General features: G+C 63.7%; 94 protein-coding genes and 1 pseudogene. 52 read left to right on the forward strand and 43 right to left on the reverse strand.

From position 1 onward, the window contains the following. Nucleotides 1–24: 24 nt before the first annotated feature. Together RA25_RS16950 and RA25_RS16955 are read right to left on the reverse strand one after the other, a co-directional pair. A complete protein-coding gene (locus RA25_RS16950; RefSeq protein WP_039173978.1) occupies nt 25–798 on the reverse strand; it encodes an inositol monophosphatase family protein in 774 nt (257 codons plus the stop codon). Nucleotides 799–989: 191 nt separating this feature from the next. Continuing rightward, a complete protein-coding gene (locus tag RA25_RS16955; RefSeq protein WP_039173980.1) occupies nt 990–1,787 on the reverse strand; it encodes a helix-turn-helix transcriptional regulator in 798 nt (265 codons plus the stop codon). A 98-nt stretch (nt 1,788–1,885) separates the two neighbouring features. Between RA25_RS16955 and speB the strand changes: the two genes are divergently transcribed. Both speB and RA25_RS16965 read left to right on the forward strand, forming a co-directional pair. Next, a complete protein-coding gene (gene speB / locus RA25_RS16960; protein ID WP_039173982.1) occupies nt 1,886–2,857 on the forward strand; it encodes an agmatinase in 972 nt (323 codons plus the stop codon). Nucleotides 2,858–2,882: 25 nt separating this feature from the next. Next, on the forward strand, nt 2,883–3,968 hold the full coding sequence (locus RA25_RS16965; protein WP_039173984.1) for an extracellular solute-binding protein: 1,086 nt from the start codon (nt 2,883–2,885) through the stop codon (nt 3,966–3,968). On the opposite strand, the gene RA25_RS16970 is transcribed toward RA25_RS16965, so the two are convergent. Next, on the reverse strand, nt 3,957–4,643 hold the full coding sequence (locus RA25_RS16970) for a TetR family transcriptional regulator C-terminal domain-containing protein (protein ID WP_039173986.1): 687 nt from the start codon (nt 4,641–4,643) through the stop codon (nt 3,957–3,959). The two genes, RA25_RS16965 and RA25_RS16970, sit on opposite strands and share 12 nt — an antisense overlap. A gap of 238 nt (nt 4,644–4,881) precedes the next feature. Here RA25_RS16970 and RA25_RS16975 point away from each other — a divergent pair, with 238 nt between their 5' ends. From RA25_RS16975 to RA25_RS17005, 7 genes are all read left to right on the forward strand, one after another. Next, entirely contained in the window at nt 4,882–5,745 is an 864-nt protein-coding gene (locus RA25_RS16975) for an ABC transporter permease (protein ID WP_039173987.1), read from the forward strand. Nucleotides 5,746–5,777: 32 nt separating this feature from the next. Beyond that, nucleotides 5,778–6,593: an ABC transporter permease gene (locus tag RA25_RS16980; RefSeq protein WP_039174137.1), complete on the forward strand. Its 816-nt coding sequence runs from the start codon at nt 5,778–5,780 to the stop codon at nt 6,591–6,593. A gap of 14 nt (nt 6,594–6,607) precedes the next feature. Then, the gene (locus RA25_RS16985) at nt 6,608–7,708 is read left to right on the forward strand and encodes an ABC transporter ATP-binding protein (protein WP_082023099.1); all 1,101 of its coding nucleotides are present in this window, start codon (nt 6,608–6,610) and stop codon (nt 7,706–7,708) included. Nucleotides 7,709–7,728: 20 nt separating this feature from the next. Next, on the forward strand, nt 7,729–8,787 hold the full coding sequence (locus RA25_RS16990; protein WP_039174139.1) for an ABC transporter substrate-binding protein: 1,059 nt from the start codon (nt 7,729–7,731) through the stop codon (nt 8,785–8,787). Between the two features lie 76 nt (nt 8,788–8,863). Then, entirely contained in the window at nt 8,864–10,939 is a 2,076-nt protein-coding gene (locus RA25_RS16995; RefSeq protein ID WP_082023095.1) for an oxidoreductase, read from the forward strand. Continuing rightward, nucleotides 10,939–12,138 (forward strand): aromatic ring-hydroxylating oxygenase subunit alpha, encoded by a 1,200-nt coding sequence (locus RA25_RS17000; protein WP_039173988.1) that lies wholly within the window; start codon nt 10,939–10,941, stop codon nt 12,136–12,138. The genes RA25_RS16995 and RA25_RS17000 overlap by 1 nt, the downstream gene beginning before the upstream one ends. Before the next feature lie 72 nt (nt 12,139–12,210). After that, nucleotides 12,211–13,782, forward strand: coding sequence for a trimethylamine methyltransferase family protein (locus RA25_RS17005; protein ID WP_039173990.1), 1,572 nt, complete (start codon nt 12,211–12,213; stop codon nt 13,780–13,782). 15 nt (nt 13,783–13,797) lie between these two features. On the opposite strand, the gene RA25_RS17010 is transcribed toward RA25_RS17005, so the two are convergent. Next, nucleotides 13,798–15,006 carry a mandelate racemase/muconate lactonizing enzyme family protein gene (locus RA25_RS17010; protein ID WP_039174141.1) on the reverse strand — a complete coding sequence of 403 codons (1,209 nt, stop codon included), beginning with the start codon at nt 15,004–15,006 and terminating at the stop codon, nt 13,798–13,800. A gap of 13 nt (nt 15,007–15,019) precedes the next feature. After that, the gene (locus RA25_RS17015; RefSeq protein WP_039173991.1) at nt 15,020–16,678 is read right to left on the reverse strand and encodes a GMC family oxidoreductase; all 1,659 of its coding nucleotides are present in this window, start codon (nt 16,676–16,678) and stop codon (nt 15,020–15,022) included. 105 nt (nt 16,679–16,783) lie between these two features. On the opposite strand from RA25_RS17015, the gene RA25_RS17020 reads away from it, so the two are divergent. Further along, nucleotides 16,784–17,671, forward strand: a complete 888-nt coding sequence (locus tag RA25_RS17020; protein ID WP_039173992.1) for a LysR substrate-binding domain-containing protein — start codon at nt 16,784–16,786, stop codon at nt 17,669–17,671. A 51-nt stretch (nt 17,672–17,722) separates the two neighbouring features. Here RA25_RS17020 and RA25_RS17025 read toward each other — a convergent pair whose 3' ends face one another. The 3 genes from RA25_RS17025 to RA25_RS17035 form a co-directional block, all read right to left on the reverse strand. After that, nucleotides 17,723–18,838, reverse strand: coding sequence for a cystathionine gamma-lyase (locus tag RA25_RS17025; protein WP_039173993.1), 1,116 nt, complete (start codon nt 18,836–18,838; stop codon nt 17,723–17,725). A 116-nt stretch (nt 18,839–18,954) separates the two neighbouring features. Beyond that, the gene (locus tag RA25_RS17030) at nt 18,955–20,646 is read right to left on the reverse strand and encodes a thiamine pyrophosphate-binding protein (protein ID WP_039173995.1); all 1,692 of its coding nucleotides are present in this window, start codon (nt 20,644–20,646) and stop codon (nt 18,955–18,957) included. Between the two features lie 165 nt (nt 20,647–20,811). Then, nucleotides 20,812–21,735, reverse strand: a complete 924-nt coding sequence (locus RA25_RS17035; RefSeq protein ID WP_019296986.1) for a LysR family transcriptional regulator — start codon at nt 21,733–21,735, stop codon at nt 20,812–20,814. A gap of 152 nt (nt 21,736–21,887) precedes the next feature. Here RA25_RS17035 and RA25_RS17040 point away from each other — a divergent pair, with 152 nt between their 5' ends. From RA25_RS17040 to RA25_RS17070, 7 genes are all read left to right on the forward strand, one after another. After that, on the forward strand, nt 21,888–22,898 hold the full coding sequence (locus RA25_RS17040; RefSeq protein ID WP_019296985.1) for a TAXI family TRAP transporter solute-binding subunit: 1,011 nt from the start codon (nt 21,888–21,890) through the stop codon (nt 22,896–22,898). 118 nt (nt 22,899–23,016) lie between these two features. After that, nucleotides 23,017–25,242: a TRAP transporter permease gene (locus RA25_RS17045; RefSeq protein WP_039173997.1), complete on the forward strand. Its 2,226-nt coding sequence runs from the start codon at nt 23,017–23,019 to the stop codon at nt 25,240–25,242. Beyond that, a complete protein-coding gene (locus tag RA25_RS17050; protein ID WP_039173998.1) occupies nt 25,239–26,504 on the forward strand; it encodes an NAD(P)/FAD-dependent oxidoreductase in 1,266 nt (421 codons plus the stop codon). Before RA25_RS17045 ends, RA25_RS17050 begins: the two co-directional genes overlap by 4 nt. Then, nucleotides 26,501–27,229 carry an aspartate/glutamate racemase family protein gene (locus tag RA25_RS17055; RefSeq protein WP_039173999.1) on the forward strand — a complete coding sequence of 243 codons (729 nt, stop codon included), beginning with the start codon at nt 26,501–26,503 and terminating at the stop codon, nt 27,227–27,229. Before RA25_RS17050 ends, RA25_RS17055 begins: the two co-directional genes overlap by 4 nt. A gap of 119 nt (nt 27,230–27,348) precedes the next feature. Then, nucleotides 27,349–28,602 carry an aminotransferase class V-fold PLP-dependent enzyme gene (locus RA25_RS17060; RefSeq protein WP_019296981.1) on the forward strand — a complete coding sequence of 418 codons (1,254 nt, stop codon included), beginning with the start codon at nt 27,349–27,351 and terminating at the stop codon, nt 28,600–28,602. A gap of 154 nt (nt 28,603–28,756) precedes the next feature. Then, a complete protein-coding gene (locus RA25_RS17065; protein ID WP_039174000.1) occupies nt 28,757–31,174 on the forward strand; it encodes a GcvT family protein in 2,418 nt (805 codons plus the stop codon). A gap of 106 nt (nt 31,175–31,280) precedes the next feature. Beyond that, entirely contained in the window at nt 31,281–31,814 is a 534-nt protein-coding gene (locus tag RA25_RS17070; protein ID WP_039174004.1) for a GNAT family N-acetyltransferase, read from the forward strand. A 28-nt stretch (nt 31,815–31,842) separates the two neighbouring features. Here the strand turns inward: RA25_RS17070 and RA25_RS17075 are convergent, their stop codons facing one another. The 3 genes from RA25_RS17075 to RA25_RS17085 all read right to left on the reverse strand — a co-directional run bounded on the left by RA25_RS17075 (nt 31,843) and on the right by RA25_RS17085 (nt 33,419). Then, complete coding sequence (locus RA25_RS17075) at nt 31,843–32,229, reverse strand: type II toxin-antitoxin system death-on-curing family toxin (protein WP_019296978.1); 387 nt, start codon at nt 32,227–32,229, stop codon at nt 31,843–31,845. Further along, nucleotides 32,226–32,450 (reverse strand): AbrB/MazE/SpoVT family DNA-binding domain-containing protein, encoded by a 225-nt coding sequence (locus RA25_RS17080; protein WP_019296977.1) that lies wholly within the window; start codon nt 32,448–32,450, stop codon nt 32,226–32,228. Before RA25_RS17080 ends, RA25_RS17075 begins: the two co-directional genes overlap by 4 nt. Nucleotides 32,451–32,531: 81 nt before the next feature. Beyond that, nucleotides 32,532–33,419, reverse strand: coding sequence for a LysR substrate-binding domain-containing protein (locus RA25_RS17085; protein WP_019296976.1), 888 nt, complete (start codon nt 33,417–33,419; stop codon nt 32,532–32,534). A gap of 209 nt (nt 33,420–33,628) precedes the next feature. Here RA25_RS17085 and RA25_RS17090 point away from each other — a divergent pair, with 209 nt between their 5' ends. Beyond that, a complete protein-coding gene (locus tag RA25_RS17090) occupies nt 33,629–34,981 on the forward strand; it encodes an MmgE/PrpD family protein (RefSeq protein ID WP_039174005.1) in 1,353 nt (450 codons plus the stop codon). Between the two features lie 29 nt (nt 34,982–35,010). Further along, on the forward strand, nt 35,011–36,549 hold the full coding sequence (locus RA25_RS17095) for a trimethylamine methyltransferase family protein (protein ID WP_039174007.1): 1,539 nt from the start codon (nt 35,011–35,013) through the stop codon (nt 36,547–36,549). A 71-nt stretch (nt 36,550–36,620) separates the two neighbouring features. Here RA25_RS17095 and RA25_RS17100 read toward each other — a convergent pair whose 3' ends face one another. The 5 genes from RA25_RS17100 to RA25_RS17120 all read right to left on the reverse strand — a co-directional run bounded on the left by RA25_RS17100 (nt 36,621) and on the right by RA25_RS17120 (nt 43,887). Then, nucleotides 36,621–37,361, reverse strand: a complete 741-nt coding sequence (locus tag RA25_RS17100; protein ID WP_039174009.1) for a maleate cis-trans isomerase family protein — start codon at nt 37,359–37,361, stop codon at nt 36,621–36,623. Further along, nucleotides 37,358–38,425: a pyridoxal phosphate-dependent aminotransferase gene (locus RA25_RS17105; RefSeq protein ID WP_039174011.1), complete on the reverse strand. Its 1,068-nt coding sequence runs from the start codon at nt 38,423–38,425 to the stop codon at nt 37,358–37,360. The genes RA25_RS17100 and RA25_RS17105 overlap by 4 nt, the downstream gene beginning before the upstream one ends. After that, complete coding sequence (locus tag RA25_RS17110) at nt 38,422–40,083, reverse strand: hydantoinase B/oxoprolinase family protein (RefSeq protein ID WP_039174013.1); 1,662 nt, start codon at nt 40,081–40,083, stop codon at nt 38,422–38,424. Before RA25_RS17110 ends, RA25_RS17105 begins: the two co-directional genes overlap by 4 nt. Continuing rightward, nucleotides 40,080–42,182 carry a hydantoinase/oxoprolinase family protein gene (locus RA25_RS17115; RefSeq protein ID WP_039174015.1) on the reverse strand — a complete coding sequence of 701 codons (2,103 nt, stop codon included), beginning with the start codon at nt 42,180–42,182 and terminating at the stop codon, nt 40,080–40,082. The genes RA25_RS17110 and RA25_RS17115 overlap by 4 nt, the downstream gene beginning before the upstream one ends. 256 nt (nt 42,183–42,438) lie before the next feature. Next, entirely contained in the window at nt 42,439–43,887 is a 1,449-nt protein-coding gene (locus RA25_RS17120; protein ID WP_241477436.1) for an aldehyde dehydrogenase family protein, read from the reverse strand. A 282-nt stretch (nt 43,888–44,169) separates the two neighbouring features. On the opposite strand from RA25_RS17120, the gene RA25_RS17125 reads away from it, so the two are divergent. Further along, on the forward strand, nt 44,170–45,579 hold the full coding sequence (locus RA25_RS17125) for an efflux transporter outer membrane subunit (protein WP_039174018.1): 1,410 nt from the start codon (nt 44,170–44,172) through the stop codon (nt 45,577–45,579). Nucleotides 45,580–45,612: 33 nt separating this feature from the next. On the opposite strand, the gene nqrM is transcribed toward RA25_RS17125, so the two are convergent. From nqrM to RA25_RS17140, 3 genes are all read right to left on the reverse strand, one after another. Next, the gene (gene nqrM, locus RA25_RS17130) at nt 45,613–45,858 is read right to left on the reverse strand and encodes a (Na+)-NQR maturation NqrM (RefSeq protein WP_039174020.1); all 246 of its coding nucleotides are present in this window, start codon (nt 45,856–45,858) and stop codon (nt 45,613–45,615) included. A 36-nt stretch (nt 45,859–45,894) separates the two neighbouring features. Beyond that, nucleotides 45,895–46,941 carry an FAD:protein FMN transferase gene (locus RA25_RS17135; protein ID WP_082023096.1) on the reverse strand — a complete coding sequence of 349 codons (1,047 nt, stop codon included), beginning with the start codon at nt 46,939–46,941 and terminating at the stop codon, nt 45,895–45,897. A 79-nt stretch (nt 46,942–47,020) separates the two neighbouring features. After that, complete coding sequence (locus tag RA25_RS17140) at nt 47,021–47,209, reverse strand: hypothetical protein (protein WP_019296965.1); 189 nt, start codon at nt 47,207–47,209, stop codon at nt 47,021–47,023. Between the two features lie 112 nt (nt 47,210–47,321). Between RA25_RS17140 and RA25_RS17145 the strand changes: the two genes are divergently transcribed. Further along, nucleotides 47,322–47,846 carry a CBS domain-containing protein gene (locus RA25_RS17145; RefSeq protein ID WP_019296964.1) on the forward strand — a complete coding sequence of 175 codons (525 nt, stop codon included), beginning with the start codon at nt 47,322–47,324 and terminating at the stop codon, nt 47,844–47,846. A 394-nt stretch (nt 47,847–48,240) separates the two neighbouring features. Here the strand turns inward: RA25_RS17145 and RA25_RS17155 are convergent, their stop codons facing one another. Beyond that, a complete protein-coding gene (locus RA25_RS17155) occupies nt 48,241–49,131 on the reverse strand; it encodes a LysR substrate-binding domain-containing protein (RefSeq protein ID WP_039174025.1) in 891 nt (296 codons plus the stop codon). Nucleotides 49,132–49,236: 105 nt separating this feature from the next. Here RA25_RS17155 and RA25_RS17160 point away from each other — a divergent pair, with 105 nt between their 5' ends. From RA25_RS17160 to tcuA, 6 genes are read left to right on the forward strand one after another with little or no spacing between them, the layout of a single operon-like run. Next, nucleotides 49,237–50,784: a trimethylamine methyltransferase family protein gene (locus tag RA25_RS17160; protein ID WP_039174028.1), complete on the forward strand. Its 1,548-nt coding sequence runs from the start codon at nt 49,237–49,239 to the stop codon at nt 50,782–50,784. Next, a complete protein-coding gene (locus tag RA25_RS17165) occupies nt 50,781–52,070 on the forward strand; it encodes an aspartate aminotransferase family protein (RefSeq protein WP_039174030.1) in 1,290 nt (429 codons plus the stop codon). Before RA25_RS17160 ends, RA25_RS17165 begins: the two co-directional genes overlap by 4 nt. After that, nucleotides 52,067–54,472 (forward strand): GcvT family protein, encoded by a 2,406-nt coding sequence (locus RA25_RS17170; protein WP_039174031.1) that lies wholly within the window; start codon nt 52,067–52,069, stop codon nt 54,470–54,472. The genes RA25_RS17165 and RA25_RS17170 overlap by 4 nt, the downstream gene beginning before the upstream one ends. Next, complete coding sequence (locus RA25_RS17175) at nt 54,465–56,876, forward strand: GcvT family protein (RefSeq protein WP_039174032.1); 2,412 nt, start codon at nt 54,465–54,467, stop codon at nt 56,874–56,876. The genes RA25_RS17170 and RA25_RS17175 overlap by 8 nt, the downstream gene beginning before the upstream one ends. A 4-nt stretch (nt 56,877–56,880) precedes the next feature. After that, nucleotides 56,881–58,575 carry a thiamine pyrophosphate-binding protein gene (locus RA25_RS17180; protein WP_039174033.1) on the forward strand — a complete coding sequence of 565 codons (1,695 nt, stop codon included), beginning with the start codon at nt 56,881–56,883 and terminating at the stop codon, nt 58,573–58,575. A gap of 4 nt (nt 58,576–58,579) precedes the next feature. Beyond that, nucleotides 58,580–60,055, forward strand: coding sequence for an FAD-dependent tricarballylate dehydrogenase TcuA (gene tcuA, locus RA25_RS17185; RefSeq protein WP_039174035.1), 1,476 nt, complete (start codon nt 58,580–58,582; stop codon nt 60,053–60,055). A gap of 655 nt (nt 60,056–60,710) precedes the next feature. Here the strand turns inward: tcuA and RA25_RS17190 are convergent. Beyond that, a complete protein-coding gene (locus tag RA25_RS17190; protein ID WP_039174036.1) occupies nt 60,711–61,889 on the reverse strand; it encodes an MFS transporter in 1,179 nt (392 codons plus the stop codon). 89 nt (nt 61,890–61,978) lie between these two features. Between RA25_RS17190 and RA25_RS17195 the strand changes: the two genes are divergently transcribed. Then, nucleotides 61,979–63,313 carry an aminotransferase-like domain-containing protein gene (locus tag RA25_RS17195; RefSeq protein ID WP_039174038.1) on the forward strand — a complete coding sequence of 445 codons (1,335 nt, stop codon included), beginning with the start codon at nt 61,979–61,981 and terminating at the stop codon, nt 63,311–63,313. Nucleotides 63,314–63,543: 230 nt separating this feature from the next. On the opposite strand, the gene RA25_RS17200 is transcribed toward RA25_RS17195, so the two are convergent. Continuing rightward, nucleotides 63,544–63,987 carry a MarR family winged helix-turn-helix transcriptional regulator gene (locus RA25_RS17200; RefSeq protein ID WP_039174041.1) on the reverse strand — a complete coding sequence of 148 codons (444 nt, stop codon included), beginning with the start codon at nt 63,985–63,987 and terminating at the stop codon, nt 63,544–63,546. 151 nt (nt 63,988–64,138) lie between these two features. Here RA25_RS17200 and RA25_RS17205 point away from each other — a divergent pair, with 151 nt between their 5' ends. Continuing rightward, a complete protein-coding gene (locus RA25_RS17205; protein WP_052254280.1) occupies nt 64,139–64,720 on the forward strand; it encodes a YceI family protein in 582 nt (193 codons plus the stop codon). A gap of 150 nt (nt 64,721–64,870) precedes the next feature. On the opposite strand, the gene nqrF is transcribed toward RA25_RS17205, so the two are convergent. The 13 genes from nqrF to RA25_RS17270 all read right to left on the reverse strand — a co-directional run bounded on the left by nqrF (nt 64,871) and on the right by RA25_RS17270 (nt 78,365). Then, nucleotides 64,871–66,094 (reverse strand): NADH:ubiquinone reductase (Na(+)-transporting) subunit F, encoded by a 1,224-nt coding sequence (gene nqrF / locus RA25_RS17210; protein WP_019296951.1) that lies wholly within the window; start codon nt 66,092–66,094, stop codon nt 64,871–64,873. 16 nt (nt 66,095–66,110) lie between these two features. Then, a complete protein-coding gene (gene nqrE / locus RA25_RS17215) occupies nt 66,111–66,719 on the reverse strand; it encodes an NADH:ubiquinone reductase (Na(+)-transporting) subunit E (protein ID WP_019296950.1) in 609 nt (202 codons plus the stop codon). After that, nucleotides 66,719–67,372, reverse strand: a complete 654-nt coding sequence (locus RA25_RS17220) for an NADH:ubiquinone reductase (Na(+)-transporting) subunit D (RefSeq protein ID WP_019296949.1) — start codon at nt 67,370–67,372, stop codon at nt 66,719–66,721. Before RA25_RS17220 ends, nqrE begins: the two co-directional genes overlap by 1 nt. Beyond that, the gene (locus RA25_RS17225) at nt 67,372–68,175 is read right to left on the reverse strand and encodes a Na(+)-translocating NADH-quinone reductase subunit C (protein ID WP_019296948.1); all 804 of its coding nucleotides are present in this window, start codon (nt 68,173–68,175) and stop codon (nt 67,372–67,374) included. Before RA25_RS17225 ends, RA25_RS17220 begins: the two co-directional genes overlap by 1 nt. Beyond that, nucleotides 68,168–69,376 (reverse strand): NADH:ubiquinone reductase (Na(+)-transporting) subunit B, encoded by a 1,209-nt coding sequence (locus RA25_RS17230; RefSeq protein ID WP_039148304.1) that lies wholly within the window; start codon nt 69,374–69,376, stop codon nt 68,168–68,170. Before RA25_RS17230 ends, RA25_RS17225 begins: the two co-directional genes overlap by 8 nt. Before the next feature lie 5 nt (nt 69,377–69,381). Further along, on the reverse strand, nt 69,382–70,725 hold the full coding sequence (locus tag RA25_RS17235) for a Na(+)-translocating NADH-quinone reductase subunit A (protein WP_039174044.1): 1,344 nt from the start codon (nt 70,723–70,725) through the stop codon (nt 69,382–69,384). Nucleotides 70,726–71,082: 357 nt separating this feature from the next. After that, nucleotides 71,083–72,207 carry a mandelate racemase/muconate lactonizing enzyme family protein gene (locus RA25_RS17240; RefSeq protein WP_039174045.1) on the reverse strand — a complete coding sequence of 375 codons (1,125 nt, stop codon included), beginning with the start codon at nt 72,205–72,207 and terminating at the stop codon, nt 71,083–71,085. Next, nucleotides 72,204–73,298, reverse strand: a complete 1,095-nt coding sequence (locus RA25_RS17245) for an alcohol dehydrogenase family protein (RefSeq protein WP_039174047.1) — start codon at nt 73,296–73,298, stop codon at nt 72,204–72,206. The genes RA25_RS17240 and RA25_RS17245 overlap by 4 nt, the downstream gene beginning before the upstream one ends. 90 nt (nt 73,299–73,388) lie before the next feature. After that, entirely contained in the window at nt 73,389–73,628 is a 240-nt protein-coding gene (locus RA25_RS17250; protein ID WP_039174050.1) for a hypothetical protein, read from the reverse strand. Nucleotides 73,629–73,631: 3 nt separating this feature from the next. Next, complete coding sequence (locus RA25_RS17255; RefSeq protein WP_039174053.1) at nt 73,632–75,083, reverse strand: aldehyde dehydrogenase family protein; 1,452 nt, start codon at nt 75,081–75,083, stop codon at nt 73,632–73,634. Then, nucleotides 75,080–76,234 (reverse strand): aromatic ring-hydroxylating oxygenase subunit alpha, encoded by a 1,155-nt coding sequence (locus RA25_RS17260; RefSeq protein WP_039174056.1) that lies wholly within the window; start codon nt 76,232–76,234, stop codon nt 75,080–75,082. The genes RA25_RS17255 and RA25_RS17260 overlap by 4 nt, the downstream gene beginning before the upstream one ends. 96 nt (nt 76,235–76,330) lie before the next feature. Further along, nucleotides 76,331–77,245 (reverse strand): LysR substrate-binding domain-containing protein, encoded by a 915-nt coding sequence (locus RA25_RS17265; protein ID WP_019296940.1) that lies wholly within the window; start codon nt 77,243–77,245, stop codon nt 76,331–76,333. 169 nt (nt 77,246–77,414) lie between these two features. Next, nucleotides 77,415–78,365, reverse strand: coding sequence for a GlxA family transcriptional regulator (locus RA25_RS17270; RefSeq protein WP_019296939.1), 951 nt, complete (start codon nt 78,363–78,365; stop codon nt 77,415–77,417). Nucleotides 78,366–78,577: 212 nt separating this feature from the next. Here RA25_RS17270 and RA25_RS17275 point away from each other — a divergent pair, with 212 nt between their 5' ends. Genes RA25_RS17275 through RA25_RS17290 form a run of 4 tightly spaced genes read left to right on the forward strand, consistent with a single transcriptional unit; the run spans nt 78,578 to nt 83,053 of the window. Beyond that, on the forward strand, nt 78,578–79,288 hold the full coding sequence (locus RA25_RS17275) for a GntR family transcriptional regulator (RefSeq protein ID WP_019296938.1): 711 nt from the start codon (nt 78,578–78,580) through the stop codon (nt 79,286–79,288). A 7-nt stretch (nt 79,289–79,295) separates the two neighbouring features. Beyond that, nucleotides 79,296–80,213, forward strand: coding sequence for a dihydrodipicolinate synthase family protein (locus tag RA25_RS17280; RefSeq protein ID WP_039174058.1), 918 nt, complete (start codon nt 79,296–79,298; stop codon nt 80,211–80,213). Between the two features lie 3 nt (nt 80,214–80,216). After that, nucleotides 80,217–81,716 (forward strand): aldehyde dehydrogenase, encoded by a 1,500-nt coding sequence (locus RA25_RS17285; RefSeq protein WP_039174059.1) that lies wholly within the window; start codon nt 80,217–80,219, stop codon nt 81,714–81,716. Then, nucleotides 81,713–83,053, forward strand: a complete 1,341-nt coding sequence (locus RA25_RS17290) for an NAD(P)/FAD-dependent oxidoreductase (RefSeq protein ID WP_039174060.1) — start codon at nt 81,713–81,715, stop codon at nt 83,051–83,053. Before RA25_RS17285 ends, RA25_RS17290 begins: the two co-directional genes overlap by 4 nt. A gap of 70 nt (nt 83,054–83,123) precedes the next feature. On the opposite strand, the gene RA25_RS17295 is transcribed toward RA25_RS17290, so the two are convergent. The 3 genes from RA25_RS17295 to RA25_RS17305 form a co-directional block, all read right to left on the reverse strand. Beyond that, nucleotides 83,124–83,858, reverse strand: coding sequence for an SDR family NAD(P)-dependent oxidoreductase (locus RA25_RS17295; RefSeq protein WP_039174062.1), 735 nt, complete (start codon nt 83,856–83,858; stop codon nt 83,124–83,126). Continuing rightward, complete coding sequence (locus RA25_RS17300) at nt 83,855–84,589, reverse strand: SDR family NAD(P)-dependent oxidoreductase (RefSeq protein ID WP_019294360.1); 735 nt, start codon at nt 84,587–84,589, stop codon at nt 83,855–83,857. Before RA25_RS17300 ends, RA25_RS17295 begins: the two co-directional genes overlap by 4 nt. A 66-nt stretch (nt 84,590–84,655) precedes the next feature. After that, a complete protein-coding gene (locus RA25_RS17305) occupies nt 84,656–86,212 on the reverse strand; it encodes a trimethylamine methyltransferase family protein (RefSeq protein ID WP_039174066.1) in 1,557 nt (518 codons plus the stop codon). 470 nt (nt 86,213–86,682) lie between these two features. On the opposite strand from RA25_RS17305, the gene repA reads away from it, so the two are divergent. The 8 genes from repA (at nt 86,683) to hutU (ending at nt 97,130) form a co-directional block, all read left to right on the forward strand. After that, nucleotides 86,683–87,858, forward strand: coding sequence for a plasmid partitioning protein RepA (repA, locus tag RA25_RS17310; protein ID WP_029204611.1), 1,176 nt, complete (start codon nt 86,683–86,685; stop codon nt 87,856–87,858). Further along, the gene (gene repB / locus RA25_RS17315; RefSeq protein WP_039174146.1) at nt 87,858–88,832 is read left to right on the forward strand and encodes a plasmid partitioning protein RepB; all 975 of its coding nucleotides are present in this window, start codon (nt 87,858–87,860) and stop codon (nt 88,830–88,832) included. Before repA ends, repB begins: the two co-directional genes overlap by 1 nt. A gap of 169 nt (nt 88,833–89,001) precedes the next feature. Next, nucleotides 89,002–90,156 carry a plasmid replication protein RepC gene (gene repC, locus RA25_RS17320; protein ID WP_241477437.1) on the forward strand — a complete coding sequence of 385 codons (1,155 nt, stop codon included), beginning with the start codon at nt 89,002–89,004 and terminating at the stop codon, nt 90,154–90,156. A gap of 353 nt (nt 90,157–90,509) precedes the next feature. Further along, the gene (locus tag RA25_RS17325; protein WP_039174069.1) at nt 90,510–91,835 is read left to right on the forward strand and encodes an MFS transporter; all 1,326 of its coding nucleotides are present in this window, start codon (nt 90,510–90,512) and stop codon (nt 91,833–91,835) included. A gap of 105 nt (nt 91,836–91,940) precedes the next feature. Then, nucleotides 91,941–93,149 (forward strand): imidazolonepropionase, encoded by a 1,209-nt coding sequence (gene hutI, locus RA25_RS17330; protein ID WP_039174071.1) that lies wholly within the window; start codon nt 91,941–91,943, stop codon nt 93,147–93,149. Further along, nucleotides 93,146–94,669: a histidine ammonia-lyase gene (gene hutH, locus RA25_RS17335; RefSeq protein WP_039174076.1), complete on the forward strand. Its 1,524-nt coding sequence runs from the start codon at nt 93,146–93,148 to the stop codon at nt 94,667–94,669. Before hutI ends, hutH begins: the two co-directional genes overlap by 4 nt. Then, a complete protein-coding gene (hutG, locus tag RA25_RS17340; RefSeq protein ID WP_039174077.1) occupies nt 94,666–95,451 on the forward strand; it encodes an N-formylglutamate deformylase in 786 nt (261 codons plus the stop codon). Before hutH ends, hutG begins: the two co-directional genes overlap by 4 nt. Beyond that, complete coding sequence (gene hutU / locus RA25_RS17345; RefSeq protein WP_039148352.1) at nt 95,448–97,130, forward strand: urocanate hydratase; 1,683 nt, start codon at nt 95,448–95,450, stop codon at nt 97,128–97,130. The genes hutG and hutU overlap by 4 nt, the downstream gene beginning before the upstream one ends. 89 nt (nt 97,131–97,219) lie before the next feature. Here hutU and RA25_RS17350 read toward each other — a convergent pair whose 3' ends face one another. After that, complete coding sequence (locus tag RA25_RS17350; protein ID WP_039174079.1) at nt 97,220–97,894, reverse strand: GntR family transcriptional regulator; 675 nt, start codon at nt 97,892–97,894, stop codon at nt 97,220–97,222. Nucleotides 97,895–98,001: 107 nt separating this feature from the next. Between RA25_RS17350 and RA25_RS17355 the strand changes: the two genes are divergently transcribed. From RA25_RS17355 to RA25_RS17385, 7 genes are all read left to right on the forward strand, one after another. Next, nucleotides 98,002–98,604: an amino acid synthesis family protein gene (locus RA25_RS17355; protein WP_019294371.1), complete on the forward strand. Its 603-nt coding sequence runs from the start codon at nt 98,002–98,004 to the stop codon at nt 98,602–98,604. Then, entirely contained in the window at nt 98,576–99,379 is an 804-nt protein-coding gene (locus tag RA25_RS17360; protein ID WP_039174080.1) for an alpha/beta fold hydrolase, read from the forward strand. Before RA25_RS17355 ends, RA25_RS17360 begins: the two co-directional genes overlap by 29 nt. Next, entirely contained in the window at nt 99,376–100,302 is a 927-nt protein-coding gene (locus tag RA25_RS17365) for a flavin reductase (protein ID WP_039174081.1), read from the forward strand. Before RA25_RS17360 ends, RA25_RS17365 begins: the two co-directional genes overlap by 4 nt. Continuing rightward, entirely contained in the window at nt 100,299–101,336 is a 1,038-nt protein-coding gene (locus RA25_RS17370; RefSeq protein WP_039174085.1) for an LLM class flavin-dependent oxidoreductase, read from the forward strand. The genes RA25_RS17365 and RA25_RS17370 overlap by 4 nt, the downstream gene beginning before the upstream one ends. A 12-nt stretch (nt 101,337–101,348) precedes the next feature. Further along, nucleotides 101,349–102,812: an aldehyde dehydrogenase gene (locus RA25_RS17375; protein ID WP_039174087.1), complete on the forward strand. Its 1,464-nt coding sequence runs from the start codon at nt 101,349–101,351 to the stop codon at nt 102,810–102,812. A gap of 179 nt (nt 102,813–102,991) precedes the next feature. After that, nucleotides 102,992–103,198, forward strand: coding sequence for a dodecin (locus RA25_RS17380; RefSeq protein WP_039174089.1), 207 nt, complete (start codon nt 102,992–102,994; stop codon nt 103,196–103,198). An 81-nt stretch (nt 103,199–103,279) separates the two neighbouring features. Next, complete coding sequence (locus RA25_RS17385; RefSeq protein WP_241477438.1) at nt 103,280–104,050, forward strand: complex I NDUFA9 subunit family protein; 771 nt, start codon at nt 103,280–103,282, stop codon at nt 104,048–104,050. A gap of 156 nt (nt 104,051–104,206) precedes the next feature. On the opposite strand, the gene RA25_RS17390 is transcribed toward RA25_RS17385, so the two are convergent. Then, entirely contained in the window at nt 104,207–105,181 is a 975-nt protein-coding gene (locus RA25_RS17390) for a GlxA family transcriptional regulator (RefSeq protein WP_039174090.1), read from the reverse strand. Between the two features lie 128 nt (nt 105,182–105,309). Here RA25_RS17390 and RA25_RS17395 point away from each other — a divergent pair, with 128 nt between their 5' ends. The 4 genes and pseudogenes from RA25_RS17395 to RA25_RS17410 all read left to right on the forward strand — a co-directional run bounded on the left by RA25_RS17395 (nt 105,310) and on the right by RA25_RS17410 (nt 111,611). Then, the gene (locus RA25_RS17395; RefSeq protein ID WP_039174092.1) at nt 105,310–107,256 is read left to right on the forward strand and encodes an acetoacetate--CoA ligase; all 1,947 of its coding nucleotides are present in this window, start codon (nt 105,310–105,312) and stop codon (nt 107,254–107,256) included. An 18-nt stretch (nt 107,257–107,274) separates the two neighbouring features. After that, complete coding sequence (locus tag RA25_RS17400; RefSeq protein ID WP_019294380.1) at nt 107,275–108,192, forward strand: 3-keto-5-aminohexanoate cleavage protein; 918 nt, start codon at nt 107,275–107,277, stop codon at nt 108,190–108,192. A 165-nt stretch (nt 108,193–108,357) separates the two neighbouring features. Next, nucleotides 108,358–109,689 (forward strand): annotated as a pseudogene (locus RA25_RS17405) (carnitine 3-dehydrogenase); the annotation flags it as partial. 230 nt (nt 109,690–109,919) lie between these two features. Next, on the forward strand, nt 109,920–111,611 hold the full coding sequence (locus RA25_RS17410; RefSeq protein ID WP_019297426.1) for a BCCT family transporter: 1,692 nt from the start codon (nt 109,920–109,922) through the stop codon (nt 111,609–111,611). A gap of 75 nt (nt 111,612–111,686) precedes the next feature. Here the strand turns inward: RA25_RS17410 and RA25_RS17415 are convergent, their stop codons facing one another. The 3 genes from RA25_RS17415 to RA25_RS17425 form a co-directional block, all read right to left on the reverse strand. Continuing rightward, nucleotides 111,687–112,031 carry a RidA family protein gene (locus RA25_RS17415; protein WP_039148384.1) on the reverse strand — a complete coding sequence of 115 codons (345 nt, stop codon included), beginning with the start codon at nt 112,029–112,031 and terminating at the stop codon, nt 111,687–111,689. 95 nt (nt 112,032–112,126) lie between these two features. Continuing rightward, nucleotides 112,127–113,788: an acetolactate synthase large subunit gene (locus RA25_RS17420; protein ID WP_039174094.1), complete on the reverse strand. Its 1,662-nt coding sequence runs from the start codon at nt 113,786–113,788 to the stop codon at nt 112,127–112,129. A 32-nt stretch (nt 113,789–113,820) separates the two neighbouring features. Continuing rightward, complete coding sequence (locus RA25_RS17425; RefSeq protein WP_039174096.1) at nt 113,821–115,329, reverse strand: FMN-binding glutamate synthase family protein; 1,509 nt, start codon at nt 115,327–115,329, stop codon at nt 113,821–113,823. Between the last annotated feature and the right edge of the window lie 14 nt (nt 115,330–115,343).

Genomic DNA, 115,343 nt, shown 5'->3' on the forward strand with positions numbered 1-115,343 from the left:
AGAAAAGTCAGTATTGCCATATGGTTATCCTTTGATCAGCGCCAGCATCTCGGCGTGCAGCGCAGGCGTAGCTGCCGCAACCACCCTGCCATCAGATGCCAGATCCAGCGGCTGGCCGTTCCAATCGGTGATCATCCCTCCCGCGGCCTCGACCACTGCCGATACGGGCAGATAGTCATAAGGCTGAAGGTCATAGTCGATCACCGCATCCACATGCCCGGCCGCCAGCAGTGCATGCGGGTAGCAGTCATAGGCGAAACGCCGGGTCTGGCCCGCCTGCATCAGCCGGTTGAACAGCTCTGGATGATCGCGGTGGATCTTGTCGCCTTCATTCACATAGAGGACCGCTTGGTCCATCCGGGTCTGCCCCGACACGCGGATGGGCGCACCATTCAGCGTCGCGCCCTGGCCGCGCACCCCGAGATAGGTTTCGCCCAGTGCAGGCATGCCAATCACTCCAAGCTGCGGCCTGCCGCCCTGCAGGAAACCCAGCAGGAAACCGAATAGCGGATGCCCCGACAGGAACGAGCGGGTGCCGTCGATCGGGTCGATGATCCAGACCTCCGAGCGATCCGAGCCTGCAAAGCCGTGCTCCTCGCCAAAGATGCCGTGGTCCGGGAAGTGCTGCTCCAGATAGGCGCGTACCTCGCTCTCGACCGCCTTGTCGGCTTGGGTGACAGGGCTTTCATCTGCCTTGAACTCAATCCCCAGGCGGCCGCGGAAGTAGCCGCGCGCGGCCTCCGCGGCGATCCCAGCGATCCTCATGGCGTGGTCAGCATGGGTTTCTGTGGTGAGCATCGTTGCGGCTTTCCTTCCTGAGGCCGGAGACGTTGGCTCTGCGACCGGATTCACCGCCAGAATTTGTAAAAATGTGGGTTTCGTCAACATAATATCCCAAAAAATGACCGAAAAACCAAAGTTTCGCACCGAGAAAGTGCGTTTTCTGCGCAGCTTTTGGGATTTTGCGGGTTTGATGAGCCTGGATCGGGCTACCCGGCACCCGCCAGATGCCTTGTGGCCATCGAAAACAGCTCCGCCTGCGAAGCGATGCCCAGTTTGGAATAGGCGTGGTGGCGGTGGACCTTCACTGTGCCTTCGGCAATGCCGAGATAGGCGGCGGCGGAGGGGGTTGAATGGCCCTGCAGGATCAGCTGCACGACCTCCCGCTCACGCGGGCTGAGCACACCGGTGCCGAAGGTCTGCATCCGGTCCTCCCAATCCGCAGGCTGATGGGCCGCGGTGGTGTCTTCGCTTTGACCCCACTGGCGCCGGATGGCTGCAGCAATCAGCGTGAAAACTGCATTCAGCCGTTCCGTGTCTGCTGCCTCAAATCTCTGTTGGCGGGCAAACCGTGCCAGCGAAACAATAAACCAGCGCTCTGCCCCGTCCCGCACCAGGATACCGATCTCGTCGCTGATGCTGATCTTGCGATAGAATGCACGGTAGTATTCGGAGCGGTAGAACGCCTCCGGCGCCAGGTCCATCAGCCGGTAGGCGCCGGGGCTGCAGCCGTTGCGGCAGGCCTGGTAAAGCGGGTCCAGCAGATAGGGGCCGCTGGCGTAGAACTCCACCGTGATCGCTGCCTGCAGCTCATCTAGATCCTGATACAGCGGCACCGGCGGCTGCGCGCCCGCGTAATGCGAGATGACCATCGAATCAAAGCTGCAGCATTGCGACAGGATCAGCCGCAGCGCGCCGGGAAAGCGCTCCGTTGCGATGGATTCCGCCAGCGCCGTCATCGCCTTGGCCCAGCCAGCGGGCAGCGGCGGGAAGGTAGTGCCACTCATGCCTATACCCAAAGATATATATCTTTGGCCAAGTTTGCGGACATAATCGCGAAAGTCAAACTGGGTCCAAATGAATTTTCAACATGACGGAGACCCACATGACCGATTCCTCCAGCGTGAACCCCGTGCAGGGCGATCTGGCCTTTACCCGCGAGAGCGACCGCGGCGTGGTGGCCGAGGCCAGCTATGCCGGCGCGCTCAGCTTCATGCGGCGGCGTTATTCGCGTGACCTCAGCAGCGCCGATGTCGCGGTGATGGGGGTGCCCTTCGACTTGTCGGTGTCCAGCCGGTCCGGCACCCGGCTGGGGCCGCGGGCGGTGCGCTCAGGCTCCAGTCATATCGCCTGGTCGGCACCCTGGCCGTGGAAGGTTGACCCTTATGAGGTGCTGCGCGTGGTCGATTACGGCGACTGCGAGTTTGACTATGGCTATCCGCACAAGGTCCCAGGTGAAATTGCTCAGGCGGCAAGGGATATTCTCGAAACCGATACGGCGCTCTTGTCAATCGGCGGCGACCATTTCATCACCTATCCGCTGCTGCAGGCGCATGTGGAAAAGCACGGGCCGCTGAGCCTGATCCAGTTCGATGCCCATTCCGACACTTGGGCGGATGAGGAAGGCCGCATCGACCATGGCACCATGCTGTGGCACGCCATCCGCGAGGGGCTGGTGGACCCGTCCCGCTCTGTTCAGGTTGGCATCCGCACCCACAATCCCGACCCGCTGGGCATGAACATCATTGACGCCATCGAGGTGCAGAAGACTGGGCCTGAAGCGGTGGCGGAAAAGATCCGTGGCATCGTCGGCAACCACAAGACCTATGTAACCTTTGACATCGACGCGCTGGAACCTGCCTCTGCCCCCGGCACCGGCACGCCTGTGATCGGCGGCCTGTCGCCCTATCAGGCACAGGAGATTATCCGCGGATTGGCAGGCACCGACGTGGTGGGCATGGACGTGGTCGAGGTCGCCCCGGCCTATGACATCTCTGAAATCACCGCCATCGCGGCGGCCACCATCGCCAACGATCTGCTCTGCCTCTACGCTGCCGGGCCCTCCGGCCAGCGCTGAGGCAGCGCACAACAGGGAGGAAACAATGATCAATAACAATATCATGACTGCAACCTTGCTGGCCGCCGCCCTGGCGGCGCCAGCCTCTGCCGGCGATCTGGCGATCTACAATTGGGCGGACTATTTCGGCGAAACCACCATTTCCGGTTACGAGGAGGCAACCGGAACCAGGGTCACGCTGGATTACTTCGACAGCAACGAAGTGCTGGAAACCAAGATGCTGGCGGGCGGCTCGGGTTACGACGTGGTGTTTCCCGCCGCCTCCAACGCCGAACGGCAGCTGCAGGCGGGAGCACTGCATCCGGTCGACACCGCGCGGCTGAAAAACTACGGCAACCTGCGCCCTGAAATCCTGGCTTCGCTTGACCAGGTGCCGGGCGGGCGGCAGCTGGGCGTGCCCTATACCTGGGGGACCATCGGCATCGCCTACAACCCGGCGCTGGTGGTGGAGCGGCTGGGGGACATCCCTGTCGACAGCTGGGACCTGCTGTTCGACCCGGCCAATGCTGCCAGGCTGCAGGACTGCGGCATCGGAGTGCTGGATTCGCCGGTGGAAATGCTTTCAGTGGCCCTGAACTACCTCGGCGCCGATCCCTATTCCGAGGACAAGGCGGACATCGCTAGGGCGCAGGAGCTTCTGGCCGCTGCAGCGGAGAACGTCAGCTATTTCAACAATCAGAAACCTTCGACCGACCTGCCCGCTGGCAATGTCTGCCTGGCGGTGATGTATTCCGGTGACGCAGGCATCGCCCAGGCCCGCGCGGCGGAGGCGGGGAATGGCGTCGAAGTGCTTTATTCGATCCCGAAGGAGGGCACCCTGATGTGGATCGACCTGATGGCGATCCCGGAAGATGCGCCCAATGTGGACGCTGCTTATGCCTTTATCGACTACATGCTGCAGCCCGAGGTGATTGCCGGGGTTTCCAATGCCGTGTTCTTTGCCAATGCAAATGCGGCGGCGGACGCCCATGTGCTGACGGAGGTGCTGTCCGATCCGGGGATCTACCCGGATGCGGCCACCCTCGCCCGCCTGTTCCCGGACAAGAGCCTGGGCGCCAAGGCCCTGCGCCAGCGCACCCGGGCCTGGACCAAGGTGAAGTCAGGAATCTGACGCTGCGGGGGCTGCGGGTGCGGCCCCCTTCGACGGCTGGGGTTGGACCGCCCCTTCAAGCGAGAAATGCGCCGGGAACATCGCAGCCAGAAAGCGGAATATGATCCGCGCGGCCTCCCCTCGGTCGAACCGGTCAGGGTGTAGCAGGAAGTCGGTCCACATGCCCTCAAGCAGTGCCAGCGTGCCATGGGTGGCATCGCGCGCAGCACCGGAGGCATCCGGTGTTCCGGCCTCGCGCACAATCCGGGAAAAGGCGTTGTGGATCATGCCGCGCAGGCGTCCGTCACGGGTGTCCGAATGCTCGGCAATGGCCGTGCGATTGCGGGATTCGCCGCGGAAGGCGTACCAGATGTTGACGTTGCGCTGGTTCAGCACCCGCTCGCTGAGGTCGCCGCGCACGATCATCTCGATCCGCTCCTGCGGGCTGTCGCCAGCGGTCTGCAGCAGCGCCTCAAGCCCGTCGTAATATTCTTCCGAGGAATGATGCGCCGCGGCCTGAACCAGGTTGTCCTTGCCGCCGAAATGCAGGTGGATCATGCCGCGCGACAGGCCGGCGCGCTGGATGATTTCGCTGACAGAGGTTTCGGAAATCCCCTTTTCCGCCACCGAATCCAGCACCGCGCCTATCAGGGCGAGGCGGTTCTGCTCGCGATTCTGTTCCCGTTTTCCGGCCATCTTTCCCCTTGGATTCTGGTCGTTTCCACCGCTGTTACGCGGTTCAATCCTGTGCGGCAAGCGATGCCGCCTGCCCAGTTTAGGCACAAGCCGGATAGTTTCTCCAGCAAAAATGGACGTTTGTACATTTTTTACAAAATCCTGTTGACAGAACCCCCTGCCAGCCGTCAGATTTTGATGGACGATTGTCCATTTTTAATGGCGGCGCCCACCGAAACCCTGGATGCTACGGAGACACATGGCCGGATTTCTCAGAACCGAGGCTGGAAAAGGCCTGGCGCTCAGCGCGCCCGCTTCGCTTTATGTGGGGCTTCTGGTGGCTGCGCCGCTGGGGATCCTGGTGGCCTACAGCTTCTGGACTCAGACCTATGTCGAGATCGACAAGACGCTGACCTGGGCCAACTACCTGGAGGCCGCCACCGACCCGCTGGTGCGGCATCTGATGCTGCGCTCGATCCTGATTGCCGGGGCGGTGACGGCGGCGACCGTGGCGCTGGCCTATCCGATCGCCTATTTCATCGCTTTCCGCACCCAGAAGAAAACCCTGTGGCTGCTGCTGATCACCATCCCGTTCTGGTCCAGCTACCTGCTGCGGGTGTTCAGCTGGAAACTGATCCTCGGCTTCAACGGGGTGATGAACTCGGCGTTGATCTCATTGGGGCTGATCACAGAGCCGCTGACCTTCCTTCTGTACAATGAATTCGCCGTGGTGCTGACCCTGGCCCATGCCTGGGCGCCTTTTGCGATCCTGCCGATCTATGTCTCGCTGCAAAAGATCGACCGCTCGCTGCTGGAGGCGGCTACCGACCTGGGTCTCAATAAGCTGGAGCGGTTCATCCGTGTCACCCTGCCGCTGACCGTGCCGGGCATCATCGCCGCCAGCCTGATCATATTCATCCCGACCGTGGGCGACTACGTCACCCCGTCGCTGGTCGGCGGCTCGCAGGGCAAGATGGTGGCGAACCTGATCCAGGTGCAGTTCGGCCCGGCCAACAACTGGCCGCTTGGCGCGACGCTGTCGCTGGTGGCAATGGCCTCTGTCGGTTTTGTCGCCATCCTGTTTGTCATCCTGGCCACCGCACTGGGGAGGAGGATCCGTTGAGCACTCCGGTAAGCGAACCCCTGAACAAGCCGTTGAGCGCTGCTGCCAGCAAGTCCCGGCGCAGACCCCTCCGCTTCCCCTGGCTGCTGGCCTATGCCATCGGCTACCTGATTTTCCTGTATCTGCCGGTGCTGCTGCTGCCGCTGTTCTCTTTCAACGACGGCACCATCGTGGCCTTCCCGATGAAGGGCTTCACCCTGAAATGGTACGCCCAGCTGGACGAGCAGGACACGCTCTTGCAGGCAATGGTGAACTCGCTGATTGTCGGCGCGGTGACCGCGCTGGTGGCCACCTCGCTGGGACTGTTCGCGGCCCGCGCCTATGTCCGCTACCGCTTCAAGGGGCGTGAGCTGTCGGAGGGTCTGGTGATGCTGCCCTTGGTCATTCCGGGCATCATCGTGGCGTCCTCGATGCTGGTACTGTTCATCTCGCTGGGGCTGAAGCCGTCGCTGACGACGGTGATCCTGGGCCATGTCTTCGTCGCGCTGCCCTTTGCTGTCTCAATCATGAAATCGGCTTTCGACGACTTTGACCAGTCGCTGGAGGAAGCCGCCTTTGACCTCGGCGAGAGCGTCATTGGCACCTTCCGCCGGGTGACCCTGCCGATCGTGGCGCCGGGGATTGTTGCCAGCCTGCTGGTCACCTTCACCGTTTCGTTTGACGAGTTTGTGCTGGCCTTCTTTCTGTCCGGCAACCAGCCCACGCTGCCGGTCTATATCTGGAGCCAGATCCGCTTCCCGGCCAAGCTGCCGAACACGCTGGCGCTTGGCTCCTTGCTGCTGCTCGCCTCGGTGCTGCTGCTCCTGACCGCCGAATACTTCCGCCGCCGCTCCGCCAAGTCCGCCTGATGAAGGATACGCAGATGACCACTCAGAACATCATCGAAATCTCCGGGGTAGAGAAACGGTTCGGCACCTTCACCGCGGTGCGCGACCTGAACCTGACGCTTAAGGAGGGCGAGTTCTTTTCCCTGCTCGGACCCTCCGGCTGCGGCAAGACCACCGCGCTCAGGATGATCGCGGGCTTCCAGGACCACGACGCCGGCACCATCCGCATCGGCGGCCAAGACATGGCCCATATCCCGGCCAACAAACGGCCCACCAACATGGTGTTCCAGTCCTATGCGATCTTCCCGCATCTGAACGTCGGCGATAACGTCGCCTTTGGCCTGCGCAAGCTGAAGCTGGGCAAAGCAGAGGCCGAAGAACGCGTCGCCGAGGCGCTGGAAATGGTGGAGCTGGGCGGGTTGCAATCGCGCAAGGCGACGGAGCTGTCCGGCGGCCAGCGCCAGCGGGTGGCCTTGGCCCGCGCACTGGTGATGCGGCCCAAGGTTTTGCTGCTGGACGAGCCGCTGTCGGCGCTCGACAAGAACCTGCGCGAGGCGATGCAGTTCGAAATGCGGCGCCTGCAGCAGAAACTGGGCATCACCTTCGTCATGGTCACCCACGACCAGTACGAGGCGATGACCATGTCCGACCGCATCGGCGTAATGTTCAAGGGCCAGCTCAAGCAGGTCGACAAGCCCGAGGTGCTCTATGCCCGCCCCTGCAGCCAGGAGGTTGCGGCCTTTATCGGCGGCATGAACTTCCTGGATGCGGCTGTCACCGGAGAGGTCAATGGCAAACTGCACGCCGATGTGCGGGGCTTCGGCCCGCTGTCCATCGACGTGAACCCCAACGTGGCGCGGCGCGGGCCGCAGCTGCTGGCAGGCATCCGTCCCGAACAGCTGGAAATATCGGCGCAGAAGCCCGACGGCTATGACGGCTATCTGCAGGGCACCGTCAGCAATGCCGCCTTTTACGGCGAGAACGTCCATTACCACGTCACCGCCGACGGCCTGCCGCAGCCCATCGCGGTATCGGTGCCGAATTACTTCCACACGGTTGACCACAAGCAGGGCGATCCGGTCTGGCTGGGGGTGCAGAACGCCTCTGTCATCGACCTCGGCGCCCGCGAGGCATGAGAATAAAGGGAGGAAGAATGATGAAACACTTCAAAACGGTACTGGCCGCGGCCACGGCTTTGACCGCCTCGGCGGGCATCGCATCCGCCGACGCCGCCAGCCTGTCGGTCTTTGACTGGTCCGGCTACGAGGATCAGGGATTTTACGGCGATTACGTCGCCAAATACGGCGGCGCGCCCAGCTACACCTATTTCGGCAGCGTCGAGGAGGCCTTCACCAAGCTGCAATCGGGTTTTGCCGCCGACCTCGCCCACCCCTGCACCGACGGGCTGCGCAAATGGGTGGCAGCGGGGCTCTTGAAGCCGATCGACACCTCGAAAATCAGCAACTGGGACAGCCTGCTGCCGCAGATCAAGGATGTGGACGGCGTCACCATCGACGGCCAGACTTATATGGTGCCCTTTGAATGGGGCAACACCGGGCTGATCTACCGCACCGACCAGATCGACGAGGGCGCGGTCTCGCTGCAGCTGCTGGGTGACCCCGCCTATCAGGGCAAGATCGCCATCCCCGACGCCGCATCCTCGGCCTATGCGATGGCAGCGCTGGCGACCGGCGCCTCCAGCTATACCGACATGTCGGACGAGGAGTTCCAGAAAGCCTCCGACTTCCTGCGCCAGATCCACCCGAATGTGCGGTTCTACTGGTCCGACGCGGGCCAGCTGGACCAGGCCATCGCCAGCGGAGAGGTGCTGATGGGCTGGGGCTGGAACCAGTCGGAGCTGAACCTGATCTGGAACGAGACGCCGGCCAAGATGATGCGCGACGTGGACAAGGGCATCGCCACCTGGGTCTGCGGCTATGTGCATCTGAACTCTTCGACCCAGAGCGACGAGCAGGTCTATGACATGCTGAACGCGCTGAGCGCCGAGGCCAGCGGCAAATACATCATCGAGAACTGGGGCTATGCCCACGCCAATGCCGATGCCTTCAAATCCGCGGATCAGAGCCTGATCGAAACCTACGGCTTTGCCGATGTCGACAAGTTCTTCGAGGGCAGCCTGTTCTTCGATGCAGTCAACCCGGAACTGGAAGGCCGGATGCTCAAGGAATTCGAGCGCATCAAGGCTGGGTTCTGATCGCCGCAAGCGGTGGGCGCTGACGCCCGCCGCCCCACCAAAACCAAACAATCAAGACACAAAAGGATGTGCCAGCATGCCAGGCGCAAATGGGTATTCCATTCTGTTCGAGCCGGTGAAGATCGGCCCCGTCACGACCCGCAACCGCTTTTTCCAGGTGCCGCATTGCACCGGGCTGGGCCATGTCCGCCCGCAGGCAGAGGCCGCGGTGCGCGCGATGAAGGCGGAGGGCGGCTGGTCCGTGGTCTCGACCCAGGAGACAGAGATACATCCCACCTCTGACTTGGGTCCCTATGCAGAGCACCGGCTGTGGGACAAGCACGATATCCCTGCACTGCGGCTGATGACGGAACAGGTCCACGCCAAGGGGGCGCTGGCGGCAATCCAGCTGGCCCACAACGGCCACCACGCCACCAACCACCTGACCCGCGCCCCGGCGCTGGGAGTCACGGACCGGCCGATTGACCTAGCCTACCCGAAGCAGGCCCGTGCCATGGACAAGCAGGACATCCGCGACCTGCGCCGCTGGCACCGGGAAGCGGCGCTGCGCGCAAAGGAGGCAGGCTTTGACATCGTCTATGTCTACGCCGGCCACCAGATGACGCTGCCGCATCACTTCCTGCTGCCCCAGTACAACACCCGCAGCGATGAATACGGCGGCAGCCTCGAAAACCGCGTCCGCCTGACCCGCGAACTGCTGGAGGACACCCGCGAGGTGCTGGATGGCCACTGCGCTGTCGCCTTCCGCTTTGCCGTTGACCAGATGATGGGCGCCGATGGCATGCAGGCCAGCGAGGAAGGCCGCGCGGTGGTGGAAATGCTGGCGGATCTGCCCGACCTCTGGGACGTGAATGTCGCCGACTGGAGCAACGACAGTATGACCACCCGGTTTCAGCCCGAGGATGGCTATCAGATTCCCTACACCGATTTCGTGAAGCAGGTGACGAATAAACCTGTGGTGGGCGTCGGGCGGTTCACCTCCCCCGACCTGATGACGTCCTTGGTCTCCAAGGGTGTGCTGGACCTGATCGGTGCCGCCCGCCCCTCCATTGCCGACCCCTTCCTGCCCAAGAAGATCGAGGAAGGCCGGATCGAGGAAATCCGCGAATGCATTGGCTGCAATATCTGTGTCTCTGCCGACAATCTGGGCGTCCCGATCCGCTGCACCCAGAACCCCACGATGGGCGAGGAATGGCGGCGCAAATGGCATCCCGAGCAGATCGCCCCTAAGCAGCAGGAAGAGGCCGCGCTGGTTGTCGGCTCCGGCCCCGCTGGCCTGGAATGCGCCATGCAGCTCGCCAGGCGCGGCTATCAGGTGACACTGGCAGAAGCGGCAGAGGAATTCGGTGGGCGGGTGCTGAAGGAAAGCAAGCTGAAAGGCTTGTCCGCCTGGAAACGGGTTACCGACAACCGCCTGTGGGACCTGCAGCAGCGCGGCAATGTTCAGATGTTCACCGGCAGCAAACTCGGCGCTGCTGATGTTGCAGAACTTGGCATCCCCAATGTCTTCCTTGCCACAGGCAGCAGCTGGCACCGCGACGGGCGCGGGCGCACGTCGCAGCTGCCCCTGGAGATCAAGGGCATCTCCGTGTTCACCCCCGACGACGTGATGGAAGGCACCCTGCCGCCAGACAATGGCCCGGTGCTGCTGTATGACGACGATCAGGGCTACATCGGCGGGGTGCTGGCCAGCCATCTGGCCGCGACAGGCCGCAAGGTGGTGCTGGCGACGCCTGGCGCCATCGCCTCGGCCTTCACTGATCTGACTCTGGAACAGCACCGGGTGCAGGCGGAACTGCTGGAAGCGGGCGTAGAGATCATTCCGCTGCATTCCCTGCAATCAGCGGATGCTGCCGGTGCAGACCTGTCCTGCGTCTACACCAGCCGCACCCGCCGTGTGGATTGCGCCAGCCTGCTGATGGTCACCTCCCGCCAGCGCGACACCGCGCTGTTTGATGAGCTGAAAGCAAACCACGCGGACAGTTTCACAACACTGGAGCTGTTCGGCGATGCCGCCTCCCCCGGTCTGATTGCCGATGCGGTCTTTGCCGGCCACCTGGCGGCCCGCAACTTTGAACGCGACCCGGCGGCGGCAGACGCCGACTGGTTCCGCCGTGAACTGATTTCCCTCGAAGACATGGGAGGCGCATGATGCCTAAAGACGACCTGCAAGTGATGCGCGAGCTGATGGAGAGCCACCGCGAGGGTTTTGCGCTAGACCGGCATTTCTACACCTCGGAAGCGGTCTATGACCACGACATCAAGATGTTCTGGAACCGCAACTGGATCTGGGTTGGCCACGTCAGCCAGATTTCGGAGCCTGGCGACTATTTCCTGTTCGACTACGGCCCGGAGTCGGTGATCGTGGTGCGCGACCGCGAAGGCGAGGTACGCGCCCATCTGAATGTCTGCCGCCACCGCGGCTCTCGCGTGTGTTTGGAAAAACAGGGCACCGCGCGGGTGTTCTCCTGCCCCTATCACGCCTGGACCTTCGGCCTCGACGGGAAACTGCGCGGCGGCCGCGCCATGGGGCCGGATTTCGACCCCGCCGAATACGGGCTGTTCCCGGTGCAGGTGCAGATTTTCCAGGGGCTGATCTTCATCTGCGCCGATGAAAACCCGCCGCCGCTGGCGGACAGCCTAGACCGTTTGGCACCGCTGTCGGCGCCGATGGGACTGGAAAACCTGAAACTGGCGCATGAGGCCTCCTATCCGGTGCCTGCCAACTGGAAACTGGCGCTGGAAAATTACCTGGAATGCTACCACTGCGCCCCCTCGCATCAGGACTATTCCCGCAGCCACTCGCTGAAGGATCCGGCGGATGTGGAGAAATACGGCGCGGATTTGCGTGAACGCTCCGCCTCCATCGGCTTGCCGGTGGAGGAACTGGACCTGACCGGTCCCAATGCACAGGCGCCGGGATCGGACGTCTATTGGCGCCGCTATCCGCTGTTCCCCGGCTACCAGACCGGCAGCAAGGATGGCGAACCGCTGGCGCCGCCGCTTGGGGCACTCAGCGGCCATGACGGCGGGGCCACCGATCTGGCCATCGGCACGCTGAACTACTTTCTGATCTATGCCGACCATCTGGTGGGCTACCGCTTTGTTCCCCGCGGGTTGCAGGAAACCGACATTCAGATTGCCTGGTACGTGCGCGGCGATGCCGAAGAAGGGCGCGATTATGACAAGGAAGCCCTTACTTGGCTGTGGCACGTCACCTCGCTCGATGATGAGCGGATCATCCGCCACAATCAGGAGGGCGTGAATTCGCACCGTTTTGCGCCCGGCCCGTTGTCCGAGATGGAATGGAGCCTGCCCGGCTTTTACCGCAGCTATTTCAACATGATCTGAGCCATCAAGGCCCCAATCTCTACTGCAGGCCGCGCCCGCGGCCTGCCCTGACCCCATCCCGGAGACCGCTATATGGTTGACGTCACCAAGACCCGAACCCGCCGCCGCAGCGGCGGCCGCGATGCCCGCGCCGCGGCCCGCACCCAACCCTCAGCCAGCCAGGCGATCTGGCCCGGACTTTCCGGCGGCCGCTACCGGCCTCTGTCCGATGCGGACATGCAGAAGATCCACCATGCAGCGCTGACCATTCTGGAACGCACCGGCATCGGCGACCCGACAGAGGAACTGCTGGATCTGGTGCTGCCCAAGGGCGCCATCCTTAGCGAACACGGCCGCCTCTGCTTTCCGCGCGCGCTGATGGAGGACCTGCTGGCCGGTGCGGCCAATGAATTCTACGTCCACGCCCGGGGCAGCCGCGCCGGCAAGGACGACATGCACTGCACCAAGGACAAGGTCTATTACGCCAACTCCGGAACTGCGGTGACGACCTTTGACGCCGCCAGCCGTAGCTACCGCCCCTCCATCATCCGCGACGTTTATGACTTCACCCGGCTGGTGGACCGGCTAGATAATATTCACATGACCGGCGACACCGTGCTTGGCACCGATGTGCCGCAGGATTTCGAGCACGACATGTCGATGCTCTATTCCATCCTGGCGGGCAGCGAGAAGCCGTCCTGCCTCACCTTCCGCGACCGCTCCCACATCAAGCCGGCGATCGAGATGTTCGATATTGCTTCGGGCGGCGAGGGGAAATTCCTGCAAAAACCCTCGGTAATTTTCGGGGGCTGCCCGATTGTCTCGCCGCTGCGGCTGGGGCGCGAGAATCTGGAGATCATGATCGACACCGCCAAGCTGGGCCTCACCTGCGATCTGGCGGTGCCGCCGCAGGCCGGTGCGACCTCCCCTGCCCCGCTGGCGGGCACCCTGGCGCAGGCGGTGGCCGAAACCCTTTCCTGCGTCGCCATCGTCAACCTGATCAATCCCGGCACGCCGGTGGTGTTTGCCGCCTGGCCCTTCATCACCGATCTGCGCACCGGTTCATTCACCGGCGGTTCCGGTGAGCAGGCGCTGATCGGCGCGGCCGCGATCCAGATGGGTAATTTCTACAACCTGCCCACGTCCGTGGGCTGCGGCATGACCGATTCCAAGATCCCCGACGCCCAGTACGGGCTGGAAAAGGCGCTGACCTTCAGCCTTGCCGCCCACGCCGGCGCCAACCGCCTTTGCGAGTTCGGCGGCATGGTCGGCTCGCTGATGGGCTGCTCCTTCGAGTCGATGGTGATCGACAACGAGGCCGCAGGCATGATCTCCCGTACCCTGCGCGGGATCGAGGTCAGCGATGACACCCTCTCGGTCGATGTGATCCACGACTGCGCCACCGGACCGGGCCATTTCCTCGGCAACACCCAGACGCTGCAGTATATGGAGACGGAATATGTCTATCCCGACCTGATGGACCGGGAACTGACGGATACCTGGGAGAAGGCGGGCAAGCAGACCATGTTCGACCGCGCCCGCGAGGTGTCGGACAGGATCCTGGGTGAGCACTATCCGAATTACTTCGGCAGCAAGCTCGACGCGGAGGTCCGCGCCAAGTTCCCCGTCAAACTGCCGCCGGAGATGATGCGCCCCGGCAGATGATGCCGGGGGCCGCGTTCACTGAACCACCGGCTCCTGCGCCAGTTCCAGATGCAGCTTGCTGCCGGTATAGGGGCTGGCGGCGATGGCTGCGTCGTCCAGTTCCACCCCCAGGCCCGGCTCCTTGGAGGGGATCACATAACCGTCCTCCCAGGTGATCGCGGACTTGAGACAGGACATATAGGGGCCTTCAAAGGTGCCTATGCTTTCCAGTATCAGGAAGTTCGGGCTGCAGGCGGAAATCTGGATGTTCGCCGCCGCCACCACCGGCCCGCAGTAAAGATGCGGCGCGATCTGGGCCTGCCGGGTTTCGGCCATGGACGCGATCTTCTTGGCCTCCAAGAGGCCCCCGACCCGCCCCAGATCCATCTGCAATATCGAGGCCGCCCCGGCCTCCAGCACGCGGGCAAACTCATGCTTGGTGCAGAGCCGCTCGCCGGTTGAAATCGGCACCGAGGTGAACCGCGCCACCTCCGCCATATCGGCGGGGTTTTCCGGCGGCACCGGTTCCTCGAACCACAAGGGCTCATAGGGTTCCAGCCGCCGCGCCATTCGTTTGGCGCCGGAGACAGTGAACTGCCCGTGGGTGCCGAACAACAGATCCGCACGGGTTCCAACCGCCTCGCGGATGCGCTTCACGAACATCTCGCTGCGCTCCAGGTCCTCAAGCCGCGGCTGATGCCCGTCATAGATCGTGTAAGGGCCTGCGGGGTCGAATTTCACCGCGGTAAAGCCCTGCTCCACCCGCTGAAGCGCAACTTCCGCCGCCATGTCCGGGTCGTTGTAGACATTGGGCGTGTCCGGGTCCGGGTAGACGTCGCCCTCAGCCGGATAGAGGTAGGTATAGCTGCGCAGTTTTTCATGCACCTGGCCGCCTATCAGCTCGTAAACCGGCTTGCCCGCGGCCTTGCCGATGATGTCCCAGCAGGCCATTTCCAGCCCGCTCAAAACCCCCATCACCGTCACATCGGGCCGCATCGTATAGCCCGCGCCATAGGACTTGCGCCACAACTTCTCGATATGGTGCGGATCGCAGCCTTCGAACTGCCGGGCAAACACCTCCTGTGCCATCGCGCAGCACAGTTCCGGACCGAAGGTCGCGTTGTATATCTCCCCCACCCCGGTGATGCCGCAAGCGGTGGTCAGGCGCACAAAGATGAAATAGCGCCCGCCGTGGCGCGGCGGCGGGTTGCCGAAAACAAAGGTTTCAATCTTATCGAGCTTCATCTGAAATTCCTTGTCATTCCGCCGCCAAGGGCCTGTTTTCATTATCGTCCAGCACCATCTGCGCACCGCGGGCGGCCAGCATCATGGTGGGCGCGTTGGTATTGCCGGAGGTCACATTCGGAAACGACGAGGCATCGATCACCCGCAAACCCGCAACCCCATGCACCCTGAGCCGCGCATCCAGCACCGAGTCGGTTGCAGTATGCCCCATCCGGCACGTGCAGCTTGCATGAAACACGCTGCCCGCGCGTTCGCGGAAGTTTTCCAGCAGTGCTGCATCATCCATCCCGGCAATATCCGGCACCCGCCGCTCCCGCGTGACCCGCTTCATGGCGGCGGTTGCTGCCAGCGCCTGCAGCAAGTGGCTGGCGCGGATGGCGGTTGCCTTGTCTTCCTCCGCCGACAGCGAGTTCGGCTCTATCAGCGGTGCCTGGCCGGGGTCGGCGGATTGGATAGTGATCTGCCCGCGGCTGACCGGGCGGCTCGGCTGAACGCACAGCAGGAAGCCGTTGTCCTTGTCGATCTGCGGCTTTCCGTTTGCCTGTGTCGAGTAAGACGCCGGGTTGCAATAGACCTGCACATCCGGCAGCGCCGCGCCCGCGGTGCGGACAAAACCGCTGCACTGATTGACCGGTACGCTCAGCGGCCCCTTGCGGGTCAGGACATACTGTAGACCGGCCTTCATCTGCTTGGCAAAACTGCCCAGCCGGTCGTTCAGCGTCGCGGTGTTGGCCCAGTAGAAATGCGAGACCGCCAAATGGTCCTGCAGCCCCTGCCCCACCTGCGGCAGGTCATGCGCCACCGCGATCCCGTGCCGCTGCAGCAGCGCCGCCGGGCCGATGCCGGAAAGCTGCAAGAGCTGCGGAGAGTTCACCGCACCCGCGCTCAGGATCACTTCGCGCGCCGCCATGGCGGTTTGCGGCTGGCCCTTCAGCCGGAATGCGACGCCGGGGGCGCGCCCGCCGCTGGTCAGCACCTTCTCCACCAGCGCACCGCTGATCACCGTCAGGTTGGTGCGCCTCATCGCAGGCCGCAGGAACGCATCCGCCGAGGACCAGCGCCGCCCGTCTTTCACCGTGCTGCGGACATAGCCCATGCCCTCGCTGGGCAGCGTGTTGGCGCCTTCCTCTGCCGCGGCATTCATGTCCGGCAGGAACGGCCAGCCCATGTCCTGCCCTGCCGCCAGAAAGTTCCTGGCAAAGGGATGCATCCGCTCGCTGAGGTCGGTAACGCGCACAGGACCGTTGCCGCGCAACCGTCGGCGGCCCTGGTGCCATTCGTCGTTTGTTTCCAGCGCCTCATAGCTGCGGCGCACGTTCTCCCAGCCCCAGCCGGTGGCGCCTGCGGCCTCCCAATCGTCGTAGTCATGCGGCAGACCGCGCACATAAGCCATTGCGTTGATGGAGCTGGAGCCGCCCAGAACCTTGCCCCGCGGCCAATAGGCCGCGCGCCCGTTCAGCCCCGGATCCGCTGCGGCGGAATAGCGCCAGTTCACCTTAGGATCCGAGAAGGTGAAGCCATAGCCCACCGGGATCTTGATCCAGAACCGCCGGTCGCTGCCGCCGGCCTCTATCAGCAGCACCTTGTGGCGGCCATTAGCGGTCAGCCGGTCGGCCAGCACACAGCCCGCCGAACCGGCTCCTACGATAATGAAATCAAATGTCTGCGCCATGGCACGCCCGGGTCCGTTGGTTTCCCATCAGATTGCGCAGCGCGAATGGCATAAATCAAACAATGTGTTTTGCCCCTATGGCATAGCTGTGCTTAAAGCTAAGTCATGACCGACCTGCCCCACGTCACCTGGCTCAAGGCCTTTGAAGCCGCCGCGCGGCTGAACAGTTTCTCTGCCGCGGCGGAGGAGCTGGGCCTGACACCTGCCGCCATCAGCCAGCAGATCCGCCTGCTGGAAAAGCATCTGAACACCCAGCTGTTCAAACGTCTTCCCCGCGGGGTGGCACTTACTGACACCGGCCAGGCCTATTCCCAGCCGATCCGCAAGTCCTTCATCGACATGCAGCAGGCCACCGCCGGTCTGTTCGGCAAAAAGCGCAAGCGGGTGGTCCGGGTGCGGGCCTCGATTTCCTGCGCCGCCTTGGTAATCGCGCCCCAGCTTGGCCGCTTTCAGGCGGCGCACCCGGATATTCTGGTAGAGCTGACCACCTCCATCTGGGCCAACCGGTTTGACGAGGAAGGCCTGGACATCGACATCCGCTATGGCGGTGACTGGCAGGAGAGCGAGGTCCTGCATCTGGGCCACGAAAACGCTGTGCCAGTCTGCAGTCCGGGCTACCTGCACGATCTGGGCGGCAGCCCCTCCATTCATGACCTTGCAGGATCCGACGTGGTGCAGATCTTCGGCTCGGAAACTGACTGGGGCCGCCTGTCAGAGCTGCACGGGCTGAACCTGCAGACACCTGCGGACTGGCTCAAGGCGGACTCGTCCTTGCTGGCGCTGCAGACCGTGGCGGCCGGCCACGGGGTGACGATGGTGCTGGAAAGCTTTGCCAGACAGTACATCGAACAGGGGCTTGTGGTTGTCCCGACCGCGTACAAGCTGCCGAAGCGTCGCTCGCATTACATCGTGATCAATGACCGCGCGGGCCAGCGGGAGGAGGTCAAGGCCTTCTGCAGCTGGCTCATGGCGCTGTACCAGTCGCTGATCTGAGGGGGTTTCCCCGCCGGTCCCCGCGGGGACAGAGACAGAAAACACTGCCCTCTACCCCTGAAGCGCGTCCAGCGAAGCCGCCATCGCGCTCCACAACTCCTCTGCCGGTTCGGTGCCGACTGAAAGCCGCACAAACCCTGGTGCCACAGAATCGCCCCAGCGGGCGCGGCGCTCAGCCGAGGTATGCACCCCGCCGAACGACGTTGCGGAGCGGATCAGCGGGCAGCTGTTGATGAAAGCATCGGCCTGTTCCGCGCTGTCCAGGGTGATGGAAATTAGAAAGCCAAACCGCGCCATCTGCTGTTTCGCCAGGTTGTGCGAGGGGTCTGATTTCAGCCCCGGAAAGCGGATCGCCTGCACCAGCGGATGCGCGGCGAGCCGTTCGGCCAGTACCTCAGCGGTGCTGCACATCCGGTCAAAACGCACGTCCAAAGTTTCCAGCCCCCGGTGCGCCAGCCAGGCCTCTTGCGGGCCGGGGATGCCGCCGCCGAACTGGCGCCATTCGCGCGCGGCCTGCAAAACATCCGAATTGCGGGTCGCCAGATGCCCCATCAGCACATCCGAATGCCCGCCCGGCGCCTTGGTGTCTGAAGCAACAACCACATCCGCGCCCAGCTCCAGCGGGCGCTGGCCCAGCGGGGTCATAGTGGTGTTGTCGACGATCAGCAGCCCGCCCGCCGCGTGCACCGTCTCCGCAATCGAGCGCAGATCGCAGAGGTCCAGGCCAGGGTTCGAAGGTGTTTCCGCAAAAACAACATCAAAGCCATCAAACCCGCCGTCGGCAAAACCGGTGGTCGGCCGCAGGTGCACCTCAACGCCGAGGTTCTGCAAGAAGCGCTCGCTTAGGCGCCGGGTGACGTAGTAGCCATCCGACGGGATCAGCAGTTTCGACCCTGCTTTGACGGTGGCAAACAGCGCCGCCGAGATCGCCGCCATGCCCGACGGAAATGCCAGCGCGGGCGCGTCCTCCAGATAGGCAAGCACATGCTCCAGATGCTCCCAGGTGGCGTTGTCCACCCGGCCATAACTGGGGCCGCCGGTCCAGTCGCCCGGCAGGTGGTACATCGAGCTTTGCGTCAGCGGCAGTGCCACCGGATCGCCCTCGGACAGGGAATTGCCGCGCAAATGCAGCATGGCGCCGGGTTTGGGAGCGTTGGGTTTGTCCATATCGGGCGCCTTTCCTGACTGCGGGTTCGGCAAATTCATAACGGGCGCCAGGCAAAAGAGACAAGGCCGGAAACGCACTGCTCCCGGCCATCAGTTCTTTCCGCTTTCTTGGCCGCTCACCCCATCCAGCGGCGAACCGGGGCGGCGGAGTCCTCCAGCGCCTGGCAGACCACGTCAATCAGGGTCGGGCCGTCGTGGGCAAAGGCCTCCTTGATCGCTCCGTCCAGGTCTTCCGGCTTCTCCACCCGCCAGGTCTTGACGCCGAACGCTTCGGCCACCGCGGCATGGTTGGTGCGGTTGAAGTCCACATTGTAATAGCGCTTACCGCAGTCGTCGCGCTGGCTCGCCTTGATCCAGCCGAAGTTGGCATTGGAGAACACCACATAAGTGATCGGTGCGTTGCAGCGCACCACCGTTTCCAGCTCGCCGCAGGTGAAGTTGAAGGAGCCATCGCCCATCATCCCCACGACTTTGGCTTCAGGACGCCCGAACCAGGCGCCCAGCGACGCCGACAGCGAATACCCCAACGCGCCGTGGGCGCGGTTGGTGATGTACTGGCGGCCCGGGTGCTTTTGCTGCGAATAGGCGTTGTAATACGGGCAGCTGGTGCCGGGGTCGGAGACCACGATGGCATCCTCCGGCAGGTTTTGATTGAGGGCGTGGATGATCTGCTCCGGAAGAACCTGATCGGTTTTGCTGTGCGCCAGCTCCTCAAACTTGGCAAACTTGCGCTGCTTGATGTCGGAAATTTTTGCAGCTCCGCCAAATGAGGGCAATTCGCCTTCCCGGCCATCCAGATAGGCGTTCACCGCCTGCAAGCTGAGCTTCAGGTCGGCCACCACACCAACCTCGGTCGGGTAGTTGGCCCCGATGGTCATCGGGTCGTTGTCAAAATGCACGATCCGCTGCCCTGGCTTCGGTGCCTCCCAGCGCGAGGTGGTGGTGGACCCGGCACGGCAGCCCATGAAAACCACCAGATCGGCCCCTTCCATCATCTCCCAGGTCTCATCCGTGCCGCCGTTGGAACCGACCACGCCCAGCGATTGCGGATGCGTATCGGCCAGCGATCCCTTGCCGGAGATCGAGGTTCCCACGGCAATGTCGAGTCGGGAGGCGAGCCTATCCAGTTCCTCCATAGCGCCCGAGATCACCACACCGCCGCCGCAGACGATCAGCGGCGATTTGGCAGTGAGGATGGCTTCCACCGCAGCCTCTGCCGCGCCCGGTTCCGGAGCTGCACGATAGGCGGGGTAGCTTTGGTGTTTTGGATCGCCCCAGACGTCATCCGCCGGAACATCGTCATACTGGATGTCATAGGGCAGCCCCAGATGCGCCGAGCCGGAGCGGCCGGTGGTCATTGCCCGGAACGCCTGGCGCACCATGCGCGGGATGTGGTCGGCGCGTTTGATCACCGTGTTGAACTTGGTCAGCGGCCCCATCAGAACCTCTTGGTTGACCTCGGTCAGCGGGTATTTCCCGTAAGACCCCACCGAGATGTCGGTGGTGATCGCCAGCACCGCATAGGAGCTTTCGTTGGCCTCGATCAGCCCCGGCAGAATATATGTGGCACCGCCGCCAGAGGGGCCTTCGCAAACCCCCACCCGTCCGGTCACGCGGGAAAACCCGTCGGCCATATAGGCCGCACTGCGCTCATCGCGGGTGAGGACATGGGTGATGCCATGCTCCAGCCGGTTCATCGCGTCATAAAAGGGCAGCGTGGTATCGCCGCAGAGGCCGAAGATATGGGTAACCCCATGTGCCTCAAGCGCGCGCACCATCGCCTCGGCACCGTTCATCGTGTTCTTCATCGGGACCTCCTAAAGCCTGATTGATACCTGTCCCGAGGCAAGCCCGGAATCTGCGTTCCAAACTGTATACAATATTGTAGATCAATGTGAAGGCAAAAGGTCAGACACTCTGCACCCGGCTGCGGTTCTTCGGAATGGACGGGGATAAATTGAAAAATCAGATGTTTACCCGGACGTTCGCGCCAAGATTTCTGCCACATGCTCTTGCCAGGCGGCGGTAAAGCTGGCTGCAAGCTGGGACAGCGGACGCTCGCTGGGTGTCAGAATTGAATAGCCAAAGGGAATCGCCGGCTCAAAAGGCAGGAAGCGGATGCGTTCGTCGCCCGCATTGCTGCGGCGGTAGCTCTCGGCGCTCAGCACATCGACGACAGCGCAGGCCTGGCCGGCCGCGACAAAGTGGAACAGCGGCAGGAAGTATTCCGCGTCATAGCGCAGGTTGAAATCCGCATCCGCCTGCACAAAGGCCTGGGCAGTGGCCTGGTGGGTGCTGTGATCGGGCTGCAAGGCACCCATGGGCTCGCCGCTCAGGTCCTGCACGGAGATGCTGTCCTTGCGGGCAAGCCGATGGCCGGCCGGCACGGCACACAGGCAATTGCACGGCAATTCCACGGTCTTGTAAAGCTTCCGGTCCCCTTGGTAGCGCGTCATGTCACAGAACCCGATGTCAAAGCTGTTGGCCGCAATCAGGCTGCGGACTTGCGGCGAAGACCGGGTGGCCAGCGTGACATTGACCTCGGGCTTGTCTGCAACAAACCGGCTGACGAACTCCGGCAGCAGGATGACGGATGGCCCCGGCATCGCCACAACCCGGATTGCGCCGCGCACCCGTTCGCGCATCTTCACCAGGTTCTGCTGCGCCGTCTCCAGCCGGTTCAGGATTTCAGACGCTTCGACCATCAGGTAATGCGCTTCCGGCACCGGCACCAGGCGGCGGCCCTCGCGCAAGAACAGTGTCAGGCCCAGTTCCTCCTCCAGCGTCTTGATGGCAGCGCTGACCGCGGGCTGGGTACGGTGCAGGTTGCGCGCCGCCTGGCTCACTGAGCCGGTTTTCATAACTTCGCGGAACACCGCAAGCTGGTGAGAGTTCATGGTCTGCTCCCGGCGTAAAGCCAACATAAATTCAATCTATATAAACAGTATAATTTTAAATTTGAACTTATGCTTTGCCTTTTCCATGATGCAAAGATCACAGGTGAATGCTGCGCAAGAGGAGACGCAGCCAATACTCCAGGGAGGACATTATGGGGTTTTTCAAGAAACTGACCGGGGCTGCATTGGCCTGCACCATGCTGACCGGCGCCGCTGCGGCGCAGGACATGACCTTTTTCCGTATCGGCACCGGCGGTGCGGGCGGCACCTATTTCCCGATTGGCGGCATCATCGCCAACGCCATTTCCAACCCGCCCGGCTCGCGCGCCTGCGACGAGGGCGGCAACTGCGGCGTGCCCGGCCTGGTGGCGATGGCGCAGTCGACCAATGCCTCGGCGCATAACGTGAATGCCATTCAGGCGGGCCAGATGGAGGCAGGCCTGTCCGGTGCCGCGACGCTGCATTTTGCCTATCACGGCAAGGGCAAGTTTGAAGGCAATGCCAAGCCCGACCTGCGGGTGATTGCCAACCTGTTCCCGGAAGACCTGCATCTGGTGCTGCCCAAGGGCCATTCGCTGGGTGGGCTCGCCGATCTGAAGGGCAAGCGCGTCGGCATCGCCCAGGCCGGTTCCGGCACCCAGATCGCGGTGGAGCTGATCCTGAATGACCACGGCGTCAACCGCGACAACATCGACGAGGCAGAACTGAACAATGCCCAGTCCGCCGAGCGTATCGCCGACGGCCAGCTGGACGCCTATTTCTATGCCGCGGGCACGCCTGTTGCGGCGATGATCCAGCTCGACAACACTAAGGGCATGGAACTGCACAACTGGTCCGAAGAAGAGATCAAGCAGGCCAACACCACCGTGCCCTACTACATTCCCTCGACCATTCCGGCGGGCACCTACCCGGGTGTGGGATATGACGTGAACACCGTGGCGGTCTCCGGCATGCTGGTCACCAACGCCAATATGGACGAAGAGCTGATCTATCAGATCACCAAGGCGATGTGGTCCGATACCGCCCGCAAGCTCTTGGACAACGGCCACCCCAAGGGCAAGGCGATCACCCTGGAAACCGCGCTGGACGGCGTCGAGGGCATCGGTGTGCCGCTGCACCCGGGCGCTGAGCGTTTCTACCGCGAAATCGGAATGCTCAACTAAACTTCCCCTGAACTGCGGCAGCAGGGTGCGCCTTGCTGCCGTTTTTGTTTCCCGGCGCCCCTGTCCGCAATGCGGGTGAACGGCGCGCGCCGGCACCGCCCCCGGACTGGAGACCCCGATGTCCATGGACACCCATCTCGACAACAAGGCGCTTGAGGAGCTGGAGAAGCAGTATGACTCTGCTCTGAACACGCGCGACAACGGACCCAGGCTGACTGGCGTCATCTATTGGGCCAGCATCGCCTTTGCCCTCTATCACTTGTGGACGGCCGGTTTCGGCACCCCGGTGGACCATGTGCATATGGGTATTCACCTGGCGGGCCTGTTCCTGTTTATTTTTGTGGGCTTTCCGCTGATCAAGTCAGCCCGCAGCCTGGAGTGGCGCGGACCCCATCCGCTCCGCCCCGGCAATGTACCGATCTATGACTGGGCGCTGACCGGGCTCAGCATGGCGGCGGCGCTGTTTCTCTGGGTCAGCTGGCGCGGCTTTGACATGTTCGGCTTCGACATCGCCGAACAGGCGCTGCGGCAGGGCAATCCGTCCAGCCTGGATGTGTTCTTCGGCTCGGTTCTGATCCTGACAGTGCTGGAGATCGCGCGCCGCACCATCGGCTTTGTGCTGCCGCTGATCATCCTTGTGTTCATGGTCTACGCGCTGTTCGGGCCATACATGCCCGCGCAGATTCTCAAGCATCCGGGCGTCAACTGGCAGCAGTTCGTCAACAACATGTACTTCCCGGCTGAGGGTATCTTTGGTGTAACGCTCTGGGTGGTCTCCACCGTGGTGTTCCACTTCGTTCTGTTCGGCGTGGTGGCGCAGCGGATGGGGCTGGGGCAGTTCTTTGTCGACAACGCCATGCTGCTGGCAGGCCGCTATACCGGCGGACCGGCCAAGGTTTCCGTTGTCTCCTCCGCCTTCTTCGGCACCATTTCCGGCTCGTCGATCGCCAACACCGTCTCCACCGGCTCGCTGACCATCCCCAACATGAAGAAACTGGGCTATCCCGGCCATTTCGCAGGCGGGGTTGAGGCCGCGGCTTCGGCCGGCGGGCAGATCACCCCGCCGATCATGGGGGCTGCGTCCTTCCTGATGGCAGAGTATCTGGAGGTGCCTTACACTACCATCGTGATTGCGGCGATTGTGCCTGCGCTGATGCATTATATCGGGGTGATCTCGATCGTGCATTTCACCGCCAAGAAGCTGGGCCTCACCGCCTACCCCAAGGATCAGCTGCCCAAGTTCCTGCAGGTCTGGAAGGACGGCTGGTACACGATTATTCCGCTGATCGCGCTCCTCTTGGTGCTGTTCTCCGGGTACTCACCGAACATGGCCGCCTTCATCGGTCTAAGCCTGTGCATCGTTGTCGGTTTCTGCGCCTTTGACAAACCCGCCACGCTGCTGATCCCCTTTGCCCTGCTTGGCTTCATCTTGTGGAAGGCGTCGCCCTATTCCGGCGAGGGGTACACTCCGGTGATGGCTGGTATGCTGGCGGCGCTGACCATCATCGGCTGCCTGCACAGGAATGAGCGGCAAAACTTCCGCGACTTGTTCGACAGCTTCCACGTCGGCGTGCAATACGCGCTGGCAGTGGGCGCGGCCTCTGCCGCGGTGGGCATCGTGGTGGGTGTGATCAACACCACTGGCGTCGGCTTCCGCCTCGGCTTCATGGTCACCGGCGGCGCGGCGGACATGGCGGCAGCGATTGCGCCGTTCCTCGACTGGACCTCCATCGAGGCGTTCAGCCAGCCGTCGATCCAGCAGTTCCTGTCTCTGGTGCTGATCGCCATGGCCTGCATCCTGATGGGGGCCGGCCTGCCGACCACGGCGCTTTATATCATGCTGGTTGCTGTTGCGACGCCTGCCCTCAGCCAGCTCGGCGTGCCGCCGCTCGCCACGCATATGTTCGTGCTCTACTACGGTGTGATTTCCGAAATCACCCCGCCGGTTTGCGCCTCGGCTTATGCGGCAGCAGGGATTGCGGGGTCCAACCCGTTCCGCACCGGGCTTAATGCCTTTACCCTGGGGCTGGGCAAACTGATGGTGCCGATGGTGTTTGTCTATGCGCCCACCATGCTGATCGTGCTGCCGGAATACTTCACTCTGCTGAGCTTCACTCAGGTCACCCTGACATGCGCGGCAGGCGTCTTTGCCATCGCCACTGCTGTCTCGGCCTACTTCCTGGCACCGCTCAGCGGCATCTGGCGGCTGCTGATGGCCATTGGCGGCCTGCTGCTGGTGGCGCCTTCCGGCGGCTCTGACATCGCAGCGTTGGTTGTGATGGCGCCGGTGCTGATCCAGCAGCTGGGCCAGCAGCGCAAACTGCAAGCGAAGGCGGCGCAATGAGCGCATCGTCTTCGCCCGATGTGACGGTCCTGGGCGCCGGGATCGTCGGCATCTGCTCGGCCCTGTCCCTGGCTGGGCGGGGCCTCCGGGTCCGGCTCATCGACCGGGACGCCCCGGGCCAGGCGACGTCTTATGGCAATGCTGGCATCATTTCCCCCTGGTCGGTGGTGCCGCAATCCATGCCGGGCCTTTGGAAAAAAGTGCCCGGCTGGCTGCTGGACCCGCTGGGACCGGTGGCGGTGAAGCCCGGCTACCTGCCCAAGGTCGCCCCCTGGGGGTTGCGGTTTCTGGCCGAGGGGCGTGACCGGCGGATACATCAGATTTCCGACGCCATGGGTTTTCTGTGCCGTAATTGCGTCGAGGGTTTCCGGCTGCATCTGGCCGGCACCGGCCATGAGGATCTGATCAGGGACAGCTATTATGTCCATGCCTCGCGCAACCCGGAAGAGGCCGACCTGAACAGCCTCGGCAACCGTCTTCGGGCCGCGCAGGGCGCCGACATGGAGCGGATCGGGGCCGCCGATTTGCGCGATCTGGAACCGGCGCTGACGACAGAGTTTCAAGCCGCGATCCTGATCAAGGGTCAGGCCCGGGCGCTTTCCCCGGGCAGGATCGGTGCCGTTCTCGCAGAGAAATTTCTATCCATGGGTGGCGAGATTCAGACCCGGACCGTGCGGGGCATCCTGCCGTCTGAAACCGGCGGCTGGACCTATACCACCGAAGCGGGCCAGGACTGGACACCCAAGCTGGTGCTGGCAATGGGGGTCTGGTCCGGGGAACTGCTGAAGCCGCTTGGTATCAAGATCCCAATGGAAGCAGAGCGCGGTTATCACGTGTCGTTCCCGGCCCCCGGCGTCGCGCTCAATAACTCGATCATGGATATGGACATGAAATTCGTGGCCTCCTCGATGGAGGAAGGGCTGAGGGTGGCCGGCACCGCCGAATTTGCGGGCCTTGATCAGCCGCTGAACCGGAAACGGCTGGACGGGCTAGCGGAACTGGCCAAGGCGCTGCTGCCAGACCTGCGCGCCGATGGCATGGAAACCTGGTCCGGCCAGCGCCCCAGCCTGCCCGACAGCCTGCCCTGCATCGGTGAGGTCGAGGGCTTCCCGGACCTCATCGCCGCCTTTGGCCACAGCCATTACGGTCTGATGATGGCTCCGAAAACCGGGCGGCTGGTGGCGGATATAGTCAGCGGAACGCCCGTGAACGAAGACCTCTCGCCGTTCCGCACACGGCGGTATGAAAGGACCAAGACATGACCATCCACCCCGGCGGCCAGAACATCTGCGGCGTCTCCATTGGCGTGCTGGCATTGGAAAGCTACTTCCCCAAGCCGCCCGGCCATATCAAGAACCCCTCCAGCCTGCCCTTCACCACGCTCTATGAAATGCTGGACGGGATCACCGTGCCGAAACTGCTGGCCAACCCGACCGGCGAAATGAAGGACCGGCTGATCGAGGCCGCCCGGCGGCTGGAGGCCAAGGGCGTGCGGGCGATCACCGGCTCTTGCGGGTTCCTGGCGATTTTCCAGAAGGAGATTGCAGCCGCGGTGAATGTGCCGGTGTTTGTCTCCTCGCTGATCCAGGTGCCGCTGGCGCATCAGATGACAGGCCGCACCGTTGGGGTGATCACCGCCTCAGCCGCCAGCCTGACCGAGGCTCATTTGCGCGGCGTCGGTGCAGAAAACACGCCCGTGGTTGTGCAAGGGCTGGATGACGCAGAAGAATTCTCCACCGTGATCCTGCGTAATGAACGCACCGCAATGGATCTGGCCAAGGTTGAGGCTGAACTGCTGGACGCCGCCAGAGGCATGATCGCGCGCAACCCGGAAATCGGCCCGATTGTTCTGGAATGCACCGACCTGCCGCCCTATGCCCACGCCCTGCAAGCAGCGCTGAACCGGCCCGTCTTCGACATCATCACCCTGTCTGAGATGGTGCACAGGGCGGCCTTCCGCGCCCCTTTCCACGGTTTCATCACCTGAAAAATGCGCTGAGGGCTGGCACAGAGATTTCCAGCCCTCAGCCCTGGATATTTTTGTATCTCCGGCTGGGGTAATCCCCCTAATGTGGCGCAGAACAAACCTTTGCTGCTGGACGTGCCATGCCCCATATCTCCGACACCTTGCTGGACCAGATCCGCGCCCGTTTTGCCCAGGTGGACAACTGCCCCGAACAAGGTGCCCGTATCTTCTTTGAAAATGCAGGCGGCGCGCTGGCGCTCAATTCGGTGGTGGAAACATCCGCACGCTACGCCGCGATCCCCGACAACCAGGGCCGTGACAACCCCGGCAGCCACGAACTGGTGCGGGTCATCAACAAGGCCAAGGACGACATGCGCGTTTTCATGAACGCGCCCGGCGGCCAGTTTTTCGCAGGTGAAAGCGGCACGGAGCTCTTGTTCCGCCTGATCATGAACGCCTGCCTCGGCACCTCCGAAGGCAGGACTGTGCTGGGCTCGACGCTGGAGCATCCCGCCACCCGCTCCGCCTGCGCCCGCTGGGCCGGGGTGGCGCGGCAGAAACACGTGCTGATCCCGCATGATGATACCACCGGCACGATTATGGCCGATGCCTATGCTCAGGCGGTTTCGCCGGACACAGTTGTGGCCACAATTGTCCATACGTCTCCTGTCACAGGCATGGGCGTGGATGTCGCCGCCTGCGCTGCCGCCATCCGCGAGGTTGCACCGGAGTGCTTCATCATCGTGGACGGCATCCAACACGCCGCCCATGGGCGTATCGACCTCACCGCCTATGGCGTCGATGGCTATGTAATCTCGCCCTACAAGATGTTCTCGCGCCACGGCTACGGGCTCGCCTGGATCTCCGACCGGCTAACCGCGCTGCCGCATAACAGCCTGATCAATGGGCCTGCGGACAATTGGGAAATGGGCACCCGCGACACCGGCAGCTATGCAACGCTGTCCGATGTTGCAGACTACCTGGAGTGGCTCGGCGGCGAGGTAAGCGATGCAACGGAGCGGCGTGCGAAATTCGTGGCCGCGGGAGAAGCGATCCATGCCCACGAGAAAACCCTGACCGACGCGATGATCCTTGGCACCGGCAATCTGCCGGGATTGGCGGAAATGGAAGGCGTCACCATCCTGGGCGGCCCGGACAACCCGGCCCGCGAGGGGTTGGTTTCGCTGACCGTGGACGGCGTGCCCTCGGTGGATGTGGTAAAACGGCTGAACGAACAGGGCATCCGCACCCACCTGCGCAAGGCGGACCACTACTCCGGCAATATCCTGTCGCCTTTGGGCATGGACAGCTGCGTGCGCGTCTCGATGTGCCACTACAACAGCATCGGCGAAGTGGCGAAGTTCCTGGGCGTGATGAAAGAGATCACCGGGTGATGGCCGGATGACCCATCGAATCCGGGGCCATTGGGTCTGAATTCTTCACGGGTCATCCAGCCCCGCCGCCGCTAGGGTCGCCGGAAGGAATTGGCGGCCCGCCCCGGCCTGCAGGGCGCGCTGTTTCAGGCACGCAGGCAAGGGAACATGACGCATGAAAACCCATGCACAGGCAGTTGTCATCGGCGGAGGCCTTGTCGGCTGCTCGATCCTCTACCACCTGGCCAAGCTCGGCTGGACCGACGTGGTTCTGCTGGAACGCGATGAGCTGACCGCGGGCTCCACCTGGCACGCGGCGGCCAACATCCACGGGTTGCACGACAACAACAACGTGACCCGCATCCAGCACTACACGATGAACCTGTACAAGGAGCTGGAGAAGGAAACCGGCCAGGGCTGCGGCGTTTTCCAACCGGGATCCCTGTACCTTGCAAAGACCGAAGAGCGCGAGCACCAGCTGCGCCTGCAGGAAGCCAAGGCAAAATACTACGGCCTGAACTTCCACGAGGTCAGCCGCGAGCAGGCCAAGGAACTGCACCCGCTGGCCCAGTTCGACGACATCCGCTGCATCATGTTCGAACCCGATGGCGGCAATGTGGACCCCTCGGGCGTCACCATGGCCTATGCCGCCGGCGCCCGCGCCATGGGCGCGCAGATCGAACGCTTCTGCCCGGTGGTCGGCACTGAACAGCAGCCCGACGGCAGCTGGATCGTGAAGACCGAAAAGGGCGACATCCACACCCAGTGGGTGGTGAACGCAGGCGGCCTTTGGGGCCGCGAGGTGGCGGCGATGGCCGGCCTCACCCTGCCCTTGCAGCCGACCGAGCATCAGTATTTCGTCACTGAGTCCATCGACGAGGTCGCCAATCTGGGCCGCCGCCTGCCCTCAATCGCCGACCGCGACGGCGAATACTACTTCCGTCAGGAGGGCAACGGCTTCCTGATCGGCGCCTATGAAAAGGACATGCGCTTCTGGGCCGAAAACGGCACGCCGCTGGACTTCGCGCATGAGCTGTTCCCCGACGATCTGGACCGGATCATGGAAAACGTGATCCGCGCCACCGAGCGTGTTCCCTGCGCCGAAACCGCCGGCGTCAAGCGCGTCATCAACGGTCCGATGATCTGGTCGCCGGATTCAAACGCCATCTGGGGCCCGGTGCCGGAGCTGAAAAACTACTTCTGCTGCACCGGCATCATCCCCGGCTTCTCCCAGTCCGGCGGCCTCGGTTTGCTGGCGGCGCAGTGGATGATCGAGGGCGAGCCGCAGTACGACATGTTCGCCTGGGACCTGGCCCGCTTTGGCGACTGGGCCGACAAGAAATTCACCAAGGCCCGTGTCGAGGATCAATACGCGCACCGCTTTGCCATCCATTTCCCGAACGAGGAACGCAGCGCCGGCCGCCCGGCCCGTGTGCGCCCCGCTTATGAGGTGCAAAAGGAAATGGGCTGCGTCTTTGGCCTCAACTGCGGCTGGGAGCATCCCCTGTGGTTCTCCGGCACCCCCGGCACCACCGATACCAACAGCTTCACCCGCCAGAACTGGTGGGAGCCGGTGGGACGCGAAGTGAAGATGCTGCGCGAGAACGTCGGGGTGATCGACATCTCCAACTTCGCCAACTACGTGATCAAAGGCCCGGGCGCGTTTGAGTGGCTGGACAAGCTGGTCGCCAACAAGGTGCCAACCGAGGTCGGCCGCTCCTGCCTCACCCCGCTGATTTCGGTCCGCGGCGGCGTTGCGGGCGATTTCACCATCACCAAGGTGGCGGATGACGAATACATGATGGTCGGCTCCGGCATGGCGGAACGCTATCACCAGCGGTTCTTCAACATGGTGGAGCTGCCCGCGGGCACCACGTTTGAGGTCGCTACCAACCGCATTGCGGGCTTCAACGTCGCCGGGCCGAAATCCCGCGACATGCTGCAGCGGATGACCAATGCGGATCTGTCGAACGAAGCCTTCCGCTTCATGCGCTCCCGCACCATCGACGTGGCGGGTGTGGAATGCCTGGCGATCCGCGTCTCCTTCACCGGCGATCTGGGCTGGGAACTGCACTGCGCCGAGGAAGATCAAGTCAAACTCTATTCCGCGTTGCTGGCAACAGCCGCAGAATTCGACGGCGGCCCGGTCGGCGGCCGCGCGCTGGGGAGCTTGCGGATCGAAAAGGGCTACGGCTCCTGGGGCCGCGAGTACAGCCAGGAATACTGGCCGCAGGAGGTTGGCCTGGCCGGTCTGATCAAGCTGGACAAGAACTTCCTCAACAAGGACGCCTATCTCAAGGTCAAGGACAACGCCCCGCGCGAAATGCTGTCCGCCTTTGAGATTGACGCAGTGAACGATGCCGATGCCTCCGGCGGCGAGCCAGTCTTTACTCCGGACGGCAAGCCGGTGGGCCGTGTCACCTCAGGCGCTTATGGCTACTCGGTCGGCAAATCGCTGGCGCTGGGGTACGCCAACCCGGCCTTTGCCAAGCCAGGAGATGAGGTTGAGGTCTATATCCTCGGCAAGCCGCACAAGGCACGCATTCTGGAAGCGGCAGCCTTTGACCCTTCGGGCGCGCGGCTGCGGGCATGAGCCCTAAAATAGCCGAATGAATACCTGCAGCCCCGGTCCAATGGCCGGGGCTGCAGGCTTTGGCCCGCCGGTAAGGTTGACTATATTATCCGGCAGGGAGCACAGCATGATGCAAGATATCGAGATCATTCACTGCGATGTATTGCCGCCAAAGCAGGAGCTGAACAGAATTCTGGCGCAGTATTACGACCTCATTGTCCAGCGGATGGGCGATATGGGCTTCGCCATCGACCCGGCGGCCCCGCAAAGCGCACTGGCGGAATTCTGGGCCAACGCCAGCGATTACCTGCCGCCGAACGGCTGCCTGCTGCTGGCGCGGAGCGAGACCGGCCAGATCGTCGGATGCGGCATGCTGAAACGACTGGACCGGGAAACCGGAGAACTGAAACGGGTCTTTGTCGTCGAGGCCGCGCGCGGCACCGGGACCGGGCGGCGGCTGATCGAGGCGCGCGAGGAGGCGGCTCGTAAAATGGGCCTCAAACGGCTGGTGGCCGACACGCTGACGCCAAATGTCGAAATGCGCAGTCTTTACCCCAAGCTGGGTTTCACAGAGGTGGAGACACCAATGGAAACAACGACCTATCTGGACCAGCCCATGCTGCGGCCACACCTGCATTTCTTTGTAAAAATCATCGGTTAACGCAGCACCCGGCCCCGGCGCACCGGCATCAAAGCGGCTGCATCCCCGCCGTGAGCCATGCTGCAAATGCGGCCTCATCCACGTCCCCCGTGGCCAGATCCTCCATCATCCGCACACCCTCCACCGGGTCCGGGCGGAACTGGTAGCCGTTGAGGCGCAGGAAGGTCAAAGCGGTCACAAAGGCCGTGCGCTTGTTGCCATCCACAAACGCATGCGCCTTGGCGATGCCGAAGGCATAAGCCGCGGCAACCTCCGCCACGCCTGCATCGGAATAGGCAGCCAGGTTCATTGCCCGCGCGCATCCCATTTCCAGAAGCGCCTTGTCACGCATCCCCGCCGCGCCGCCATGGCGCGAGATTTGCCGGTCATGGAAAATGGTTACCGCCGCCAGCGGCACCCAGGTGTATGTGCTCACGCCAGCGCCTGAAGCAGGTCGCGGTTTTCATCCATCACGACCTCAGCTGCTGCCAGCGCCTCGGCCACCGTTGGATCATGCGCCATCACCCGCAGGCTGCCATCATCGCCGCGCACCACAAACAGCGTGTCGCCTTCCTTGGCGTCCAGCATCGTCAGCATCTCTGTCGTCAGGGTGATGACGGCAGAGTTCCCGACTTTCCTGATCTTGGTCTCAATCATTGGCAAGCCTCACGTATATATACCCGTATATACGCGAAACACCGCCAGAATTCAATGCTGCCTGCGGCTCGCCTTGATGCCCTACAGTTCCATCTCCGCTGCCGCCTTTAGTAGCCATGCCTTGAAATGCTTGACCGAGGGCGTCGCCGCCTTGTCCTTGAAGGTGGCGAAATAGGTCCAGGGGCAATCCAGGTCGAAATCAAACGGCTCCACCAGCCGCCCGTCGGCCACATGGGACCGGACCAGTGTTTTCGGCAGAACCGCACAGCCCATTCCATTGGCGGCAAACTCCAGCCCCATATTGGAAGAATTGGTCTGCAAGCCCCCCTTCAGCTCGATCCCGGTCAGCCCGTAATGCTTGGCGATCTTCTCCCAGTAGATCGGCCGCCCCAGAATGTGGATCAGTTTCGCCTGCACCAGTTGTTCCGGCCGGGTCAGCGTCTCTCCCGCAACCTGGAAACCGGGCGCACAGACCAGCGCCAGCTTCTCGTCCCACAGCTTGACCGCCGGCCCCATCACATCATCCACGTGGTTGATAGTGATCGAAATGTCAGAGACATTTGTCTCCACATCCACCCAGATCGTGCTGTGAATAGTCAGGTCGATATCCGGATGCGCCGCGGAAAACCCCTCGATCACCTTCAGCAGCCAGCGCTCCGCCAGGCTGACCGGGCAGGAGATCACCACCTCCCGCTTGTGGCTTTGCGAGATCAACAGCTGGGTCGCGCTGTCGATTTCCTGCAGCGCATGGCGGACCGAAGGAAGATAGGCCTCCCCCACGTCTGTCAGCGACAGCGACCGCGGATGGCGCACGAACAGCGGGCGGCCGATGAACTCCTCCAGGCTGCGCACGTGGTTGGACACCGCCGACTGGGTGCAGTTAAGCTCATCCGCCGCCGAGGTGAAGCTGAGATAGCGCGCCGCGGCCTCAAACGATCGCAGAAAGGTCAGGTGGGGCAGGTTTTTCATCAACAGGTCCGCTGGCGGTTTCGGGGCCATGTTCCCATGCAATGGATTGGGCTGCAATTCCAAAGGGATCACGCCCCGAGAGAGGCGAAAAACGACGTCTAGCACGCATTTCGCGAAATATAACGGCCCTATGACCCCGGTTTATTTGCGGGTCACCTGCGGCGGCGGAGCCTAGGCTTTGGCCAACGCCCCCTTATGGACCGCTTGACATGACAGCCACATTCGACCGCGCCACCGATTTCACCTTTGGCCTTACGCCCGGCGATCTGCCGGAAACCACCCGAAAGGCTGCGGCGCTGATGTTCCTGGACACCCTGGGCATCACTATCGGCGCCACCCCAATGGAGGCCGGGTGCATCGCCCGCGACACCGCCGTGGCGCTTTATGGCTGCGGTGAGGACGGCCTTGGCGCCCGGATGATGTTTGACGGCCGCCGGGTCAGCGTCGCAGGTGCCGCCTATGCCGCCGCCACCGCCACCGACAATCTGGACGGCCACGACGGCTATTACCCGACCAAGGGCCACATCGGCGTGGTGGTGATCCCGGCAATTGCGGCCTTGGCGGAAACGGTGCCGGATTTCTCAGGGCCGGAGGCGCTGGCGGTCACCACGCTGGGCTATGAGCTGGCGGGCCGCGCGGCGCTGTCGCTGCATGCAACCGTCAGCGACTATCACACTTCGGGTGCCTGGAACGCGCTGGGGGTGGCGGCGATTGCGGCCCGGATGCGCGGCCTCAGCCGGGATCAGCTGCGCCAGGCGCTGGGGATTGCCGAATTCCACGGCCCTCGCAGCCAGATGATGCGCGAAATCGCCAACCCCTCGATGCTGCATGACGGCTCCGGCTGGGGTGCGATGGCAGGCATGTCGGCAGCTGTGCTGGCGGAAAAGGGCTTCACCGGCGCGCCCGCAATCACCATCGAGGAAGACCAGGTGGCGGAACACTGGGACGACCTCGGCAGCTTCTGGCAGATGGAACACCAGTATGTGAAGCCATACCCGATCTGCCGCTGGGCCCATGCGCCGATCGACGCCGTGCGGCAGGTGATGCTGGAACACGATCTGAGCCACGAGCAGATCGCCAAGATCCACATCAACACTTTCCACGAAAGCGCCTGCCTCTATCCGGGTATCCCCTCGACCACCAGCCAGGCACAGTATTCGCTGGGCTTTGCCGTTGCCATTCAGGCCGCATACGGGCGGATCGGGGTCGAGCATATCTCCGGAGCGGGCCTTGCCGACCCGCTAGTTGCATCAATCCACGAGCGCATCACCGTCTCTGAGGCCGCGCGCCATTCCGTCCGCTTCCCGGCTTGCCGGGTTGCCGATGTGGTGGTGACGCTGACCGACGGACGGGTCATCGAATCCGGCGACGTCCACGCCCGCGGCGGCCCAGAAGCGCCGTTCTCGCAGGACGACATCGAGCGGAAATTCATGGAGTTCGCCGCGCCTTCGCTGGGCGAGGCCCGCGCCGGTGCCATCCGCGATGCAGTGCTGGGCTTCACCAATGAAGGCAGCAATTTCTCCGATCTGGGGCGTCTCATCTATGACGCGCCCGAAAACTAAGCCACCAACCTGACCAGAAAGACAGACACATGGCACGCGACAGACGCGGCGGCGGGCGCCGCGGCAAATCCTCCCGCTCCGGCGGCAGTATCGACCAGCTCCCCTGGAGCCAGGTAAAAAACACTTACCCGGCGTTTGAGCTCCTGAACCCGGAGCAGATGGACCAGCTGCACGCCACCTCAATGCGGATCCTGTCAGAGGCCGGCATCCGGGTGATGGGCGAGAACGTGATGGGCATTTTCGAGGCCGCGGGCGCCATTGTCGACCGCGACACCAAGACCATCCGCATCGACGAAACCATCGTCACTGAAGCGTTGAAGACAGTCCCGGCGGAGTTCACCCTGACCGGCCGAAACCGGGACAAGCGGATCACGCTCGGCGGCAACAACGTGACCTTTGGCCTGGTGGCCGGCCCGCCCAACGTGCATGACTGCATCAACGGGCGCCGCTCCGGCAACCTCCCCGACTACCAGAACTTCATCAAGCTGGCGCATCACTTCAACGCCATCCACCTGATCGGCAACCAGGTCACCGCGCCGCTGGAGCTGCCCGCCAATAACCGCCACCTGGACACCTATCTGGCAAATATCACCTATGCCGACCTCAGCTTCCACTGCTCCGCCATCGGCCGCGGCAGGGCGCTGGACGGCATCAACATGATGGCAATCTCCCGCGGCCAGACACCGGAGGAGATGAAGGGAGATCCGGGCGTGATCACTATCATCTCGGTCAACTCGCCGCGGCTGTTTGACGACGCGATGGGCGACGGGCTGATTGCCATGGCCGAATACGGCCAGCCGGTGACGGTGACGCCCTTTACCCTGATGGGGGCGATGACGCCGGTGACCCTGCCCGCGGCGCTGGCCCAGCAGAACGCCGAGGCGCTGTTCGGCGTGGTGCTGACCCAGCTTGTAAACCCCGGCACCCCGGTGATGTACGGCTCCTTCACCTCCAACGTCGATATGCGCAGCGGCGCCCCCGCCTTTGGCACGCCGGAAAACGCCAAGGCCAATATCGTCGGCGGCCAGCTGGCGCGGCGTTACGGCATCCCCTACCGGACCTCCAACGCCAATGCCTCCAACGCGGTGGACTTGCAGGCGGCTTATGAAACCATGATGGCGACCTGGGGCGCGGTGCTGGGCGGTGCCAATATCGTCTATCACGCGGCCGGCTGGCTGGAGGGCGGGCTGACCGCGTCCTATGAGAAGTTCATCCTGGATGTGGAGATCATCCAGAACATGATCGAATTCCTGAAACCGATGAAGTTCGACACGGATGAACTGGGCTTTGATGCCATCCAGTCAGTCCCCACCGGCGGCCATTTCTTTGGCGCCGAACACACGATGGCGCGCTACGAGACCGCGTTTTACCGGCCGATGCTGTCGGATTGGCAGAACTACGAGAACTGGGAAGCGGCAGGCGCCAAGGACGCGCTAAGCCGCGCAACCGGCCTCTGGCAACAGGCGCTGCGGGATTACGAGGAACCAGCGATGGATCCCGCCGTCCGCGAGGAGCTGGACGCCTATGTCGCCCGCCGGAAAGAAGAAATCGGCTCCGGCGAGCCTTGATGGGACGGGTGCGAGGGGCCAGCCCCTCGCGCTCCCCGGAGTATTTTCGCAAAGATGAAACAGACGCCAGTTTAGAGCCGATCAAACAGCCGCCCCGGCAGCCCGCGATGCCGCGGCAGGCCAAGCGTCCGCATCACGCAGAACATCATCGCCTGGTTGGAAGTGATAACCGGCTTGCCCAGATGCGCCTCGATCCGCTCCACGGCCTCTACCGCGCGCATGTCGGTGCAGCTCAGCACGATGGCCTCTGCCTCCGGATGATCCGCCTGGCAGGCCAGATCAAACACCTCCTGCGGCGTCAGCTCCCCCTGGCCGTAGTTGCCCAGCTCACGCCCGATGTCCGCGCATCTGACAGTTTCGATACCGTTCGCCGACAGGAACTCCATCGCCTGCCTGTTGATCTCCCCTAAATAGGGGGAGGAAAACCCAATCTTCACCGCCCCCAGCGCCCGAATTCCCGCCACCAGAGAACCGGCGGCGGTCAGGCAAACCGCACCCGACCCCGCCTTGATCCGCGCCGCCAGATCCGCGTCAAACCCCGGCCCGTGGGTCAGAGTCGCCGAGGTGCAGCCGTAAAGCACAACATCAGGCCGCACGCCCGCAATCATCCGCAGGTCATGGCTGATATCCGACGCCCCCAGCCCCGCCATCTGATCAGAACCGGGGATCTCCTCCACGTCATATCCGCCCATGCGCTGAAAATGCACCGTGGTGTCCGGGCAGCGCATCAGCATCATGTCGGCCTCAAGGTTGGTGTTGGTGAAAGGCACCAGAACGCCGATCTTCGCGCGGGTGCGGGTTTCATGTTTCATGCCAGCACTCCCTTCAGCACGTCCAGCGCCCGGTCCATCACGTCCCGCCCGCACATGGTGGCGCGCAGGCAATCGCCCAGCCCGTAACCGCCCATGCCACGCATCAGCAGGTTCTGCCCCCGCAGCGCCGCGTCCGCCGCCTGCGCCTGACTGGCGGAGGCAAAGCGGATCAGCACAAAGTTGGTATGGCTCTGCGGCACCTCCAGCCCCAGCGCGCGGCAGTCTTCGGCAAACGTGTCCCGGATGGCAGCGGTTTGGGACACCACGTCCCGCATATGCGCCTGATCCCGCATCGCCGCCGCCGCCATCGCTTGCGAGGGAATGGAGATATTGTTGGGGTTCAATAGCTTGCGCACTTCCCCGGCAATCGCTGGCGGAAAATACCCCCAGCCGGCCCGCGCCCCTGCCAGCCCATAGGCCTTGGACAGCGTCCGCAGCACAACGGTATCGCCGCGCTCCGTCAGCGCGAAGATTTCCCCCGGATCGTTGTCCGCATCAGCAAATTCGGCATAGGCCTGATCGACCACCAGCAGCACATCCGCAGGCAAGTCTTGGCGCAGGCACAGGAGGTCCGCGTTGGGGATCAGCGTGCCGGTCGGATTGCCTGGATTGCAGACAAACACAATCCGCACCTCAGGCGTCACCGCCGCCAGGATATCCTCCACCGACACCGCCAGGTCCCGCTCCCGCGCCTTGACGTAGTCCGCCTGCACTTGCGCCGCAGCGGTGGCCGCGAAGGCATAACCGTATTCGGTCCCCAGCACCCGGTTCCCCGGCCCGGCAAAGGCGCGGATCAAGCAGCCGATCAGCTCCATCGACCCGGCCCCGCACAGCACCTTGGCCGGGTCCAGCCCATGTACCTTTGCCACTGCGGCGCGCAAGTCCGGCCACTCCGGATCCGGATAGAGCGGCATCTGCTCCAGCACCGCCCGGCCCGCCGCAAGGGCCGCCGGGCTGGGTGGGAACGCACTTTCATTCTGCGCAAGCGAGACCGTCCCTACCCCGCCCAGATCCGCCAGCGCATAAGGCGCCATGGCCAACACATGCGGCACCGCACGGATCATTGGCCACACCCATAGGCGCGCGCGCCTTCTTCCGTCACCAGACCGCGTTCCATGTCCAGCGCCAGCGCTTGCCTGTCGCGCTCCAAGGGATCGCCAAAACCGCCACCGCCGGGGGTTTCAAAGATCAGGTAATCCCCGGCCTCCACCCGCAGCTCGCCCTTGCCCGCGATGTCCTGCGCGCCATCGCGGAACCGGATACGCCCCGGCGCGCCGGGCAAGCCGCCCATGCGACCCAAGGCCGGGAACTTCAGCCGCTCCACCGACAGGAACACGATAAATGGCGCGCCGTTGGAGGATGTCATCTCGATCCGCTGCCCCAGCCCGCCGCGGTATTTGCCTGCGCCGCCCGAGTCGGGCCGCAACTCGCGCCGCCACATAACGACAGGCGCCACCGCCTCGGTGATCTCCACCTGGCTGCCATAAACGCCCGAGGGATAGGCGGTTGCCGACAAGCCATCCGCATGGGGCCGGGCGCCGGTGCCGCCGTTGTGGACCGGCTCGATGGCAAACTCCCGCCCGCCGTCGCGGGCCACTTCCGGCGCGTGCCGCATCGGCAGGTCAAACATGCAGCTGGCACCCTCCGCCGGAACCTGGTCCGGCAGCGCCTGATGCAGGCAGCCCAGCACCAGATCCGGCGCTACCTGCCCCAGCGTATGCCGCATCGCCACAGGCACCGGGCGCTGCGCATTCAGGATGCAGCCCTTGGGGCCATCGACAGTGAAGGGTGCCAGCGATCCCGCGTTGTTCGGAATATCCGGCCCGACAATGCAGCGCAGGGCAAAGACGGTGTAAGCTGTGGCATAGTTCAGCGGCACGTTGATGCCCTTGCTGGAACAGCCCGAGGTGCCGGTGAAATCCACATGCATACCGCCCTTGGAAACGGTCAGCGCCGCGTGCAGCTCCAGCTCATTCTCATAGCCGTCCATTTTCAGCACATTGCGGTAGACCCCCTCCGGCACCTCCGCGATGGCCTGCAATGTGCCCCGGCGGGAGGTCTCGATGATATAGGCCCCGAGCGCATTCAGATCGCTGAGGCCAAACTCCTCCATCATCCCTGCCAGCCGTGCCGCCCCGGCCTCGCAGCAGGCAATCAGCGCATATATGTCCCCCTCATTGGCAATCGGCTCGCGGCTGTTGGCGCGGACAATGTCCAGCAGCAGCGCGTTCGGCTCGCCCTCCTCCACCAGTTTGCAGGGCGGGATCAGCAGCCCCTCGTCATAGATGTCAGACCCCTCTGGCCCCATGCCCAGCCCGCCCAGATCCACCAGATGCGAGGTGCAGGAGGTGAAGCCGACCACCCTGCCCCCTTTGAACACCGGCATCATCAACAGGAAATCGTTCAGATGCCCCGAGGCCAGCCAGGGATCGTTGGTCATGTAGATATCGCCCGGCTTCATGGTCTCCGCCGGGAAGCGTTCGCGCAGGTGCATCACCGCCTCTGCCATGGTGTTGATATGGCCCGGCGTGCCAGTGACCGCCTGCGCCAGCATCTGCCCCATTGCGTCGAAAATCCCGGCGGAAATATCGCCGCATTCGCGCACGATCGGGGAAAATGCGGCGCGGATCAGGGTCTGCCCCTGTTCCTCGACCACGGCCAGCAGCCGGTTCCACATCACTTGCAGGCGGGCTGGCGACAGGTCCTGTGACAAGGCGGTCATTGCTTATCTCCTTTCTGGTCCCGGATCAGAACAAGGTTGCCACTGGCATCCGCATGTGCGGAGAAATCCGCCGAGACCAGCGTGGTGGTCTGCGGCTCGGTGATCAGCGCCGGGCCGCAGATGCGGTCGCCGGGTTTCAGACTCTCCCGCGGCACAAATGCCGCCTGCTTTTCGCGGCCATCCACATCGCAGATGATGGTCCGGTGCGCCGCCGGGGTGACGGTCCGCAGCTTTGGCGCTTCCGGCACTGGCGGCACCTTTGCATCCGGCGTTGCCACCCGCACCGCCCAGTTCAGGATCTCGATCTTCATTCCCGGCACGGGCCGCGAGAATTGCCGCGCGTACTCAGTTTCAAACGCCGCAATCAGCGGGCCAAGATCCTCCGCCGCCAGATCACGGTCCGGCAGGGCAATCTCGATCTCATGCCCCTGCCCGCTGTAGCGCATGAAGGCCGTCCGCTGCACCAGCGTTTCAGCATCGCCCGCGCCCTGCGCCACCACCGATTGCGCCTCGTCGATCATCTGGGCAAACAGTGTATTGATGCCGTCCAGATCCAGGTCCTCCAGCAGCGAATAACGCGAGCGCACGATTTCAAAACTGACCGGCGCAAACAGGAAGCCCACCGCCGAACCCACGCCCGGATTGGGTGGGATCACGATACGCGCCACCCCGGCGGAACGCGCGACCCGGGTTGCGTGCAGCGGCCCGTTGCCGCCAAAGGCAATCATCGTGCGCGCGCCCAGATCCTTGCCCGACTCCACCGCGTGCATCCGCCCGGCGCTCGCCATGCTCTCATCCACGATCCGGCTGACTCCGTCGGCAGCGCCAGTGCCATCCAGTTCCAGCCGCGAACCAATCACCCGGCTAAGCGCTTCCTTAGAAGCCTCCGGGTCAATCCGGATATGCCCCTCGGCAAAGGTCTCCGGCACGATATAGCCCAGCGTGATGTCGCTGTCGGTCACGGTCGGCTCCGTGCCGCCGCGCCCGAAGGCCACCGGACCCGGCTCCGACCCCGCCGATTTCGGCCCCACGGTCAGCCGGCCCAGCTGGTCCACCCCGGCGATGGAGCCGCCCCCGGCCCCGATCTCTATCATCTCGATCACCGGGATCCGCACCGGCATGCCCGACCCTTTGATGAAGCGCGCGGCGCGGGCAATTTCGAACTGGCGCGAGGTCTGCGGCCGGGCGCCATCAATCAGGCACAGCTTGGCGGTGGTGCCGCCCACGTCAAAGGACAGCACCTGCTCCAGCCCCGCCTGCGCCGCAATCCGCGCCGCCAGGATGGCACCGCCGGCAGGCCCCGACTCCACCAGCCGGATCGGAAACCGCGCCGCGGTCTGAATGGTGCACATGCCGCCGCCCGCGGTCATCATCAGGATCGGGCATTTGACCCCTTCCGCCGCAAAGCGCTCGGCAAACCGCGCCAGATAGGTCTCCATCAGCGGCTGGATATAGGCATTGGCAACCGTGGTGCAGAGCCGGTCGAACTCCCGCGCCTCGGGGCTGACCTCCGAGGAGATCGAGACCGTCAGCCCGGGCCGCCGCGCCGCCAGAATGTCCCGCAGCCGCCGCTCATGGTCCGGGTTGGAATAGGCGTGCATCAGGCAGACCGCCACCGCCTCCGCACCGCTGGCATCCAGCTCCGCAATCAGCGCCTCTACCGCGCTGTCCTCCATGGGGATCAGCACTTCTCCTGTTGCCGACATCCGCTCCCGAATTGTCAGCGCGCGTTCCCGCGGCACCAGCAGATCGGGTTTCTCTAGATTGATGTCATACTGGGAATAGCGCCGCTCATAGGCGATCTCCAGAATGTCCCGGAACCCTTCAGTCGTCACCGTCGCCACCCGCGCCCCGCGCCGCTCGATCAGCGCATTGGTCGCCAGGGTGGTCCCGTGGATAAAACCGGTGACTTCGCCCAAAGACCGCCCCGCCTGCGCCATCACCCGCGCCGCGCCCTCCATCGCGCCAATGCCCGGGTCCTGATGGGTGGTCAGGGTCTTGGTTGAGGCCAGAATTCTGTCTTCGCCCGCCACCAGAACGGTGTCGGTGAATGTGCCGCCAATATCAATGGCAAGGCGCAGCGCTTGTGATGCTGTCATGTGTCATTCCAATGTCCGCCGTTGAGAAACCGTCAAAGCCCACCAGGGGCAGCGGAACTCAGGCAGCGACCAGGTTGCACCCGGTTGCGCGGCGGTCCATGCGTTTTGGAATGAAGCTTTGTGTCATGCCCCCATCCTGAGGCGCTGCCGGGCGGCACGCTTTGCGGATTGCGACACGCGCACAGTCAGATAACGGCATCTGACAGGCCAATGGCGGCACCCCTCCCGGCAGTTTCCCGCCGGGAGGAAGGGCTTCTCAGCCGAAATGCAGGGTTTTTACTTCCTGATAATCCTCCAGCCCCAGCATGCCGCCTTCACGGCCGTTGCCGGACTGCTTGTAGCCGCCAAAGGGCGAGCCGTAGTTGAAGCCGCCGCCATTGATATGCACTGCGCCTGCGCGCAAACGGGCGGCAACACGCTCGGCCCGCTCCGGATCGCCGGTTTGCAGGTAGGCCGCCAGACCATAAGGCGTGTCGTTAGCAATGCGGACGGCGTCTTCCTCGTCCTCAAACGGGATGATCACCAGCACCGGGCCAAAGATCTCCTGCTGCGCAATGGCCATATCGTTGGTCACATCGGCAAAGACGGTCGGGCGCACATACCAGCCCTTGTCCAGCCCCTCGGGTCGGCCCAGACCACCCGCCAGCAGGGTGGCACCTTCGTCGATACCTTTCTGGATCATGGTCTGCACCCGGTCGTATTGGATGCGGTCGAACATCGGGCCGATGTGATCGCCCTCCTGGCTCGGGTCGCCAACGGCCTGGCCCTCCGCGGCGGCCCTGGCAATCTCCAGCACCTGATCGTAACAGCTGCGCTCCACCAGCATCCGGGTCGGCGCATCGCAGCTCTGGCCGGTGTTATACATGCACTCCAGCACCGAGGCAGTGACCTTCTCCTCAAGGTCAGCATCCGCGAACACCAGGTTCGGAGACTTGCCGCCCAGTTCCAGCGTCACCCGCTTCACCGTTTCGGCCGCATCCTTGGAGACCGCTATGCCGGCCCGGGTCGAGCCGGTGAAGGACATCATGTCAACGTCCACATGCCGCGACAGGCCCGCGCCCACCGTCGGCCCGTCGCCGTGGATCAGGTTGAAGACGCCTGCCGGATAGCCCGCGTCATGAATCATCTGCGCATAAACGGCGGCGGACATGGGCGTGTGCTCTGATGGCTTCAGCACGCAGGTGCTGCCCGTCGCCAGCGCCGGCAAAACCTTCAGCGCGATCTGGTTCACCGGCCAGTTCCAAGGGGTGATCAGCCCGCAGACGCCGATAGGCTCGCGCACCAGGATGTCGCCATTGGGCAGGGTTTCACGCAGCTCCTGCGTCTTCAGCGCCTCCAGAATGCCCTCCAGGTGCCCGATGCCCGAATCGGCCTGCGCGTCCCGCGCCATGGTAACCGGCGCCCCCATCTCTGCGCTCATCGCTTGCGCCAGCTCCTCTCGCCGGTCCCTGCTGATCTCCAGCAGGCGCTCCAGCAGCGCAATCCGTTCGGCGCGGGAGGTCTGCGAAAAACTCTCAAACGCCGCCTTGGCCGCTGCAACCGCGGCGTTCACATCCTGCTCATCCCCCAGGATGATGGTGCCGATCCGCTCTTCCGTGGCCGGGTTCAGCACCGGAAACTCGCGGGCCGAATGCGGCGTCACCCAGGCGCCGCCGATATAGAATTTTTGCAGGTCCATCAGGTTGTTCTCACTGTTGCGTCGCATATGCGGTTGAGACCGGGGCAGAGGCGCGGACCATCTGCCTGCGGCGGATGCTGCCAGGAGTTCCAGACAGCGGCATTGATCCGGCAGCCTGCCCGGCTTCCCGCGTACAGGATAGGCCAAAACCGTCACCGGGCTGGCAATATTTCGACATTTTCAGGCTGTGGGATGCACGCATCAGTAGCCGGGAAAGACTCCATTGCAAGCCGGAACCGCTTCGCGGCCGGTTCCCGCCTTGGCTATGCTGTCCGAAAGCCCGCCAAAAAGGGCGCCCAGAGGCAGAATATGAGCAAACCCCATTGGACAGCACGGTCCGTGCTGCTGGCAGGCACGTTCCTGTGCGGCTGTACCGTTGTCGGCATCGACTACCACCGCCCCGATTTCGCGGTGCCGGTCAGCTATTACCAATCCCGCAGCTATGCCACCGCCAAGGGCGCGTCTGAGACCTGGTGGCAGGGCTTGAACGACCCCGCGCTGAACCGGCTGGTTGCCGCAGGCCTGCAGCAGAACCTCGGCCTCAAGGCCGCCAAGGAACGGCTGATCGCAGCCGAAGCCCTGCGCCGGGGATCAGGCCACCCGCAGCAGGTCAGCGGTGATCTGGAGGCCAGCTCGATCTTCTCGCGCCGCGAATCGCAGGACGGATCTACCAGCACCGACACCGCCGCCGTTGGCGCCACCTATGTTTTTGACCTGTTCGGCGAGTTCCAGCGCCGCTCCGAACGGGCCGTGGCGGACCGTGATGCCCAATTCTACCAGCTGGCCACCACCCGGCTGGCGGTGATCGACGCCATTACCCGCACCTATATCCAGGCCCGCTTCTTTCAGCGCGGTGCCGCGGTCACCCGCAAGACCATCCAGCTGCGCCAGCAGATCCTGCAAACGGTGGAGGAGCTGAAAGAAGCCCGTGCCGTGCTGGCACTGGACCTGGAACGCACCAAGCTGCAGGTCGCCAGCGCCAAGGCGGACCTGCCAGCCTTCATCGCCAGCTACGAATCCTCGGTCTATGCCCTGGCCACGCTGCTGGACCGCGATGCGTCAGAGGTTTTTGCGATGATGCAGGGCAGCTCCGGCCAGCCCTCCCCCGCTACCCAGCCGGAACTGGGCGTGCCCGCCACCCTGCTGCGCAACCGTCCCGACGTGCTGCTGGCCGAAGCCCAGCTGCGCGGCGCCACCGCGAACATCGGCGTCACCGAGGCAGAACTCTATCCTTCGCTGGAAATCACCGGATCGGTTCAGGCCATACGCGGCGTGGATGACCTTTATTCCATCGGCCCGGCGCTGAACCTGCCGCTGTTCAACCGCCCGGTTCTGCGCGCCTTCCACCAAAGCGCGATGGCTGAGGCCAAGGCCGCTCAGTACGACTACCGAACGTCCGTGCGCACTGCGGTTGAGGAGGTCCAGTCGCAGCAAAGCAACCTGCGCGCCGCCCGTGAACGCACCGCTGCCCAGGCGCGGGCGGTCAACCTCGGTTCCAAGGTCGCCGATCTGGCGCGTGAAACCTTCAAGGCCAATGAAATCACCCTGTTCGATCTGTTGAACACAGAAGAAGCCCTGCGCGACAATGAGCTGAGCCTGATCACAGCCCGGCGCGACCTGGCGCTGGCCTGGGCCCGCCTGCAGATCTCCCTGGGCAAGGGCTGGGCGCCGCACCAGGATCCGGACAGCGCGGTGGTTCTGGTTAAGAAGTCAGACTAGGCCAGCCCTGCAGCGCAGACGCGGCAGCCGGCCTCAGGCCTGCTGCGCTTCGCGTTCCATCTGCTCGACCATCTTGCGGGCGCGCTTGCACTGCAGCTTGTCGCGCAGCGGGCTGTCGGGATCGACGTCCTTGGAACAGACCACGCATTTGTCGGCACCTGAAATCGCATTCAGGCCGCCGCAGCTGCCTTTGATCTTCTTGCCCATCAGAATGACCCCCAGCGACATGCCCAGGGTAACGATCAGCAGCAGGATGAAGGCCAGAAGAAAGGTGCTCATAAAGTGGTCCCTCGCAGGATGGCTTGGTGCGCGGTGTCAGTTGGCGGTTAACGCCTCAAAGGCGCTGCTTGCCGCTGTCATATAGGCATCCGGCCCGGCTTGCACGTCCCGATCAATGAAAAACACGGCAAGTTTATGCTGCTCGGCCAGCTTCAGCCCGTTTTCGCGGCCCAGAACCAGCATTGCGGTGGCCCAGGCATCGGCCAGCATGGCGTTTTCTGCAATCACTGTGACCGAAGTGGTCGCATGAGTCACCGGCCGCCCGGCAACGGGATCGAGGATATGGGAATAGCGCTTCCCCTCATGCTCGAAGTAATTGCGGTAATCGCCGGAGGTCGCCAGCCCATGGTTGCTGACCGGCACGATCAGCTGCACCGTCTGCGCCGCCGCATCCGGTTTCTCGATGCCGATGCGCCAGGCTTCGCCCTTGGCGTTTTCGCCCTTGGTCACCAGATCCCCGCCGATCTCGACCATGTAATGCTCGACGCCAAATCTCTGCAGCGCCTCGGCCACCGCATCCACGCCATAGCCCTTGGCAATGGCCGACAGGTTGATACCGGTTTCCGGCGCGGATTTCCTGAGCGTTCCGGCTGATGCATCCAGCACCAGCAGCCGCGCCTGCCCGACGCCCTCCAGCGCCTTGGCAATGGCCGCATCCGATGGCACCGGGTCTTCGGGTTTGCGCGGGCCAAAGCCCCACAGCTCGATCAGCGGGCCGAGGGTCACATCGAACTTGCCGCCGGTCTTGGCGTGCACATCATTCGCCGCCGCCAGCACATGGGCAAACTCCGGCGACACCCGCACCGGCGCGGTGCTGTGCTCGGCAGAAAAGGTGGAGACCTCAGACGCCGGATCCCAATTCGACATCTTGGCATTGACCGCCGCCAGGGTGCCCTCTACGGCTGAACCCAGCGCCTCCTGGTCCAGATCCTCGCCAATGGCAATCACGCTGTAGGTGGTGCCCATCGTTTCACCGGTCAGCCGCACCTCTTCCGGCGCGCTATCGAACCAGCAGCCGGACACGGCCAGCACCGCGGGCAGGGTCAGGGCGATCAGGACCTTTCTGGGCATCAGGCTGGGCATTCGGCAACCTCCGGCAGCAAAACTGGCGCAGCTATGCCCCTGCCCCGCGCCAGAGTCAAACGGAGCGCCGGGGCAGGCCTCAGAACTTCAAGGGCAGAAAGGCCAGTGCCAAGAGGCCCACCGCGGCAGGCAGCCCGTACAGCCAGGCCCGGAAGCGCGCGTTGGGTGCTTCACTCTTCCAGTTCTGCCGGTACAGGTGGCCGCAGACAACCACCAGGAACACGGTCAGCGCACCGGTCACGGGGGTCAGGTAGAGGCTTTCGAACATGTTGTTTTTCCGCTGTTGTTAGCGCTCGCGTCATTTCGCCCCTTTCCGGATCATAATCCGCCGCTAAGATGGGGGTATGACCTGATGCAGGATACAGGAGGAGACCCCGCGCATGGCACCGTTCTCATACCAGCCTCCCACCCGGGGCGACAAGGCCGGGCAGGAAAGCCACAGCCAATCGCCCGAGTCGAATTTGTCGCACGGCCAGTCGACCGTCGCCAGTTTGCTGGAGGCCAAGGGCGACGCGATCTTTGCGATCCGCCCCAACGATACGGTCGGCCACGCGGTCGAGGCGCTGAAGGCAAAACGCATCGGCGCGCTGGTGGTCACCGACCAGAACGGCGCGCTGCAGGGCATCCTGTCGGAACGCGACATCGTGCGCCGCCTGGCAGACACCCCGGGCCACACCCTGCCGCAACTGGTTGAGGAGATCATGACCCGCGAGGTCAAGACCTGCGCGCCGGACGACCTGCTGATTGATGTGGCCAAGGTGATGAACGAGGGCCGCTTCCGCCACCTGCCGGTTCTGAAGGACGGCAAGCTGGCGGGCATGATCACCGTCGGCGACGTGGTGAACTTCCGTCTGAAGGAGCTGGAATACGAAGCCCTGCGCATGAAGCAGATGATCGTCGGCTGAGGCTCATACCAAATGGTCCGCCTTCGGGCGGATCACCTCTAGCGGCAGGCCTTGCTGCATCCTGCCGCCATTCACGCCTTGCGCAGCAAACACCGGTTTGAACCCAAACTGAATATTCGAAATCCTCGCTGCGTGCGCACACAGCAACCGGAATGCTGCAAACGTGTGAAGTTCGGTGCCGCCACGCATTGGCAGAACCGGTCATTCATGCAGACCGCGGCGAAGACCCGTCGCTGAATTCACAAGAAACGAAGCAAAGTGGCCATCGCCCGAAAGTGATTGAATGTCCGCAATACCAGCGTTTTTGCTTATGTTCTAAAAGAGTAGCTGGCATTGGGCGTTCGTCAGCCCATACAAACAAGCCGGCTTGGCCGAGGCAAATAACAAAAGGGTTTCAGCAGCGGGCAAAATCAGCCTGGGTGCTTTGGGCTGTCAGCCATTCAATGGCGAGCTGTGTCTGGCGGCGCATGTGGCTGCCTTTGCGCACGTCCAGGAAATACCCGTGGGTAGGTGTGATGTCTTCGCCGAACAGGCGCACCACTCTGCCTTCAGCCAGATCCTGATCAATCAGCGGCAGCCATCCGACGATCACGCCCTGGCCTTCGGCCGCGCCGCGCAGCAGAACATTGGCGTCTTCAAACACCGGCCCGCGCAAGGTGTCCGGAACCCGCACGCCCATGGCTGAAAACCAGTCCAGCCAGCCCCAATGATTCCGTTGGTGCAGCAACGGCATGTGCAGGAGGTCTGCCGGTGTTTCCACGGGGCCGAACCGGGTGAGGAAAGCCTCTGAGGCAATCGCCACCGGGCTGAGTTCAAGCAGTTTGACGGCCCCCTCGGGCATCTCCGATATGCGTTCCCAGCGGATCACGATATCCACGTTTTCGCGGTCCTGCGCGCCGGGCTGATACGTCGGCACCACTTCCAGCCCGGTTCCGGGGTGCTGTTCCCAGAAATTGCTGATCCGCGGCATCAGCCACCGGGCGGTGAAAATGGGGCCGGCGGCAATGCGCACGGTCCTGCGGGTGGTGCGCCGGAGCGCGCGGACCGCATCCTCGAGCATGCCAAAGGCCTGAACCGCCGTTTCCGCCAGTCGCTGCCCGTCTTCGGTCAGCACCACATCGCGCCCGGAGCGTTTGAATAGCTTGGTGCCAAGCTGCTCCTCAAGGCCGCGGATGTGGTGGCTGATTGCGGTGGGGGTCACGGACAGAAGCTCCGCCGCAGCGCGGAAGCTGCCCGTTCTGGCGGCGGATTCGAAGGCGCGCAGGGCGGAGAGAGACGGCAGCATGATGTGTCCATGGTTGAATTAAACTCATTAGTTGTTGAGCAATGGCCATTTGTAAATAGGCATTTCAAGGGGCATCGTTTGAAAGAAGTTAGCTGGGCTCATGAAATGGCGGCATCCGGAAAACGAAGGCGGGGGCGTAAGGAACGCCTCCTTGAAGCTGAGGAAGCTGGCAGCGTTTCGCCGGTCTGGCCCGGCGTTGAAGGCGGGCGGCTGAAACCGCTTGCGCCGGAGGAGGTAGCGCTGGTCGAGGAAACGGCGCTGTCGCTTCTGGAAACGCTGGGGCTGAGCCAGGCCATTCCGTCCGTGATTGACAAGGTCTGCAGCGCCGGCGGGCAGCTGACCGAAGACCGCAGGCTGCTGTTTCCGCGGGTGTTGGTGCACTGGGCCGTGGAGGGCGCGCAGAAGGCGTTCACGCTGTGCGGCCAGGAGCCGGAAAACGATCTGCAGATCAGTGGTGCGCGGGTCCACATGTCGACGGGCGGGGCGGCGCCGGGGGTGTTCGACCTCGACACCGGGGCCTATCGCGACTCCACGCTGGCGGACCTCTATGACGCGGCGCGGATTGTCGACCGGATGGAGAACATCCACCATTTCAGCCGCTCGGTGGTGGCACGCGACATCGAGGACAACGCGGTGATGGACCTGAACACCGCCTATGCCTGCCTGATGGGCACCTCCAAGCATGTCTCGATCTCGATCAGCGCGCCGGAGAACGTGCGGCCAATCGCGGAGCTTTGTTACCAGATCGCCGGCGGCGAGGCCGCATTCCGGGCGCGGCCCTTTCTGACGGTGATGGTCTGCCATGTGGTGCCGCCGATGCGCTTTGCCGAAGAGGCCTGCGAGGTGCTGGAGGCCGCCATAAAGGCAGGGTTCCCGGTGCAGCTGATCAGCGCTGGCCAGGCCGGGGCAACCAGCCCCGCCACAATCGCCGGGTCGCTGGTGCAGGCGGTTGCCGAAACATTGGCCGGGCTGGTTTTTGCCCGGCTGGTGGACACGGAGGCCAAGGCGATCTTTGCCCCCAAGCCCCTGGTGGCCGATCTGCGCACCGGGTCGATGTGCGGCGGCGGCGGCGAGCAGGCAATCCTGATGGCGGGCGCGGCCCAGATGGGGCGGCATTTCGGCCTGCCGGTTTCCTCCATCGCGGGGATCACCGATGCCAAATGCCTGGACGCGCAATACGGCGCCGAGAAATCATTGGCCGTGGCGATGGCCGCCCATGCAGGGTCCAACATTGTGACCCAGGCCGCCGGAATGCAGGCGAGCCTCTTGGGTGTCAGCCATGCGGCCTATGTCAGCGACAATGACCTGCTGGGAAACATCCTGCGCACGATCCGCGGGGTCGAGGCCACGCCGGAAAACATTGCCGCCGATGTGATTGCCCAGGTGTGCCGCGGCGAAGGTCATTATCTGGGGCAGCAGCACACGTTTGAGCGGATGAAATCAGACTACTTCTATCCGCACATCGGCGACCGCCGGTCTCCGCGCGAATGGCAGGAGGATGGCGCCCGGCCGGTTGGCGACGCCGCGCGGGACACAGCCCGTGAAATTCTGGGCACGCATTTTCCGCAGCATGTCAGCGATGAGACCGACCGCGCGCTGCGCGCGGTGTTTGATATCCGGCTTTCCCGTGAACAGATTGGCAGGCCCGCATGAGCAACAGCGAACTGAGCAGCCGCGCCCGGGCGGCGCTGCCCGGCGGGGTCAGCCACGAGCTGCGCTACCGCGCGCCACATCCGGTCTTCATCGAACGCGCCGCAGGTGCCGAGAAATGGGATGCGGAGGGGCGCCGCTACATCGATTTCAAGATGGGATCGGCCAGCCAGATGCTGGGCCACGGCCACCCCGCGGTTGTCGAGGCGCTGCAGCGGCAGGCCGACCAAGCGATTTTCAGCGCCGATTGCCACGCGGCCGAGACCGAATGGGCGGAATGGGTCAACCGGTTGTTTCCCTGCGCCGAACGCACCCGTTTCACCGCCTCTGGCAGCGAGGCGACGATGCTGGCGATGCGGCTGGGCCGCGCCTGGGCCGGCAAGGATCGGGTTCTGAGGGTCGACGGCCATTACCACGGCTGGCACGACCATGCGCTCAAAGGTGCCAAGGCGGGCAGTTTGCAGGCCGCGTCCCTGGGGGTGCCGGATGCGGTGAACGGCCTGGTGGAAGTCTGCGCGGCCGATCCACAGGCGATGCAAGCGGCCCTGCAGGACAACAGCATCGGCACCGTGATTATCGAGGCATCCGGGGCGAATTACGGTTCGGTGCCGCTGTCCGTGGAAACATTGCGCGCTTTGCATGATGCGGCCCGGGCTGCCGGGGCGGTGCTGATCTTTGATGAGATCATCACCGGCCTGCGCTGGTCGCCCGGCGGGCGGCAGGCGCGCGACGGCATCGTGCCGGACCTGACAACGCTGGCCAAGGTGGTGACCGGCGGCCTGCCGGGCGGGGCCGTTTGCGGGCGTGCGGACCTCATGGAGCTGATGAACAACGCAGCCGCGCGGGACGGGCTGTCGCCGCCGGTCAGCCACAAGGGAACGTTCAACGGCTCCCCGCTGATTGCCGCGGCCGCCTGTGCTGCGATGCCCTTGCTGGCCACCGGAGAGGTGCAGGCACAGGCCGATGCCATGGCAGAGCGCCTGAGGGACGGCCTTAATGCGCGGATGGCGCGGCACGGCATCGTGGGATGCGCCTATGGGGAGAGTTCAACCTGCCATCTTCTGTTTGGGGCAGCAAACCCAGAGGGGCTGAGCCCGGCTGCAATCCGCAACGTGCCGCCTGCCTTGGTGGCGGGCCTGCGCAGCGGCCTGCTGGCGCGCGGTGTGGATTTGATGAGCCATACCTCCTGCGTGACCTCCGCGGCGCATACCCCGGAACTGATAGACGAGGCGCTGGACGCCTTTGATGCGGTGTTTGCCGCGCTTGTTCAGGACGGAGTGCTGCAATGACCCTGCCATCCCGCGCCCGCACCGTGATCATCGGCGGCGGCGTCATCGGCTGTTCCATCGCATACCACCTGGCCCGCGAGGGGCGGACCGACATCGTGGTGCTGGAGCGCTCCAAACTGACCAACGGCACCACTTGGCACGCGGCGGGGCTGGTGCGCCGGCTGCGGCCCTCGGCGACGCTGACCAGGCTGATCAACTACTCGATCGACCTGTATGGCGCGCTGGAGGTGGAGACCGGCCAGGCCACCGGCTGGACCCAGACAGGCTCGCTGACTTTGGCCACCAACCCCGACCGGCTGACCAATATCAAGCGCCAGGTGTCACTGGGCCGTGCCTTTGGCCTGGAGGCCGACGTGGTGGATACCGCCCGCGCCAAGGAGCTATGGCCGCTGATCGAGACAAGCGATGTAATCGGCGCGGTCTGGTCGCCTGCGGATGGCCGCGTGAACCCCTCGGATGTGGCGCTGGCGCTGTCCAAGGGCGCGCGGGCGCGGGGAGTGCAGATCTTTGAGGATACTGCCGTTACGGGCCTGCAGAAAACGGGGGGGCGGATTTCCGGCGTCGAGGTGGGTGAGCATCTGATCGAAGCCGACGAGGTGGTCATTGCCTGCGGCCTCTGGTCCCGTGAAGTGGCGGCAATGGCGGGGGCGCATATGCCGCTCTATGCCTGCGAGCATTTCTACATCCTGACCAAGCCGTTGCAGGAGGTGCAGGCGCTCGGCAAGGGCGCGCATCTGCCGACGCTGAACGATCAGGACGCGTTTCTTTATGCCCGTGACGATGTGGAGGGGCTTCTAGTCGGCTGTTTCGAACCGCAGGCCAAGGGGCTGCCCTTGGACCGGCTGCCCAGGGACTTTTCCTTTGACCTCCTGGACGAGGACTGGGACCACTTCATGCCGATGATGGAAAACGCGCTGCGCCGCATTCCCGCCCTGGAGAGGGCCGAAGTGCGGATGCTGCTGAACGGGCCGGAAAGCTTCACCCTCGACAGCCAGTTCATGCTGGGGGAAAGCCCCGAGGTGCCGGGGCTGTTCCTGATGGGCGGCATGAATTCCACTGGCATCGCGCTGGCTGGCGGCGCAGGGCGCGCGATGGCCGAGTGGATCATCGCGGGCGAGCCAACGATGGATCTGAACGAGGCCGATATCCGCCGCTTCAGCCCGGAAATGAACGTGCTGGGCGCGCTGGAGGCCCGTATTCCCGAGGTGCTGGGCCGCCATTACGACAACCCCTATCCGGGCCGGTCCATGGAGACCGCCCGCGGCCAGCGCCGCTCGCCCATCCACGCGGGTCTGGTTGAGGCCGGGGCAAGGTTTGAAAGCCGCGGCGGCTGGGAGCGGGCGGTGCATTTCGGCGGCAAGGCCGCGCATCTGCCGCTGACCTTCGGGGTGCCTGCCTGGCGCGATCAGGTGGGCCGCGAGGTGGAGGCCTGCCGCAACGGCGCCGCCATCCTGGATCAGAGTGCCTTTGGCAAGATTTGGGTGCAGGGGCCGGATGCCTGCGCCTTCCTCAACCATCTCTGCGCGGCGCAGATGGATATCGCCGAGGGCCGTATCGCCTACAGCCAGATCCTGAACCGCAAAGGCGGCATCGAAAGCGACATTACCGTGCAGCGGCACGGGCGGAATAGCTTTCTGATGATCGTGGGTGCAGGCGAGGTGGTGCGCGATTTGAAACGTATGCGCGAAACCAAGGGCGCCTTCCAGGTCGAGTTCACCAATGTGACCAGCGGTTATGCAATCCTTGGCCTGGCCGGAGCTAAAGCCCGCGAGGTGCTGCAGGCCTCTTCCAACACGCTGGTGCCGGACCTGAAACGCTTCCAGTTTAGCCCTGTCGAGATCGGCCTTGCGCGCGGCTGGGCCGGGCGGCTCAGCTTTACCGGCGAGGAAGGCTATGAGCTGTATATCCCTGCCGACATGGCTATGGCGGCCCATGAGGCGCTGGTGGCAGCAGGGGCAAGCCTCGCCGGGCTATACGCCAGCGGTTCGCTGCGGATCGAAAGCGGTTTCCGGGCCTTTGGCCATGAACTGGGTCCCGGCACCACGCCGCAGGAGGCCGGGCTGGGGGCCTTTTGCGCATTTGGCACCGGGTTTGTGGGGGAGGCGGCCTTGAAGGACCATACCCCGGAACGCAGGATCGTCTCGATCCTGTTCGACGACCCGGCGGCGGTCCCGATCCATGACGAGCCGGTTTACTACGGCGGCCAGGTTGCGGGCCAGATCACCTCGGCGGCCTGGAGCTACCGCTATGGACGGTCTGTTGCGCTGGCGATGATTGATGCGCCGCTGGATCAGCTTGCGAGGGAAACTATTGTTTCCGGCTTCGAGGTCGAAATCGCCTGCACCCGCTTTGCCGCCAAGGCGTCGCTGAAACCCGCCAAAGAGGCGTTTGCCCATGACTGACACCTTTCGCACCACACAGGTTGCCATCATCGGTGGCGGTATCATGGGCGTGGCGGCCCAGTTCCAGCTGGCCGAGAACGGCTGGACCGACACGATCCTGTTTGAGAAGGCGGAGCTCACCTCAGGCTCCACCTGGCACGCGGCGGGACAGATCGCCCATGCGGTGGGCAGCCGGTTGATGGGCTGGATCAACAAGACCTCGATCGAAACCTACAAACGGGTCGAGCGGGAAACCGGCCAGAGCATCGGCTGGCATGAGGTGGGCGGATTCCGCATTGCGACCACTGATGATGAGGTCGACTGGATGAAGTCGATCATGGGCGTCGGCAAGCTGCTGGACCTGCCGATGGATCTGGTCGGCCCCGAGGAGGTCGCCCGCGTGAACCCCTTCTACAGGGTGGACGGCGTCAAGGCGGCGGTGCGCACCTATGAGGACGGGCATATTGATCCGTCCTCCGTCACCATGGCATTGGCCGCCGCCACCCGCGCGCGCGGCGCAAGGATCGAGCGGCGCAACCAGGTGCTGGGCGCCTCCCGCAAGGGGGATATGTGGCTGTTGCGCACGGAAAAAGGCGATGTGCTGGCCGAGCATGTGGTGATCGCTGCGGGCTCTTATGCCAACCAGGTCGGGGCGTGGTTCGGGCTGAAAATTCCGTCTGTCAGCTGCCTGCACCATTATCTGGTGACAGATACCGTGCCCGAGTTCATGGACCGCCCCGAACTGCCGGTGATGCGCGACAATGCCTATGGCGGCTATATTCGTCAGGAGCAGAAATCCGGCCTCATCGGCATTTACGAGGGTCATGTCTGCCCCACCGTCTGGGAGATGCCGCAGGGCGCGCCCTGGGCTGCGGAGAATGAGCTGTTTGAGGCCGATTACGACTCCATCGGCGATTTTCTGATGGTGGCGTTTGAGAAGATGCCGGTGCTGGCCGACCTCGGCATCAAACGCGTGGTGCGCGGGGCGATCACCCATACGCCGGACGGCGGCATGCTGGTGGGCCCCTCGGGTGCGCCCAATGTCTGGCTGTCCTGCGGGTCGTCCATCGGCCTTGCCTGGGGCGGCGGCGCGGGCAAGGTGCTGGCCGATTGGATGGTGCATGGCGAAACCCCGATCAACACCCGCGGTCTTGATCCGCGCCGGTATGGCAATTTCTCTACCGATCATTTCATTGTTGAGCGCACCAAGGATGAGTTCATGCGCCGCCATGACACCCCTTGCCCCGGCAAGCAGTTCCAGAGCCTGCGGCCGCTGAAGCGTCACCCGCTGTATGACCGGTTGGCCGCCAAGGGTGCGGTGTTCGGCGAAGTGGCTGGCTGGGAACGCCCGCGCTATTTCGGCGAGGTTGGCGAAGTAGAGCAGATCGGCTGGGGCCACCAGCCCTGGCACGCCAACGCCATGGCCGAGGCCAAGGCGACGCGTGAAGCGGCAGGTGTCATCGACCTCTGTGCCTTTGCCCAGTTCGAGATCACCGGCAAGGACGCAGGCAAGCTGCTGGACCGCCTCTCGGCCAACAAGATCCCGGCCAAGGACGGCCGGATGAGCCTGAACCACCTGCTGACCGAAAAGGGCCGCTTCGAGACTGAGATCACCATCTGGCGCATAGCTGAGAACCGCTTTTTCACCGGCTCGCCCATCGCCCGCTGCAACCCGGACTTCGATTGGATCAAGTCGCACATCCGTGACGGCGAAGACGTGCAGATGATCAACCGCACCCACGACTGGGGCATGCTGGCGCTCTCCGGCCCGGCCTCGCGCCGGATCATGGCAGAGCTGACGGATGCGGACCTCACGAACCGGGCGTTCCCCTGGCTGTCCGGGCAGGAGATCACCGTGGCCGGCATCCCGTGCTATGCGCTGCGGGTCTCTTTCGTGGGCGAACTGGGGTGGGAGCTGCACGCGCCGTTGGAGCAGGCCGGCGAACTCTACGACGCGCTGTTTGCAGCTGGCGAAAAACACGGGCTGACCGATCTGGGGTCTTACGCCTTCAACGGGATGCGGATGGAGAAGGCCTATCGCGCTTCGGGCGAGCTGACCACCGACGCGGGGCCGCTGGATGTGGGGCTGGAGCGGTTTGTGGCGGCGGAGGGCCGGGAGTTTCTGGGCAAGGAAGCCTTGCTGCCCCGCGATCCGGGCTGGGAGCTGTTCTACGCGGAACTGTATTCTGACGGCGTTGATATCCACGGCGGCGAGCCGGTGCTGCGGGAGGGAAAGCCCGTCGGCCTGACCACCTCCGGCGGTTATGGCTACACGGTTGGCAAGTCGCTGGGCTGGCTGTTTGTCCGGAAGGGCACGCCGCGTGAAGGGCTGACCGTGCAGATCCTGAACCGGGAATTCCCCGTAACCATCCATGATGACGCAGTTTTTGACCCGCAGAACCTGCGGCCCCGATCCGAGGATTGAGACCATGACCAAAATCAACAGCATGATCACCGGAGGCGAGGCCGTCTACCGCGTTCTTAAGGCTAATGGCATCGACACCGTATTCGGCCTGCTGGGCGGGTCGATGCTGGAGCTGTACGACGCGATGCATCAGGGCGGCGAAATTGCCTATGTCGGTGCACGGGATGAGCGTGCGGCGGGCCATATGGCCGACGCCTGGGCACGGATGACTGGCAACCCCGGAGTGGTGCTGGGGGCGCAGGCGGGACCGGGCGTGGTCAACATCGTGACCGCCGTGGCCGAGGCGCAACTGGCCTATTCGCCGCTGGTAGTGATCGCTGGAGCCATCACCCGGGCCGACCAGGCCAAGGACACCTTTCAGGAAGTTGACCAAGTGGCGCTGTTTGCACCGATCTCCAAACGCTCGGTCATGGTCACCGATCCGTCGCGCCTGGCGCCGATGCTGGAGGACGCGATCCGGCTGGCCAATTCAGGCCGCCGCGGGCCGGTGGTGCTGCATGTGCCGCGCGACCTGTTTGCTGCCGAAGTCGCGGCTATTGATCCCAAGCCGGTGAACATCGCCCGCCCGGGGCCCGCGGCGCCGGACGACATCAGCGCCATCGCGGCCATGCTTTCCACCGCAAAGCGCCCGGTGATCTTTGCGGGCGGCGGGTTCAAATGGGGCCAGGGGCGCGAGGCGCTGACTGCCCTGGCCGAAACCCTGGAGGTGCCGGTGGTGGCCTCGACCGGCCATGCCGACGTGATGCGCCACGGCCATCCCTGGTTTGCAGGCCAGGCCGGGCCGCGGGGCAACCAGGTGGCCAGCCGCCTGACCAAGGAAGCCGATGTGATGGTGGTGCTGGGCGCGCGGCTGGGTTTCAATTCGACGTTCCACAGCAACGACTATGTCGGCGCAAAGACACGCATCGCCCATGTGGACATCGACGGCTCTGCCGTGGGCCGCTATTTCCCTGCCGAAATTGCGGCGCAGGCCGATGCCCGGCTGACGGCGGAGGCACTGGCCGCCGCGGCCACCAAACCTGCTGCGGACGAATGGCGGGCAGCCTTCAAGGCGGATATGGAAAGCCTTGCCGAAGAACGTGCGGAAGAAGCGCGGATCGCCACTCTGCCGATGCACCCGCGCCGGGCGCTGGCAGAGATCCGCGCCGCACTGCCGGAAAACGCTATCGTAACGCTCGACACCGGCAACACCTGCCTGCAGGCCGCCGACCGGCTGGCGCATTACGAGCCGATGAGCCTGATCACGCCGCTGGATTTCGGCCTGGTCGGCTTTGGCCTGGCGGCGGCCATCGGTGCCAAGGCGGCCGCACCGGAGCGCCCGGTGGTCGCGGTGATGGGCGACGGTGCCTTGGGTTACACGATGATCGAGATCCAAACCGCCATTCAGCACAGGCTGCCGGTCATAGTAGTGGTTCTGGATAACGAAGCCTGGGGGGCCGAGAAGGCTTATCAGCAGGAATTTTACGGCGGCCGCCTGCTCGGTGCGGAGATCACCTCGCCGCGCTATGACAAATTTGCCGAGCTGTGCGGGGGCAGGGGCATCTGGGTCGAGGGTCCCGGCGAAATGGGCCCGGCGCTGGAGGCGGCGCTGGTCGGCAATGAGACCACCATCATTCAAGGCAAGATTGATCCGGGGGCGCTGATGACGCTGCGCAAGGATCTGTTCAAGGCCCCGGAAAATACCCCGCAGGAGGACTGAGACCATGACCACCTGGGACACGATCATCATCGGCGCGGGCAACGCGGCCTTTTGCGCCGCCCATGCCGCGCGGGAAAAAGGGGCAAGCGTGCTGATGCTGGAATGCGCGCCCGAGGCGGAAAACGGCGGCAACTCCCGCTATACCGCAGGCGCCATCCGCTTTGCCTATGACGGGGTGGAGGACATCCGCGCCCTGTGCCCGGACCTGAGCGAAGAGCAGATCGCCATCACCGACTTCGGCACCTACACGCAGGAGCAGTTCTTTGACGACATGTTCCGGGTCACCCGGTTCCGTACCGATCCGGCCCTGTGCGAGCGGCTGGTGACCACTTCGCGCGAGACGATGCACTGGATGCGCGGCAAGGGCATCCGCTTCATGCCGATCTACGGGCGGCAGGCGTTCAAGGTCGACGGAAGGTTCAAGTTCTGGGGCGGGCTGACGCTTGAGGCCTGGGGCGGCGGCCCCGGCCTGGTGGATGCCCACACCAGAATCGCCAAAGAGGCCGGTGTCGAGATCCGCTATGAAACCCGTGCCGTGGAGATCTTGACCGACGGTTATGCGGTAACCGGCGTCAAGGTCCGCCACAGGGGGGAGCTTCAGGATTTGCGCGCGAATTCCGTGGTGATTGCTTCAGGCGGTTTTCAGGCCAGCCCGGAGATGCGCACCCGCTACCTTGGCCCCGGCTGGGAGATGGCCCGGGTGCGCGGCTCCCGCTTCAACACCGGCGAAGGCATCAGGATGGCGATGGCGGCGGGCGCCTCCACCTATGGCAACTGGTCGGGCTGCCACGCGGTCGGCTGGGACTACAATGCGCCGGAGTTCGGCGATCTGGATGTCGGCGACGGTTTCCAGAAGCATTCCTACCCCTGGGGGGTGATGGTGAACGCCACGGGCCGCCGGTTTGTCGATGAGGGCGCGGATTTCCGCAATTACACCTATGCCAAATACGGCCGGGTGATCCTGAACCAGCCGGACCAGTTCGCCTGGCAGGTTTTCGATGCCAAGGCCACCCATCTGTTGCGCGACGAATACCGCATCAAGCGGGTGACCAAGGTGACCGCGCCGACGCTGGAGGAGCTTGCGCACAAGCTGGAAGGCGTGGACCCGCAGGGCTTTCTCGATGAAATCCGCGCCTACAATGCGGCGGTGGACACCGCCACGCCGTTTGATCCGAACGTCAAGGATGGCCGCGGGACGCGGGGGCTGGCGTTGGCAAAATCCAATTGGGCCAACACCATCGACGAAGGCCCGTTCGAAGCCTACCAGGTCGGTTGCGGCATCACCTTTACTTTCGGCGGCCTGAGGATCGACCCAGACAGCGCGCAGGTCCTGGACAATGATCTTGCGCCGATCCCCGGCCTGTTCGCGGCAGGGGAACTGGTCGGCGGCATTTTCTATTTCAACTATCCTGGCGGGACCGGCCTGATCAGCGGATCTGTTTTCGGCCGGCTGGCGGGGGCGCATGCCTTTGGCGGATAGGGGCAGCTGGCTTGCTCAAACGGAGACGGCAAGCAACCGGACAACAGCCGCTCAAACCGCCCGTTTGGCTCAGGTGTCAGCGCGGTGCTGATGTCTGGGTTTGGCGGGAGGACTGGAGGGAGACTATGCCAATAGTCCAACTTCCCGCTGTTGCCCAGCAACGAAAGGCCGGGAACGGCCACTGTTGCCGAAACAGGCCCGGGCGATCCGCGCGGCTGGAACTGGCGGGCAACCTGCGTGATCTTGCACTGTTCAACGTGGCATTTGATAGCAAACTTCACGGATGCAATTTGGTCAAACTGGCCGTCAGTGACTTGGTAAGGGATGATCGCGTTTGCGACAGGGTGTCAGTGATCCAGAGCAAATCCTAGCGGCCCGTTCAGTTTGACCTCCCAGAAAACTCGCAGGATACCATTGCCCCGTGGGCCAAGCCGCCGAAAATGACCGGCCACTGTTTCACGCACCCCCGCGCCGCGAACTCCCTTTCATTGCAGTTGGTCTTCCGCATGAAATCTCGCGATCCCGTGCGCAATCAGTTTCTCAATAAGCGTGCTGTCTCCAGAACATTGGTTGCCGGAAGTAGCGAAACCTCATGCTCTGCCGACCGGCCGCCAAACAGAACCATGACCCTAAGACGATCTCCCTTAGTACTCATTCACACGCTCCTTTTGCTTGCCTCAAGTGCCTCGCCTGCCGACCCAGATTTCCGGTTCCGCAATTTCATAATCAACAGTGTGGCCGACAATTGGACCACGGCAAAAAAGGCCATGGCCGTCAGCAGCCCCAGCATATCAGCAAGCGCGCCGCTTGCGATGACAGGCAGTGAGAACCCTGAATAGGCATAAACGAACAGGCCTGCGGTGGCGCGTGCGCGGTCGTCAGGAGCGCGCAATGACACTTCTGCCAGTGATGCAAGATACGTGAAGCCATAACTCGCTGCGCTGGTGATGCAGGTTCCGGCAAGGACCAGGATCAGCAGTTTCAGCCAGACACCGGCCAAAAGCACGAGGAAGCCGAGCGGGATCAGGACGAACCCGAGGGTGAGCGCCTGATCGTTTGTCATTCGCCGGGCGATGGGCTGGCAAAGAAAGCCCACGAAAATGGCGAGGAAAATCACAAGACCGGTCCAACCGCCGAGGCCATTGACCGCCAGTTGCAGAGGCACGACAGCAATGGTCATGCCGGTCGTGGACCAAGCCAGCGCCATCGCGGCACCAAACATCCATGTGCCCGGCGGAAAGACCGGCAGCCGCAGAAGCGAGACAGGTTTCGGGCGGTCCGCCTTGGGCAAGGCAAAGGCGGCCACCGCCAAGGCTGGCGCCGCTGCAAACAGAACAATATAGCTGACCGGCATCAGCGTCGCGCCCTGAACCGCCAAGCTTATACCGGTTGCGAGGGCGCCGCCGCCGAAACCAAGTGACGTTGCCGATGTCACAACCAAGGCCGCATTTCGTGCGCGGCCCGCACCGAGAATTTCAGCCATGTAAGCAGCCCCGGAAGTGGTCGCCAGACCAGTTCCGATACCTAAGAAAAACCGCGCGGCCACAAGACTTGCCCAGTTAGGGGTTTGCACCAGTACTGCTGTTGCCGATGCGCCGAGGATCAGGGCCAGCGCAATGGGAATACGCCGCCCAATGCGGTCCGACAGTCCCCCTAGCAGCAACAGCGTTGGCATGAGACCGCCAGCATAGGCAGCAAATGCCACCGTCACAGCCGTGGCGCCGGCACCGCTCTCAGCCGCATATACATCGTAAAGCGGAGCTTGAAGGTTCACGGCAAAGGTGACGGTGAACAGGCTCGCGGCAAGCAGGCAGGAAGAGATGAAGCGCGGCATCCGGTGACCCTTATGGATTGACTTTGTTCCGGATTGCCATGAGGTTTTCTGTATGACAATTTTTCTATTGTACTAATGACAGTGGGCGCATGAAGAAGCCTCGATACGCGCGTCTTGCCGACATGCTCGCCAACGCGATCCAGGACGGGAAACTGGTCCCTGGCTCCAAACTGCCGACACACCGGGCATTTGCTGAGAAATCCGGTGTCGCTCTGGCGACCGCAACACGCGTTTACAAGGAACTGGAGCAGCGCGGCCTGGTTGCCGGCGAAGCCGGCCGCGGCACATTTGTGCGCGATCCCGGCCTGCCGGTGACGCTTGGCGTCCATCAGACCGTTGCCGAGGGCGTCACTGACCTTGTCTTCAACATGCCGGGGGATGCTGCCGACGCCGGCATGCTGCGCAGCGGATTGCGGCGGCTGGCAACTGCAGGTGATCTGGAAGCGATGCTGCGCTATCAGCCTCATGGCGGGCGGCTGCACGAACGCCGGATCATTGCCGAAAGCCTTGCCCCGGGCCTGGGCCGGGTTGACCCTGAATGCCTGCTGGTAACATCGGGCAGCCAGCATAGTTTGGCAGTCACTTGTTTGGGGCTTTTCCGGTATGGCGATTTGATTGCAGCAGATACACTCACCTACCCCGGTTTCAAATCCGCCGCGGCTTTACGCGGTCTTAACCTCCTCCCGGTCGAAGGATCGCAGGGAGTGATGGACCCTGATGAACTTGAGCGGTTGTGCCGATTACGGGAGGTTCGCGCCGTTTACCTGATGCCGACGGTCCATAGCCCCTTGGGATCGGTCATGGATGAGGCAACACGCCGCCACCTTCTCGTCGTTGCACAGCGGAACGACCTGCTGATCATTGAAGACGCCGCCTATGCGTTCCTGGAACAAAACCCGCCGCCCAGTTTCTATTCCCTGGCACCCGACCGGACAGTTCACATCGGCGGGTTTTCAAAGAATCTCGCGACAGGGCTGCGTCTGGGATATGTGATAGCCCCTGCAAGCCAGACCCTGCCACTCCTGGAGGCCATCCGTGCGACGACCTGGAATGCTCCGGCGCTGATATCTGGTTTGGTCGCGGGCTGGATCGAAGACGGGACTCTGCAGGTGTCTGAAGAAAACCGCAGGCGCGATGGAGCGGCGCGCCAGTCTGTCTTGCGGAAAGTTTTCGGTACGCTGCCCCTCCAGTCACATCCTAATGCGGGCTTCGCCTGGATGCCGCTCGAGAAAGGTGTTCGTGCTCAACCTATTGTCACGCGCTTGAAGGAGCACGGTCTCTCGGTGTCCGGCGCGGAGCCGTTCGCAACCACTACCGCAGCTCCGCAGGCGTTAAGGCTCGCCTTTGGCGGAATACCGAAGACTGAGCTGGAAGGCGTGCTGAATACGGTCCGGGATGCGGTATGCATTGACCAGGCCGGCTAGGGTCAGGACCCTGCAATACGGGAATAGTGGGTCCAGAGCCTAAGATCGCTAGATGCTATCGTCGGCATATGTTGCAGCAAAGGACCGGAAAGTCCTGCTTTCCAACTTGCCGCATGTCCCGTTCTGAAGGCCCGGTTCGCCTCAGAATAGCCTGGCAGCCAGCGATCCAGGATTGAGTAAGGTCTGCTCCAGCCGACAGCGCATGGTCTATTCAGCCCGGTGCCCGATGGTCACGGAAACGGCCCGCCGCCGGTCTTTTGCAGGCGCTCCAGAAACGCCTCCAGATCCTCCGCGCTGTCCAAGGGTTCCATCGCCTGTTTGATCGCCGCACCGTAGATCTGCCACATCTGCAGCCGCAGCGCAGCGCCGGCCTCTGTCAGATGCAGCAGCTTGCCGCGGCGGTCCTGTTCGAACACGGTTTCGCGCACCAGCCCCTGTTTCACCATCTGCGCCAGAATGCGCGACAGGTTGGATTGCTCAAACAGCAGGTTGCGGGTCAGCTCATAGGCCCGCACGCCGTCCGCCCCGGCCATCTCGATCCCCCACAGCACGTCATACCACCTGAGCGGCGGCAAACCCGCCGCCCGCAGCTTGGCCTCCATGTCACGGTGGGTCTGCCGGTGGGCGCGGTTCAACAGGATCCAGATTGCGGTTTCGCGTGGGCTGGGCGTCATCACGTCTTCACGAGTTGGTGAACAGGGCTGCGGTTCCGCCGTTGCCGGTGGATGCGCAAAAATAGATGTCATAGCATCCATCCCGGATCAATCGCATCCTCACGTAACAAGAGCCGTTCCCGGCCCAACCCCATCCGACAGGAAGACTGCCATGATGATCAGGATTGCCTCCCTCGCCGCCGCCGCGCTGCTGGCCGCTCCCGCCGCCTTTGCCGCCACCACCTACAAGACCGATCAGGGCCATACCGAGGTCAAATTCAGCTGGAGCCACGCCGGCGTCTCGATGCAGAGCGGCGAGTTTACCGACGCCCAGGGCACTCTGGTGCTGGATCCGGAAAACCCCGAAGCCTCCACCCTGAATGTGACCATCAAGGCGGACAGCGTCGCCACCGGGTTCGGGCCGCTGGACGACCACCTGTCCAGTGCCGACTTCCTGGAGGTCGCAACCTACCCCGAGATCACCTTTGTCAGCACCGGGATCGAGAAGACCGGCGACAAGACCGCCAAGGTGACCGGCGATCTGACCATTCACGGCACTACCCAGTCCGTGGTGCTGGATACCACCATGACCCACCTCGGCCCGCACCCGCTGGGCGGAGCGATCGAATACTACCAGGGCGACTGGGCGGCGTTTGAAGCCACCACAACAATCGACCACCAGTCCTTTGGTGTCGGCGGCTTCTCCACCGGGCCGATCACCATCCAGATCGTCAGCGAACTGAAGGCTGAGTGATTTCTGCCCAGCCGGTGCATCAGGCGGTGCACGGGGGGTGTACAGGGGGTGCATACATGTCACCCCCCTCCCCGGCTCGGATTTGAAGACAGCAAAAAAGCCCCGGATGGACACATCCGGGGCTTTTGATCTTCTGCTCTGCGCTTCGGCTCAGCCGCCGAAGTCGTCCAGCATGATGTCCTCGCGGTCCACACCCAGATCCAGCAGCATGTTGATCACCGACTGGTTCATGATCGGCGGGCCGCACATGTAGAATTCGCAGTCTTCCGGCGCCGGGTGGTTCTTGAGGTACTCCTCGAACAGAACGTTATGGATAAAGCCGGTGTAGCCTTTCCAGTCGTCCTCCGGCTGCGCGTCGGACAGGGCGACGTGCCAGTCGAAGTTGTCGAACTCCTCGGCCAGCTGGTCGAAGTCCTCGACAAAGAACATCTCCTTCTTCGACCGCGCACCGTACCAGAAGCTGATCTTGCGGTCGCGGTTCTCCAGCCGTTTCAGCTGGTCGAAGATGTGGCTGCGCATTGGTGCCATGCCGGCACCGCCGCCGATGAACACCATTTCCTTCTGGGTCTCGCGGGCAAAGAACTCGCCGAAGGGCCCCGAGATGGTGACTTCGTCGCCCGGCTTCAGGTTGAAGATGTAGGACGACATCTTGCCTGCCGGAATGTCGCTGCTGCCCGGAGGCGGCGAGGCGACGCGGACGTTCAGCATGATGATGCCCTTCTCGTCCGGGTAGTTCGCCATCGAATAGGCGCGCTCGACCGGCTCATCCACGACGGATTTGTACTGCCACAGATTGAAGCGGTCCCAATCCTCCCGGTACTCCTCCTGAATGTCGAAGTCGGTGTAGGCCAGCTGGTGCGCGGGCGCTTCGATCTGGATGTAGCCGCCGGCGCGGAAGTTCACATCCTCGCCTTCGGGCAGTTCCAGAACCAGCGCCTTGATGAAGGTCGCCACGTTGTCGTTCGACCGCACCTTGCAGCGCCATTTCTTGACGCCGAAGACTTCCTCGGGAACTTCAACTTCCATGTCCTGCTTGACCGCCACCTGACAAGACAGGCGGTCGCCGCAAGACGCCTCGCGCTTGGTGATGTGGCTTTCCTCGGTCGGCAGGATAGAGCCGCCGCCGGAATGCACACGCACCCGGCACTGGGCGCAAGTGCCCCCGCCGCCGCAGGCGGAGGGGACAAACAGTTTCTCAGCCGCCAGCGTCTGCAGCAGCTTGCCGCCCGCAGGCACCGAGATGGTTTTTTCGCCGTTGATGGTGATGTTGACGTTGCCGGACGCGACCAGGCGGGAGCGGGCAGCCAGGATGATGGCCACCAGCGCCAGCACGATCAACGTGAACAGGACAACGCCGAGCGAGAAAGTTTCCATAACTTCAGACGCTCCCTTACAGTTTGACGCCGCTGAAGGACATGAAGGCCATCGCCATCAGACCCGCGGTGATAAAGGTGATGCCCAGGCCCTGCAGGCCGTCCGGCACGTCGGAATACTTCAGCTTCTCGCGCACGCCCGCCATCGCGGTGATCGCCAGCGCCCAGCCAAAGCCGGAGGAGAGGCCGTAAGTGGTTGCTTCCGCGAAGTTGTAGTCGCGTTCCACCATGAACAGCGAGCCGCCCAGGATGGCGCAGTTCACCGTGATCAGCGGCAGGAAGACCCCCAGCGCGTTGTAGAGCGGCGGGAAGTACTTATCGAGGATCATCTCCAGGATCTGCACCATTGCCGCAATCACCCCGATATAGGAGATCAGGCCGAGGAAGGTCAGGTCCACATCCGGGAAACCCGCCCAGGCCAGCGCGCCCGGCTTCAAGAGGTAGGTCAGCAGCAGGTTGTTGGTCGGCACGGTGATCGCCTGCACCAGCATCACCGAAATCCCCAGACCCAGCGCGGTGGAAATCTTCTTGGACACCGCAATGAAGGTGCACATGCCCAGGAAGAAGGAGAGCGCGAGGTTCTCGACAAAGATGGCCTTAACGGCGAGTGAAATCAGCCCTTCCATCAGTGCGCCTCCACATTCTGGATTTTATATTCACGCTCTTCGACCTGGTTCGGCTTCCAGGTGCGGAACGCCCAGATCAGCAGGCCGATCACGAAGAACGCCGAGGGCGGCAGCAGCAGCATGCCGTTCGGCACATACCAGCCGCCGTTGTTCACGGTTTCCAGGATGGTGATGCCGAACAGGGAGCCGGAGCCGAACAGCTCGCGGATGATGCCGACCAGCATCAGGATAAGGCCATAGCCCATGCCGTTGCCGAGGCCGTCTATGAAGGACGCCACCGGCGGGTTGCTCATGGCGAACGCCTCGGCACGGCCCATCACGATGCAGTTGGTGATGATCAGGCCAACAAAGACCGACAGGGTCTTGGAGATCTCAAAGGCGTAGGCTTTGAGCACCTGATCCACCAGGATCACCAGCGAGGCGATGATGACCATCTGCACGATGATCCGGATCGACGAGGGGATCTGGTTCCGCAGCATCGAGATGAACATCGACGAGAACGCGGTCACAAAGGTCACCGCCAGGGTCATCACAAAGGCCACCTGCAGCGAGGAGGTCACCGCCAGCGCCGAGCAGATGCCCAGAACCTGCAGCGTGATCGGGTTGTTGTCGACCAATGGGTCGACCAGCATGTCTTTCTTGGTCTGCGCCATCAGAGCTCTCCCGCTTTAAGGGCGGCCAGGAAGGGTGCGTAGCCCTCTTCGCCCATCCAGAATTTCACCAGGTTGTCCACGCCGACAGAGGTCAGCGTCGCACCAGCCAGCGCATCAATGTGATGCTCCGGCCCGGCGGGGCCTTGCGCCTTGGCAACGCTGATCTGCAGCTCGCCGCTTTCGTCATGCAGCTTCTTGCCGCTCCACAGGGACTTCCAGCGCGGGTTGTCCACCTCGGCGCCGAGGCCTGGGGTTTCGCCGTGCTGGTAGAACTGCAGGCCAAAGATGTCGTTGCCGTTTTCCTCAACCGCGATGAAGCCATAGAGGGTTGACCATAGGCCGTAGCCGTGGACCGGCAGGATCACCTTGTCCAGATCGCCGTTTTCCTCGCGCAGCAGGTACACGGTCTTGTAGCGCGACTGGCGGCCGATGCCCGCCGGATCATTGTCCAGCGCGCGGCTCAGTTCCGGATCCTGCGCGGCGGCCAGATCGTCGAAATTGGCAGCATCGAACTGGTCGGTGAACTCACCGGTTTCCAGATCCAGCACCTGCGGTTCAAAGGCGGCGAAGGCCTCAGCCACTTTGATGCCCGGCTCATAAAGGCCGGCCACCTGCAGAACGTTCAGCTGCTTGTCGCGTTTGCGGTTCACTTCCTGCACCGGGCGCAGGGACACCGCGGCGGTGGACACGATCATCGAGGCCACCAGGCAGACAGCAACAGCGATGAACAAGGTCTTGCCGACGGAATCCGGCGATGCGGCCAGGAAGCGGCCAATCAGGCCCTTGCTTTGGGTATCAGCCATGGCGGCGCGCCCTCCGTTTGATGTTGGCCTGCACGACGAAGTAGTCGATCAGCGGTGCAAAAACGTTGCCGAACAGGATCGCCAGCATCATGCCTTCGGGGAAGGCCGGGTTCAGCACCCGGATCAGCACCACCATCACGCCGATGAGGGCACCGTAGATGTAGCGGCCTGCGTTGGTGTGGGATGCGGACACGGGTTCGGTCACCATGAACACCAGGCCGAATGCATAGCCGCCCAGCACCAGGTGCCAGTACCACGGCATCGCAAACATCGGGTTGCTGTCGGAGCCAATCAGGTTCAGCAGCATCGAGAAGGCAATCATGCCTGCCAGGCAGCCCACAATCAGGCGCCAGTTGGCGATCTTGGTGAACAGCAGGAAGCAAAGCCCGATGGCACAGGCCAGCGTCGAGGTCTCGCCAAAGCTGCCCTGAATGGTGCCAAAGAACGCATCCGACCATTCGATGCCCTTGGCGGCCAGCGCCTGCACGCCCTCGGCAGCAGTCACACCCAGCGCGGTCGCGCCGGAGAAGCCGTCAACCGGGGTCCAGACCGCATCGCCCGACATGTTCGCCGGATAGGCGAAATACAGGAACGCACGGCCCACCAGCGCCGGGTTCAGGAAGTTCTTGCCGGTGCCGCCAAAGACTTCCTTGCCGATCACCACGCCGAAGATGATGCCAAGCGCCACCTGCCACAGCGGCGCGGAGGCCGGCATGATCAGAGTGTAGAGCATCGAGGTCACAAGGAAGCCCTCGTTCACCTCGTGGCCTCGGACAGTGGCAAAGATCACCTCAAAGATGCCGCCCGCAACCAGCGTCACGATGTAGATCGGCAGGAAATACAGGAACCCGTGCGCGATGTTGGCCATCGGGTTCGCCGCATCCAGCGAGATGCCGAACATCTGCAGGATGGCGATCCGCCAGCCGGTGGCCGCGTCAGCCCCCAGCGCGGCAATTGCCGAGTTCGCCTGGTAGCCGGTGTTCCACATACCCCACAGGATGCAGGGGATGGTGGCGATCACCACATAGGTCATGATCCGCTTCATATCGACGTATGAACGGGCATGCGGCGCCACCGAGGTGACGGTTTTCGGGGTATAAAGGAAGGACTCCACCATCTCGTAGACGGGGAAGAGCTTTTCGTACTTGCCCCCCTTCTCGAAATGCGGCTCGATCCTGTCAAAGAAGCTGCGCAATCCCATCCGGCTCAGCCCTCCTTTTCAATCTTGGTCAGGCAGTCGCGCAGCGCCAGCCCGTATTCGTACTTGGCCGGGCAGGCAAAGCCGACGAGGCCCATGTCCTCTTCGTCCAGCTCCAGCGCACCCAGCGCCTGTGCGGTGTCGGTGTCCATCACCAGCAGCGCGCGCAGCAATTGCGTCGGCAGGTAGTCCTGCGGCATCAGCTGCTCAAAGGTGCCGGTGGGCACCATCGCCCGACGGCCGCCGTTGAGGTTGCTGGTGAGGTTGAACAGCTTGCGGCTGAGCGCAGAGCCCAGCACCGGCTGCACCGCGTATTTGCTGCCCATCGGGCGGATCCAGCCCAGCGGGATCTGCTTGCGGTCTTCTTCGATGATCGCAACCTGGCGGGCAAAGCGGCCCAGGAACGCCAGCGAGCCAGCCGCGTGGCGGCCCGACAGGATCGACCCGGAGATCACCCGCACCGGACCGTCCGAGGCGATCTCGCCGCGGGTCAGTTCATCGGTGGAGGCGCCTGTCACGGTGCGGACCAGACGGGGGCTGCGCGCAGCGGGACCGGAGATGGCAACCACGGTGGAGGGGTCCAGATGACCGGTCAGCAGCAGGCGGCCGATGGCGATCACGTCCTGATAGGACACGGTCCAGACTTGGTCGTTCGCGCGGACGGGATGCAGGAAGTGGATGTGGGTGCCCGCCAGACCCGAGGGGTGCGGGCCGGAGAAACCCGCAGCCTCGACACCGGCAAGGTTCGCACCCGGAATGCTGTCGCCTGCCTTCTGGCACAGATAGGTGGTGCCGTCGGTCAGCAGGGTCACGGCCTTCAGGCCCGCCTCAAACGCCTCAGCCGCGTCATTGATGATCACGGCGGCATCTGCGGCCAGCGGCTCGCTGTCCATCGCGGTTACAAAGATCGCGGCGGGCTTGGACCCCGGCTGCGGCATCTTGGAATAGGGACGGGTGCGGAAGGCGGTCCAGAGACCGGCGGCGCACAGCTTTTCGGTCAGGCCCTCAGCCGTGTCAGCATTGCCGGTGGCGGAGAAATCAAGGCCGGTATCTTCGGCATCGGAAATCGCAATCACCACGCTTTCCAGCACCCGGCGCGCGCCGCGGTTGATCGCCACGACCTTGCCGGTCACCGGGGCCACCATCAGCGCGGCCTCGGCATCCTTGTGGCAGAACAGCGGGGTGCCGCGGCGGACCTCCTCGCCTTCCTGCACCAGCATGCGGGGTTTCAGGCCCATGTAGTCGGGGCCCAGCACGGCCACCGAGGTGATGGAGGGGCCATCGTGGATCACCTGCTCCGGTGCGCCTGTCACCGGCAGATCCAGCCCCTTTCTCAAGTTAAATGTCTTCATATTTGCGCTACGTCCCTCCAAGGCCGAATCCCGTGGCGGTTCTTACCCCGTTCCGGCAGCGGCGGCAAAGAAAACGCACAAAACGCCGTTTTCCGCACATCCGCACAGCCTGTCCTGATTTCCGGCGCACTCGAATCAAATTCGGCGCCGATTGGCAAGGCTGTGCCCCTGCCAGTTTCCCGATTTCCTGTGTGTGCCGCGCTTTTATCAGACTGTTGGCGCTCACGCCCTTCGGGAAACCGTCAAAGCGGACAGGCGGAAACGGCAACGCCGTTCCCGCAGGCGCCGCCAGGGCGGGCCAGTCTGCCTGCCAGTCTCAACACGCGGTTGAAACTGATTCTACCAAATACTGCGTATTCAGGCCTCCCAAACGGCCTGCGGCGCGCCCATCAGGCCGCGGTCGACGGTGATCCCCAGCCCCGGCGCGTCGGGCACCAGCACGCCGCCGTCCTGCACTGGTGCGTCGAATTCTGCTGTTTTCAGCGTCACCATATCGCGGCAGTCCAGAATGCAGCGCAGGGACCGCTCCGGCACCGTCGCACCCAGATGGGCGATGGCGGAAAACGCGACCACGGACCCGACGGTATCCTGCACGCTGACCGTCGCACCCGCGGACAGGCACATGTCCCGGTGCCGCCGCCCATGGGTCAGCCCCCCGGCCTTGGAGATCTTGAGGCCAATGCCATCGGCCACATCCTCGGCCAGCATCAGAGCGATGTCCTCATCCTGCTGCACCAGCTCATCCAAGATGATCGGCACAGTGCAGCGTTTGCGCAGCGACATGGTCTCGCGCCAGGTCTTGCAGGGCGCCTCCAGCACGAAATCCAGCCCCTCCGGCAGCATCCGCAGCATCCGCAGCGCGGTTTCCGGTGTCAGCCCGCCGTTAGCATCAACCAAGAAGAACTCGCCCGGCTGACGGTCGGCCAGCGACGCACGGATGCGCTCAGCGTCCAGCGCCGGGCCGCCTTCGCCGTCCAGCGCGCCGATCTTCACCGAATGGCCCAGATACCCCATCTCCCGGTGCTGCGCGACGCGGGCGCGCATGTCTTCCGGGCTGCCTGCATAGATTGAAGAGATCACCGGCAGGCGTTTGCCCGTCGAGCCGCCCAGCAGCTCGCAGACCGGCAGGTTCACCGACTTGCCGAACAGGTCCCAGCAGGCGAGGTCAATTGCCGACTTGGCGTGGTTGTGGCCCAGCAGCGCCTCGTCCATTGCCTCGTTGATGCGGTCCATCTGCCGCGGGTCGCGGCCCAGAAGATAGGGCGCGATCTCGGCAATGCCCGCCCTTACACCCAGGGCATGCGCAGCGATATAGGTGGAGCCGAACGGCGTGCTTTCGCCCCAGCCCTCCAGCCCGGTGTCGGTGGTGATGCGCGCGAAAGTCGCGTCAAAGCTGCGGTATTCCCGCCCGCCCGACAGCATGTAGACGCCGCCTGAATAGGGCAGGTCCAGTTGGTACAGCTCGATCTTCTTGATCTTCACGCCACAGCCTCCGGGATCATCAGAACCAACTTGCCGGTATGCTTCTTGCTCAGGAAGTCCTCCTGCGCGGCGGCAATGTCGCTCAGCGGATAGGTCTTGGCCACCAGCGGGCGGATTTCGCCGGCTTCGATGTAAGAGATCAGATTGGCGAACACCTCATCCTCCTGGAAAGTGCAGCCCATCAGGGTCAGGTCCTTGAGGTAAAGCGTGCGCACGTCGATCTCTGAAATCGGCCCGGCAATGGCGCCGGCGGTGGTGTAGCGCCCGCCGCGCCGTAAAACGTCCAGAAATGACGGCCATTGCGGACCGGCAACCAGATCGACAACCACGTCGATGGAGCCTTCGCCCAGTTCCTTGACCAGATCCGCATTGCGGTCCACCACCCGGTCGGCGCCAAGCGCCAGCACTTCCTCCGCCTTGGCGGCAGAGGACAGCGCAATCACCGTGGCGCCGCGGCGCTTGGCCAGCTGCACAGCGGCAGAGCCGACGCCGCCGGAGGCACCGGAAATCAGCACGGTCTCCGCGCCCAGGCCCACCCGGTGCAGCATGTTTTCCGCGGTGGAATAGGCGCAGGGGATCGAGGCGAGTTCCGCATCGGACCAATCGCAGTTCACCGCATGGGTTTCGCGCGCAGGCGCCACCGCAAACTGGGCAAAGCCGCCGTCGCATTCGCTGCCGAAAGTCCAGCATTCATAGGGGCGGTAGTCGACGTAAGTCCGCAGCATGTTGCGCACCAGCACCCGCTCGCCGATGCGGGCGGGATCGACCCCCTCCCCCACCGCCGCGATTTGGCCGCAAGCGTCAGCGCCTTGGATGCGCGGGAATTCCAGCGGCTTGCCGGACCAGCTGGCGTCATCATCGTTGACACTGTCGAACCCCGTGGCACCGCCCGCGTTGGTGTCAGCCTCCACCGCCTTGGAATACCAGCCGATGCGGGTGTTGATGTCAGTGTTGTTGATGCCCGCTGCCGCCACGCGGATCAGCACCTCGCCAGGACCGGGCTGCGGTACCGGCACATCGGTGCGGTATTCCAGTTTGTCGATGCCGCCGTGGCCGGTCAGCAGAACCGCCGCCATTTTGCTGGGGATCATGCCCTTACCTCCCTGAATAGATTGGCCGGCCCTCCCCTGCCGGCCAAAACAGGGCGCCGTCCCCCCGGGGACAGTGCCCTGAAACTTGTCTCACAGCTCCAGCGGATGCGCGCGGCCGCGCTCCGCCAGGCGGCGGTTCAGCTCCTTCGCTGCCGGCAATCCGGCCTCCAGCGCAAAGACAAAGGCGTGGGTCAGGTAGAAGCAGGCGGCGTCAATGTTGCCCGCGGCCTCCGCCTGATCCCCAGCCAGTGTGTACAGCCGGACCAGCACGGCGCTGTCCTTGTCCTCATGCGCCTGCAGCAGCGCCTGGTCGAGGTCTGCGCGCTCCATCCCTCAGCCCTTCAGCGAGATCGCGATGTTCTTGGTGCGCACGTAATTATACAGCGCCTCCAAGCCCTTCTCGCGGCCAAAGCCGGATTTGCCGACGCCGCCGAACGGGGTGGAGATGCCGCCCGCGAACCATTCGTTCACGAACACCTGCCCGGCGCGCAAACGGTTCGCAACCCGATGCGCCCGCGCCAGATCGCGGGTGAAGACGCCTGCGACCAGCCCGAACTCGGTGCCGTTTGCCATGGTGATGGCTTCGGCTTCGGTATCGAAAGGCGTAAAGCAGGTGACGGGGCCGAAAATCTCCTCCTGCGCGACACGGGATGCGGGGTCCACATCCGCCAGAATGGTCGGCGCCATGAAATAGCCTTCCCGTTCCAGCCGGGCACCGCCCGAGGCCGCGCGGGCGCCGCTTTGGCGAGCGGTGGCGGTCAGGGTTTCGATCCCGTCCAGCTGCCGGGCAGAGATCACCGGCGTGAGGCCAGGGTTTTCCAGCCCATGACCGACGCTGAGGCCATTTGCCAGTGCGGCGGCGCGTTCGACTGCCTCGTCATAAATCGAGCGGTGCACCAGCACCCGCGACATGGCAGAGCAGACCTGACCGGCGTTGTAGAAGATACCGCTTTGCAAGCTGGACATCAGCGTGTCCAGATTGGCGTCCTCGAACGCCACCGCAGCGGACTTGCCGCCCAGCTCCATCAGCGCGGGCGTGACCGGATTAGCGGCGGCGCGCAGGATCGCCTGGCCGGTCGGGACCGAGCCGGTGAAGACGATCTGATCCACCATCGGGCTTTCGACCAGCCGCGCACCCAGTTCTGCGCCAATGCCGTTCAGGATTGACACTGCGCCTGCAGGCACCTCGGCGCGTTCCAGTGCCACACCCAGCATTGCCAGCGCCATCGGGTCCAGCTCCGGCGATTTGATGATCACCGAATTGCCCGCCGCCATCGCAGGCGCCAGCGAGCGCGCGGCAATCGACACCGGGAAGTTCCACGGCACGATCTGCGCGGAAACGCCGTAGGGCTCATAGACCGTATAATCAGCGTAATCGGGGCCGAGCGGGATCGACTTGCCTTCGATCTTGTCGGCCATGCCGCCGTAGTATTCGAAATACTGCGCGGCCTCTTCGAATTCATCATGCGCAGCGCTCAGGCTCTTGCCGCTTTCCCGGCACAGCAAGTCTGCGCCCTCATCAGCAATTCCGCGGATCTCCGCCGCGATGCGCTGCATCAGCTGGCCGCGCTTGGCGGGCTTCATGGCGGCCAGATCGCCGCGCTCGAAACTTGCCCGCGCCGCTTCCAGCGCTTTCGCCAGGCTCTCCTCGCCCGCCAGCGCGCAGTCGCCCACGTGGCTGCCGTTACCGGGATCCTCGACGGCCATGCGTGCACCGCCGTCGCCCTCAACCCAGGCACCGGCCAGGAAGTTCCTGGCCAGCCCGTCTTTCAGGAAAGAACTCATGCCTCGCGGCCCTTGGTCACCTGATCGGCCACCCAGGCATGGAAATTATGGGTCGGCCCGTCCATCGCCGGCGAGAAGCGCCCGCCGTCGAACAGCTCACCATGGCGGCCCTTCTGCATGCCCTCGACAACAAAGACGTCCTCTTCGAACACGGTTTTCCACAGCTTGGCGTTCTCGGCGCGCAGGTTTTCCAGCTCCGGCGTGTCCTCGTTGGACTTCGCGTAATAGAGCTCGATGTGCTCAACGGTGTTTTCAGTGTCGACCGGCTCCAGGATGATCGCAAAGGCATGGTCGCGCTGCACACCCAGAAGGACGTTCGGGTAAACGGCCACATATTCGCCGCCTTCGTCCCATTTGCTGGAAAGCCCTTCAAAGTCCGGGAACACCTTGCCGTCTTCGCCCTTCATCTGGCGGTAGACCAGGGTGCCCTGGCCGGAATAGTGGCCCGGCACTTCGATATTGTAGTGGTCTTCCAGGCGCGAATAGCTGTTCAGCCCCGGATGCACCCACGGCAGGTGATAGCTTTCACAGTAGTTTTCGACCGCCAGTTTCCAGTTGGTTTTGACTTCCAGCTTGAAGCCAGAGTCTTCGCCGCCGTGATGCACCGGGGTTTCGAACTCCTTCCAGCGCTCCAGCAGACCTGCATGGACCTCTTCGAACTCTGGCGCGGTGCCGTCAACGTTCACAAACACCACATCGCGCCAGACGTAAGAGCGGATGCGCACCAGGCCCAGCTCATCCAGCTTGATGTCTTCATGCTTGTTGTTGCCGGGGCCGCCCACATGCGGGGTGGAGACCAGGCGGCCGTCCAGGCCATAGCACCAGCTGTGATAGGCGCAGCGGATAGCGCCGCGGATCTTGCCGGCCTTCTCGACCAGGATCATGCCGCGGTGGCGGCAGGTGTTCTGGAAGACGCCGATCTCGCCGTCCTTGTCGCGCACGATCAGCAGCGGCATGCCGAGGAAATCCACCGGCTTGGCATAACCCGGCTCCGGCACATCCTTGCCAAAACCGATGCCGGACCAGTTCTTGAACAGGACCGAGCGTTTCTCTTCGGCAAAGACGGCGGGGTCGATGTAATGGGCGTTCGGCAGGCCGTTGGCAACGTTGACCGGAGCCATCACCGGGGCAAGCGTGTCATGCTTGTTCATCTGGGGTCTCTCCAAGGCAGGAAAAAGATGTGCGCGTTTTGCGCCATTGAAGGCAGAGACCAGATTCACTCAATATCAGGAATTTTCGCGCTGGAGTTAGCTGAGCTCATCCGAGCTTCGATTGACCTCGCCAATCACCCATTTGCGAAGCAAACGGGCGGATTCCGACAATTCCGCATCGGGTCGGCCCACCAGATGGAAACCATGCGGCGCTGCCAGAACATGCGGGCCGATCGGCACCAGCTGGCTGGTTGTCAGCAGGGGGTGCAGCAGCCGCTGCCAGCCCAGCACCAGCCCGACCCCATCCTGCGCCGCCTGCAGCGCCACCGCGTAATTGTTCACCCGCACGCCTGTTGCGATGGGACCGTCGTAGCCCAGCTGCTGAAACCAGTCGGCCCAGGTGGTCCAGCTTTTGTCATCGGACTCCAGATGCACAAGCCGCTCTTGCGCCAGCTCCTCCAGCGGGCAGCCGGTGAGCTTCTCCGCCAGTTCCGCATTGCCGACAGGCACCAGGTGATCGCGGTACAGTTCGGTCTGCTCCAGCCGCGTGTCCCGTTCGCGCCCGTAACGGATATAGAAGTCCACATCCGGCATGCTGCGCAGGGGCCGGTCATTGACGATCTGGTTGACGTTCACATCCGGGTGCCGGCCCCAGAACCGCACCACCGAGGGTGACAGCCACAGCGAGGCAACGGCAGAGGTGGAGCCGATAGTCACGGTATCCCCGGTCTGGCGGTCGCGGATGGTCTTGAGGCTGAGGGAGATCTTGGAAAACGACGAGGCCAGGGTTTCAAACAGCGCTTCGCCCTCCTCAGTCAGCTCCACGCCACGGTGCTTGCGCTGAAACAGCGGCGCCTGCAACTCGGCCTCCAGCGCCTTGACCTGATGGCTGACCGCGCCGGGCGTGACGGACAGCTCCTGCGCCGCGTTCTTGAAGCTCAGATGCCGGGCCGCAGCCTCAAAGGCCGCAAGGGTGGTCAACGGCGGCAGGTTGTAGTGGCGGCGGGACATCTGCGGCTCCTGGCCTGTGGGCTGGGATGAAAGGGTTTCATTTCAATATGAGGAAAACATCTTTGAAGACCAGACCGGAAATTTCAGGCACCCGCCGTTTTTCCACGGGAAAAACGGCCATGAAAAATCAATTTTTCATGGCCGGAAACAGCGCCGGTTTCCGGCAGCCTCACTCAATTCGCCCGCGCTGCAGCATCGGGGTCACGTTGAAGGCCGCCTTGTAGACCCGGGAAAAATGCCCCGGGCTGTCGAACCCGCAGGACAGCGCCACGTCGGTCACCGAGGCCTCAGTCTGGATCAGCAGATTGCGGGCGCGTTCCAGCCGCATCTCCATCGAGTATTTCTTGGGCGAGGTGTTGAGGTATTTGCCGAACAGCCGCTCCAGCTGGCGGGTGGAGATACCAATCTCCTCGGCAATGCGGGCGGGGGAGATGGGATCGCTGATGTGGTCATGCATCATCTGAATCGCGCGGGCCAGATGCGCGTTGCGCATCCCGTTGCGCGACTGCAGCGACACCCGCTGCTCAGCCGTGGCATTGCGCACCGCGTTGTAGACCATCTGGTCGGCCACCGCGACCGCCAGGTCATAGCCGTGGTCCCGTTCGATCAGATGCAGCATAAGATCCGCCGTGGCGGTGCCGCCTGACGCTGTCACGTGCTTTTCGTCTGACACAAACACGTTGCGCACCAGGTTCACCTCCGGGAACGCCTCCATGAAGCTGTCGTGGTATTCCCAATGGATCGCCGCCTGCATGCCATCCAGAAACCCGGCCTCTGCCAGCACCCAGGCACCGGAGCACAGCGCGCCCACGGCAACGCCGCGCGCCTTCTCCCGGCGCAGCGCGGCCAGCAGCGGCTTGGTCACATGATTGCGCATATGGATGCCCGACAGGGCAAACAGCCGGTCGCATTTCGGGACCGCGTCAAAGCCGTAGTGCACCAGTGTCACCGAGCCGTTTGAGCAGGTCGCGGTCTCGCCATTCTCCGATCCGAGCGACCAGTCATAGAGATCCTGGCCGCTGACCAGGTTGGCGATCCGCAGCGGTTCCACCGCGCAGGAAAACGCCAGATGGGAAAACTCCTCGAGCAGGAGAAAGGCGAAATGCTGGGTTTTGGTCATGGGTCAACCGCCTGACAAGTAACGCTGTGCGGGCCTGGCTGCATTGCCCTCGCGCCCGGACAGGCTAGGCCCCCTGCCCTGCCTGCTGCAAGCCGCGTTGCGCCCGCTGTTTGCACACACCATATTTTTTCTGTGTACACAATATGTATTTTTGTGTCATAGACCCCGCAAGCCAGAGAATCCCGTACCGCAAAGCGGCAGGAGAGAAGCCCGTGAAAGACGCCTCAAAGAACCGGAAGGCTGCGCTCTACAGCCGCCTGAAGACCGCAATCATGACGCTGGAGCTGCGCCCCGGCGCCGATCTGGACGAGGCCAAACTCTCTGAGGAGTCGGGCCTGTCGCGCACGCCCCTGCGCGAGGTGCTGCGCCAGCTTGCCGGCGAGGGCTATGTGGATTTGCGCGAAAACCGCGGTGCGCGGGTCAGCGAGATGTCGCACATGACCCTGCGCGACTTCTTCCTGGCCGCACCGATGATCTATGGCGCGGTGATGCAACTGGCGGCAAAACACGCCACGCCCGCGCAAGTCTCGGCGCTGAAGTCCGCACAGGAGGATTTCAAGGCAGCGCTTCGCACCGGCTCCAGCGCCGACCGGGCGATGGCCAACAACCGTTTCCACGAGATCACCGGCGAGATGGCGGACAACATCTATCTGCTGCCGTCCTTTCAGCGCCTGCTGATCGACCATGCCCGCATCGGCATGACCTTCTACCGCCCCCAGGACGCCCGGATGGCGGAAAACCTGGATGAGGCCAGCTCCCAGCACGACGCCATCATCGCCGCCATCGAGGCCGGCGACGAGGCGGCGGCGGGCCAGCTGGCGATTGAGCATTGGAACCTGTCGCGCGACCAGATTGAGCTGTTCGTCATGCCCGCCGGGCTGGACGTGCCGCTGGGAACCGTCGCACGCAAAACCCCTGCATGAGGATGACATGACCCCGATTTTCCGCTTTGAGGGGATATACACCCCTGTGGTGACACCCCATTTCGAGGACGGCAGCGTCAATTGGGACGCGCTGGCCGAGGTGATTGAATACCTGGTTGAGAACGGCGTGCACGGGCTGATCTCCGGCGGCTCAACGGGCGAGAACTATGCCCAGACCGTCGAGGAACGCATTGCACTTGCCCGCTTCACCCATGACCGGCTGAAGGGCCGCTTGCCGCTGGTCGTCGGCACCGGGGCGATGCTGACCAGCGACTCCATCGCTCTGGCAACAGGCGCCAAGGAGATCGGCGCCGACTCGATCCTGCTAGCCTCGCCTCCCTACTCGGTCCCGACCGACCGCGAAAACGCGCTGAATGCGCTGGCGATTGATAAGGCCGCTGACCTGCCAGTGATGCTCTACAACTACCCGCACCGCACCGGCACCATGATGGGGGAGGAGTTCCTCGACCGCGTCGGCCGTTCCCGCAATTTCTGCGGCATCAAGGAAAGCTCCGGCGACATCAACAGGGTGCACCTGCTGGCCCGCGACTACCCGCATATCCAGCTGGGCTGCGGCATGGACGACCAGGCGCTGGAGTTCTTTGCCTGGGGCGCGCCCTTCTGGGTCTGCGGCGGCTCTAACTTCCTGCCCAAGGAACACGTCGCGCTCTACAATGCCTGCGTGATCGAAGGCAACTTTGCCAAGGGCCGCCGCATCATGTCGGCAATGATGCCCTTGATGCGCGTGCTGGAACAGGGCGGCAAGTTTATCCAGACCATCAAGCACGGCGTCACCATGAACGGCATCGAGGCCGGCGCCATGCGCGCGCCGCTGAAGGGGCTGAACAAGGACGACAAACGCGCGCTGGAACAGGTCGTGCGGGTGCTGAAACAGAAAATCGCAGATATCGAGGCGGAGGGTTAAGGAATGACTTTGCTTACTCAAGACGAATACAAATCCATCGCCGCCAATCTGGACCTGCCCACGGCTGCGTTCATTGATGGCAAGTACTGCCCCGCGGCCTCTGGCAAAACCTTTGAAACCGTGAACCCGGCCACCGGCGAGAAGCTGGCGGATATCGCCGCCTGCGGGGCCGCGGATGTGGATGTTGCGGTTGAAAAGGCGCGCGAAGCCTTCGACGATGGCCGCTGGTCCCGCCTGCACCCGTCAGAGCGCAAGGACGTGATGATCCGGCTGTGCAAACTGATGACCCGCAACGCCCATGAACTGGCGGTGATGGAAAGCCTGGATTCCGGCAAGACCATCTATGACTGCGAAACCGTCGATGTGCCGGAGACCATCCACTGCATCAAATGGCACGCGGAAGCGATCGACAAGATCTATGACCAGGTGTCGCCCGCCTCCGACGATCACATCGCGATGGTGGTGCGTGAACCCATCGGCGTGGTTGGCCTGGTATTGCCGTGGAATTTCCCGCTCCTGATGCTGGCGTGGAAGATCGGCCCGGCGCTGGCCGCAGGCTGCTCTGTGGTGGTGAAACCCGCCGCGGAAACCACATTGACCGCGCTGCGTGTCGCGGAACTGGCGATGGAAGCGGGCCTGCCGCGAGGCGTGCTGAACATCGTGCCCGGCGGCGGTGCTGATGTGGGAGAACCCATCGGCCGCCACATGGATATCGACATGGTTTCCTTCACCGGTTCCACTGTGACCGGCAAGCGCTTCCTCTCCTACTCAGCCGAGAGCAACGCCAAGGAAGTGGTGCTGGAGATGGGCGGCAAGAACCCCGCCATCGTGATGGACGACGCCGAGAACCTGGACCGGGTGGCATCGCACATCGTCAACGGTGCCTTCTGGAACATGGGCGAAAACTGCTCCGCCTCCTCCCGCCTGATCGTGCACAAGGATGTGAAGGCTGAACTGCTGGAACGCATCGCACATCACGCCAAGGCCTGGAACGTCGGCGACCCGCTGGACCCGGAAACCCGCATGGGCGCACTGGTGTCCCAGGCGCATTTCGACAAGGTCTGCAGCTACTTGGAACAGGCAGAAAACGTGGTGCTGGGCGGCAAGGCGCAGGGCGGCGCCTTTGTCGAGGCGACCGTGGTCGAGGTGCCGGGCAACGACGCGGTTCTGGCGCGCGAGGAAATCTTCGGCCCGGTCCTGTCGGTGATCGAGGTCACGGGCTTTGACGAGGCGATCCGCATCGCCAATGACACCGAATACGGCCTCTGCGCCTCGATCTTCACCGCCAACGCCAAACGCGCGATCCGTGGCGCCCGCGCCATCCGGGCAGGCACGGTGACCGTGAACAGCTTTGGCGAGGGCGACATTTCCACGCCCTTCGGCGGCTACAAGCAGTCCGGCTTTGGCGGCCGCGACAACTCCGTCCATGCCCACGACCAGTACACCCAGCTGAAAACCATCTGGATCGACCTGGCCGACGACGCAGACGAGGCCGTGGATTGACCGCCTACACTGCCAAACGCCTGCCCCGGCAGACCGGTGCGGCGGGATGGAATGCCATCCTGCCGCAGCAAGCCCCCCTGCCGGTGCTGGAAAATGATCTGACCGCCGATGTCACCATCATCGGCGGTGGATTTGCGGGCCTGTCCGCCGCCCGCCGCCTGCACCAGCTGGATCCGGCGCTGAAGGTGGTCTTGCTGGAGGCCGGCCGCTTTGCCGAAGGCTCCGCCGGGCGCAATTCCGGTTTCATGATCGACCTGCCGCATGATCTGGCCTCCGACAACTACGCCGGATCGGGGCTGGAGGCCGACAAGGCCGCGATTGCCATGAACCGCAAGGCTATCGCCTTCGCCACGGAGGTGGCGCAGGACTGCGCCCTGCCGCAGGAGATGTTCGACCCCGCAGGCAAGATCAACGCCGCCGCGACCAAGGCCGGCGACCAGCACAACCGCGATTTCGCCGCCCATCTGCAGCGGCTGGGCGAGCCGCATCAGCTGCTGAGCCAGCAGGACATGCAGGAGCGCACCGGCAGCCCGCACTACACCTCCGGCCTCTATGCGCCCGGCACGGTGATGATCCAGCCCGCCGCCTATATCCGCGCCCTGTCGGCGCGTCTGGCCGGGCAGATCAGCGTCTTTGAAAACACCCCCGCCACCGGGTTTGAAAAACAGGCGGATGGCTGGCTCGTCAGCACCCCCAAGGGGCGCCTCAGCACCGGCAAAATTATCCTCGCCAACAACGGCCACCTGGAAAGCTTCGGCTTCTACCAGCGCCGCTTGATGCACATCTGCCTTTACGCCTCGATGACCGAACGCCTGACTCCGGAGCAGGTCAAGCGGCTTGGCGGCACACCGCGCTGGTCAGTCACACCTGCAGACCCGATGGGCACCTCCGTGCGGCGGATCTCAGGCTCCTATGGCGACCGGATCCTGGTCAGAACCTGCTCCAGCTTCCACCCCACCATCGAGACCAGCGAAATGCGCCTGCGCAACGCCGGCTGGGTGCAGGACCGCAAGTTCAGGGAACGCTTCCCGCATCTGGAAGGTGTCAAGATGGAACACCGTTGGGCCGGGATGCTCTGCCTCAGCCGCAATGGCTCCGCCGCATTCAGCGAGCTGGATCAGGGTGTCTATTCCGCCTGCTGCCAGAACGGTCTCGGCATCGCCCGCGGCACGCTGCAAGGCATGGGCATTGCCGAACTGGTGCTGCAGGGCGGATCACAGATTGCCAGCCATTTCCTGGCCCAGCCGATGCCGCCCAAACTGCCGCCGGAACCCTTTGCCTCGCTGGGCGCCAATACCTACCTGATGTGGAAGGAATGGCGGTCCGGCAAGGAGTAGAGGACGGAGGGGGCGCTGCCCCCGGCCTGCGGCCTCCCCCGGGGTATTTCGGACCAGAAAGAAGCGGCTGTCAGGGCAGGCTCAGCTTGGCCATCCGGCCGCCGTCCACGGTATAGACCTGGCCGGTTATGAAGCCCGCGTCCTCTGACGCGAGGAAGGCCGCCAGCGCCGCCACTTCTTCCGGCTTGCCGGTGCGGGCCACCGGGTGGATGCCGGCAATATCGCGGCGGAAAGCCTGTGGATCAGGCATCCCTTCGATGAGATCCATGTTGAGATCCGTGTCGATCCAGCCCGGCGCCACCGCGTTGCAGCGGATACCCTCAGGCCCGTGGTCTACCGCCACCGCGCGGGTGAGCCCGTGCAGCCCCGCCTTGGAGGCGCAGTAGGCGGCGTGGCCGGGATTGCTGCCCAGCCCCTCGATCGAGCCGGTGTTGACGATGCTGCCGCGGGATTTGCGCAAATGCGGCAGCGCCGCCTGGATCATCAGGAACGGCGCGGTCAGGTTCACCGTCAGATTGCGCTGCCAGTCGGCGAGGGTCATCTCCTCGACGCGTGCCTCCTGCATCATGCCGGCATTGTTGACCAGCACATCCAGCCCCCCTGCCCTGCTGGCAGCCTCGGCCACCACCTGCGCCGGGCTGTCCGGATCGGTGAAATCTGCCGGGATTGCCTCAAACTCCGCATCCGGCCCGCGCTGCGCGGTGAACACCCGCGCGCCTTCGTCCCGCAGCCGCCGGGCAATTGCCAAACCGATGCCGCTGCGGCCGCCGGTGACCAGCGCTACCTTGCCCTGAAACCGGCTCATGACACCGGTTTCCCGCCATTCACCTCCACCAGCGCCCCGCACATGTAGCGCGCCGCGTCTGACGCCAGGAACATCACCACATCGGCGATATCCTCCGGCTCGGCAATCCGGCCCAGCGGCACCGTCTTGCCCAGCTCCGCAACGGCGCTGTCCGGATCAAAGCCGCGCTTGGCAAAACCGGTCCGCAGCATCGGCGTGTTCACCTCATTCGGGCAGACCGCATTGATGCGGATGCCCTGGTGGGCGTGATCCATCCCCATGCATTGCGTCAGCGAGGCAATCGCCGCCTTGGTCATGCAGTAGAGCGCGTGGTTCGGTCCCGGGTTTTTGCCACCCCAGCAGGAGGAGGTATTGACGATGGCACCGCCGCCAGTTTGCGCCATGATCGGGATCGCTGCGCGGCAGATGCGGAACGGCGCCTCCACGTTCACACCCATCGACAGGTCCCAATCGGCGTCCGAGGTCTCGGTCACCGGGCCGCGGGTGATAACGCCGGCGTTGTTGATGACGATGTCCAGCCCGCCAAGCGCCTCTGCCGCTGCTTGCGGCAGCGTGTTGGCATATGCTGCGTCCAGCAGATTGCCGGGCAGATGCACCTCGGCCTCAATGCCGCTGGTATCGCGGTCGGCAACCGCCACGGTGGCGCCGGCGGCACGCAGGCGCTGAACGATGGAGGCGCCTATACCGCCCGCCGCGCCGGTGACCAGCGCACATTTTCCATGAAATTCCATTACGTTCCCTTTCCTGTCAGAAAAAAAGCCCGCCCTATCGAAGGGCGGGCCAGTCGGGGAGGAAACCTAGTAGCTTTGGTTCAGCTCATCCGCCGCGGGGATCTCCCGCTCGCGCCGGGCGATGTAATCCAGCAGTTCTTCGTTCTTTGCCTCGTCCAGCTTCGGCTCCTGATACTCCGCCAGCAACTTCCTGGCGCGAGTCAGGGCACGTTCGGTAATCTCGACGCTGCCTTCCGCCTGCCATTGCTCGATCGAGTTATTGTCGAACAGTTCCGGCATGAAGAACGCCTCCTGGAAGTTCTCCTGCGTATGCGGGTGGCCCAGGTAGTGGCCGCCGGGGCCGACATCCGGCACCGCGGCAATCGCCTGGTCGAAATCGTCCCATTTCGGGCCTTCCGCCATCCGGTAGGCCATCGCGCATTGCTCCGCATCGACGATGAATTTTGCAACCGAGCAGTGCATCCCGGCTTCGTTCCAGCCTGCCGAATGCCAGATATAGTTGGCGCCCGCGTGCATCACTGCCGACAGTGTGGTGGCGGATTCATATCCCGCTTGCGCGTCAAACGTCTTGGCACCGCCCAGGGTGTTGGAGGTCCGCCACGGCACATCGTAGTAGCGCGCCATCTGGCCGATCATGAAGTTCATCAGCGAAATCTCGGGCGTGCCCGCCATCGGGGCCCCGGATTTCATGCTGACGGTCGAGAGATAATGGCCGTAGATAGCCGGGGTGCCCGGGTTGCAGACCTGGGTATAAGCCAGCGCCGACAGCGCCTCTGCGTTCAGCTGCGCCACCGAGGCCGCGACAGAGGCCGGGGTGTTGGCGCCGCCCAGAACAAAGGGTGAGCACAGCACCGGCTGACGGCGGGCGCCAAAGGCGCGCATGGCGCCCAGCATGGTCTCATCCCAGACCAGCGGCGAGTTGCCGTTGCAGTTGCCGGTGGTGACCGGGTTGTTCATGATGAACTCTTCACCGAACAGGATGGCGCACATATCCATCACGTCCTCGGCGTTCTTGGGGCTGGTGGTCATGCCCATGAACGTCTTGTCGGAGTATTTCATCGACGAATAGGTGATGCGCAGATGGCGCTGGCTGATCGGATGGTCATACGGCTCCACGATGTGGTGCGCCGAGGAGTGCAGGGCCGGCATCATATGCGCCAGCTTATGGAACATCGCCAGGTCGTCCAGCATCGGGTTGCGGCGCACATCCTCCAGGTCGCGCAGGAACGGCGCGCCGGTCATCGGCACAAAGATCGAATGCTTGCCGCCCAGGCGCACGTTCTTTTTCGGATCCCGCGCGTGATAAGTGAAATCGCTGGGAATGGTCTTGATCAATTCCCGCACCAGGCCGCGGTCGAGGTAAACCAGTTCTCCCACGACCTTGGCCCCTGCCCTCTTCCAGTCCTCCAGCGCGATGGGGTCGCGGAACTGGACGCCCACATTCTCCAGAATGTCCATCGAGGCGTTGTCGATCTTTTCGACCTGGCCGCCGTCCATCACCTCGCACAGCGGGATGTTGCGGGTCAGCCCCGGCAGCATGTCGAACTTGGGCGCGGTGCGCAGGGCGCGGCGGGCGTTGCGGCCGCCGGAGCGGGCGCGGGTGGCAGTGGCTTGCTCAGTCATCGCAGGGGTCTCCTTTGACGGTGAGTTTCTCCAAATGAATCGGGTTTCACCTGCAGGATTGCGAAATCCGGTTGCAGAAACCGACACTCTGTCCGGCGGAACCGGCCTGGGGTCAGATCCGGTTTCTTCCGCTCAAGGCTCAGAATGTGCATTTAGAGCCTATACCGGCTGTTTTTCAGGGAATCTCTCTGACTTGGCGACTCGCCGGCCGCGCCGGTCTTGCGCATCATGCATACCGCAGCGAAAAATTATCCACAGGCCGTGAAAGCTCATTTGACCTTTGGCAATTTTCATAATTTCAATGAGTTACGGGAAATTCACCCGAAATGCACCGTGTATGGCGGAGAACCAAAACGCCCGGCTGCAACCTCTAACTGAAGGAATCTATTGCACAACTGCGTTCGCATTGCGTATAGAAACGATAAATAAAGCGCTGACGCAAAACAGCGTTACTATCGAGAGGGCAGCAGGTGGCAGTAGCACTCCACATCAATCAGCGTATCCGCGAGAACGCGGAGAACCTCAGTGCGGCCCTCAACAGCCACATGCTGGCAAGTTTTGCGCCGGATGCAAGGAAGGAATTGCGCCTGTTCAGCGCGGGCGAAGCAGCCGAGATGCTGGGCATCTCTCCCAGCTTCCTGCGCAAGCTGCATTTTGACGGCAAATTCCCCGAGGTGCACACCACGCCCGGCGGTCGCCGCCATTATTCTGCCGCCGACCTGATGGAGATGCGCAAGATCCTGGATGCCGCGGCCAAGACGCCGGGCACCTACCTGCGCGGGCGGCGTGAAGGCGACAAGGTGCAGGTGCTGTCGTTCCTGAACTTCAAGGGCGGCTCGGGCAAGACCACATCGTCCATTCACACTGCGCAGCGGCTGGCACTCAAGGGCTACCGGGTGCTGGCGGTGGACATCGACCCGCAGGCGTCGCTGACGACGCTTTTCGGCTACCAGCCGGAGGTCGATTTCCTCGAAACAGGGACGATTTATGACGCAATCCGCTATGAAGACCCCCTGCCCCTGCGCGACATCATCCAGGAAACCTATTTCGCCAATCTGGATCTGGCCCCCGGCGGGCTGATCCTGCAGGAGTTTGAACACGAGACCCCGCAGGCGCTGATCAACAACGTGCAGCCCGCGTTTTTCTCGCGCATGGCCGCGGCGCTGCAGGAGGTCGAGAAGGATTACGACGTGATCATCTTCGACTGCCCGCCGCAGCTGGGGTATCTGACCATGTCAGCGCTCTGCGCCTCCACTGGTGTGATCATCACCGTGGTGCCGAATATGCTCGACATCGCCTCGATGTCGCAGTTCCTGCAGATGTCAGCCGAACTATTGGACGTGGTTTCCAACGCCGGCGCCACGCTGGAGTTCGATTTCCTGCGCTTTCTCATCAACCGGTACGAGCCGAACGACGGCCCCCAGCAACAAGTGGTTGCATTCCTGCGGCAGCTGTTCGGCGAGGAAGTCATGGTTGCCCCAATGCTGAAATCCACCGCGATTTCCGATGCGGGCCTGACCCAGCAAACCGTCTATGAGGTCGAAAGGTCCATGTTTCACAGGTCAACCTACGACCGTGCGGTCGATTCACTGAATCAAGTTAACGATGAAATAGAATCGCTCCTTCAACAAGCATGGAGGCGTTGATGGCACGCAAAGGCATTCTCAGCACGGCACTCAGCAACCCCGCAGCATCCGCTCCGGGGCCGAAACCCAAGATGATGCCCCGCGGCGCGGTCGGGGCGCTGCAATCCTCGCTCAGCAAGCTGCAGGAAAGCGCGGTGCAGGAGATCGACGCCGCGCTGATCGACGACGCGGGCTACGAGGACCGGCTGGGCCTGGACGGTGCCGCGCTTAACCAGCTGAAGGAGAGCCTGCGGACCTATGGCCAGCAGGTGCCGGTGCTGCTGCGCCCTCATCCCAAGGCGCCGGGGCGGTTCGAGATCGTCTATGGCCGCCGCCGCCTGATGGCACTGCGCGAACTTGGCATGGCCGTAAAGGCGATGGTGCGCCAACTGGACGACCACGCGCTGGTGATGGCGCAGGGGCAGGAAAACACCTCGCGCCTGGACCTCAGCTTCATCGAGAAGGCATCTTTTGCGGCGCAGCTGCAGAACGACGGCTATGACCGGCCGACAATTGCCGCGGCCCTGTCAATCGACCTGCCGATGGTGTCGCGGATGCTGAAGGTCGGCACGGCCTTTGAGCTGCCCTTCCTGCGGGCCATCGGCTCCGCCCCCGGCATTGGCCGCGACCGATGGATGCAGATGGTCAAACTGTTTGACGATCCCGCAGCGCGGGCCCGGGCAGTCACCCGGACAAACCGGCCCGACTTCACCACTTTTGACTCCGACGGGCGGTTCGAGGCGGTTCTGACCCATGCCCAAGGCGTGAGCCAGGAAGTGAAAGCCGCCCCTGCCCCGCCAAAGACCCGCGCCCTGCCCGGCAGCAACGGCACCGCAGTGGCAGGCATCAAGACAACCGCCAAGGGCATCACCCTGACGATCTCCGGCAAACACGCGCCCGGCTTTGACGCCTGGTTCGACGAAAACGCGGAAGAGATCATGGCAGAGCTTCACGGCCGCTGGCAGCAAGACCAGCCCGAGCAGCCGGAAGACTGAGCAAGAGCAGAGAAAACAGGACAGGAGGCACGTAGCAGGCAAAAGAAAAGCCCCCCAGGACATTACATCCCAGAAGGCCGTTCTCAGATTTAGCACCTTTGGAATAGCCTCTCAGACTCGTCAGTGTCAACTCTGTGCGCCGCACAGGGGCGGGTATTTTTTGTCTTTCGTGAAAATAATCATGGAACAGGCGTCCCAAATCGCATTTGGGCGGCAGGATCCGTGCGGCCGGCTGGCGGGTACTCACGACAAGTGGGACCTTCTGGCTGCGCTGACGCACGCCGCCGCGGAATTTGAACTGAGCCACCGCACCCTTGGCGTCCTGAAGGCGCTGCTGACGTTCTTCCCGGAGCGCGCCTTGCCAGCCGAACCGGACAGCGCAATCGTGTTCCCGTCGAACCGCAAGCTGATGGAGCGCTTGAACGGGATGCCCGAAAGCACCCTGCGCCGCCACCTGGCTGCCCTTACCCGGATCGGCATTGTCAGCCGGAAAAACAGCCCCAACCGCAAACGCTACGCGCGCCGCACAGGGGATGACACTCCGCTGGCTTTCGGCTTCGACCTCTCCCCCCTAGCCCGCCACGCAAGCCAGATCTTTGACGCCGCGCTAGACGCCAAGGCTCGTGCCGAGCGCCTGGCAGTGCTGCGCGACCGGGTTGCCGTGCTGCGGCAAGAACTGCTGGAGCTGGCGGAGGGCGGTGCTGACGTGCTGCTGGAAGCCGCCCGCAAACTGCTGCGCCGCAAACCATGCGCCACCGAATTGACCGCAATGGCCAACGCCCTGCAGGATGAAATTGCCAGCCGGACACCCGAAGAGCCTGCCCAGGAAACCAAACTTCCTGCACGCCAAATGAGCGGCCCTGACAGCCAAAATGAGCGGCACATACAGGATTCAGTAAAAAAAGATTCTGACTCTGAACAGACGGCCACGGAAGTGCCCTGCCCTCAGCCACAGCATTCTGTAGCAACTGGTGGACCGGCAAAGAAAGACACTGATCTGGCAGCGGTTCTGCGTGCCTGCCCGGAGGTTCAGGGATATTACCCCGGCGGCCTACGAAACTGGCAGGATGCCGACCGGATTGCCGAGAGCCTGTCACCCATGATGGGCATTGATATGCCAGTCCTAAGCGATGCACGCGCCGCAATGGGCCGCAAGGACGCGGCAACCGTGGTGATCTGCATGCTGGAGAAAATAAATACAATCCGCAGCCCTGGCGCCTATCTGCGGCGGCTGGCGCAAAAGGCTCGGGCGGGCCAGTTTTCCACTGCGCCGATGCTGAACGCACTGCTGCAGGCGGGGAACCGGGCGGAGATTGCCAGCTGACAATTTTCACAAGCCGCCGGTCTTCAGTGACTGGTTTGACGCGGTGAACACTGGATTTCGGCTTCTCCAGTACAGGAGCTAGAAGTGAATTGTCAGCTGACAACTTTTGGGAATACCGCGAAGCCCGCCCTGCGCGTGAAGCCGGTTTCCACCGGGGAACGGATGTGGACCGGCGCAGAGTTTGAGGTTGAAAATCACCCGCGGCGCCTCCCGGCACCGGCTACTTTTGACTGAAATTGTCAGCTGACAATTTTTTCTTTTGCTTGGGGCTCCGGCCGCAGTGGACCATTGCTTTCCGTGCCGGGTCGCGGCCACAGTGGCAGAAACATTCTCAGCCAGAAGGCAAGGCCTGCATGCTCTCTATCCTGAAGAACCGGACCTACCGGCACCTGTTCCTCGCCCAGATCGTGGCGCTCAGCGGCACCGGACTTGCGACCGTGGCGCTTGGCCTTCTGGCCTATGATCTGGCCGGGGAGCGCGCGGGTGTGGTGCTGGGCACAGCATTGACGATCAAGATGGTGGCCTATGTCACTGTTGCCCCGGTTGCCGCCGCCTGGGCTGAACAGGTGGACCGGCGCCGGATGCTGATCGCGCTCGACATGGTGCGGATGGCGGTTGCGGTTTGCCTGCCGTTTGTCACGGAGGTCTGGCAGGTCTATCTGCTGATCTTTGCGCTGCAGTCCGCATCGGCCGGGTTCACGCCCGCCTTCCAGGCCTCGATCCCCGATGTGCTGACTGAGGAGAAGGACTATACCCAGGCGCTGTCGCTGTCGCGGATGGCGTATGAACTGGAAAGCCTCATCAGCCCGATGCTGGCGGCGGCGCTGCTGGTTTTAGTCAGTTCCTCGACGCTGTTCTGGGGCACCGCGGCTGGGTTTGCGGCCTCGGCCTTGCTGCTCGTTTCAATCATTCTGCCGTCGCCAGCGCCCAAGGCGCCGCGGCCCATCTGGCAGCGCACCACCCGCGGCATTCGCAACTATCTGCGCACACCGCGTCTGCGCGGGCTGCTGGCAATGAACTGGGTGGTCTCGGCAATGGCCGCGATGGTGCTGGTCAATACAGTGGTGCTGGTGCGCGCCGGGCTGGGGCAGGGGGAAAGCGCGGTGGCGCTGGCCTTGGCCTGTTTCGGCGGCGGCTCGATGCTGTCGGCGATGCTGCTGCCGCGGCTGCTGGAGCGTGCTCCTGACCGCAGCGTGATGCTGGCGGGCGGTGTGCTGGGGACTGCCGCATTGGGGCTGCTGGCGCTGGCAGCACTGGCACTGCCGCTGAACTTTGCACGGCTGGCAATTGCCTGGTTCGTGATCGGCCTTGGCTATTCCGCCGTGATGACGCCTTCAGGGCGGCTGCTGGCACGTTCTGCCCATGCAGCGGACCGGCCTGCGATCTTTGCCGCACAGTTCACCCTGTCGCATGCCTGCTGGCTGGTCTTCTATCCGCTGTCGGCCTGGCTGATGGCGGCCTGGGGGTCAGGGGCCGCAATGCTGGTGCTGGCGCTGCTGGCCGCCGCCGGGCTGTTCGCCGCGCAGCGCCTTTGGCCTGCGGACAGCGCAGCACCGGTTGCGCATGAGCACCCGGACCTGCCGCCTGACCATCCGCATCTGCAGGGCGGCCACCCGCATGCGCATCCGGTCATCATCGACGATCTGCACCCGCGGATACCGCAGAAAGAGGGTCTCTAGCATCGCCGGGCCAGGTCGCAGCCTATTCATTTTATGACTAGACATAATCGCCTAAATGAGTAGCTTATTGCCAAACCGGCAACCAAGCGACTCGGGGAGATTTGCGTGACTGGCAACTATGTTTTGACAGGCGCCAAGCTGGCCACGATGGCCCGCTCAGATGTGCCTTACGGGCTGATTGAGGACGGGGCCGTTGCGGTGTCGGACGGGAAAATCGTCTGGGCCGGGCCGCGGCAGGAATTGTCAGCTGACAATTTTCCCTGGAAGCATGTTGATCTGGACGGGCGGCTGGTGACACCGGGGCTGATCGACTGTCACACCCATATTGTTTTCGGCGGAAACCGCGCGATGGAGTTTGAGATGCGCTTGAATGGCGCGTCATATGAGGAAGTCGCAAGGGCAGGGGGCGGAATTGTCTCCACCGTCTCTGCCACCCGCGAGGCCGCGCTGGAGGATCTGGTGCAAGGCGCGCTGCCGCGTCTGGATGCACTGATTGCCGAGGGCGCAACGGTTGTGGAGGTGAAATCCGGCTACGGGCTGGACCTGAAGACCGAACTGAACATGCTGCGCGCCGCCCGCCGTCTGGGTGAACTGCGCCCGGTGACGGTGAAAACTACCTTCCTTGGCGCCCATGCCACGCCCGGCGAATTTAAGGGCCAGGACGACGACTACATCGATCAGGTCTGCATCCCCGCCCTGCGCGCCGCCCATGCGGAGGGGCTGGTGGATGCGGTCGACGGCTTCTGCGAAAACATCGCCTTTGCCCCGGCGCAGATCGAACGGGTGTTCAAGGTGGCGCGGGAGCTGGGTCTGCCGGTGAAACTGCACGCCGAGCAGCTGAGCCATCAGGGCGGCACCGCATTGGCGGCGCAGTACGGCGCGTTGTCAGTTGATCACGTGGAATACGCCACCGAAGACGACGCCAGGGCGATGGCCGCGGCGGGTTCTGTTGCGGTGATCCTGCCGGGTGCGTTCTACACCATCCGAGAAACCCAAGCGCCGCCGATTGAGCACTTCCGCGCCCACGGCGTGCCGATGGCGCTGGCGACCGATTGCAACCCCGGCTCCTCACCGCTGACCTCCTTGCTGCTGACCATGAACATGGGCTGCACCCTGTTCCGCATGACGCCGGAGGAGGCGCTGGCAGGTGTCACCTGCAACGCCGCCCGCGCGCTGGGGCTGACGGACCGCGGCCAGATTGCCGCCGGCATGCGCGCCGATCTGGCGGTCTGGGACGTGGAGACGCCCGGCGAGCTCGCCTACCGCATCGGCTTCAACCCGATTTACACCCGTATCTATGAGGGAAAACGATGATCGAGATGATCCCCGGCACCGTGACGCTGTCCACGCTGGAAGATATCTACCGCAACCTGACCCCGGCCAAGCTGGCGTCCTCGGCGCGTGAACCGGTGGAGGCCGCCGCGCAGATGGTGGCGGATGCTGCTGCCGGAGAAGAAGCGGTTTATGGCATCAACACCGGTTTCGGCAAGCTCGCCTCGACCAAGATCGCACCGGAAGACACCGCCACCCTGCAGCGCAACCTGATCCTCAGCCATTGCTGCGGGGTAGGGGAGGCGCTGCCGGAAGATAAAACCCGGCTGATGATGACGCTGAAACTCCTGTCGATGGGCCGCGGCGCGTCAGGTGTGCGCTGGCTGGTGATTGAGCAGATCGAACAGATGCTGGCGCGCGGTGTGGTACCGGTGATCCCGTCGCAAGGCTCCGTTGGTGCATCGGGCGACCTGGCGCCGCTGGCGCATATGGCAGCAGCGATGATCGGGGCAGGGGAGGCCACCTTTGAAGGCACCCGCATGTCCAGCGCGGAAGCGCTGAAAAAGGCCGGATTAGAGCCGATTGTGCTCGGTCCAAAGGAAGGCCTGGGGCTGATCAACGGCACCCAGTTCTCGACCGCTTGCGCGCTGGCCGGCTTGTTTGACGCCTGGCGCATGGCTGAGGCCTCGATGGTGATTGCCTCGCTTACCACAGACGCGATCATGGGCTCCACCGCGCCGCTGGTTGCCGACATCCATAGCTTGCGCGGCCATGCCGGGCAGATCGACGTGGCCCGCGAAATGCGCGGCATCATGGATGGCTCCGAGATCCGCGAGAGCCACCGCGAGGGCGACACCCGCGTGCAGGATCCCTATTGCATCCGATGCCAGCCGCAGGTGGTGGGCGCGGCGCTGGACGTGCTGCGGATGGCCGCCAAAACGCTGGAGATCGAGGCCAACGCCGTCACCGACAACCCGCTGGTGCTGGTGGATGAGGGCCGCATCGTCTCGGGCGGCAACTTCCATGCGGAATATGTGGGCTTTGCCGCCGATCAGATCGCGCTGGCGGTGGCCGAAATCGGCGCCATCGCGCAGCGCCGGGTGGCGCTGATGGTGGACCCGACGCTGAGCCACGACCTGCCGCCGTTTCTGACCCCCGATCCGGGCCTCAACTCCGGTTTTATGATTGCCGAAGTCACCACCGCCGCGCTGATGAGCGAGAACAAGCATCTGGCCAACCCCTGCGTGACCGACTCGACCCCGACCTCGGCCAACCAGGAGGACCACGTGTCGATGGCCGCCCACGGCGCCCTGCGGCTGTCGAAGATGAACGCCAATCTGTCGGTGATCCTGGGCGTCGAAATGCTCTGTGCCGCGCAAGGGGTGGAGGCGCGTGCGCCGCTGCAAACCTCGGCCCGGCTGCAGGACGTGCTGGCAATGCTGCGCAACGATATCCCCGCGCTGGCTGAGGACCGCTATCTGGCGCCCGACATTGAAGCCGCCAGCGCCATGGTCCGCGCGGGCCGGGTTGCGGATGCCGCTGGCGTGAAGGTGGCGGCATGATCGAAGTGACCCAAGGCACCTCGCCGCTGGTGCTGGGGCTGCCCCACACCGGCACCGATGTGCCGCCGGAAATCTGGGACAGCCTGAACGAGACCGGCCGGGCGCTGGCCGATACCGACTGGCACATTCACGACCTTTACACGGGGCTGGTGGAGGACATCACGACCGTCCGCACGCCGATCCACCGCTATGTGATCGACGTGAACCGCGACCCCGCAGGTATCAGTCTCTATCCAGGGCAAAACACCACCACTCTGGTGCCGCTGACGGATTTCGACGGACTGCCGATCTGGCAGGAGGGCAAGGAGCCGGACGAGGCGGAGATCACCCGCCGCCGCGACGCCTATCATGCGCCCTATCACGCGGCGCTGATGGCGGAGCTGGAGCGGGTGAAGGCGATTCACGGCTTTGCCATCCTCTATGATTGCCACTCGATCCGCGGCGACATTCCGTTCCTGTTCGAAGGCCGCCTGCCGGATTTCAACGTGGGCACCAACATGGGTGAAACCTGCGACGCGTCGATCGAGGCGCTGACCGTGGCCCATTGCGACGCGGCGGAGGGCTATACCGCCATCCTCAACGGCCGTTTCAAGGGCGGCTGGACCACCCGCCATTACGGGCGGCCTGCGGATGGCTTGCACGCGATTCAGATGGAGCTGGCGCAGGCCACCTACTGCCAGGAAAGCCCGCCCTGGACCTATCTGCCGGAGCGCGCGGAACAACTGCGCGCCCATCTCACCCACATTCTGACTGATCTCAAAAACTGGAGGCCCTCGGCATGAGCGATCCCCGCAAGAACACCCGCGACATCTTCCCGCCCACCGGCCCGGAAATCACTGCCAAGCATTGGGTCACCGAGGCGCCGATGCGGATGATGATGAACAACCTGCATCCCGACGTCGCCGAAAACCCGCATGAGCTGGTGGTCTATGGTGGCATCGGCCGCGCGGCGCGCACCTGGAAGGATTTCGACCTGATCGTCGAGACCCTGAAGAACCTGGAAGAAGATCAGACCCTGATGGTGCAGTCCGGCAAGCCGGTCGGCGTGTTCCAGACCCACAAGGACGCGCCGCGGGTGCTGATCGCCAACTCCAACCTGGTGCCGCATTGGGCCAACTGGGACCACTTCAACGAGCTCGATAAAAAGGGCCTGATGATGTACGGCCAGATGACGGCCGGCTCCTGGATTTATATCGGCACGCAGGGCATCGTGCAGGGCACCTACGAGACCTTTGCCGAGGCGGGCCGCCAGCATTACGGCGGCGACCTCAAGGGCAAGTGGATCCTGACCGGCGGCCTGGGCGGCATGGGCGGCGCGCAGCCTTTGGCGGCTGTCTTTGCCGGTGCCTGCTGCCTGGCGGTGGAGTGCAACCCGGACAGCATCGACTTCCGCCTGCGCACCAAATACCTGGACGAGAAGGCCGAGACCCTGGACGAGGCGCTGGAGATGATCGAGCGCTGGACCGCAGCGGGCGAGGCGAAATCCGTGGGCCTTCTGGGCAATGCGGCAGAGATCTTCCCGGAGCTGGTGAAGCGCGCCGAAGCAGGCGGTATCCGCCCCGATATCGTGACCGACCAGACCTCCGCCCACGACCCGGTCAACGGCTACCTGCCGCTGGGCTGGACCATGGGCGAATGGAAAGAGCGCCGGGAAACGGACAAGAAAGCGGTGGAAAAGGCCGCCCGCGCCTCGATGAAGGTACAGGTCAAGGCGATGTGCGACTTCCACGCGATGGGCGTGCCCACGGTGGATTACGGCAACAACATCCGCCAGATGGCGCTGGAGGAAGGGCTGGAGAACGCCTTTGACTTCCCCGGCTTCGTGCCCGCCTATATCCGCCCGCTGTTCTGCAAGGGCATCGGCCCGTTCCGCTGGTGCGCGCTGTCGGGCGACCCGGAGGATATCCGCAAGACCGACGCCAAGATGAAGGAGCTGTTCCCAGAGAACGAAGGCCTGCACCGCTGGCTGGACATGGCACAGGAACGCATTGCCTTCCAGGGCCTGCCTGCACGGATCTGCTGGATCGGCCTGGGTGATCGCCACAAGGCCGGCCTCGCGTTCAACGAGATGGTCCGCAATGGCGAATTGTCAGCGCCGGTGGTGATTGGCCGCGACCATCTGGACTCGGGCTCTGTCGCGTCTCCGAACCGTGAGACCGAGGCGATGATGGATGGCTCCGACGCGGTCTCCGACTGGCCGCTGCTGAACGCGCTGCTGAACACCGCCTCTGGCGCCACATGGGTGTCGCTGCACCACGGCGGCGGCGTTGGCATGGGCTTCTCGCAGCATTCCGGCGTGGTGATCTGCTGCGACGGCACCGAGGACGCCGACCGCCGTATCGGACGGGTGCTGTGGAACGACCCGGCCACTGGCGTCATGCGCCACGCGGATGCGGGGTACGACATCGCCAAGGATTGCGCGCGCGAGCACGGGCTGAACCTGCCCGGCATTCTGGGCTGACGTCCGAGCGAGAGAAAGGCAGAAATCCGGCGCGGATTTCTGCCATGAAAAATCGATTTTTCATGGCCGTTTCCCTCGCAGGGAAACGGCTATTTTTCGTTCAGCAGCCGTTCGGCGGTGTTTTTGGCGTCGCTCAGGTGCCGTTCGATGGCGGCTTGCGCAGCCTTTGCATCCCCCGACACAATCGCCTCGCAAATGTCCTGCATATGGGCGGGGCCGGGTTTCTGGCGCTCCGCGGTCGACAGCGTCACCGCCCGCAGCCGGCTGATGCGGCCGTTCAGACGCTGGGCGATTTCCCAGGCGACGTTGTGGCCTGCGCCGTCAAAGATGATCCGGTAGAACTCTGTCGTGGCGCGCAGCATCGGGGTGGGCACGCCTGCGCCCACGGCCTCTTGCAGGCTCTGCAGCGCCGCCTTCAGCTGCTCTGCCAGCTGCGGCGTGATGTTGCGGGCGCATTCGGTGGCGGCGGCGGTCTCCAGCATTTGGCGGATGTCGTAGATCTGCCGCGCGTCGGCCCATGTGAGCTGTGCCACAATCGGGCCCTTGCCGGGCAGGATCTCCACCAGTCCCTCTGCCTCCAGATAGCGGATGGTTTCCCGCACCACGGTGCGGCTGACGCCAAGCTGGTCGCACAGGGGCCGCTCCACCAGCCGTTCGCCGGGGGCAAACTGGCCGGAGATGATCGCCTCGCGCATCCGCTCCTGCACGATGTCGCGCAGGGTCTGCGGCTGGTGGTCGATTTTGCTCATGATGGGGCTGGTCATAGTTCTTCCGATAACAACGGGGGCAGGGCGGAACAAGTCTGCATTGACATACTGTATGATGGTATACCATATTACGGCAACTGGAATCAGACAAGAAAGACCCGCCCATGCCCGCCGAAATCCGCAAGACGCTGCTGCATGTCGAAGAAACCCTGATCGAGGGCGGCAAGGCAGCGGAAACCCCGCTCAAGATGATTGCCGCGGTGGCGGTGATCAAAAACCCCTGGGCAGGGCAGGGATTTGTCGAGGACCTGCGCCCGGCGATCCACGACTGCGCGCCAGGGCTGGGCGAGAAGCTGACCGCGATGATCCTGGAAGCGGCCGGCGGCGGCGACAAGGTGGAGGGCTACGGCAAATCCGCCATCGTCGGTGTGAATGGCGAGGTCGAGCATGCCTCTGCCCTGATCCACACGCTGCGGTTCGGCAATCACTTCCGCGAGGCGGTGGGGGCGAAATCCTATCTGGCCTTCACCAACACCCGCGGGCCGGCCAATGCCTCGCTGCAGATCCCGCTGATGGACAAGAACGACGGCGGGCGCCGCAGCCATTACCTGACCATCCAGCTGTCGGTTGCCGATGCGCCCGGCCCGGATGAGATCGTGATCGCGCTGGGTGCTTCGATAGGCGGCCGTCCGCATCACCGCATCGGCGACCGCTATCAGGACCTGAAGGAACTGGGCCATGACGTCGACAATCCTGCCGCTGTCTGAGCCTTACGGGGCCGTCTCCTGCCATAGGGTAGGGGAGGGGTCTCCGCTGGTGCTGATCCACGGGGTCGGCATGCAATCGGCGGCCTGGGGGCCGCAGATTGAGGCTTTTGCGCAGACCCATGAGGTCATCGCGCTGGACATGCCCGGCCATGGCGGCAGCGCGCCGCTGCCGGAGGGCACCGAACTGCCGGATTATGTGGCCTGGCTGCACGCGGTTTTGCAGGCGCTGGATCTGGGGCCGGTTTCCTTGGCTGGCCACTCCATGGGCGCGCTGATTGCCGGCGGCTATGCTGTCAGCCATCCGGAGAACGCGGCCCGCGTGGCGCTGCTGAACGGGGTGTTCCGCCGTTCCTCAGACGCACGGGCTGCGGTTGAGGCGCGCGCGGCTGAAATCCGCGCGGGCAGCTTTGATCTGGAGACACCGCTGGCGCGCTGGTTCGGGCAGAATGAGACCGACCAGGCGGCACGGGCGCAGGTCGGGGAATGGCTGTCAGCTGTGAACCTGGCGGGCTACGCAGCCGCCTATACCGCCTTTGCCCGCGGTGACAGCACCTATGCGGACGGCTTTGCGGGCATCCCTTGCCCGCTGCTGGCGCTGACCGGCGATGGCGATCCGAACTCGACACCCGCGATGGCGCAAGCCATGGCGGATGCCGCGCCGCAGGGCAGGGCGGTTGTCATCGAAGGCCACCGGCATATGGTCAACTTGACTGCACCCGCAGCGGTCAATGCCGCCTTGCAGGGCTGGCTGGATACGGAAGGAGCAACGTCATGAGCGAGATCGACCCGCGCGCTCTGCGAAACGCATTCGGGACCTTCATGACCGGCGTTACCGTGGTGACAACCCATGATGCGGACGGAAACCCCATCGGTTTTACCGCCAATTCCTTTACCTCCGTGTCGCTGGACCCGCCGCTGGTGCTGGTGTGCATCGCCAACTCCTCCAGCAACTACGCCGCGTTCGAGCAGGCGGGCGGGTTTGCCGTCAATGTGCTGGCGGAGGACCAGAAGGACGTCTCGAACACCTTCGCACGGCCTGTCGAGGACCGTTTTGCCGCCGTCAGCTGGCAAAGGGGACCGCAAGGCAGCCCGGTGTTCGAGGGTGTCTCCGCCTGGTTCGACTGCACCATGCACAACCGGGTTGAGGCGGGCGACCACCTGATCCTGATCGGACGGGTCGAGGCGTTTGAGACCTCGCCTGCGCCGGGGCTGGGATACGCCCGCGGCGCCTATGTGACAGCGGCGGCGGAGGCCGAAGCCCTGACTCAAGGAGCCAAGCTGATCGTCTCGGCCTTGATCGAGCATGAGGGTAAAGTGCTGCTCATGGGCAACGATCAGGGCAAGCTGACGCTGCCGGAAATCCGGGTCGGCAAGGAGGGTGCCTCTGCCGCCCTGGCCAAGCTGATCGCGGACACCGGCGTCGAGGCGGAGCCGGGGTTCATCTATTCCGTTTACGAAGACAAAGCGCGCGAACATCAGCACATCTCGTTTCTGTGCCAATCGGCCGGCGGCACACCGGCCAAGGGTGTTTTCACACCGCTGACCCAATCCACGCTGATGGACATTGCCGACGCGGCGATGTGCACCATGCTGGAGCGGTTCGCGAGTGAATCCCGGATGGGCAATTTCGGGGTGTATTATGGCAATCAGACCACCGGGCAGGTCCGCCCCGTGGCGACAGGGAGCAAGGGCGCATGAAATTTTCCCTCTTTGCGCATATGGAGCGGATTTCCGCGGCAGACGACCAGAAGCGGCTTTATGACGAGTTCATCCAGCTGTGCAAAATCGCCGATGACGGCGGTATGCATGCGGTTTGGACCGGCGAGCATCACGGGATGAACTTCACCATCTCGCCGAACCCGTTTCTGAACCTCATCGACGTGGCGCGGCACACCAAGAACGTGCGGCTGGGCACCGGCACGGTGATTGCGCCGTTCTGGCATCCGATCCGGCTGGCGGGTGAGGCGGCGATGACCGACATCATCACCGAGGGCCGCCTGGACCTGGGCATCGCCCGCGGGGCCTATTCGTTTGAATACGAACGCATGATGCCCGGCATGGACGCCTGGGAGGCGGGCCAGCGGATGCGGGAGCTGATCCCGGCAGTGCAGGGGTTGTGGCAGGGTGACTATGCGCAGGAGGGGGAGTTCCACTCCTTCCCGAAAACCACCTCCTCGCCCAAGCCGCTGCAGCAGGACGGGCCGCCGATCTGGGTCGCGGCGCGCGATCCCAACAGTCATGAATTCGCGGTGAAGAATGGTTGCAATGTGCAGGTGACGCCGCTGTGGAAGGGTGATGAGGAAATCACCGACCTGATGGGCAAGTTCAACGATGCCTGTGCGAAACACAGCGACGTGCCGCGGCCCAAGATCATGCTGCTGCAGCACACCTATGTCGCGGACAGCGCCGAGGATGTGAAACGCGGGGCGGAGGAGCTGAACCGTTTCTACTGCTACTTCGGGGCCTGGTTCATGAACAAGCGGGACGTCAGCCAGGGCCTGATTGATCCGCTTTCAGATGAGGAAATCGCCGCGCATCCGTTCTACAGCCCCGAAGCGATGGAGCGCGATCTGGTGATTGGCGAACCGGCGGCGGTGATCGAGCGGCTGAAAAAGTATGAGGCGCTGGGATATGATGAATACTCGTTCTGGATCGACAGCAGCATGAGTTTCGAGCGCAAGAAAGCCTCGCTTGAGCGGTTCATCACCGAAGTCATGCCCGCGTTTCAGTAAGGGAACCTGAGAATGCAGACCTTCCAGCAGTACATCGGCGGTGCGTTCGAGGACGCGAGCGAGACCTTCGAGAGCCTCGATCCGGCTACCGGCAAAGCCTGGGCGCAGATGCCGGCCGCTTCGGCGGCGGATGTGGACAGGGCGGTGCGGGCTGCGGAGGCTGCGTTCTTCTCCCCTGAATGGGGTGGGATGACGGCCACCCAGCGCGGCAAACTGCTGATGCGGCTGGCTGATCTGGTGGCGGAGAACGCGCCGCGTCTGGCAGAGCTGGAAACCCGCGACACCGGCAAGATCATCCGCGAGACCTCGGCCCAGATTGCCTATGTGGCGGAATACTACCGCTACTATGCCGGCCTCGCCGACAAGATCGAAGGCGCGCATCTGCCGATTGATAAGCCGGACATGGAGGTCTGGCTGCGGCGCGAGCCGGTGGGGGTGGTGGCGGCCATCGTGCCATGGAATTCGCAGCTGTTCCTGTCTGCTGTCAAAATCGGCCCGGCGCTGGCGGCGGGCTGCACGGTGGTTCTGAAGGCGTCGGAAGAAGGCCCGGCGCCGATGCTGGAATTTGCCCGCATCTTTGATCAGGCTGGCTTCCCGCCCGGTGTCTTGAACGTGATCACCGGCGGGCCGGAGGCGGGTGCTGCGCTGACCAGCCACGCGTCGGTCGCCCATGTGGCCTTCACCGGCGGGCCGGAGACCGCGCGCCATATCGTGCGCAATTCGGCGGAAAACCTCGCCTCCACCTCGCTGGAGCTGGGCGGCAAGTCGCCGTTTATTGTGTTTGACGATGCCGATCTGGAAAGCGCAGTGAATGCGCAGGTCTCTGGTATCTTCGCCGCCACCGGGCAAAGCTGCGTCGCGGGATCCCGGCTGGTGATCCAGAAGGGGATCAAGGACGCCTTCCTTGCGCGGCTGAAGGAGAAAGCCGAGGCAGTGGTGATCGGCGCGCCGGATGACATGGCAACCGAGGTCGGGCCGCTCTGCACCCTGAAACAGCGCGACCATGCGGTGCGGCTGATCGAAGCCTCAGTTGCTGCCGGGGCGAAACTGGTCACCGGCGGCACCGTGCCGGAAGGGGAGGGGTTCTATTTTCCGCCCACGGTGCTGGATTGCTCCGGTGCACCGGAGGCACCCTGCCTGTCGACTGAATTCTTCGGCCCGGTGCTGTCGGTGGTGGAGTTTGAGACCGAGGCGGAGGCGATGGAGATTGCCAACAACACCGCATTTGGCCTCGCCTCGGGCGTGTTCACCCAAAACCTCACCCGCGCGCACCGGATGATCCGGGGCATCCGGGCGGGGATTGTCTGGGTCAATACCTACCGCGCGGTCAGTCCGATTGCGCCCTTTGGGGGCCATGGGCTGTCGGGCCACGGGCGCGAGGGCGGGCTGCAGGCCGCTTTGGACTACACCAAGGTGAAGGCCGTCTGGCTTCGCACCAGCGATGATCCAATCCCCGATCCCTTTGTGATGCGCTGATCTGAGGCGCTCAGGAACGAGGGGGCTGCCTGCCCCCTCGCGCCCCCCCGGGGATATTTTCAGCCAGGAGAAGAGGGGATCCGCGCCGTGCGGCAGCGGAATCTCTGGACGCGGGCGCTGATCGGGGCACACTTAACCAATACTGCAGCCGCTTTGGATGCAGCGTGAGGAGGTGTGTGATGAGTGACGCGGTTTACAAGACAGTGGATGTGGTCGGCAGTTCGCAGTCCAGCATCGAGGACGCGATCAGCGGCGCGATTGCCCGCGCGTCCAAGACCATTGACCATATCAACTGGTTCGAGGTCGGGGAGATCCGCGGCCATGTCGAGGACGGCAAGGTGGCCCATTACCAGGTGGGGCTGAAGATCGGCTTCCGGCTGGACTGATCCGGCAGAGACGGGCGCAAGTGGCGCAGCGGCGCGGATGCGCTATCTGTTGGCGCAGACCCGGATGGGGAGCGTTTCCAGATGCAGATCAGCCCCCGCAGCGTGATTGTGCTGGGCGGCACGGGGTTTCTCGGCCGCCGGGTGGTTCGGCGTCTTCAGCAGCAGGGATGCCGCGTCAGCGCAGGCACCCGCACCCCTGGCGCACCAGCGCCGGAGGAATGGGAGACCGGGGTGCAGCAGGTGCAGGTCGATCTTGCGCAGCAGGGTGTCATGGCCCGCACCCTCAGCGGCGCCGGCTGGGTGGTCAACTGCATCGGCTTTTACACGGAGACACGGCAGCAGAGTTTTCAGGACGTGCACCTGGCAGGCGCCCGCAGGGTTGCCCGGCTGGTGCAGGAGACACCTGGCCAGCGGCTGATCCACGTCTCCGGGATCGGTGCCAGCCTGCATTCGCCCTCAGCCTATGTGCGGGCCAGGGCAGAAGGCGAGGTGGCCGTGCGAAATGCCTGCCCCGATGCGGTGATCCTGCGGCCCAGCGTGATGTTCTGCCAGGGCGGCGTGTTCTTTGGCGATCTGCAAAAGATCGCAGCCCGCCTGCCGGTGATCCCGCTGTTCGGCCGCGGCCGGACCCGGCTGCAGCCGGTTTGGGTCGAGGATGTGGCCGAAGCGGTGGCCTGTGTGCTGGAAGGGCCACGGGCGCAGCGGAAAGTCTATGAACTGGGCGGGCCGGATGTGTTTGCTTACCGCGACATCCTGCGGCGGCTGGCGGCCCGCAGTGGCCGCCGCCGCCTGCTGCTGCCGGTGCCCTTTGCGCTGTGGCGGCTTGCGGCGGCGCTGTTGGCGCCGCTGTAAAAACCGCCGGTCACCCCGGCGCAGATTGCGCTGATGCGGCGCGACAATACCGTGGGCGCAGGTGTTGCAGGGTTCACCGATCTGGGGATCAAGCCGCATTCCGCCGTGGCGATGGGGCTGGTGTAGATCAAAGGGGTCCTGCCCCCGTCCGCCCTGTCAGCCGCCGGTTCTCCTGACCCAGGGCTTCTCCTGCACCCGTGCCTCGCGGATGGTCCGCCCGTAATGCCCGCTGAACGACCGTCCCAGCGAAGAGGCAGAGGAAAACCCGCAGCGCATCGCAATCTGCTCCAGGCTGAGATGGGTTTCCTCCGACAGGTAGCGGGCGTGCTGGAGCCGCAGCATCTTGTAGTATTTTCCCGGCGTCATGCCGAGTTCGCGCTGGAACGCCCGGGCCAGGGTGCGTTCGGACAGCGACACCCGCTTGGCCAGCGCCGCCGTGCTTAGCGGGGTTTCGATGGTCTCTGCCATCAGGTTCGCGGCCTTCAGGATCTTGGGCGATCCCCGCTGCTCCAGCCGCGCGGCGCCGCGGTTCAGTTCCGACTGGCGAGACGGGTCATAGACAAACATGGTCGAGGCGCCGAAGGCGGCGGCGGAACCGTAAAGATCCTGAATGAGGCTCAGCATCATGTCGAGCGCGGTGCTGGCGCCGCCGCAGGTCAGGAACGGGCCAGAGCGCACAAACCGCGCGGTGGAGACCTCGGCCTTCGGGAAGGCCTCGGCAAAGGCGTCCAGCTCCTGCCAGTGGATCGTCGCGCTATGCCCGTCCAGCACCCCGGCTGCAGCCAGCAGCCAGGCGGCGGTATCGAGCGCCAGTACGAGCCGGGCAGCCCGCGTGGCTGCCCGGAGCTTGGCCAGCAGGGCAGGCGTCACCTGTTCGCGCACATGGTAGCCTGCAACCAGCACCAGGGTGCGGTTGCCCTGGCGTTCGTCAAATGCGCCGTCCGGCGTGATCTGCAGCCCGCTGGAGCTGCGCACCGGCGCCCCGTCCAGCGTGCTGACACGCCATCCGGCAACATCCTGGCCCGCATTCATCCGCACATCGCGCAGCGGTTCCATGGCGCTGGCCAGCACCATGTTGGAAAACCCCTCGAACAGCAGGAATTCGAATATTGGCGGCGGATTTGTCTGCATCTGTATAGTATTTGACCGAAATTGTGTAAGCGCTGCGTCAACTCCTGCGCTAATCACGCAGGAAGTCAAGCATCTTGACGATCCGCCGAAGACCACCTGACGCCTGCTCTCTAACCGCTGATACCTTCATGACCACCGCTCCTCTTCTCTGGCAGCCGGATCTTTCGGCGCGCCGCAAACCTTTGCTGTCCGGCTTCATGGCGCAGGCTTCTGCTGCCGCTGGCACAGCTCTGGACAGCTTCGCCGCACTGCACGCCTGGTCGGTTGCGCAGCCGCAGGACTTCTGGCCGCTGGCCTGGGACTTTTGCGGGCTGAAGGGCGATCCGGGTGCGGTGCCGCTGCTGCCCCATCAGGACCCGATGCAGGTCCGGTTCTTCCCCGAAGCGCGGCTGAACATCGTGGAGACATTCCTGAAGAACGCTGACGGGCGCGAGGCGATTGTGTTCATCGGTGAGGATGGCCGCCGCATGGCCTGGACCCGCGCAGAGCTGAAGCGCGAGGTTGAAATGCTCGCTGCCGCCCTGCGGGACGCCGGGATCGGCGCTGGCGACCACATTGCCGGCTATGTGCCGAACATGCCGCAGACCGTGGCGGCGATGCTGGCCACGGCCTCTCTGGGGGCGGTCTGGTCCTCCTGCGCGCCGGAGAGCGGGCCGGATGTGGTGGTCGACCGCTTCGGCCAGATCGAGCCCAAGCTGATGTTTGCCGCCGATGGCTACTTCTACAACGGCAAGGTGTTTGAGACCCGCGCCGCCATTGCAGAGGTCGCCGCCCGGGTGCCGTCGGTCCGGCAGATCGTGGTCTGGCCCTATGCGGGCGAGGCGCAGGACCTGCCGAAAGGCATGACCGCCTATGAGACTTTCAAGCAGGCAGACGCCCCGGCGCTGGACTGCTGTCAGATGGGCTTCCGCGATCCGCTCTATGTGATGTTTTCCTCCGGCACCACCGGCAAGCCCAAGTGCATTGAGCATTCCGGCGGCGGCACCCTCCTGCGGATGCTGGTGGAGCAGCAGCTGCACTGCGACCTGCACCCGGGCGACCGGATGTTCTATTACACCACCTGCAACTGGATGATGTGGAACTGGCAGGTGGCGGCGCTGGCCTCCGAGGCTGTGATCGTGCTGTTTGACGGCAATCCGATGTATCCGGGCATGCGCCGGCTGTTTGACCTGGCGGAGGCCGAGAAGGTCACCCATTTCGGCATTTCCGCCAAATACATCGATGCCTCGCTGAAGCGCCGCAACCGGCCTGCGGACAGCCATGACCTGGCAGCGCTGCGGGTGGTTTTGTCCACCGGATCGCCGCTGTCGCCCGAGGGCTTTGACCATGTCTACACGGACTGGAAAGCGGATGCGCAGCTTGCCTCGATCTGCGGCGGTACCGATATTCTGGGCTGTTTCATCGGCGGCTGCCCGGTGCTGCCGGTGCATCAGGGTGAGATTCAGGCGCCGATGCTGGGGCTGGACGTCGCAACCCTGAACGATCAGGGCGAACCGGTTGAGGGCACGGCGGGGGAGCTGGTCTGCCGCAATGCGCATCCGTCGATGCCGACCCGGTTCCTGAACGACCCCGGCAATGCCCGCTACCGCGCCAGCTATTTCGAGACCTACCCGGATATCTGGCGGCAGGGCGATTTCACCATCCGCACGGAACATGGCGGCTATGTGGTGCTGGGCCGTTCGGACGCGACGCTGAACCCTGGCGGCGTGCGGATCGGCACGGCGGAAATCTACCGGCAGCTCGACAAGATAGACGAGGTCGCGGATGCGGTGGTCGTGGGCCAGAGCTTCGACAACGACGTGCGGGTGGTGCTGTTTGTGGTTCCTGCCGAAAGTGCTGCGCTAGACGACGCGCTAACCGCCCGGATCAAAACGGAAATCCGCAGAAATGCCTCGCCACGCCACGTGCCCGCGAAAATCATCGCCGTCGCAGACATCCCGCGCACCAAATCCGGCAAGACCGCCGAGCTGGCGGTGCGTGATGTGGTGAACAAACATCCCGTCCGCAACCTCTCCGGCCTCGCCAATCCGCAGGCGCTGGAGCTGTTTGCGGATCACCCTGAATTGCAAGCTTAACCCCAAAGGAGCGAGACCATGCCCCTGACCATGAACCGAGACGTCTTCATCACTGCCGCCGTGACCGGCTCTGGCGGCACCCAGGACAAATCCCCCCATGTGCCGCGCTCACCCAAGCAGATTGCCGAATCCGCGATCGCGGCGGCCAAAGCTGGCGCGGCGGTGGTCCACTGCCATGTGCGCGACCCCGAAACCGGTGCACCGTCCCGGAAACTTGAGTATTACCGGGAGCTTACTGACCGCATCCGCGATTCCGAAGTTGACGTGGTGCTGAACCTGACCGCGGGCATGGGCGGCGACATCGTGTTCGGCTCGACCGAAGCGCCGCTGCCGGTCAACGAGGCGGCAACCGACATGATCGGCGCCACCGAGCGGATGGCCCATATCGCCGAATGCCTGCCGGAAATCTGCACGCTCGACTGCGGCACCATGAACTTTGCCGAGGCCGATTACGTCATGACCAACACACCGGGCATGCTGCGGGCGATGGGTCAGATGATGACCGATCTGGGCGTGAAACCTGAGATCGAAGCCTTTGACACAGGCCACCTGTGGTTTGCCAAGCAATTGGTAAAAGAAGGAATTCTGGAGCCGAACGCGCTGGTGCAGCTGTGCATGGGTGTTCCGTGGGGCGCGCCGAACGACCTCAACACCTTCATGGCGATGGTCAACAATGTGCCGTCCGACTGGACCTGGTCGGCGTTCTCGCTGGGCCGTGATCAGATGCCCTATGCGGCGCAGTCGGTGCTGGCGGGCGGCAACGTGCGGGTGGGCCTTGAGGACAACCTGTTCCTGGACAAGGGCGTGCTGGCCACCAACGCACAGCTTGTGGAGCGCGCGGTCGGCGTGATCGAGGGCATGGGCGCCCGGATCATCGGCCCGGAGGCGGTCCGCGAGAAGCTGGGCCTGACCAAGCGCGCGCCGGTGGCGAAATAAGCCGAAATGCGGGGGTGCCACGCGTGCACCCCCTGTACACCCCCTGTGCACCGGCGGGCGCACAGGGAAGGCGATCAGAGGATAGATCATGAAAACAGCAGCAATCATCGGCGGCGGGGTTATCGGCGGCGGCTGGGCCGCGCGGTTCCTATTGAACGGCTGGNNGACCCGGACCCGGAAGCGGAGCGCAAGATCGGCGAGGTGCTGGCCAACGCCCGCCGCTCGCTGCCGTCGCTGTATGATAAGGCGCTGCCGGCCGAAGGTGAACTGACCTTCCACGCCGACATGGCGGAGGCGGTGGCAGATACCGCCTGGATCCAGGAGAGCGTGCCGGAGCGGCTGGACCTGAAGCACAAGATCCACGCTCAGCTGCAGGAGCACGCACCGGCATCTGCGGTGATCGGCTCCTCGACCTCCGGCTTCAAGCCCTCGGAACTGAATGCCGAAGGCGCCCGCGCCGTGGTGGCGCATCCGTTCAACCCGGTTTACCTGCTGCCGCTGGTCGAGCTGGTGGGCGATGCGGACACCTGCGCGCAGGCCGCAGACCTGCTGCGCGAGGTGGGGATGTACCCGCTGACCGTGCGCAAGGAGATTGACGCGCATATCGCCGACCGTCTGTTGGAAGCGGTCTGGCGCGAGGGGCTGTGGCTGATCAAGGACGGCATCTGCACCACTGAGGAGCTGGACGAGTCGATCCGTATGGGCTTTGGCCTGCGGTGGGCGCAGATGGGTCTGTTCGAGACCTACCGGATTGCCGGCGGCGAGGCGGGTATGAAGCATTTCATGGCGCAGTTCGGCCCGGCGCTGGAATGGCCCTGGACCAAGCTGATGGATGTTCCGGAGTTCACCGAGGAGCTGGTCGACCTGATCGCGGGCCAGTCCGATGCGCAATCCGGCCATATGCCGATCCGCGCGCTGGAACGTCTGCGCGACGACAACCTGGTCGGCATGATGCGGGCGCTGAAGAAATCCGGCAGCGGTGCCGGCGGTGTCATCAACACCCATGAGGCCACGCTGCCCGTGCCGGACGCGGTGGAGCTGCCGGTCACCGTAAGCCGCCCGGTGCCGCAGAGCTGGACCGACTACAACGGCCACATGAACGAGGCGCATTACACCGAGGCCTCGGCCCAGGCGACCGACCGGTTCATGGAGATGATCGGCGCGGATGCAGACTACATCGCCGCGGGCGGCAGCTACTTCACCGTCGAGAACCACGTGCGCTTCCTGGATGAGCTGCACGAGGGCGATGTGCTGACCGTGACCACCCAGGTGCTGCAGGGGACCGGCAAGAAGATGCATCTGTTCCACCGCCTGTTTGGGCCCGAGGGCAAGCTGGCGGCAACTGTGGAAACGCTGCTCTTGCACATGGACCTGAACGCGCGCGGCACCTCGCTGCCGTCGCCGGAGGTTGCGGACAAGCTGGCAGGTTTCGCTGCGGCGCACGCGGGTCTGCCGCTGCCCGAAGGTGCCGGGCGCCACGTCGGACAGCGCGGATGACTTGGAAACCCGGCGGCTCGCGCGCTGCCGGGTTTCTTTTTGCGGGCCGGGTCTCCTCCCCGATCCGGCCCGTTTTTTATTGATTGGCGGTCTGCTGCGGATGCGGCGGCTGGGGGAGGATCAAGCCGGAGCGCGGCGGGGAAAGCTTCATCCCGTCAGGGCGTTCTGATCAGCCTGCCGGGCAAGGAGGGTCCCGGCGCTGAGACACCTGAAATCTACGGGAGGACCAAATGTCTGAAGAAAACTCCAACAGCCACCTGGTGGCAAAATCCGGTTTCTTTACCGGCCTGCATCCGGGGATGAGCATTGCTGCCAAGGGCATGATTGCCGCCTTTGTGATCTTTACGGTCATGAACGTCGAGTTCGCCGGAGGCCTTTACAAGTCGATCCGCAGCTGGATCGAAAACGGGCTCAGCTTCTATTACATCACCCTGTTTTCCATCGGGCTTTTTGTCTGCTTCTGGCTGATGTTCTCGCGTTTCGGCAAGATCCGCCTGGGCGATGACGACTCGCGTCCCGAATTCAGCAACTTCAGCTGGTTCTCGATGCTGTTCTCCGCAGGCATCGGCATCGGCATCCTGTTCTTTGGTGTTGCCGAGCCGATCTTCTACTTCGACACCTCTGCAGTCTGGGGCTATCCCAACAACCCGCATGCGGACCTTGCGGGCCATACGGAAATGGACATGCAGCGCGCGGTGGACGCGATGCGCGTGACCTTCTTCCACTGGGGCTTCCACGGCTGGGCGTTTTACGTACTGGTTGGTCTGAGCCTGGCGTATTTCGGGTTCCGCAAGAAGCTGCCGCTGACCCTGCGGTCGGCGCTCTATCCGCTGATCGGCGAGCGCATTTACGGCCCGTGGGGGCACGCAGTGGACCTTCTGGCGGTGTTCGGCACGGTGTTTGGCGTCGCGACCTCGCTCGGTCTGGGCGTCAGCCAGATGGCGGCGGGGCTCAACCATCTGTTCGGTGTTGATCCCGGCACCGGCACCAAGCTGGTTCTGATCGCGGTTGTGTCGGTCATCGCAACTATTTCCGCGGTGTCCGGCGTTGGCAAGGGCATCCGCATCCTGTCGGAATGGAACATCTGGCTGTCGATCGTGCTGCTGGCGGCCTTTGTGATCTTTGGGCCGTTCCAGTGGCTGATGGGCCTGTTTGTGACAACACTTGGCGACTATGTTGCGAGCTTCGTTCCGATGGGGTTCTGGACGGCAACCGAAGGCCCGGATGTGGCCTGGCAAGGTGGCTGGACGATCTTCTACTGGGGCTGGTGGATTTCCTGGTCGCCGTTTGTCGGCGTGTTCATCGCCCGCATTTCGCGCGGCCGGACCATCCGCGAATTCATGGTCGGGGTGATGTTTGTTCCCACCACCATCGCGTTCTTCTGGCTGTGCATGTTCGGCGGCAATGCGATCTGGCAGGAAATGCACATGGGCTCCGGCATTGCTTCGGCTGACGGGGCGGGCATCATCCAGACCGTGCGTGACTGGAACCTGCCGAGCGCGCTGTTCGGGACCATCGACAACATCGGCGCCACCAGCTGGATGGGCGACATGAGCTGGGTCAGCTGGCCGATGTCGCTGCTGGCGACGTTCCTGTTGTTCTCGTGGTTCATCACCTCGTCGGACTCCGGCACGCTGGTGATCACCACCATGCTGTCGATGGGGGACGACAACCCGCCGAAGAAGTTCCGCATCATCTGGGGCCTGGGCGAAGGCGTGGTTGCGGCGGCGCTGCTGCTGGCCGGGGGGCTCGGCGCGCTTCAGACCGCGTCGATTGCGGCGGCCTTCCCGATTTCCTTTGTGCTGATCGCAATGATCTGGGGTTTGCTGAAGTCGCTGCACGACGATCCTTCGGCGTCGCCGATCTCGGTTGAGACGGTGGCAGCGGACGGAACCCGTATGAAGCAGGACCTGCACGCCTGAGGCACGTAAGGTTTCCGCAAAAGGAAAGCGCCGGGCTGGTGAGGCCCGGCGCTGTTTTTTTCGTGCTGGTGCGGGTCAGTCGCAGGCGGCGGTGACGATGATCTCGACCTTCAGGATTTCGCGGGCCAGCTTGGCCTCGCCGCAGGCGCGGGCGGGGGCGTGGCCCTCGGGAACCCAGGCATTCCAGACCTCGTTCAGCTCTGCGAAATAGGACATGTCGGAGAGCCAGATCACGGTCTGCAAGAGGCGGGTCTTGTCGCTGCCGGCCTCTGCCAGCAGGGCGTCGACCTTGGCGAGGATCTCGCGGGTCTGGTCGGCGGCGGTTTCGGCCTCGGACACCTGGCCGCTGAGGTACACAACGCCGTTGTGCTTGACGATTTTGCTGGAGCGGGCGGTGGTGCCGATGCGGGTGATGGTCATGGGATTTGCCTTTCCTTGGGTAAGCTGCCGCGGTCATAGCGGCCGCGGCAGCCGGGGGAAAGGGCGGGCAGATCAGGCCACCTGGATCAGGCCCGTCAGATCAGGCAGGTCTTGGCGGCCAGCTCATCAATCAGCACCCGCTGGTTTTCGCTGTAATCAACCGGCACGTCGATCAGATGCACGCCGCCCGCGGCAAAGGCGGCCTCGAACGTTGGCGCCAGGTCTTCGGTCCGTTCAATCCGGTGGCCGGTGGCGCCATAGCTGGCGGCGTATTGCACGAAATCGGGGTTGTTGAATTCCAGCCCCCAGTCGGCAAAGCCGACATGCGCCTGTTTCCAGCGGATCATGCCGTAGGAACTGTCGTTCAGCACCGTGACCACGAGGTTGAGGCCAAGCCGCACCGCGGTTTCCAGTTCCTGGCTGTTCATCATGAAGCCGCCGTCGCCGCAGATCGCCATCACCCGGCGGTCCGGGTTCAGCAGTGCGGCCATCATTGCCGAAGGAAGCCCCGCGCCCATGGTCGCCAGCGCGTTGTCCAACAGGACGGTGTTGGGGTGATAGGCCTTGTAGTTGCGGGCATACCAGAGCTTGTAGATGCCATTGTCGAGCGCGATGATATCGCAATCCGCCATCACCTTGCGGGTGTCGGCGACCAGCCGCTGCGGGATCACCGGGAAGCGCGGATCATCGGCGAGTTCAGTGATATGGCTGTCGGTCTCCGCCTTCATACGCTGGAAGAAGCTGCGGTCGAAATCGAGCGGTCCGCCGAGGATGTCTCCCAACCGGGTGATGGATCCTTCCAGATCGCCCACCACCTCTGCTTGCGGGAAATAGACCTGATCGACCTGCGCCGCCTTGTAGTTCACATGGATCACTTTGGTGCCGCCCTCGGTCATGAAGAAGGGCGGTTTTTCGACCACGTCATGGCCCACGTTGATGATCAGATCGGCGCGTTCGATGGCGCAGTGCAGGTAGTCGCCGTCTGACAGCGCAGCGGTGCCGAGGAAAAGGTCCGAGCTTTCGTCAACCACGCCCTTGCCCATCTGGGTGTTGAAGAAGGGGATTTGCACCCGTTCGATGAAATCACAGAGTGCCGAGCGTGCCTTGCGGCGGTTGGCGCCGGCGCCGATCAGCACCAGTGGCATTTTGGCGGCGCGGATCATGTCAGCCGCTTCGGTCAGAACGGCCTCGTCCGGCACGGCGTAATGGCGGGCGTGCGGGGGAATGACAGAGGCGTCTGTGTCCTCCGCCGCGATATCCTCGGGCAGTTCCAGCAGCACCGTGCCGGGGCGTTCTTCTTCGGCCACGCGGAAGGCCTCGCGGATCAGCGCGGGGATGGTGTTGCCGTGCACGATCTGACGCGACATCTTGCAGACCGGATCAAACAGGTTCACCACGTCGATGATCTGGAACCGGCCCTGCTTGGATTTCTTGATCGGTTTCTGCCCGGTGATCATGATCAGCGGCATCGCCCCCAGATGGGCATAGGCCGCCGGCGTGGCGAGGTTGGTGGCGCCGGGGCCAAGGGTGGCCATGCAGACACCCGGCTTGCCGGTGAGGCGGCCATAGGTCGCCGCCATGAATCCGGCGCCCTGCTCATGCCGGGTCAGCACCAGCTTGATGTTTGAGGTGCGCAGGGAGTCCAGCAGATCAAGGTTTTCCTCACCCGGGACGCCAAAGACGTATTCGACGCCTTCGGCCTCCAGCGCGGCCACAAGAAGGTCGGAAGCTGTGGCGGGGCGGTCAGAATCTGGCATGGAGTCTCCTTTAATTTTTCTGGCGGGGCGGGTTACTGCGCGGCGTGCTGCTGGGCCTGTTCCGGGTAAAGTTCCGCCATCGAGACCGAGCGGCCGCTGTCCTGCACGATCCGCGCGTGGTAGCGGCGCAAGAGCCGCGGTTCAGTAACGCCGCAGCTGTGGGCGAGGATGGTCACCTCCTTGAGCATGTTCTTGGCATAAGAGGCGACCCGTTCCGCCTTGTCGGCGGGGTCGAGGCCGAACTGCAGCTTGGGATTATGGGTGGTGATGCCGGTGGGGCAGGTGTTCTTGTTGCACTGCAGCGCCTGAATGCAGCCGAGCGCAAACATGAAGCCGCGCGCCGAATTGACGAAATCGGCCCCGGCGCAGAAGGCCCAGGCGACCTCTGACGGGTTGATCAGCTTGCCGCTGGCGCAGACCTTGATGCGCTGTCGCAGGCCGTAGCGGGTCAGCACATCCACCGCCTTGGGCAGGCTTTCGCGCAGGGGCATGCCCATGTTGTCGATCAGGCTCATCGGGGCGGCGCCGGTGCCGCCGTCGGCGCTGTCGATGGTGATGAAATCGGGGGCGCTGGCCTCGCCGCGGGAGAGGATCTCCTGGCAGAGGCCGTCGAGGAAGCCGTGGGCGCCGAGCACCGCCTTGAACCCCACGGGCTTGCCCGTGACCTCGCGCACATAGGCGATCATGTCGAGGAGTTCGCCCACGTTGGAGGCTTCGGGGTGGCGGTTGGGGCTGATCGCGTCCTCGCCCGGCGTCAGCCCGCGGATGGCCGCGATTTCCTCAGTCACCTTGGCGCCGGGCAGGATGCCGCCCTTGCCGGGCTTGGCGCCCTGGCTGAGCTTCAGCTCGAACATGCGGACGGTTTCATGGGCGGCGACGGCGCGGAGTTTCTCCTCGTCAAAGCCGCCTTCGGGCTTGCGGACGCCGAACTTGCCGGTGCCGATTTGGAAGACGATGTCGCAGCCGCCCTCCAGGTGGTAGGGCGACAGCCCGCCCTCGCCGGTGTTGAGCCAGATGCCGGCCTTCTTGGCGCCGCGCGACAGGGCGCGGACGGCCGGAACCGAGATGGCGCCGTAGCTCATGCCGGAGATGTTGAAGATCGACGAGGTGGTATAGGGCGTGCGCGCGTGGGGGCCGATGGTGACTTCGGCAGGCGGGGTTGTGCCGTGTTCCAGGTCCGGGAACGGCGCGTTCGCGAAATAGACGGTGCCTGCCGGACGCAGATCGCGGGTGGAGCCGAAGGCGACGGTGGAATCCACGTTCTTGGCGGCGCGGTAGACCCAGGAGCGTTCAGCGCGGTTGAACGGCATCTCCTCGCGGTCGAGGGCAAAGAAATACTGCCGGAAGAATTCGCCCAGATGCTCGAACAAATAGCGGAAGCGGGCGATTACCGGGTAATTGCGGCGCAGGGTGCTGGCGGTCTGGTTCTTGTCGTGGATGTAGATCGCAATCACCCACAACAGACCCGCACCCAGGGCGAAGATGAAGGCATAAGACAGGATTTCGAGCAGCGCCAGGACGGTGCTGGATATCTGGGACATGGTTTCCTTCGCTC

Source organism: Leisingera sp. ANG-S5, from assembly GCF_000813925.1.
Lineage (GTDB): Bacteria > Pseudomonadota > Alphaproteobacteria > Rhodobacterales > Rhodobacteraceae > Leisingera.

Bases quoted from the DNA above. Each gene is read 5' to 3' on its own strand.
- RA25_RS16950 (WP_039173978.1), bottom strand. From the start codon at position 798: ATGCTCACCACAGAAACCCATGCTGACCACGCCATGAGGATCGCTGGG.
- RA25_RS16955 (WP_039173980.1), bottom strand. From the start codon at position 1,787: ATGAGTGGCACTACCTTCCCGCCGCTGCCCGCTGGCTGGGCCAAGGCG.
- speB (WP_039173982.1), top strand. From the start codon at position 1,886: ATGACCGATTCCTCCAGCGTGAACCCCGTGCAGGGCGATCTGGCCTTT.
- RA25_RS16965 (WP_039173984.1), top strand. From the start codon at position 2,883: ATGATCAATAACAATATCATGACTGCAACCTTGCTGGCCGCCGCCCTG.
- RA25_RS16970 (WP_039173986.1), bottom strand. From the start codon at position 4,643: ATGGCCGGAAAACGGGAACAGAATCGCGAGCAGAACCGCCTCGCCCTG.
- RA25_RS16975 (WP_039173987.1), top strand. From the start codon at position 4,882: ATGGCCGGATTTCTCAGAACCGAGGCTGGAAAAGGCCTGGCGCTCAGC.
- RA25_RS16985 (WP_082023099.1), top strand. From the start codon at position 6,608: ATGACCACTCAGAACATCATCGAAATCTCCGGGGTAGAGAAACGGTTC.
- RA25_RS16990 (WP_039174139.1), top strand. From the start codon at position 7,729: ATGAAACACTTCAAAACGGTACTGGCCGCGGCCACGGCTTTGACCGCC.
- RA25_RS16995 (WP_082023095.1), top strand. From the start codon at position 8,864: ATGCCAGGCGCAAATGGGTATTCCATTCTGTTCGAGCCGGTGAAGATC.
- RA25_RS17000 (WP_039173988.1), top strand. From the start codon at position 10,939: ATGCCTAAAGACGACCTGCAAGTGATGCGCGAGCTGATGGAGAGCCAC.
- RA25_RS17005 (WP_039173990.1), top strand. From the start codon at position 12,211: ATGGTTGACGTCACCAAGACCCGAACCCGCCGCCGCAGCGGCGGCCGC.
- RA25_RS17010 (WP_039174141.1), bottom strand. From the start codon at position 15,006: ATGAAGCTCGATAAGATTGAAACCTTTGTTTTCGGCAACCCGCCGCCG.
- RA25_RS17015 (WP_039173991.1), bottom strand. From the start codon at position 16,678: ATGGCGCAGACATTTGATTTCATTATCGTAGGAGCCGGTTCGGCGGGC.
- RA25_RS17020 (WP_039173992.1), top strand. From the start codon at position 16,784: ATGACCGACCTGCCCCACGTCACCTGGCTCAAGGCCTTTGAAGCCGCC.
- RA25_RS17025 (WP_039173993.1), bottom strand. From the start codon at position 18,838: ATGGACAAACCCAACGCTCCCAAACCCGGCGCCATGCTGCATTTGCGC.
- RA25_RS17030 (WP_039173995.1), bottom strand. From the start codon at position 20,646: ATGAAGAACACGATGAACGGTGCCGAGGCGATGGTGCGCGCGCTTGAG.
- RA25_RS17035 (WP_019296986.1), bottom strand. From the start codon at position 21,735: ATGAACTCTCACCAGCTTGCGGTGTTCCGCGAAGTTATGAAAACCGGC.
- RA25_RS17040 (WP_019296985.1), top strand. From the start codon at position 21,888: ATGGGGTTTTTCAAGAAACTGACCGGGGCTGCATTGGCCTGCACCATG.
- RA25_RS17045 (WP_039173997.1), top strand. From the start codon at position 23,017: ATGTCCATGGACACCCATCTCGACAACAAGGCGCTTGAGGAGCTGGAG.
- RA25_RS17050 (WP_039173998.1), top strand. From the start codon at position 25,239: ATGAGCGCATCGTCTTCGCCCGATGTGACGGTCCTGGGCGCCGGGATC.
- RA25_RS17055 (WP_039173999.1), top strand. From the start codon at position 26,501: ATGACCATCCACCCCGGCGGCCAGAACATCTGCGGCGTCTCCATTGGC.
- RA25_RS17060 (WP_019296981.1), top strand. From the start codon at position 27,349: ATGCCCCATATCTCCGACACCTTGCTGGACCAGATCCGCGCCCGTTTT.
- RA25_RS17065 (WP_039174000.1), top strand. From the start codon at position 28,757: ATGAAAACCCATGCACAGGCAGTTGTCATCGGCGGAGGCCTTGTCGGC.
- RA25_RS17070 (WP_039174004.1), top strand. From the start codon at position 31,281: ATGATGCAAGATATCGAGATCATTCACTGCGATGTATTGCCGCCAAAG.
- RA25_RS17080 (WP_019296977.1), bottom strand. From the start codon at position 32,450: ATGATTGAGACCAAGATCAGGAAAGTCGGGAACTCTGCCGTCATCACC.
- RA25_RS17085 (WP_019296976.1), bottom strand. From the start codon at position 33,419: ATGAAAAACCTGCCCCACCTGACCTTTCTGCGATCGTTTGAGGCCGCG.
- RA25_RS17090 (WP_039174005.1), top strand. From the start codon at position 33,629: ATGACAGCCACATTCGACCGCGCCACCGATTTCACCTTTGGCCTTACG.
- RA25_RS17095 (WP_039174007.1), top strand. From the start codon at position 35,011: ATGGCACGCGACAGACGCGGCGGCGGGCGCCGCGGCAAATCCTCCCGC.
- RA25_RS17100 (WP_039174009.1), bottom strand. From the start codon at position 37,361: ATGAAACATGAAACCCGCACCCGCGCGAAGATCGGCGTTCTGGTGCCT.
- RA25_RS17105 (WP_039174011.1), bottom strand. From the start codon at position 38,425: ATGATCCGTGCGGTGCCGCATGTGTTGGCCATGGCGCCTTATGCGCTG.
- RA25_RS17110 (WP_039174013.1), bottom strand. From the start codon at position 40,083: ATGACCGCCTTGTCACAGGACCTGTCGCCAGCCCGCCTGCAAGTGATG.
- RA25_RS17115 (WP_039174015.1), bottom strand. From the start codon at position 42,182: ATGACAGCATCACAAGCGCTGCGCCTTGCCATTGATATTGGCGGCACA.
- RA25_RS17120 (WP_241477436.1), bottom strand. From the start codon at position 43,887: ATGCGACGCAACAGTGAGAACAACCTGATGGACCTGCAAAAATTCTAT.
- RA25_RS17125 (WP_039174018.1), top strand. From the start codon at position 44,170: ATGAGCAAACCCCATTGGACAGCACGGTCCGTGCTGCTGGCAGGCACG.
- nqrM (WP_039174020.1), bottom strand. From the start codon at position 45,858: ATGAGCACCTTTCTTCTGGCCTTCATCCTGCTGCTGATCGTTACCCTG.
- RA25_RS17135 (WP_082023096.1), bottom strand. From the start codon at position 46,941: ATGCCCAGCCTGATGCCCAGAAAGGTCCTGATCGCCCTGACCCTGCCC.
- RA25_RS17140 (WP_019296965.1), bottom strand. From the start codon at position 47,209: ATGTTCGAAAGCCTCTACCTGACCCCCGTGACCGGTGCGCTGACCGTG.
- RA25_RS17145 (WP_019296964.1), top strand. From the start codon at position 47,322: ATGGCACCGTTCTCATACCAGCCTCCCACCCGGGGCGACAAGGCCGGG.
- RA25_RS17155 (WP_039174025.1), bottom strand. From the start codon at position 49,131: ATGCTGCCGTCTCTCTCCGCCCTGCGCGCCTTCGAATCCGCCGCCAGA.
- RA25_RS17160 (WP_039174028.1), top strand. From the start codon at position 49,237: ATGGCGGCATCCGGAAAACGAAGGCGGGGGCGTAAGGAACGCCTCCTT.
- RA25_RS17165 (WP_039174030.1), top strand. From the start codon at position 50,781: ATGAGCAACAGCGAACTGAGCAGCCGCGCCCGGGCGGCGCTGCCCGGC.
- RA25_RS17170 (WP_039174031.1), top strand. From the start codon at position 52,067: ATGACCCTGCCATCCCGCGCCCGCACCGTGATCATCGGCGGCGGCGTC.
- RA25_RS17175 (WP_039174032.1), top strand. From the start codon at position 54,465: ATGACTGACACCTTTCGCACCACACAGGTTGCCATCATCGGTGGCGGT.
- RA25_RS17180 (WP_039174033.1), top strand. From the start codon at position 56,881: ATGACCAAAATCAACAGCATGATCACCGGAGGCGAGGCCGTCTACCGC.
- tcuA (WP_039174035.1), top strand. From the start codon at position 58,580: ATGACCACCTGGGACACGATCATCATCGGCGCGGGCAACGCGGCCTTT.
- RA25_RS17190 (WP_039174036.1), bottom strand. From the start codon at position 61,889: ATGCCGCGCTTCATCTCTTCCTGCCTGCTTGCCGCGAGCCTGTTCACC.
- RA25_RS17195 (WP_039174038.1), top strand. From the start codon at position 61,979: ATGAAGAAGCCTCGATACGCGCGTCTTGCCGACATGCTCGCCAACGCG.
- RA25_RS17200 (WP_039174041.1), bottom strand. From the start codon at position 63,987: ATGACGCCCAGCCCACGCGAAACCGCAATCTGGATCCTGTTGAACCGC.
- RA25_RS17205 (WP_052254280.1), top strand. From the start codon at position 64,139: ATGATGATCAGGATTGCCTCCCTCGCCGCCGCCGCGCTGCTGGCCGCT.
- nqrF (WP_019296951.1), bottom strand. From the start codon at position 66,094: ATGGAAACTTTCTCGCTCGGCGTTGTCCTGTTCACGTTGATCGTGCTG.
- nqrE (WP_019296950.1), bottom strand. From the start codon at position 66,719: ATGGAAGGGCTGATTTCACTCGCCGTTAAGGCCATCTTTGTCGAGAAC.
- RA25_RS17220 (WP_019296949.1), bottom strand. From the start codon at position 67,372: ATGGCGCAGACCAAGAAAGACATGCTGGTCGACCCATTGGTCGACAAC.
- RA25_RS17225 (WP_019296948.1), bottom strand. From the start codon at position 68,175: ATGGCTGATACCCAAAGCAAGGGCCTGATTGGCCGCTTCCTGGCCGCA.
- RA25_RS17230 (WP_039148304.1), bottom strand. From the start codon at position 69,376: ATGGGATTGCGCAGCTTCTTTGACAGGATCGAGCCGCATTTCGAGAAG.
- RA25_RS17235 (WP_039174044.1), bottom strand. From the start codon at position 70,725: ATGAAGACATTTAACTTGAGAAAGGGGCTGGATCTGCCGGTGACAGGC.
- RA25_RS17245 (WP_039174047.1), bottom strand. From the start codon at position 73,298: ATGATCCCCAGCAAAATGGCGGCGGTTCTGCTGACCGGCCACGGCGGC.
- RA25_RS17250 (WP_039174050.1), bottom strand. From the start codon at position 73,628: ATGGAGCGCGCAGACCTCGACCAGGCGCTGCTGCAGGCGCATGAGGAC.
- RA25_RS17255 (WP_039174053.1), bottom strand. From the start codon at position 75,083: ATGAGTTCTTTCCTGAAAGACGGGCTGGCCAGGAACTTCCTGGCCGGT.
- RA25_RS17260 (WP_039174056.1), bottom strand. From the start codon at position 76,234: ATGAACAAGCATGACACGCTTGCCCCGGTGATGGCTCCGGTCAACGTT.
- RA25_RS17265 (WP_019296940.1), bottom strand. From the start codon at position 77,245: ATGTCCCGCCGCCACTACAACCTGCCGCCGTTGACCACCCTTGCGGCC.
- RA25_RS17270 (WP_019296939.1), bottom strand. From the start codon at position 78,365: ATGACCAAAACCCAGCATTTCGCCTTTCTCCTGCTCGAGGAGTTTTCC.
- RA25_RS17280 (WP_039174058.1), top strand. From the start codon at position 79,296: ATGACCCCGATTTTCCGCTTTGAGGGGATATACACCCCTGTGGTGACA.
- RA25_RS17285 (WP_039174059.1), top strand. From the start codon at position 80,217: ATGACTTTGCTTACTCAAGACGAATACAAATCCATCGCCGCCAATCTG.
- RA25_RS17295 (WP_039174062.1), bottom strand. From the start codon at position 83,858: ATGAGCCGGTTTCAGGGCAAGGTAGCGCTGGTCACCGGCGGCCGCAGC.
- RA25_RS17300 (WP_019294360.1), bottom strand. From the start codon at position 84,589: ATGGAATTTCATGGAAAATGTGCGCTGGTCACCGGCGCGGCGGGCGGT.
- RA25_RS17305 (WP_039174066.1), bottom strand. From the start codon at position 86,212: ATGACTGAGCAAGCCACTGCCACCCGCGCCCGCTCCGGCGGCCGCAAC.
- repB (WP_039174146.1), top strand. From the start codon at position 87,858: ATGGCACGCAAAGGCATTCTCAGCACGGCACTCAGCAACCCCGCAGCA.
- RA25_RS17325 (WP_039174069.1), top strand. From the start codon at position 90,510: ATGCTCTCTATCCTGAAGAACCGGACCTACCGGCACCTGTTCCTCGCC.
- hutH (WP_039174076.1), top strand. From the start codon at position 93,146: ATGATCGAGATGATCCCCGGCACCGTGACGCTGTCCACGCTGGAAGAT.
- hutG (WP_039174077.1), top strand. From the start codon at position 94,666: ATGATCGAAGTGACCCAAGGCACCTCGCCGCTGGTGCTGGGGCTGCCC.
- hutU (WP_039148352.1), top strand. From the start codon at position 95,448: ATGAGCGATCCCCGCAAGAACACCCGCGACATCTTCCCGCCCACCGGC.
- RA25_RS17350 (WP_039174079.1), bottom strand. From the start codon at position 97,894: ATGACCAGCCCCATCATGAGCAAAATCGACCACCAGCCGCAGACCCTG.
- RA25_RS17355 (WP_019294371.1), top strand. From the start codon at position 98,002: ATGCCCGCCGAAATCCGCAAGACGCTGCTGCATGTCGAAGAAACCCTG.
- RA25_RS17360 (WP_039174080.1), top strand. From the start codon at position 98,576: ATGACGTCGACAATCCTGCCGCTGTCTGAGCCTTACGGGGCCGTCTCC.
- RA25_RS17365 (WP_039174081.1), top strand. From the start codon at position 99,376: ATGAGCGAGATCGACCCGCGCGCTCTGCGAAACGCATTCGGGACCTTC.
- RA25_RS17370 (WP_039174085.1), top strand. From the start codon at position 100,299: ATGAAATTTTCCCTCTTTGCGCATATGGAGCGGATTTCCGCGGCAGAC.
- RA25_RS17375 (WP_039174087.1), top strand. From the start codon at position 101,349: ATGCAGACCTTCCAGCAGTACATCGGCGGTGCGTTCGAGGACGCGAGC.
- RA25_RS17380 (WP_039174089.1), top strand. From the start codon at position 102,992: ATGAGTGACGCGGTTTACAAGACAGTGGATGTGGTCGGCAGTTCGCAG.
- RA25_RS17385 (WP_241477438.1), top strand. From the start codon at position 103,280: ATGCAGATCAGCCCCCGCAGCGTGATTGTGCTGGGCGGCACGGGGTTT.
- RA25_RS17390 (WP_039174090.1), bottom strand. From the start codon at position 105,181: ATGCAGACAAATCCGCCGCCAATATTCGAATTCCTGCTGTTCGAGGGG.
- RA25_RS17395 (WP_039174092.1), top strand. From the start codon at position 105,310: ATGACCACCGCTCCTCTTCTCTGGCAGCCGGATCTTTCGGCGCGCCGC.
- RA25_RS17400 (WP_019294380.1), top strand. From the start codon at position 107,275: ATGCCCCTGACCATGAACCGAGACGTCTTCATCACTGCCGCCGTGACC.
- RA25_RS17410 (WP_019297426.1), top strand. From the start codon at position 109,920: ATGTCTGAAGAAAACTCCAACAGCCACCTGGTGGCAAAATCCGGTTTC.
- RA25_RS17415 (WP_039148384.1), bottom strand. From the start codon at position 112,031: ATGACCATCACCCGCATCGGCACCACCGCCCGCTCCAGCAAAATCGTC.
- RA25_RS17420 (WP_039174094.1), bottom strand. From the start codon at position 113,788: ATGCCAGATTCTGACCGCCCCGCCACAGCTTCCGACCTTCTTGTGGCC.
- RA25_RS17425 (WP_039174096.1), bottom strand. From the start codon at position 115,329: ATGTCCCAGATATCCAGCACCGTCCTGGCGCTGCTCGAAATCCTGTCT.